The 113,264-nt window shown below is 73.3% G+C and carries 102 protein-coding genes, 2 tRNA genes, 1 pseudogene and 1 riboswitch (2 of these 106 cut by a window edge); of the genes and pseudogenes, 39 read left to right on the top strand and 66 right to left on the bottom strand.

What is annotated here, in order from left to right:
* On the top strand, nt 1–646 hold the 3' portion of the coding sequence (locus tag ATL41_RS10090) for a universal stress protein (protein WP_169924547.1). The gene continues 287 nt to the left of window position 1, outside the view; only the last 646 of its 933 coding nucleotides appear in the window; its start codon lies off the left edge, out of view; its stop codon occupies nt 644–646.
* 19 nt (nt 647–665) lie between these two features.
* Here ATL41_RS10090 and ATL41_RS10085 read toward each other — a convergent pair whose 3' ends face one another.
* The 5 genes from ATL41_RS10085 to tmk all read right to left on the bottom strand — a co-directional run bounded on the left by ATL41_RS10085 (nt 666) and on the right by tmk (nt 5,794).
* On the bottom strand, nt 666–1,946 hold the full coding sequence (locus ATL41_RS10085; RefSeq protein ID WP_098458356.1) for an MFS transporter: 1,281 nt from the start codon (nt 1,944–1,946) through the stop codon (nt 666–668).
* Between the two features lie 91 nt (nt 1,947–2,037).
* Nucleotides 2,038–2,113: transfer RNA gene (locus tag ATL41_RS10080), tRNA-Thr, on the bottom strand.
* 168 nt (nt 2,114–2,281) lie between these two features.
* The gene (locus tag ATL41_RS10075) at nt 2,282–3,901 is read right to left on the bottom strand and encodes an alpha/beta hydrolase (RefSeq protein ID WP_245854754.1); all 1,620 of its coding nucleotides are present in this window, start codon (nt 3,899–3,901) and stop codon (nt 2,282–2,284) included.
* A 52-nt stretch (nt 3,902–3,953) separates the two neighbouring features.
* Entirely contained in the window at nt 3,954–5,093 is a 1,140-nt protein-coding gene (locus ATL41_RS10070; RefSeq protein WP_098458355.1) for a DNA polymerase III subunit delta', read from the bottom strand.
* Complete coding sequence (gene tmk / locus ATL41_RS10065) at nt 5,090–5,794, bottom strand: dTMP kinase (protein WP_098458354.1); 705 nt, start codon at nt 5,792–5,794, stop codon at nt 5,090–5,092. Before tmk ends, ATL41_RS10070 begins: the two co-directional genes overlap by 4 nt.
* A 95-nt stretch (nt 5,795–5,889) precedes the next feature.
* Here tmk and ATL41_RS10060 point away from each other — a divergent pair, with 95 nt between their 5' ends.
* On the top strand, nt 5,890–6,564 hold the full coding sequence (locus tag ATL41_RS10060; protein WP_219810389.1) for an HAD-IA family hydrolase: 675 nt from the start codon (nt 5,890–5,892) through the stop codon (nt 6,562–6,564).
* A gap of 29 nt (nt 6,565–6,593) precedes the next feature.
* On the opposite strand, the gene ATL41_RS10055 is transcribed toward ATL41_RS10060, so the two are convergent.
* Nucleotides 6,594–7,634, bottom strand: coding sequence for a Gfo/Idh/MocA family protein (locus ATL41_RS10055; RefSeq protein ID WP_098458353.1), 1,041 nt, complete (start codon nt 7,632–7,634; stop codon nt 6,594–6,596).
* Nucleotides 7,635–7,803: 169 nt separating this feature from the next.
* Between ATL41_RS10055 and ATL41_RS10050 the strand changes: the two genes are divergently transcribed.
* The 4 genes from ATL41_RS10050 (at nt 7,804) to ATL41_RS10040 (ending at nt 12,627) form a co-directional block, all read left to right on the top strand.
* Entirely contained in the window at nt 7,804–8,664 is an 861-nt protein-coding gene (locus ATL41_RS10050; RefSeq protein WP_245854752.1) for an ABC transporter ATP-binding protein, read from the top strand.
* Complete coding sequence (locus ATL41_RS10045) at nt 8,661–11,252, top strand: ABC transporter permease (protein ID WP_098458351.1); 2,592 nt, start codon at nt 8,661–8,663, stop codon at nt 11,250–11,252. Before ATL41_RS10050 ends, ATL41_RS10045 begins: the two co-directional genes overlap by 4 nt.
* A 450-nt stretch (nt 11,253–11,702) precedes the next feature.
* On the top strand, nt 11,703–12,071 hold the full coding sequence (locus ATL41_RS13705; protein WP_143556606.1) for a type IV toxin-antitoxin system AbiEi family antitoxin domain-containing protein: 369 nt from the start codon (nt 11,703–11,705) through the stop codon (nt 12,069–12,071).
* Nucleotides 12,025–12,627, top strand: a complete 603-nt coding sequence (locus ATL41_RS10040; RefSeq protein WP_169924546.1) for an endonuclease domain-containing protein — start codon at nt 12,025–12,027, stop codon at nt 12,625–12,627. The genes ATL41_RS13705 and ATL41_RS10040 overlap by 47 nt, the downstream gene beginning before the upstream one ends.
* 332 nt (nt 12,628–12,959) lie before the next feature.
* Here ATL41_RS10040 and topA read toward each other — a convergent pair whose 3' ends face one another.
* The 7 genes from topA to ATL41_RS10005 form a co-directional block, all read right to left on the bottom strand.
* A complete protein-coding gene (gene topA / locus ATL41_RS10035) occupies nt 12,960–15,716 on the bottom strand; it encodes a type I DNA topoisomerase (protein ID WP_098458349.1) in 2,757 nt (918 codons plus the stop codon).
* Between the two features lie 108 nt (nt 15,717–15,824).
* Nucleotides 15,825–16,460 (bottom strand): nucleotidyltransferase family protein, encoded by a 636-nt coding sequence (locus ATL41_RS10030; RefSeq protein WP_245854750.1) that lies wholly within the window; start codon nt 16,458–16,460, stop codon nt 15,825–15,827.
* Entirely contained in the window at nt 16,447–17,310 is an 864-nt protein-coding gene (locus ATL41_RS10025) for an ABC transporter permease (protein WP_181010247.1), read from the bottom strand. Before ATL41_RS10025 ends, ATL41_RS10030 begins: the two co-directional genes overlap by 14 nt.
* Nucleotides 17,307–18,101 carry an ABC transporter permease gene (locus tag ATL41_RS10020; RefSeq protein WP_098458348.1) on the bottom strand — a complete coding sequence of 265 codons (795 nt, stop codon included), beginning with the start codon at nt 18,099–18,101 and terminating at the stop codon, nt 17,307–17,309. Before ATL41_RS10020 ends, ATL41_RS10025 begins: the two co-directional genes overlap by 4 nt.
* Nucleotides 18,098–18,928 (bottom strand): ABC transporter ATP-binding protein, encoded by an 831-nt coding sequence (locus tag ATL41_RS10015; protein WP_098458347.1) that lies wholly within the window; start codon nt 18,926–18,928, stop codon nt 18,098–18,100. Before ATL41_RS10015 ends, ATL41_RS10020 begins: the two co-directional genes overlap by 4 nt.
* A 10-nt stretch (nt 18,929–18,938) precedes the next feature.
* The gene (locus ATL41_RS10010) at nt 18,939–20,012 is read right to left on the bottom strand and encodes an ABC transporter substrate-binding protein (RefSeq protein WP_098458346.1); all 1,074 of its coding nucleotides are present in this window, start codon (nt 20,010–20,012) and stop codon (nt 18,939–18,941) included.
* A 213-nt stretch (nt 20,013–20,225) separates the two neighbouring features.
* A complete protein-coding gene (locus tag ATL41_RS10005; protein ID WP_181010246.1) occupies nt 20,226–20,720 on the bottom strand; it encodes a nucleoside deaminase in 495 nt (164 codons plus the stop codon).
* A 113-nt stretch (nt 20,721–20,833) separates the two neighbouring features.
* Between ATL41_RS10005 and ATL41_RS10000 the strand changes: the two genes are divergently transcribed.
* Nucleotides 20,834–21,847, top strand: coding sequence for an XdhC family protein (locus ATL41_RS10000; protein ID WP_098458345.1), 1,014 nt, complete (start codon nt 20,834–20,836; stop codon nt 21,845–21,847).
* Between the two features lie 256 nt (nt 21,848–22,103).
* Here the strand turns inward: ATL41_RS10000 and ATL41_RS09995 are convergent, their stop codons facing one another.
* The 11 genes from ATL41_RS09995 to ATL41_RS09945 form a co-directional block, all read right to left on the bottom strand.
* The gene (locus ATL41_RS09995; RefSeq protein WP_098458344.1) at nt 22,104–24,941 is read right to left on the bottom strand and encodes a molybdopterin-dependent oxidoreductase; all 2,838 of its coding nucleotides are present in this window, start codon (nt 24,939–24,941) and stop codon (nt 22,104–22,106) included.
* Nucleotides 24,938–25,816 (bottom strand): FAD binding domain-containing protein, encoded by an 879-nt coding sequence (locus ATL41_RS09990; RefSeq protein WP_098458343.1) that lies wholly within the window; start codon nt 25,814–25,816, stop codon nt 24,938–24,940. The genes ATL41_RS09995 and ATL41_RS09990 overlap by 4 nt, the downstream gene beginning before the upstream one ends.
* A complete protein-coding gene (locus tag ATL41_RS09985; protein ID WP_245854748.1) occupies nt 25,807–26,742 on the bottom strand; it encodes a MurR/RpiR family transcriptional regulator in 936 nt (311 codons plus the stop codon). The genes ATL41_RS09990 and ATL41_RS09985 overlap by 10 nt, the downstream gene beginning before the upstream one ends.
* Entirely contained in the window at nt 26,739–27,998 is a 1,260-nt protein-coding gene (locus tag ATL41_RS09980; RefSeq protein WP_098458342.1) for an allantoate amidohydrolase, read from the bottom strand. The genes ATL41_RS09985 and ATL41_RS09980 overlap by 4 nt, the downstream gene beginning before the upstream one ends.
* Entirely contained in the window at nt 27,995–29,212 is a 1,218-nt protein-coding gene (locus ATL41_RS09975; RefSeq protein ID WP_245854746.1) for a pyridoxal-phosphate-dependent aminotransferase family protein, read from the bottom strand. Before ATL41_RS09975 ends, ATL41_RS09980 begins: the two co-directional genes overlap by 4 nt.
* 46 nt (nt 29,213–29,258) lie before the next feature.
* Nucleotides 29,259–30,671: an allantoinase AllB gene (gene allB / locus ATL41_RS09970; RefSeq protein ID WP_098458341.1), complete on the bottom strand. Its 1,413-nt coding sequence runs from the start codon at nt 30,669–30,671 to the stop codon at nt 29,259–29,261.
* Nucleotides 30,672–30,681: 10 nt separating this feature from the next.
* Nucleotides 30,682–31,587: a factor-independent urate hydroxylase gene (gene pucL / locus ATL41_RS09965; RefSeq protein ID WP_098458340.1), complete on the bottom strand. Its 906-nt coding sequence runs from the start codon at nt 31,585–31,587 to the stop codon at nt 30,682–30,684.
* A gap of 1 nt (nt 31,588) precedes the next feature.
* Entirely contained in the window at nt 31,589–31,909 is a 321-nt protein-coding gene (locus ATL41_RS09960) for a hydroxyisourate hydrolase (RefSeq protein ID WP_098458339.1), read from the bottom strand.
* Nucleotides 31,906–32,442 (bottom strand): 2-oxo-4-hydroxy-4-carboxy-5-ureidoimidazoline decarboxylase, encoded by a 537-nt coding sequence (gene uraD, locus ATL41_RS09955; protein WP_098458338.1) that lies wholly within the window; start codon nt 32,440–32,442, stop codon nt 31,906–31,908. The genes ATL41_RS09960 and uraD overlap by 4 nt, the downstream gene beginning before the upstream one ends.
* An 83-nt stretch (nt 32,443–32,525) precedes the next feature.
* Complete coding sequence (locus tag ATL41_RS09950) at nt 32,526–34,163, bottom strand: AtzH-like domain-containing protein (RefSeq protein WP_098458337.1); 1,638 nt, start codon at nt 34,161–34,163, stop codon at nt 32,526–32,528.
* Entirely contained in the window at nt 34,160–35,233 is a 1,074-nt protein-coding gene (locus tag ATL41_RS09945; RefSeq protein WP_098458336.1) for an acetamidase/formamidase family protein, read from the bottom strand. The genes ATL41_RS09950 and ATL41_RS09945 overlap by 4 nt, the downstream gene beginning before the upstream one ends.
* A gap of 94 nt (nt 35,234–35,327) precedes the next feature.
* On the opposite strand from ATL41_RS09945, the gene ATL41_RS09940 reads away from it, so the two are divergent.
* The gene (locus ATL41_RS09940; protein WP_245854744.1) at nt 35,328–36,020 is read left to right on the top strand and encodes a DUF1275 family protein; all 693 of its coding nucleotides are present in this window, start codon (nt 35,328–35,330) and stop codon (nt 36,018–36,020) included.
* A 217-nt stretch (nt 36,021–36,237) separates the two neighbouring features.
* On the opposite strand, the gene ATL41_RS09935 is transcribed toward ATL41_RS09940, so the two are convergent.
* Entirely contained in the window at nt 36,238–37,299 is a 1,062-nt protein-coding gene (locus tag ATL41_RS09935) for a phosphatase PAP2 family protein (protein ID WP_169924545.1), read from the bottom strand.
* 155 nt (nt 37,300–37,454) lie between these two features.
* Between ATL41_RS09935 and ATL41_RS09930 the strand changes: the two genes are divergently transcribed.
* Nucleotides 37,455–38,198: a response regulator transcription factor gene (locus tag ATL41_RS09930; protein ID WP_098458333.1), complete on the top strand. Its 744-nt coding sequence runs from the start codon at nt 37,455–37,457 to the stop codon at nt 38,196–38,198.
* Entirely contained in the window at nt 38,195–39,802 is a 1,608-nt protein-coding gene (locus ATL41_RS09925) for a sensor histidine kinase (RefSeq protein WP_098458332.1), read from the top strand. The genes ATL41_RS09930 and ATL41_RS09925 overlap by 4 nt, the downstream gene beginning before the upstream one ends.
* Nucleotides 39,803–39,821: 19 nt before the next feature.
* On the opposite strand, the gene ATL41_RS09920 is transcribed toward ATL41_RS09925, so the two are convergent.
* From ATL41_RS09920 to ATL41_RS09900, 4 genes are all read right to left on the bottom strand, one after another.
* Nucleotides 39,822–40,517 (bottom strand): endonuclease/exonuclease/phosphatase family protein, encoded by a 696-nt coding sequence (locus ATL41_RS09920; RefSeq protein WP_098458331.1) that lies wholly within the window; start codon nt 40,515–40,517, stop codon nt 39,822–39,824.
* Nucleotides 40,518–41,052: 535 nt separating this feature from the next.
* Nucleotides 41,053–42,639, bottom strand: coding sequence for a DUF7059 domain-containing protein (locus tag ATL41_RS09910; protein ID WP_098458329.1), 1,587 nt, complete (start codon nt 42,637–42,639; stop codon nt 41,053–41,055).
* Nucleotides 42,640–42,667: 28 nt separating this feature from the next.
* Nucleotides 42,668–43,642: a hypothetical protein gene (locus ATL41_RS13310; RefSeq protein WP_098458328.1), complete on the bottom strand. Its 975-nt coding sequence runs from the start codon at nt 43,640–43,642 to the stop codon at nt 42,668–42,670.
* A 148-nt stretch (nt 43,643–43,790) separates the two neighbouring features.
* Nucleotides 43,791–46,097 (bottom strand): sodium-translocating pyrophosphatase, encoded by a 2,307-nt coding sequence (locus ATL41_RS09900; RefSeq protein WP_098458327.1) that lies wholly within the window; start codon nt 46,095–46,097, stop codon nt 43,791–43,793.
* A gap of 480 nt (nt 46,098–46,577) precedes the next feature.
* Between ATL41_RS09900 and ATL41_RS09895 the strand changes: the two genes are divergently transcribed.
* The 4 genes from ATL41_RS09895 (at nt 46,578) to ATL41_RS09880 (ending at nt 50,933) form a co-directional block, all read left to right on the top strand.
* On the top strand, nt 46,578–47,129 hold the full coding sequence (locus tag ATL41_RS09895) for an RNA polymerase sigma factor (protein ID WP_098458326.1): 552 nt from the start codon (nt 46,578–46,580) through the stop codon (nt 47,127–47,129).
* A complete protein-coding gene (locus tag ATL41_RS09890; RefSeq protein ID WP_098458325.1) occupies nt 47,126–48,856 on the top strand; it encodes a hypothetical protein in 1,731 nt (576 codons plus the stop codon). The genes ATL41_RS09895 and ATL41_RS09890 overlap by 4 nt, the downstream gene beginning before the upstream one ends.
* Nucleotides 48,857–49,152: 296 nt before the next feature.
* Nucleotides 49,153–49,704, top strand: coding sequence for an RNA polymerase sigma factor (locus tag ATL41_RS09885; RefSeq protein WP_098458324.1), 552 nt, complete (start codon nt 49,153–49,155; stop codon nt 49,702–49,704).
* Nucleotides 49,701–50,933 carry a hypothetical protein gene (locus ATL41_RS09880; RefSeq protein WP_098458323.1) on the top strand — a complete coding sequence of 411 codons (1,233 nt, stop codon included), beginning with the start codon at nt 49,701–49,703 and terminating at the stop codon, nt 50,931–50,933. Before ATL41_RS09885 ends, ATL41_RS09880 begins: the two co-directional genes overlap by 4 nt.
* Before the next feature lie 223 nt (nt 50,934–51,156).
* Here ATL41_RS09880 and ATL41_RS09875 read toward each other — a convergent pair whose 3' ends face one another.
* From ATL41_RS09875 to ATL41_RS09855, 5 genes are all read right to left on the bottom strand, one after another.
* Nucleotides 51,157–52,428, bottom strand: a complete 1,272-nt coding sequence (locus ATL41_RS09875; RefSeq protein WP_219810388.1) for an aspartate aminotransferase type Ic — start codon at nt 52,426–52,428, stop codon at nt 51,157–51,159.
* Nucleotides 52,429–52,546: 118 nt separating this feature from the next.
* Complete coding sequence (locus ATL41_RS09870; RefSeq protein WP_098458322.1) at nt 52,547–53,260, bottom strand: HAAS signaling domain-containing protein; 714 nt, start codon at nt 53,258–53,260, stop codon at nt 52,547–52,549.
* Nucleotides 53,260–53,625: a PadR family transcriptional regulator gene (locus tag ATL41_RS09865; protein ID WP_098458321.1), complete on the bottom strand. Its 366-nt coding sequence runs from the start codon at nt 53,623–53,625 to the stop codon at nt 53,260–53,262. The genes ATL41_RS09870 and ATL41_RS09865 overlap by 1 nt, the downstream gene beginning before the upstream one ends.
* 65 nt (nt 53,626–53,690) lie before the next feature.
* Complete coding sequence (locus ATL41_RS09860) at nt 53,691–54,944, bottom strand: MFS transporter (protein WP_245854743.1); 1,254 nt, start codon at nt 54,942–54,944, stop codon at nt 53,691–53,693.
* A 580-nt stretch (nt 54,945–55,524) separates the two neighbouring features.
* Entirely contained in the window at nt 55,525–56,502 is a 978-nt protein-coding gene (locus tag ATL41_RS09855) for an LLM class oxidoreductase (RefSeq protein WP_098459035.1), read from the bottom strand.
* Nucleotides 56,503–56,862: 360 nt separating this feature from the next.
* A riboswitch (SAM riboswitch) is annotated at nt 56,863–56,970 on the bottom strand.
* Nucleotides 56,971–57,115: 145 nt separating this feature from the next.
* Here ATL41_RS09855 and ATL41_RS09850 point away from each other — a divergent pair.
* The 3 genes from ATL41_RS09850 (at nt 57,116) to ATL41_RS09840 (ending at nt 61,714) form a co-directional block, all read left to right on the top strand.
* A complete protein-coding gene (locus ATL41_RS09850; protein ID WP_098458320.1) occupies nt 57,116–59,686 on the top strand; it encodes a DEAD/DEAH box helicase in 2,571 nt (856 codons plus the stop codon).
* Between the two features lie 192 nt (nt 59,687–59,878).
* Complete coding sequence (locus ATL41_RS09845; RefSeq protein WP_098458319.1) at nt 59,879–60,523, top strand: hypothetical protein; 645 nt, start codon at nt 59,879–59,881, stop codon at nt 60,521–60,523.
* Nucleotides 60,524–61,084: 561 nt separating this feature from the next.
* Entirely contained in the window at nt 61,085–61,714 is a 630-nt protein-coding gene (locus tag ATL41_RS09840; protein WP_098458318.1) for a hypothetical protein, read from the top strand.
* Between the two features lie 42 nt (nt 61,715–61,756).
* On the opposite strand, the gene ATL41_RS09835 is transcribed toward ATL41_RS09840, so the two are convergent.
* The 10 genes from ATL41_RS09835 to ssd form a co-directional block, all read right to left on the bottom strand.
* Complete coding sequence (locus tag ATL41_RS09835; protein WP_098458317.1) at nt 61,757–62,533, bottom strand: NAD(P)H-dependent oxidoreductase; 777 nt, start codon at nt 62,531–62,533, stop codon at nt 61,757–61,759.
* Nucleotides 62,530–62,964, bottom strand: coding sequence for a MarR family winged helix-turn-helix transcriptional regulator (locus tag ATL41_RS09830; protein ID WP_098458316.1), 435 nt, complete (start codon nt 62,962–62,964; stop codon nt 62,530–62,532). Before ATL41_RS09830 ends, ATL41_RS09835 begins: the two co-directional genes overlap by 4 nt.
* 68 nt (nt 62,965–63,032) lie before the next feature.
* Complete coding sequence (locus tag ATL41_RS09825; RefSeq protein WP_098458315.1) at nt 63,033–63,683, bottom strand: maleylpyruvate isomerase family mycothiol-dependent enzyme; 651 nt, start codon at nt 63,681–63,683, stop codon at nt 63,033–63,035.
* Between the two features lie 63 nt (nt 63,684–63,746).
* Nucleotides 63,747–64,154, bottom strand: coding sequence for an Rv3654c family TadE-like protein (locus ATL41_RS09820; protein ID WP_219810387.1), 408 nt, complete (start codon nt 64,152–64,154; stop codon nt 63,747–63,749).
* On the bottom strand, nt 64,139–64,495 hold the full coding sequence (locus ATL41_RS09815) for a TadE family type IV pilus minor pilin (RefSeq protein ID WP_098458313.1): 357 nt from the start codon (nt 64,493–64,495) through the stop codon (nt 64,139–64,141). The genes ATL41_RS09820 and ATL41_RS09815 overlap by 16 nt, the downstream gene beginning before the upstream one ends.
* Nucleotides 64,492–64,809 carry a DUF4244 domain-containing protein gene (locus tag ATL41_RS09810; protein ID WP_245854742.1) on the bottom strand — a complete coding sequence of 106 codons (318 nt, stop codon included), beginning with the start codon at nt 64,807–64,809 and terminating at the stop codon, nt 64,492–64,494. Before ATL41_RS09810 ends, ATL41_RS09815 begins: the two co-directional genes overlap by 4 nt.
* 136 nt (nt 64,810–64,945) lie before the next feature.
* A complete protein-coding gene (locus ATL41_RS09805) occupies nt 64,946–65,644 on the bottom strand; it encodes a type II secretion system F family protein (RefSeq protein ID WP_098458311.1) in 699 nt (232 codons plus the stop codon).
* Nucleotides 65,641–66,321, bottom strand: a complete 681-nt coding sequence (locus ATL41_RS09800) for a type II secretion system F family protein (protein WP_143556605.1) — start codon at nt 66,319–66,321, stop codon at nt 65,641–65,643. The genes ATL41_RS09805 and ATL41_RS09800 overlap by 4 nt, the downstream gene beginning before the upstream one ends.
* 5 nt (nt 66,322–66,326) lie before the next feature.
* Nucleotides 66,327–67,640 carry a TadA family conjugal transfer-associated ATPase gene (locus ATL41_RS09795; RefSeq protein WP_245854740.1) on the bottom strand — a complete coding sequence of 438 codons (1,314 nt, stop codon included), beginning with the start codon at nt 67,638–67,640 and terminating at the stop codon, nt 66,327–66,329.
* The gene (ssd, locus tag ATL41_RS09790; RefSeq protein WP_098458309.1) at nt 67,637–68,479 is read right to left on the bottom strand and encodes a septum site-determining protein Ssd; all 843 of its coding nucleotides are present in this window, start codon (nt 68,477–68,479) and stop codon (nt 67,637–67,639) included. The genes ATL41_RS09795 and ssd overlap by 4 nt, the downstream gene beginning before the upstream one ends.
* A 167-nt stretch (nt 68,480–68,646) precedes the next feature.
* Between ssd and ATL41_RS09785 the strand changes: the two genes are divergently transcribed.
* Nucleotides 68,647–69,450: an HAD family hydrolase gene (locus tag ATL41_RS09785; RefSeq protein WP_098458308.1), complete on the top strand. Its 804-nt coding sequence runs from the start codon at nt 68,647–68,649 to the stop codon at nt 69,448–69,450.
* Nucleotides 69,451–69,613: 163 nt separating this feature from the next.
* Here the strand turns inward: ATL41_RS09785 and ATL41_RS09780 are convergent, their stop codons facing one another.
* Entirely contained in the window at nt 69,614–73,057 is a 3,444-nt protein-coding gene (locus tag ATL41_RS09780; RefSeq protein WP_098458307.1) for a bifunctional proline dehydrogenase/L-glutamate gamma-semialdehyde dehydrogenase, read from the bottom strand.
* Nucleotides 73,058–73,201: 144 nt separating this feature from the next.
* Here ATL41_RS09780 and ATL41_RS09775 point away from each other — a divergent pair, with 144 nt between their 5' ends.
* The 4 genes from ATL41_RS09775 to ATL41_RS13610 all read left to right on the top strand — a co-directional run bounded on the left by ATL41_RS09775 (nt 73,202) and on the right by ATL41_RS13610 (nt 76,311).
* The gene (locus ATL41_RS09775) at nt 73,202–73,750 is read left to right on the top strand and encodes a PAS domain-containing protein (RefSeq protein ID WP_098458306.1); all 549 of its coding nucleotides are present in this window, start codon (nt 73,202–73,204) and stop codon (nt 73,748–73,750) included.
* Entirely contained in the window at nt 73,747–74,679 is a 933-nt protein-coding gene (locus ATL41_RS09770) for a methyl-accepting chemotaxis protein (RefSeq protein ID WP_098458305.1), read from the top strand. The genes ATL41_RS09775 and ATL41_RS09770 overlap by 4 nt, the downstream gene beginning before the upstream one ends.
* A gap of 118 nt (nt 74,680–74,797) precedes the next feature.
* The gene (locus ATL41_RS09765) at nt 74,798–75,352 is read left to right on the top strand and encodes a PAS domain-containing protein (protein WP_098458304.1); all 555 of its coding nucleotides are present in this window, start codon (nt 74,798–74,800) and stop codon (nt 75,350–75,352) included.
* Nucleotides 75,349–76,311, top strand: coding sequence for a methyl-accepting chemotaxis protein (locus ATL41_RS13610; RefSeq protein ID WP_281253871.1), 963 nt, complete (start codon nt 75,349–75,351; stop codon nt 76,309–76,311). The genes ATL41_RS09765 and ATL41_RS13610 overlap by 4 nt, the downstream gene beginning before the upstream one ends.
* An 82-nt stretch (nt 76,312–76,393) precedes the next feature.
* Here ATL41_RS13610 and acs read toward each other — a convergent pair whose 3' ends face one another.
* The 7 genes from acs to ATL41_RS09725 all read right to left on the bottom strand — a co-directional run bounded on the left by acs (nt 76,394) and on the right by ATL41_RS09725 (nt 85,282).
* A complete protein-coding gene (acs, locus tag ATL41_RS09755) occupies nt 76,394–78,412 on the bottom strand; it encodes an acetate--CoA ligase (RefSeq protein ID WP_219810386.1) in 2,019 nt (672 codons plus the stop codon).
* 186 nt (nt 78,413–78,598) lie between these two features.
* On the bottom strand, nt 78,599–79,447 hold the full coding sequence (locus ATL41_RS09750; protein ID WP_098458301.1) for a formate/nitrite transporter family protein: 849 nt from the start codon (nt 79,445–79,447) through the stop codon (nt 78,599–78,601).
* 53 nt (nt 79,448–79,500) lie between these two features.
* The gene (locus tag ATL41_RS09745) at nt 79,501–80,886 is read right to left on the bottom strand and encodes an NAD-dependent malic enzyme (RefSeq protein ID WP_098458300.1); all 1,386 of its coding nucleotides are present in this window, start codon (nt 80,884–80,886) and stop codon (nt 79,501–79,503) included.
* Nucleotides 80,887–81,224: 338 nt separating this feature from the next.
* Nucleotides 81,225–81,833 carry a DUF5666 domain-containing protein gene (locus tag ATL41_RS09740; RefSeq protein WP_098458299.1) on the bottom strand — a complete coding sequence of 203 codons (609 nt, stop codon included), beginning with the start codon at nt 81,831–81,833 and terminating at the stop codon, nt 81,225–81,227.
* A 28-nt stretch (nt 81,834–81,861) separates the two neighbouring features.
* A complete protein-coding gene (locus tag ATL41_RS09735) occupies nt 81,862–83,076 on the bottom strand; it encodes an ABC transporter permease (protein WP_181010245.1) in 1,215 nt (404 codons plus the stop codon).
* Complete coding sequence (locus ATL41_RS09730) at nt 83,073–83,813, bottom strand: ABC transporter ATP-binding protein (protein ID WP_098458297.1); 741 nt, start codon at nt 83,811–83,813, stop codon at nt 83,073–83,075. Before ATL41_RS09730 ends, ATL41_RS09735 begins: the two co-directional genes overlap by 4 nt.
* On the bottom strand, nt 83,813–85,282 hold the full coding sequence (locus tag ATL41_RS09725; protein WP_098458296.1) for an efflux RND transporter periplasmic adaptor subunit: 1,470 nt from the start codon (nt 85,280–85,282) through the stop codon (nt 83,813–83,815). Before ATL41_RS09725 ends, ATL41_RS09730 begins: the two co-directional genes overlap by 1 nt.
* A 129-nt stretch (nt 85,283–85,411) precedes the next feature.
* Here ATL41_RS09725 and mshD point away from each other — a divergent pair, with 129 nt between their 5' ends.
* The 3 genes from mshD to ATL41_RS09710 are packed head-to-tail and all read left to right on the top strand — an operon-like array spanning nt 85,412 to nt 89,798.
* Nucleotides 85,412–86,398, top strand: a complete 987-nt coding sequence (gene mshD / locus ATL41_RS09720) for a mycothiol synthase (protein WP_098458295.1) — start codon at nt 85,412–85,414, stop codon at nt 86,396–86,398.
* Between the two features lie 53 nt (nt 86,399–86,451).
* On the top strand, nt 86,452–88,737 hold the full coding sequence (locus ATL41_RS09715; RefSeq protein ID WP_098458294.1) for an RNA degradosome polyphosphate kinase: 2,286 nt from the start codon (nt 86,452–86,454) through the stop codon (nt 88,735–88,737).
* Complete coding sequence (locus ATL41_RS09710; protein WP_098458293.1) at nt 88,734–89,798, top strand: NUDIX hydrolase; 1,065 nt, start codon at nt 88,734–88,736, stop codon at nt 89,796–89,798. The genes ATL41_RS09715 and ATL41_RS09710 overlap by 4 nt, the downstream gene beginning before the upstream one ends.
* A 130-nt stretch (nt 89,799–89,928) precedes the next feature.
* On the opposite strand, the gene ATL41_RS09705 is transcribed toward ATL41_RS09710, so the two are convergent.
* From ATL41_RS09705 to ATL41_RS09695, 3 genes are all read right to left on the bottom strand, one after another.
* Nucleotides 89,929–90,933: an inorganic phosphate transporter gene (locus ATL41_RS09705; protein ID WP_098458292.1), complete on the bottom strand. Its 1,005-nt coding sequence runs from the start codon at nt 90,931–90,933 to the stop codon at nt 89,929–89,931.
* Nucleotides 90,934–90,939: 6 nt separating this feature from the next.
* Nucleotides 90,940–91,560: a DUF47 domain-containing protein gene (locus tag ATL41_RS09700; protein WP_098458291.1), complete on the bottom strand. Its 621-nt coding sequence runs from the start codon at nt 91,558–91,560 to the stop codon at nt 90,940–90,942.
* Nucleotides 91,561–91,880: 320 nt separating this feature from the next.
* Complete coding sequence (locus ATL41_RS09695; protein ID WP_098458290.1) at nt 91,881–92,477, bottom strand: hypothetical protein; 597 nt, start codon at nt 92,475–92,477, stop codon at nt 91,881–91,883.
* Nucleotides 92,478–92,656: 179 nt separating this feature from the next.
* On the opposite strand from ATL41_RS09695, the gene ATL41_RS09690 reads away from it, so the two are divergent.
* Nucleotides 92,657–93,187, top strand: a complete 531-nt coding sequence (locus tag ATL41_RS09690) for a MarR family winged helix-turn-helix transcriptional regulator (RefSeq protein WP_098458289.1) — start codon at nt 92,657–92,659, stop codon at nt 93,185–93,187.
* Nucleotides 93,184–94,935, top strand: coding sequence for an MFS transporter (locus ATL41_RS09685; RefSeq protein WP_098458288.1), 1,752 nt, complete (start codon nt 93,184–93,186; stop codon nt 94,933–94,935). Before ATL41_RS09690 ends, ATL41_RS09685 begins: the two co-directional genes overlap by 4 nt.
* 172 nt (nt 94,936–95,107) lie before the next feature.
* Here the strand turns inward: ATL41_RS09685 and msrB are convergent, their stop codons facing one another.
* Both msrB and ATL41_RS09675 read right to left on the bottom strand, forming a co-directional pair.
* Nucleotides 95,108–95,509: a peptide-methionine (R)-S-oxide reductase MsrB gene (gene msrB, locus ATL41_RS09680; RefSeq protein ID WP_098458287.1), complete on the bottom strand. Its 402-nt coding sequence runs from the start codon at nt 95,507–95,509 to the stop codon at nt 95,108–95,110.
* A 366-nt stretch (nt 95,510–95,875) separates the two neighbouring features.
* Nucleotides 95,876–97,441 (bottom strand): DEAD/DEAH box helicase, encoded by a 1,566-nt coding sequence (locus ATL41_RS09675; RefSeq protein ID WP_098458286.1) that lies wholly within the window; start codon nt 97,439–97,441, stop codon nt 95,876–95,878.
* A 334-nt stretch (nt 97,442–97,775) separates the two neighbouring features.
* On the opposite strand from ATL41_RS09675, the gene ATL41_RS09670 reads away from it, so the two are divergent.
* A complete protein-coding gene (locus ATL41_RS09670; protein WP_098458285.1) occupies nt 97,776–98,504 on the top strand; it encodes a M50 family metallopeptidase in 729 nt (242 codons plus the stop codon).
* A 24-nt stretch (nt 98,505–98,528) separates the two neighbouring features.
* Here ATL41_RS09670 and ATL41_RS09665 read toward each other — a convergent pair whose 3' ends face one another.
* The 3 genes and pseudogenes from ATL41_RS09665 to ATL41_RS13740 all read right to left on the bottom strand — a co-directional run.
* Nucleotides 98,529–99,368, bottom strand: a complete 840-nt coding sequence (locus ATL41_RS09665; protein ID WP_098458284.1) for a MerR family transcriptional regulator — start codon at nt 99,366–99,368, stop codon at nt 98,529–98,531.
* A 45-nt stretch (nt 99,369–99,413) separates the two neighbouring features.
* Nucleotides 99,414–99,551, bottom strand: coding sequence for a hypothetical protein (locus ATL41_RS13400; RefSeq protein WP_219810385.1), 138 nt, complete (start codon nt 99,549–99,551; stop codon nt 99,414–99,416).
* A gap of 173 nt (nt 99,552–99,724) precedes the next feature.
* Nucleotides 99,725–99,880 (bottom strand): annotated as a pseudogene (locus ATL41_RS13740) (HEAT repeat domain-containing protein); the annotation flags it as partial.
* Between the two features lie 435 nt (nt 99,881–100,315).
* Here ATL41_RS13740 and ATL41_RS09655 point away from each other — a divergent pair.
* Nucleotides 100,316–100,963, top strand: a complete 648-nt coding sequence (locus ATL41_RS09655; RefSeq protein WP_143556604.1) for a DUF6308 family protein — start codon at nt 100,316–100,318, stop codon at nt 100,961–100,963.
* Here ATL41_RS09655 and ATL41_RS09650 read toward each other — a convergent pair.
* Nucleotides 100,892–101,338, bottom strand: coding sequence for a DUF2809 domain-containing protein (locus tag ATL41_RS09650; protein ID WP_169924544.1), 447 nt, complete (start codon nt 101,336–101,338; stop codon nt 100,892–100,894). The genes ATL41_RS09655 and ATL41_RS09650 overlap by 72 nt on opposite strands.
* Nucleotides 101,339–101,620: 282 nt before the next feature.
* Here ATL41_RS09650 and ATL41_RS09645 point away from each other — a divergent pair, with 282 nt between their 5' ends.
* The 4 genes from ATL41_RS09645 (at nt 101,621) to ATL41_RS09630 (ending at nt 106,325) form a co-directional block, all read left to right on the top strand.
* Nucleotides 101,621–102,868 carry a sensor histidine kinase gene (locus ATL41_RS09645; RefSeq protein ID WP_098458281.1) on the top strand — a complete coding sequence of 416 codons (1,248 nt, stop codon included), beginning with the start codon at nt 101,621–101,623 and terminating at the stop codon, nt 102,866–102,868.
* Nucleotides 102,865–103,536 (top strand): response regulator, encoded by a 672-nt coding sequence (locus ATL41_RS09640; protein WP_098458280.1) that lies wholly within the window; start codon nt 102,865–102,867, stop codon nt 103,534–103,536. Before ATL41_RS09645 ends, ATL41_RS09640 begins: the two co-directional genes overlap by 4 nt.
* 126 nt (nt 103,537–103,662) lie before the next feature.
* Nucleotides 103,663–104,424, top strand: a complete 762-nt coding sequence (locus ATL41_RS09635) for an ABC transporter ATP-binding protein (protein ID WP_098458279.1) — start codon at nt 103,663–103,665, stop codon at nt 104,422–104,424.
* A gap of 5 nt (nt 104,425–104,429) precedes the next feature.
* A complete protein-coding gene (locus ATL41_RS09630) occupies nt 104,430–106,325 on the top strand; it encodes an FtsX-like permease family protein (RefSeq protein WP_143556603.1) in 1,896 nt (631 codons plus the stop codon).
* On the opposite strand, the gene ATL41_RS09625 is transcribed toward ATL41_RS09630, so the two are convergent.
* Nucleotides 106,300–106,848, bottom strand: a complete 549-nt coding sequence (locus ATL41_RS09625; protein ID WP_098458277.1) for a HEAT repeat domain-containing protein — start codon at nt 106,846–106,848, stop codon at nt 106,300–106,302. The genes ATL41_RS09630 and ATL41_RS09625 overlap by 26 nt on opposite strands.
* Before the next feature lie 148 nt (nt 106,849–106,996).
* Here ATL41_RS09625 and ATL41_RS09620 point away from each other — a divergent pair, with 148 nt between their 5' ends.
* Complete coding sequence (locus ATL41_RS09620) at nt 106,997–107,623, top strand: DUF6518 family protein (protein WP_219810383.1); 627 nt, start codon at nt 106,997–106,999, stop codon at nt 107,621–107,623.
* 1 nt (nt 107,624) lies between these two features.
* On the opposite strand, the gene ATL41_RS09615 is transcribed toward ATL41_RS09620, so the two are convergent.
* Nucleotides 107,625–108,125 (bottom strand): dihydrofolate reductase family protein, encoded by a 501-nt coding sequence (locus ATL41_RS09615; RefSeq protein ID WP_098458276.1) that lies wholly within the window; start codon nt 108,123–108,125, stop codon nt 107,625–107,627.
* Between ATL41_RS09615 and ATL41_RS09610 the strand changes: the two genes are divergently transcribed.
* Entirely contained in the window at nt 108,124–108,606 is a 483-nt protein-coding gene (locus tag ATL41_RS09610) for a hypothetical protein (protein ID WP_181010244.1), read from the top strand. The genes ATL41_RS09615 and ATL41_RS09610 overlap by 2 nt on opposite strands.
* Nucleotides 108,607–108,696: 90 nt before the next feature.
* A tRNA-Lys gene (locus tag ATL41_RS09605) sits at nt 108,697–108,769 on the top strand.
* Between the two features lie 20 nt (nt 108,770–108,789).
* On the opposite strand, the gene ATL41_RS09600 is transcribed toward ATL41_RS09605, so the two are convergent.
* Entirely contained in the window at nt 108,790–110,112 is a 1,323-nt protein-coding gene (locus tag ATL41_RS09600; RefSeq protein WP_245854738.1) for a GmrSD restriction endonuclease domain-containing protein, read from the bottom strand.
* A gap of 272 nt (nt 110,113–110,384) precedes the next feature.
* Between ATL41_RS09600 and ATL41_RS09595 the strand changes: the two genes are divergently transcribed.
* Nucleotides 110,385–110,822, top strand: a complete 438-nt coding sequence (locus ATL41_RS09595) for an Hsp20/alpha crystallin family protein (protein WP_098458274.1) — start codon at nt 110,385–110,387, stop codon at nt 110,820–110,822.
* 123 nt (nt 110,823–110,945) lie between these two features.
* On the opposite strand, the gene ATL41_RS09590 is transcribed toward ATL41_RS09595, so the two are convergent.
* Nucleotides 110,946–111,968: an NADP-dependent oxidoreductase gene (locus ATL41_RS09590; RefSeq protein ID WP_098458273.1), complete on the bottom strand. Its 1,023-nt coding sequence runs from the start codon at nt 111,966–111,968 to the stop codon at nt 110,946–110,948.
* A 19-nt stretch (nt 111,969–111,987) separates the two neighbouring features.
* The gene (locus ATL41_RS09585; RefSeq protein ID WP_098458272.1) at nt 111,988–112,377 is read right to left on the bottom strand and encodes a DUF1304 domain-containing protein; all 390 of its coding nucleotides are present in this window, start codon (nt 112,375–112,377) and stop codon (nt 111,988–111,990) included.
* A 94-nt stretch (nt 112,378–112,471) separates the two neighbouring features.
* Between ATL41_RS09585 and ATL41_RS09580 the strand changes: the two genes are divergently transcribed.
* Both ATL41_RS09580 and mvk read left to right on the top strand, forming a co-directional pair.
* Nucleotides 112,472–113,059 carry a TetR/AcrR family transcriptional regulator gene (locus tag ATL41_RS09580; protein ID WP_098458271.1) on the top strand — a complete coding sequence of 196 codons (588 nt, stop codon included), beginning with the start codon at nt 112,472–112,474 and terminating at the stop codon, nt 113,057–113,059.
* Nucleotides 113,060–113,236: 177 nt separating this feature from the next.
* A protein-coding gene (gene mvk, locus ATL41_RS09575; protein ID WP_219810382.1) for a mevalonate kinase crosses the window boundary here: on the top strand, nt 113,237–113,264 show its 5' portion. 929 nt of this gene lie beyond the right edge of the window; only the first 28 of its 957 coding nucleotides appear in the window; it begins with the start codon at nt 113,237–113,239; its stop codon lies beyond the right edge, outside the window.

The following is a 113,264-nucleotide window of genomic DNA, read 5'->3' as shown; positions in this document are numbered from 1 at the left end:
CGTGCAGGGGCCGGTCGTGCCCGCCGTCCTCGAGGCGGCCGCGGGTGCGTCGATGCTCGTCGTCGGCCGGCGCGGTGTCGGGCGGCTCGGACGTCTCTTCATGGGGTCCGTGTCGGCAGGGCTCGTCCGGCAGGCGCACCTGCCGGTCACCGTCATCCCGGACCCTGAGCGGGCCGAGCAGCAGCGCGAGGCCGCGCTCGACGGGGCGGAGCTCGACGAGACGCCGCGCATCGTCGTCGGAGTCGACGGGTCCGCGCCGTCGGTCGCCGCGCTCAGGTTCGCCGCGGAGGCAGCGAAGCGCCGACACCTCCCCCTGCACGCCGTCGCGTGCTGGCAGTTCACGACGAGCGGCATCCCGAGCGAGTCGTTCGGATGGGTGCCGCCGATCGAGGACTTCGAGGAGCGGGCCGGGCAACAGCTCGACAAGGCCCTCGAGCGGGCCGGCATCGACCTGCCCGAGGACCAGCTGGTCCGCAAGGTCCTGCGGGCGAGCCCCGGCCGCGGCCTGCTGCGCAGCGCCGCAGGAGCGGCGTGGCTCGTGCTCGGTTCGCGCGGCGTCGGCGGTTTCGAGCGCCTCCTGCTGGGCTCGGTCTCCGCTCAGCTCATGGAGCACGCGCCGTGCCCCGTGACGATCGTGCGGACCTGACCGGGCCCGAGCAGCCCGTCTAGACCGGTCGCGGCGGCACGGGCCGCGCCGACGCGACGACCAGCCCCGCGACAGCCATCACGGTGAGCGCGCCGAGCACCACGACGAGGGGAACGGTCCAGCCGCCGCTCGCCGTGTGCACGAGCCCGAGCAGCGTCGGCCCGGTCGCCGCGATCCCGTACCCGCAGCCCTGAACGAACGCCGACATGCGCTGCATCTCCCGACCGTCCCGCGCGCGCCTCGCCATGATCGTGATGAGCACGGTGAAGTTGCCGCCCTGGGCCACCCCCGCGCACGACATCCAGACGACGTTCGCGCCGGGCGCGGCGAGGAGCCCGACCGGGAGCGCGACCCAGAGCACGGCGAGGCCGACGAGCACGACGCGCGTCGAGACCCCCTTCGCCATGAGCACCGGTGCACCGATCGCGCCGACGACGGCGAGCGCCTGGAATGCCGACGACGCGACGCCCGCACCGTTCGCGTCGAGCCCGACCGTGTCCGCGAGGAGCGTCGGCAGCCACGCGCTGAGCGAGTAGTAGGAGAACGACTGCCCGCCCATCGCGGCGACGAGCAGCCACACGTCGACCCGACGCCACACCGTGCGCGACGGCTCCGCCGGGACGCTGGGACCGGCAGGGGTGCCCTCCGCCGCGCCACGACCGTCGGTCGCCTCGGCGTCGTGCCCGCGAGGGGCGCCGCCGACCAGGCTCGCACCCGACGACCGGCCGGGCAGGGCCAGGTCGCGCACGCGCCACCAAACGGCCGCCGCGACGAGCGTCAGCAGCGCCCACGACGCGAGCGCCCACCGCCACCCGACGAGGTCCGCGAGCGGCGCCGTGAGCGCCGTCGTGAGCACCGAGCCAGCGTTGAGGGACGCCGTGTAGATGCCGTTGACCACGCCCTCGCGCCCGCGGAAGTCCCTGCGCACGATCACGGGCACGACGACGTTCCCGACCGCGATGGCCGCACCGATCACCACGGTCCCCGTCACGGCCCACGCGAAGTCGCCGAGCGAACGGACGACCGTCCCGAGCGCGACGACCGCGAGCGACAGGAGGACCGTCGTCTCGAGGCTCGCGCGACGCATGAGGAACGCCGCGAACGGCGTCGCCGTCGCGAACAGGACGACCGGGATGCTCGAGAAGACGCCTGCGGCGGCGACGGAGATCCCGAGCCCTGACGCGACCTCCTGGACGATCGGGGCGACGGCGACGATCGGTCCGCGCAGGTTGAGCGCGTACAGCACGACGGCGGCGAGCAGCAGCCCTGCTGCGGCACCACCGGTGGCACGTGGACGCATGGGTCCGTCCTTTCGTCGCCCGGCGGGAGCTGTCACGCCCCACGACCCGGGAATGCGGAAGGCCCTCGGGATGATCCCGAGGGCCTTCCGGTGGAGCCGCCTAAGAGAATCGAACTCTTGACCTTTTCATTACGAGTGAAACGCTCTGCCGACTGAGCTAAGGCGGCTGGTCATCAACGGGCGGACCCGTCGAGCCGCGACAACTATAACCACGTCTCGGGGAGCGGTCCAACTCGGTCGCAGTGATGCGGGCCACGCGGATCAGCGAGGCGGTCGGAGCATGCTCGCGCGCCTCCCTCAGGTCCGGCGTGCGTGCGCAGGCCGACCGGACGACGTCAGCAGACGAGCCCCTCCTGCGGGACCGTGCCCTCGAGGAAGTACGCGTCGACCGCGTCCGCGATGCAGTCGTTCGCGCGCCCGTACGCCGTGTGCCCCTCGCCCTCCCACGTGAGGAGAACGGCCGACGACAGCGTCTTCGCGAGCGCCTGCGACCACTCGTACGGGGTCGCCGGGTCGTTCGTCGTGCCGATCACGACGATCGGCGCCGCGCCCGGCGCGGACACGTCGGCGGTGAGGGGCGCGGCAGGCGTCGGCCACCCGGCGCACACGAGCGCGTTCCACGCGAACGAGTCGCCCAGCGTCGGCGCGACCGCGACGATCTTGTCGCGCTCCGCCTGCATGTGCGCGACGTCGGTCGGCGCCCGTCCGTCGGCGCAGCTGACCGCCGTGAACGCCTCCGTCGAGTTGTCCTCGAACGTCCCGTCGAGGCCTCGGCCGTTGTAGAAGTCGGCGAGCGACAGCAGGCCCGATCCGTCGTTGCGCTGCATCGCCATCGAGAGCGCCTGCGTCAGCAGGGGCCACGACTCGTCGGCGTAGAGCGTGACCGCGATGCCGTAGAAGGCGAGGGTGCGCGTGAGCACGCGTCCCGAGTCCTGCGTCGGCAGCGGGTCGGTGTACGCGCGCTGGGTCAGGTCGCGGATCTGCTTGAGCCCGTCGTCGACCGAGCCCGTGAGCGGGCACTTCGCGCCGGCCATGCAGTCCGTGACGTACGCGCGCAGGGCTCGCTCGAAGCCCATCGCCTGGTCGAGGCTCAGCTTGTCCGGTTCGAGCGTGTAGTCGACCGCGCCGTCGAGGACGAGCCGGCCCACGCGGTCCGGGAACAACGCCGCGTACGTGCCGCCGAGCTGCGTCCCGTAGGAGTAGCCGAGGTAGGTGAGCTTCTCGTCGCCGAGGAGCGCGCGCAGCAGGTCCATGTCGCGCGCTGCGCTCGCGGTGTCGACGTGCCCGAGGAGAGCGCCGGTGTTGGCCTGGCACGCGGCGCCGAACGCGGTCCACGCCGCCTGGAAGTCCGCGCGGCCCTTGTCGGTGTCGAGGTTGTGGTCGGTCGAGAGCAGCTGGTCCTTGCCCGCGTCGTCGAGGCACGCGACGGGGCTCGACCGCCCCACGCCGCGCGGGTCGAAGCCCACGACGTCGTACGCCTCCTGGACCTCGGGGCTGATCGCCCCGAGCGCGGCGTCGAGGAACTCGACGCCCGAGGCGCCCGGACCGCCGGGGTTGATGAGCAGCGAGCCCTGCTTCGTCCCGGACGCCTGCGTGCGCTCGACCGCGAGGCTCGCCTTGCCGGCGGACGCGTCGGCCCAGTCGACGGGGATCTCGATGTCCGCGCAGAGGTGGCCGCCACCGCAGTCCTCCCACGAGACGCGCTGCTCGTAGAACGGCAGGAGCGCCGGGTCGAGGTCGGCGGGGACGAGGTTGGACGGCGTACCGGGCTGGCCCGCGCTCGTCGACGTCCCGCTCGGCTCGACGGTGACCGCCTCCTTGCCCGCCGTGCACCCGGCGAGCGCGACCGCAAGGGCGAGGGACGCTGCGGACCACCGGACGCCGCGCCCGGTCCCGAGGGCCCTGCGGTGCGGGGCGGACGAGGCGGACGAGCGGGTGGCGGTGGTCTTCAGCACGTGCTCCACCGTAACGGCTCGCGCCTCTCGGCGCGGCTGGACGCGGCTCGTCTCAGCCCTGAGGACGCAGCGCGATCATCATCGCCTCGACGGCGAGCAGGGGCGCGACGTTACCGGTCAGGCGCGTGCGCGCGGTCCCGATCGCGTCCATGCGGCGCAGGGTCTGCTCCGGGGCCGACTCCTCGGCGAGGGCACGCACCGTCTCGGCGTGCGCGGTGTTGACGAGCTCGACGTCGGAGCCGAGCTGGACGACGAGCACGTCCCGGTAGAGGGAGAGCAGGTCGACCATCGCGCGGTCGAGCGTGTCGCGCTGCGCGCGCGTCGCCCGGCGCTTCTGGTCGTCCTCGAGCTGCTTGACCTGCGCGCGCAGGTTGGGCGGCACGGTCTGGCCCGCCTCGACGCCGAGGGTACGCAGCAGGTCGGCCTTCTCGGCCGCGTTGCGCTCCTCGGAGTGCGCAGCGGACTCGGCCTGCGCGACGTCGACGAGCTCGCCCGCCGCGAGCACGGCGTCGCCCACGCCGCGGATGCGTCGCGCGAGCGACAGGACGGCGGCGCGGCGCTCGCGCGCGGCCGGGTCGCGGGCGAGGCGCCGCGCGAGACCGATGTGGGACTGGGCCGCACGCGCGGCCTCGAGCGCGACCTCCGGGTCGGCGCCGTCGCGCCGCACGAGCAGGTCCGCGACCGCCTCGACGGGCGGGACGCGCAGGGCGATCTTGCGGCAGCGCGAGCGGATCGTCACGACGACGTCCTGAGGGCTGGGCGCGCACAGCACCCACACCGTGCGGGCGGGCGGCTCCTCGATCGCCTTGAGCAGCACGTTCGAGGTCCGCTCGAGCATGCGGTCGGCGTCCTCGACGATGATGACGCGCCACCGACCGTGGGCCGGGCTGCGCTGCGCGAGACCGATGAGGCCGCGCACCTCGTCGATCGAGATGGTCACCTTGTCGGTCGCGACGACGGTGACGTCGGGGTGCGTGCCCTTCATGACCGCGGCGATCTCGCGCTCGTCGGCGGCCGGGTCGCCCGTGCACTGGAGCGCGGCCGCGAACGCGCGCGCGGCGTTCGACCGGCCCGACCCGGGCGGGCCCGTGACGAGCCAGGCGTGCGTCATCGCAGAGTCGTCGGCCGCGGCCGCGCGCAGCGGCGCGATCGCGTCCTCCTGCCCGACGACGTCGGCCCAGACGTCGGTCACGCGTCCCCCTGCGCCGGGTCGAGCGGGGAATCCTCGACGACCGCGAGCGACGACTCGACCTCGATGCCGAGGCGGCGCGCGACGAGCTCGACGACCTGCGCGTGCACCTCCTCGACCGTCCGCGCAGCGTCGACCACGACGATGCGGCCCGGGTGCGCGGCGGCGCGCGCAAGATACGCCTCGCGCGTGCGGACGTGGAACTCGGCGCCCGCCCGCTCGAGGCGGTCGAGGCCACCCGGGACGCGGGCGACGCCGATCGCAGGGTCGAGGTCGAGCAGGATCGTCACGTGCGGCAGCAGGCCGCGCGTCGCCCACAGGGAGAGGTTCTCGATCTCCGCGGCGCTCAGCTCGCGACCGCCCGCCTGGTACGCGACGGACGAGTCGAGGTAACGGTCCGTGATGACGACGCCGCCGCGCTCGAGGGCCGGCCGCACGACCGTGTCGACGTGGTGCGCGCGGTCGGCCGCGTACAGCAGCGCCTCCGTGCGCGGGTCCATGTCCTCACCGTGCAGGACCAGGCGGCGCAGCTCGAGGCCCATGGCGGTGCCCCCGGGCTCGCGGGTCGTGACGACCTCGTAGCCGATCCGGGAGAACCAGTCGGCGAGCAGGGAGATCTGCGTCGTCTTGCCGGAGCCGTCGCCGCCCTCGAAGGACACGAAGACGCCCGACGCCGACGGCGATCCGAGGGAGGAGACAGTCACGGCGCCAGCCTACCGACCCCCTCCGACGCCGCGGACCGCCGTCCGGACGGCGCGCGCCGCGGCCTGCGCCGCGGCCCCGACCTACCCTGGAGGACGTGACCGACGCGACCCGCTCCCCCGCCGACAGGCAGCCCGACGCCGCCGTCTTCGACGCCGTCCTCTTCGACATGGACGGCACGCTCGTCGACTCGACCCGCGCCGTCGAGATCGCCTGGGACCGCTTCCTCCGCGAGGAAGGCCTCGACCCTGACCTGCCCAAGTCGCACGGCGTGCCGTCGCACGCGCAGGTCGAGGAGGTCCTGCCACCCGAGCGATGGGCCGAGGCCAAGGCCCGCTACGACGCGATCGAGCTCGAGACGACCGAGGGCGTCGTCGCGTTCCCCGGCATCGCCGACCTGCTCGCCGGGCTCGGCTCGCGCTGGACGATCGTCACGAGCTGCTCGCGGGCGCTCGCCCTCGTCCGCCTCGCGGCGGCCGGGCTCAGCGCCCCGGACCGCATGGTCACGGTCGACGACGTGACCCACGGCAAGCCCGACCCCGAGCCGTTCGCACGCGGGGCCGCGGTCATGGGCACGACGCCGCGACGCTGCCTCGCCGTCGAGGACGCGCCCGCGGGCCTCGCCTCGGCGCGGTCAGCCGGCTGCACGACGCTCGGGGTCGCCTCGACGCACCCCCTCGCGGCGCTCGACGCCGACACGACCGTCGCGGCGCTCACCGACGTCGGCCTCGCGGCCGAGCCGGCAGGCGTGCGCCTGACGCGCACGGCCTGAGACCGGGCCTGCAGGGCCCGGCCGGCCGGTCACTCGCCCGGGTAGACCACGCCCACCTGACGACGGACCTCGTCCATCGTCTCGAGCACGTCGATCGTGCCCTGCCAGGTCATGCGCTCGGACTCCGTGCGGCCCTCCGCGACGCAACGTGCCACCTCGGCCGCCTCGTACTGCAGGCCCTTCGCCGCAGGACGGTCGTACGTCCACCGCGAGCCGTCGTTGAGCCGGACCGTGAACGACGTCGGCGAGTAGAAGCTGCCCGCGACCTCGATGTAACCCTCCGTGCCCGAGACGAGCGCGACCGTGGGCGTGCGCGCCCACAGCGTCGTCGACAGCGTCGCCTGCGCACGGTCGCCGTAGGACAGCGCCATCGAGATCTGACCGTCGACACCCGTGTCCGTCAGCGCGCCGACAGCCGTCACGGCCTCGGGTGCACCGAGCAGGTCGTGCGCGAACGACACCGGGTACACGCCCAGGTCGAGCAGGGCGCCGCCCGCGAGCGCCGGGTCGAACAGGCGCGACGACGGGTCGTGCACGAACTTCTGACCGTGGTCCGCCGAGACGTTGACGATCTCGCCGATCATCCCCGAGGCGACCACCGAGCGCAGCGCTGCGACGTGCGGCAGGAAGCGCGTCCACATCGCCTCCATGACGAACGTGCCCGCGGCGCGCGCGGCGTCGAACACCTCACGGGCCTCGGCCGCGTTGCGCGTGAAGGACTTCTCGACGAGGAGGTGCTTGCCCGCCGCGATCGCGAGGAGCGCCTGGTCCTTGTGCTCCGAGTGCGGGGTCGCGACATAGACGGCGTCCACGTGGTCGTCCGCGACGAGCTCCTCGTACCCGATGTGCGTCGTCGGGATGCCGTGCGCCGTCGCGAACCGCTCACCGCGGACCCGGTCGCGCGAACCGACCGCCACGAGCTGCGCCCGCGTGTGCGCCGTCACGGCGGACGCGAACGAGCCCGCGATGTTGCCGGCGCCGAGGATCCCCCAGCGGATCGACGGCGCGGAGGCCGGGTCAGGCACGGTCGGGGACGGCAGGGACTGGTTCAGGGAGGCGTCGTTGCTCATGGGGCAACGCTAGCGCGCACGGCCCCGACCCGAGGTCCCGGTTCAGGGACCTCTCAGGGTGGGGAATCAGGGGCCCACTGGGGGGAAATCCCGATGACGCTCGGGAGCGCGACGCGGGAGGCTCATGGAGACACGGACCACATGAACCACGACACGAAACGGAAGCATGATGACCGCCACCCCCGACAGCTCGACCGCGACCCTCGGTGTGCTCACCGACGGCACCGCCCCGCAGGCGTGGGCCCGCGGCCTGACCAAGGTCTACGGCTCGGGCGAGACCGCCGTGACCGCGCTCGACGGGATCGACGTCGACTTCGCGTCCGGCCGCTTCACCGCCATCATGGGCCCCTCCGGCTCCGGCAAGTCCACCCTCATGCACTGCATGGCGGGCCTCGACCGCGTCACGTCCGGCCGCGCCGTCGTCGACGGCCACGAGATCGGCCGCATGAACCAGCGCAACCTCACCAAGCTGCGGCGCACGCACCTCGGCTTCATCTTCCAGTCCTTCAACCTCATCCCGACGCTCACCGCCGAGGAGAACATCACCCTCCCCCTCGACATCGCGCGCCGCCCCGTCGACCGCGCCTGGTTCGACGAGGTCGTCGAGACCGTCGGCCTGCGCGACCGCCTGCGCCACCGCCCCGACGAGCTGTCGGGCGGCCAGCAGCAGCGCGTCGCGTGCGCCCGCGCCCTCGTGTCCAAGCCCGCCGTGATCTTCGCCGACGAGCCGACCGGCAACCTCGACTCGCACTCCGCGACCGAGGTGCTGTCCTTCCTGCGCCGCTCGGTCGAGCAGCTCGGCCAGACCGTCGTCATGGTCACGCACGACCCGCGCGCGGCGTCGTACGCCCACCGCGTCCTGTTCCTCGCCGACGGCCGCCTCGCGGCCGACCTGCGCGAGCCCACGCACGACGCGATCCTCGCCCAGCTCGCGGAGCTCACCCCTGCGCGCGGCGAGGCCGGGCGCCGCGCCCTCCCGGGCACCGGCGACGAGCTGCTCGACGCCGCAGCCGAGGTGCCGGCCCGATGATCCGCGTCGCGCTGCGCGGCATCCGCGCCCACTTCGTCCGCTTCGGGATGGCGGTCCTCGCCGTCGCCCTCGGTGTCGCCTTCGTCGCCGGCACCTACTCCCTGCGCGCTGTCCTGGCGAGCACGTTCGACGCGATCGTCGACTCGTCCTACTCCGCCCAGGCGTACGTGCGCGGCGCGGACATGGTCGTCGGCATGGACGGCACGACCGGTTCGGCCGGGAGCGTCCACGCCCCCATCCCCGCGAGCCTCGTCGATACGGTCCGCGAGGTCGACGGCGTCGACCGCGCGTATGCCGACCACGGCGGCACGCTCGTCCTCGTCGGCAAGGACGGCACCGCCGTCACGACGTCCGGCGCGCCGACGCTCGGCGTCGCGCTCGCCCGCGACGACACGGTCGTCCGCGTGACCGACGGCGACTACGCCGTCGGCCCGGACCAGATCGTCCTCGAGGAGTCGACCGCCGAGCGCGCCGGCCTGACGACCGGCGACCGCACCAAGATCATCCTCCAAGGCGACATCCTCGACGTGACCGTCGTCGGCCTCGCGCACTTCGACGCGACGATGGCAGGCGCGCTGCTCATCGGCCTCGACCCCGAGGTCGCCGCCGCCGCGTACTCCCCCGACGGCACCGTCTCCACGATCTCCGTGTACGCCGAGCCCGGCGTCAGCGAGACCCAGCTGCGCGACGCGCTCGCGCAGACGCTCGCCGCCTCGTCGGCCGAGGGCGCGGCGCAGGCCGAGGTCGTCACGGGTGACTCGATGCGCGAGGAGCAGAGCGAGGCCATCGGCTCGATGCTCGGCTTCATCCAGGTGTTCCTGCTCGTGTTCGCCGGGGTGTCCCTGTTCGTCGGCGGCTTCCTCATCGCCAACACGTTCTCGATGAGCGTGCGCGAGCGCATGCGGGAGTTCGCGCTCCTGCGGGCGATCGGCGCGAGCCCGTCGCAGGTTTTCGCGTCGATCCTCGGCCAGGCGCTCGTCATCGGCGTCCTCGGCTCGGCCGTCGGCATCGGCCTGGGCATCGGCATCGCCGCGGGCCTGTCCGCGCTGCTCGCCGGCATGGGCATGGAGATGGGCGGCGCGGTCGCGCTGACCGCCGACACGGTCGTCATCTCGCTCGTCGTCGGCACCGTCGTCTCGCTCGTCGCGGCCGCGATCCCCGCCCGCCGGGCGGCCCTGACCGCGCCCGTCGAGGCGATGCGCGCCGAGGCGCCGTCCGAGAAGGGGCTGCGCGTGCGTACCGCGATCGGTGCTGTGCTCACGCTCGCCGGCATCGGTGGTGTCGTGTACGCGTCGCTCGCCAGGACGGCGGACGGTCTCGTGGTCGACGGCGCCCCCACGATGCTCGGCATCGGCGCGGTCACGCTCGTCGTGGGCATGCTCGTCCTCGCTCCCGTGCTCGCCCGCTGGGTCGTCCCGGTGCTCGCCGCGCCGTTCGCGGCGTGGGGCAAGCCGCTCGGCGGCCTCGCCCGCGGCAACGTCGTGCGCAACCCGCGCCGCACGGCGTCGACGGCAGGCGCGCTCATGATCGGCATGGTCCTCGTGAGCGCCTCGGGCGTCCTCGCGGCGTCGACGACCGCGTCGATCGGCTCGGTCATCGAGTCCGACCTCAAGGCGGACCTCATCGTCCAGTCCATGGAGGGCGACCTGCCGCGCCAGGCCGCCGACGCGATGGCCGCGGCGCCCTCGGTCGACACGCTCGACGTCGCGGACTACGGGGTGACGTTCGCGTCCGGCACCACGACCCCGCAGTTCGTGTTCTCCGCGGAGCCCTCGCTCTGGGAGCGGTCGATCGACGTCACGGTCGAGGACGGCGAGCTCGCGTCCTTCGAGCGAGGCGAGGCGCTCGCGCTCAAGCCGGCCGCGAAGAGCAACGGCTGGGAGGTCGGCGACGTCGTCACGCTCGGCGCCGAGCAGGGTGTCACCACCGGCGCGGGCGGCACCCAGGTGCGGATCGGCGCGATCATCGACTCGCAGGCGTTCGGCGGCGCGATGTTCGTCCCGCGCGACGTGTACGAGCAGGTCGTGCGCCCCGAGCTCTCGGGCATCGCCGTCGCGTTCGCGACCGCGGCCGACGGGTTCACGCAGGACCAGCTGCGCGCCGACCTCGTCGAGATCGTCAAGCCGTACTTCGTCATCTCGGTGATGGACGCGGAGGAGATGGTCAACGCGCTCGCCGACCAGGTGAACATGATGCTCACCGTCATCTACGCGCTGCTCGGCCTGAGCGTCCTCATCGCGGTGCTCGGGATCGTCAACACGCTCGCGCTGTCGATCATCGAGCGCACCCGGGAGGTCGCCCTCCTGCGGGCGGTCGGGCTCGGCAGGCTCCAGCTGTCGTCGATGGTCGCGATCGAGTCGGTGCTCACGGCGCTGTTCGGCACGATCCTCGGCGTCGCCGTCGGCGTGGGTATCGCGACCGCGCTGCCGGCGGTGTTCAAGGACGAGGGCATGACGCAGCTCGTCGTGCCGTGGGGCACGCTCGGCGGGATGGTCGTCCTCGCGGCGGTCGTCGGTCTCGTGGCAGCGGTGTGGCCGTCGATCCGGGCGGCCCGCATGCCGGTCCTGGATGGCCTCGCGGCCGAGTAGCCCGGGGGGACTCGCCAGGAGACCCTTCCTGGAGTCCCAAGGCTCCGGCCTAGAGCGCCGCTCTCCCTCCCGGACCCACTGATCGCCCGGGTGCACACGTGACGTGCGCACCCGGGCGATCGGTCGCTCATCCTCCGCCTCTGCTTCGCACCGATCCCCTCGTTGCACATCTCACACGTGCAAGCGGGCTATCCGCGGGCCGTATCCGGCCCCGACTTCGCCATCGACCCGGCGTTCACCTCGCCGTCGCCGTCGACTCGCCATCCCACCGATCCCCTCGTTGCACATCTCACGCGTGCAAGCGGGCGATCCGTCGGGCCACGATGGCCCCGATCGGCCGCGGGCTGGCCGCTGCTCCGGTAGGGGCCCACAGCGCTCCGGGGTGACGGCCTAGTCCACCAGGAAGAGCTCGACTGCTCGCGCAGCCGCTCGACGGCTCACTCTCTGACCATGCCCTCGTTGATCGACCGCACGTGGACGCCTCCCGTCGCGCGACGCCAGCTCGGCGTGTTTACCTCCGCCCAGGCACGGGCCACCGGGATGTCCCGCCGTCAGATCGACTACCGCATCGCGAACGGCGTCTGGAAACGGATCGTCGGTCGTGGGCTTGTCCTGTCTGAAGAGGACGTGACCCCGCGCTCGCTGGGAGTGGCAGCCTGGCTCACCCGACCGGGATCGATCCTGCTCGGTCCCGCTGCGGCCGCGTTCCACGGGGCGCCGATCCCCACGTTGTCGACGGTCGACGTCTGGACAGACCGCCCTGGCGACGACCTTGGCGGGGGGATCCGCCCCCCGGCGTGTCCGCCTGGACCGGAGTGAGGTAGCCGCCGTCCCGTCCCTCGGTCTGGCGAGCGCGTTCGTCGCAGCCCGGGAGCGAGCGTTCGTCGACGCCCTCGCCTGGCTGCCGCTCGACGACGCTCGCGACCTGCTCGCGTGGCTCGCGTCCCGTGACTTCTTGAGCAGGGACGAGCTGCGCAGCCGCCTCACAGCTCAGCCACGCGCCCGCGGGAACGCACAGGTCCGCAGGCTCCTCGACCTCACTGCGCGCGGCGCCCACAGCCACGCCGAGGGCTGCGCCCACGATCTTCTCGATGCAGCGAAGATCACCGGGTGGGAGGCCGACGCGCCCGTGCGGGACGTGCACGGACGGCTGGTCGGGCGGGCGGACGTCCTGTTTGCCGCGCAGCGCGTCATCATCGAGATCGATGGCCGACGTGCGCACGCGGATCGCTTCCAGCAAGACCGCACCCGGGACAACCGCCTGGCAGCGGCTGGCTACCTCGTGCTCCGCTTCACGTACGACGACATCGTGCAACGCCCCGACGAGACCGTCAGGACGATCCGCGCGGTGCTCTCCGAGCGCAGCACGGTCTGAGCGACCCGCCTGCCACCCTCACTGATCGCCCCGGTGCACACCTCTCACGTGCACCAGGGCGATCTGTCTCCCGGGAAGCGCCCGGCCTGACGCACCGATCGCCCGGTTGCCCACCTCACACGTGCAAGCGGGCTATCCGTCGAGGCGGAAGGGGTGCCAGCCACATGCTCCAGGGGGGCGAGGGGCAGCCAGAGAGGGGCAGCCAGAGAGGGGCAGCCAGAGAAGGGCAGCCATGCACCGATCGCCCGGGTGCACACCTTACGTGTGCACCCGGGCGATCGGTCGCGGAGCTCAGGAAAGCGGTAAAGGGGCCGGGCCAGAGCCCGGAGCCGCTACTCGGCCTTCTTCTTCGCCGCCGGCTTCTTCGCAGGAGCCTTCTTGGCCGCCGGCTTCTTCGCAGGAGCCTTCTTCGCTGCCGTCTTCTTGGCGGGGGTCTTCGCGCGCTTCTCGGCGAGCAGCTCGACCGCCTGCTCGTGCGTGATCGACTCGATCGACGCGTCCTTCGGCAGCGTGCGGTTGGTCGTCCCGTCGGTCACGTACGGGCCGAACCGTCCGTCCTTGACGACGATCGGCTTGCCCGACGTCGGGTCCTCGCCGAGCTCCTTGAGCGGTGCCGCCGCCGTCGCGCCGCGGCCGCGCTTGGGCTGCGCGTAGATCGCGAGCGCCTCCTCGAGCGTGATCGTCAGCAGCTGCTCCTCGCTCGCGATCGTCCGCGAGTCCGTGCCCTTCTTCAGGTACGGGCCGTAGCGGCCGTTCTGCGCCGTGATCTCCGTGCCCGTCTCCGGGTCGACACCCACGACGCGGGGAAGCGACAGCAGCCGCAGCGCATCCTCGAGCGTGATCGTCTGCAGCGACATGCCCTTGAACAGGGACGCCGTGCGGGGCTTGGGGAGCGCCGCGAGCGCACGCTTCTTCGCCGCCGCGGACAGGCCCTCCTCGAGCTTCGGCTCGGGCAGCACCTCGGTGACGTACGGGCCGTAGCGGCCGGCGCGCGCGACGATCGGGTGGCCGCTCTCGGGATCCGTGCCGAGGACGATGTCCCCGTCAGCCTGCGTCTCGAGCAGCTCGCGCGCCTTGGCGACCGTGAGCTCGTCGGGAGCGACGTCGTCGGGCACCGAGGCGCGCGGCGGGTTCTCACCCTCCTTGACCTCGGCGGCCGTGTCCTCGATGTACGGGCCGTATCGGCCCACGCGCAGGACGATGCCCTCGCCGACCGGGACCGAGTTGATGTCGCGGGCGTCGATCTCGCCGAGGTTGTCGACGAGCGCCTTGAGGCTCTCGCTCGACCCGGAGCCCTCGCCGAAGTAGAACTTCGACAGCCAGGCGGTGCGGTCGACCTCGCCCGCGGCGATCTGGTCGAGGTCCGCCTCCATGGCAGCGGTGAAGTCGTAGTCGACGAGCCGGTCGAAGTGCTCCTCGAGGAGCCGCACGACCGCGAACGCGATCCACGACGGCACGAGCGCCTGCCCGCGGGAGACGACGTAGCCGCGGTCGAGGATCGTCGAGATCGTCGACGCGTACGTCGACGGGCGGCCGATGCCGCGCTCCTCGAGCGCCTTGACGAGGCTCGCCTCCGTGTAGCGCGGCGGCGCCGACGTCGTGTGCCCGTCCGCCGTGAGGTCGCGGCTCGCGAGCGTGTCGCCCTCCGCCATCTCGGGGAGGCGCGACTCGCCGTCCTTCTTCGCGTCGTCGTCGTACCGGTCGGTGTCGCGGCCCTCCTCGTACGCGGCGAGGAAGCCGCGGAAGGTGATGACCGTGCCTGACGCCGAGAACACGGCGTCGACCTTCGTGCCGTCGGCGCGGGTGCCCTCGACGCCCAGGCGGACCGACGCCGTCGAGCCTCGCGCGTCGCCCATCTGCGAGGCGACGGTGCGCTTCCAGATGAGCTCGTAGAGCTTGAACTGGTCGCCCGACAGCTCGCCAGCGACCTGCGCAGGCGTGCGGAACGAGTCACCGGCGGGGCGGATGGCCTCGTGGGCCTCCTGCGCGCCCTTCGCCTTCGACGCGTAGTAGCGCGGCTTCTCAGGGACGTAGGCCGGGCCGTACAGCTCGGAGGCCTGGCGCCGCGCGGCGTCGATCGCCTGCGTCGACAGCGCCGGCGAGTCCGTACGCATGTAGGTGATGTACCCGTTCTCGTAGAGCGTCTGCGCGGTGCGCATCGTCTGACGAGAGCTCATCCGGAGCTTGCGGGACGCCTCCTGCTGGAGGGTCGACGTCGTGAACGGCGCCGCCGGGCGGCGCGTGTACGGCTTGGTCTCGAGGCTGCGGACCGTGGCGGTCTGGCCGTCGATCGCGGCGGCGACCGCGCGAGCCGCCTCTTCGTCGAGGTGGACGGTCGACGCGGACTTGAGCTCGCCACGGTCCGTGAAGTCGCGGCCCGACGCGACGCGAGCGCCGTCGAGCGTCGTCAGGCGAGCGTTGAACCACTGGTCGTCGCGCTCACCCTGCGGGGTCGTGAACTCGGCCGTGAGGTCCCAGTACTCGGCGGCGACGAACGCCATGCGCTCGCGCTCGCGCTCGACGACGAGGCGCGTCGCGACCGACTGCACGCGGCCTGCGGACAGGCCCTGGCGCACCTTGCGCCACAGCACGGGCGACACCTCGTAGCCGTAGAGACGGTCGAGGATGCGGCGGGTCTCCTGCGCGTCGACGAGCCGCTCGTCGATGTCGCGGGTGTTCTCGAGCGCACGGGTGATCGCCTCGCGGGTGATCTCGTGGAACACCATGCGCTTGACCGGCACCTTGGGCTTGAGCGCCTCGAGCAGGTGCCACGCGATGGCCTCGCCCTCGCGGTCCTCATCAGTGGCCAGGAAGAGCTCGTCGGCGTCCTTGAGGAGCCGCTTGAGCTCGGCGACCTTCTTCTTCTTGTCGCCGTACACCTCGTAGTACGGGGTGAAGCCGTTCTCGACGTCGACCGCGAACTTCCCGAAGGGGCCCTTCTTCATCTCGGCGGGCAGCTCGGACGGCTGCGGGAGGTCACGGATGTGCCCCACGCTCGCCTCGACCTCGTACCCGTCGCCGAGGTACGACGCGATCGTGCGCGCCTTCGCGGGGGACTCCACGATGACGAGCTTGCGTCCTTGAGACATGGCCAGCCTGCTTCCTCTGCCGAGCGAGCGCGCCACCGCGGCGCACTCGCAGCCAGCGTAAGGGATGCATCGGACCGTGCGAGCCGGGACCTCTGGCCGCTGTGGACGTCACCCGCGCGGCGGGGAGTCGACGTCGCACCCTCCTCCGAGGTCCGTGCAGTCGACCGGTTCGCAGCCCGCGCGACGCAGGTACGGGCCCGCTCCACGGTCCCCACCTGCACGGTCGACCTGCCGCAGGAGCGGCGCCCAGTGGTCGCGGCCGACGACGACGGGATGGCCCGGGGCGTCGTCGTACACCGCCCTGCGCAGGCTCTTCGCGCAGGGCGCGGACCCCAGGACCCGACGCACCGCAGCCGGCCTCAGCTCGGGCAGGTCGACGAGCGTGATGACCGCGCAGTCGGCCCGCGACAGGTCCTCGTCACCGAGGAAGCAGGCGAGCCCGGCGGCGAGCGAGGCCGACAGCCCGGCGGCCCAGCCGTGCGCCGTGACGACGCGGACGCCCGCCGGCACGAGCGTCCGCGCGATCTCCGCCTGCGCCCCGAGCACGACCGTCACCTCCTCGCAGCCACCCTCCCCGAGGACCTCGACGACGTGGCTCAGCCAGGTGCGCCCGTCGGCATCCCGCACGAGGGCCTTCGGCACGCCCATGCGTGTGCCAGCACCGGCGGCGAGCACGAGGCCCGCCGCGCGGGGACGCACGAGCGGCCGCGGCGCGACGACGCCGCGGCCGTCAGCGAGGACCACCGCCGTCCCCGAACCGCGCGAGCACGAACCGCTCGACGAGCTGCGCGACCGTGTAGAGCACGAGCGAGACGAGCGTGATCGCGGCGACCATCGCCCACACCTTGGTGTTCTGCGCGCGGCCCACCGCCGAGACGACGCCGTAGCCGATGCCCTGCCCGGTCGCGAGCCACTCCGCGATGAGCGCCCCCGTGATCGCGGCAGGGACCGCGACGCGCACCGACGCGAACAGGGCCGGGAGCGCCGAGGGCAGCGCGACCTTCGTCAGGACCGCCCGGTCGGACCCGCCGAAGACGTGCACGACGTCGCGCATCTGCGGCGACGCGGAGCGCAGCCCGAACACGATCGTCACGAGCGCGGGGAACAGCACGACGATCCCGCTCATCACCGCGACGGTGACGGCGCCGCGGCCGAGCAGCAGGAAGATGATCGGGGCGAGCGCGATGAGCGGCACCGAGCGCAGCAGCATCGCGACCGGCATGACGGTCGCCTCGACGCCGCGCGACAGCACGATCGCCGCCGCGAGGACGAGCGCCCCGACCATGCCCGTGACGAAGCCGAGCGACGCGTCGCGCAGCGTCTCGCCGAGCAGCGTGACGATCTCCGCGCGGTTGGCGGCGGCCTTGGGCACCTCGACGAGGTACTCCCACACCTCGCGCGGGCCCTTGCCGACGTACGGCGACACCTCGAAGACGGCGAGCGCACCGACCCACACGGCGAGCACGATGACGAGGGTCATGACGGCATCGCCGACGACACGCAGCGTGCCGAGGCTCGCGGTGCGCAGGGACGCGAGGCCCGCGCGCGGTGCGCTCGCTGCGCGGGGCGCGGCGGCGGTGCTGGTCTGGCTCATCGTGCTCCCTCCGTCCGGCCCCCGGCCCACGGCGTCACCCACCGGGCGACGAGGCCGAACAGCGCATAGCCCGCGCCTGCGACGAGCGCGCACACGAGGGCGATGCCCCACGCCCGCTCGGAGGCGAGCGACTGCTGCGCGTTGACGAGCGCAGGCCCGACGCCGCGGTCCATGCCGCCGATGTACTCGCCGAGGATCGCGCCGAGCACCGCGGCGGGCGCCGCGATCTGCAGCGCCGAGACGACGCTCGGCAGCGACGCGAAGAGCTGCACCTTCGTGAGCTGCTTCCACCGGCCGCCGCCGTAGACCGTCACGACGTCGAGGCTCGCACGGTCCGCCGAGCGCAGCCCGAGGACGGCGCCGACGACGGTCGTGAAGAACACCGACAGCCCCGCGAGGACGACCGCGGTGCCGGACGGCTCGCCCGACGGCGGCGGTCCGATGACGATGTAGATGATGGGCAGGATCGCGACGAGCGGGAGGCAGTAGCTGATGACCGCGACCTGCATGACGACCCGCTCGAGCAGCGGCACGAGCAGGACGAGCGACGCGAGCGCGAGCGCGAGACCGTTGCCGATCACGAAGCCGCGGACGGCCTCCTCGATCGTCACGCCGAAGTTCGCGGCGTAGAACGACCAGCCGTCGTCGAGGAGCGCCCGGACGACGCCGCCGGGCGTCGGCAGCGTCGAGTCCGCGAGGACCGTCGCGGCGGCGACCCACCAGAGCGCGACGAGCACCACGATGCCGATCGCGCCCGGGGCCCAGCCCCGCAACCGCTCGGCGGCCGTCACGGCTCGTCCCCGGCCGCCCCGCCCGACCCGAACAGCAGGTCGGAGGCGTGGTCGCACAGCGCGTGGAACTCCGGCGTCCGCTGCATCTCCGGCAGGCGCGGACGCGGGAGGTCGACCTCGATGATCTCCTTGACCCGGCCCGGTCGGGCGCTCATGACCGCGACGCGGTCTGAGAGGAAGATCGCCTCGGAGATGCCGTGAGTGACCATGAGGGTGGTCGCGGGCTTCTCCGTCCAGATGCGCAGCAGCTCGAGGTTGAGCCGCTGGCGCGTCATGTCGTCGAGAGCGCCGAACGGCTCGTCGAGGAGCAGCACGCTCGGCCGGACGACGAGCGCCCGCGCGATCGACACGCGCTGGCGCATGCCGCCCGAGAGCTGCGACGGCTTGGCCTTCTCGAAGCCCTCGAGCCCGACGAGCCGGATCAGCTCCTCGACCAGGGCGTCGTCGGGGCGCACGCCCGCCACCTCGAACGGGAGGCGGATGTTCGCCACGACCGACCGCCACGGCAGCAGGGCTGAGTCCTGGAACGCGATCCCCAGCTCGTGCGCCTCGCGCAGCTCGAGCGGCGTACGACCGTCGACGAGGGCGGTGCCGCTCGTCGGCTGCTCGAGCCCTGCGAGGATCCGCAGGATCGTCGACTTGCCGCAGCCGGACGGACCGAGGAGGGAGAGGAACGTCCCCTGGTCCGTGAACAGCGTCGTGTCGTCGAGAGCAGTGACCGAGCGCTTGCCCGATCCGAAGGTCTTCGTGAGGTTCTCGATCCGGACCCCGGTGCCCAGGGAGCCGGCGACTCCCTGGGCGTCGGAGCCCGCCACCGTGACGGTCATGGCGTGGCCCTTACTTCGTGAGGTCGGGCTCGGCCGCGAGGAGCTCGCCGAGCAGCGACAGGTCGAACAGGTCGGACGCCTCGAGCTCGATACCCGACGCCTTGAGGGTCGCGAGGTTCTGCTCGATCAGGGAGTCCGAGATCGTGAAGAGCCCGTTGGCCTTCGTCTCGTCGGTCACGATGAGCGACGTCTGGACGGTCGCCTGCTCGAGCTCCTTGTCCATGTCGAGGCCGAGGTCCTTGCCATACTTCTCGACAGCGAGGCGAGCGCCCTCCTCGGGGTCGGCGACCGCGTCCTTCCAGCCGAGGATCTCGGCCTTGAGGAACGCCTTGACCTTCTCCGGGCTCTTCTCGATCATCTCGTCGGTCGTGACGACCGACTCGGCGACGAACGGCAGGCCGTTGTCGGCGAACAGGAGGTTGGTGACCGGGTGGCCCTCGGCCTCGACCGTGATGGCCTCGTTCGTGACGTAGGCGAGGAAGCCGTCGACGTCGCCGTTGACGAGCGGCGCCGGGTCGTACTCGACCGGGACCTTCTCGACCTCGCTGGCGTCGATGCCGTTCGCGACGAGGAGCGCGTCGAACAGCGCCTCGTTCGGGCCGGCCTGGACGCCGATCTTCTTGCCGACCAGGTCGGCCGGCGTCGCGATGTTGCCGCCGTCCTTGAGGGACAGGATCGTGAACGGGTTCTTCTGGAACGTCGTGCCGACGATCTTGAGGGGCGCCCCCTCCTCGGCGACGACGGCCCCGACCGAGACCGCGTTGGACAGGCCGAAGTCCGCGCCGCCCGACAGGACGATCGACTCGGTCGCGCCGGGACCCGCGTTGAGGATGACGTCGCTGAAGCCGGCGTCCTTGAAGTAGCCCTTCTCGATCGCGAAGAACTCCCCCGCGAACTCGGCGTTCTTGATCCAGGAGAGCTGGACGGTCAGCGTGCCGAGGTCGGCGGATGCGCCGCTCGCGGCCGGGCTGGGTGCCGCGTCGCTGTCGCTGCTGCAGCCCGTGAGGACGAGCGCGGCTGCTGCGGCGAGCGCCGCAGCCTTGAGGCCGAGACGACGGCGGTGGGTCGTGGTCGAGACGGTCATGCGGATCTCTTTTCTGTCGGGCGGCCCCAGCCGCACGCGCTTTTCCCCTACGCCACCGAAACTAGGTGGGACGTATTTCAAGCGGTCGCAACGGACGTTTCACGGCGGTAAACGTCTGCATTGCTGACGAGACGCGGATGTTCACGCTCCCTTGCGGATGCAGCGCGGCCCGCCGCAGAGCGTTCTCCAGGGCGGGCCGCACAGGTGGTGCCGTCAGTAGTCGGTGCGGGCGGTGTTCGCGCTCCACGCCTCGAACGGCGTGAAGGCGGTCGCGGTGCGCAGACCCTCGACCGGCGTCGGCCAGGTGCCGGGCTCCCGCGTCATGAGCTCGTAGAAGGCGCGGTCGTCGAAGCCGCCCGCAGCGGCGTCGTGCCGGTCGGCTGCGAAAACGACGCGGTCGAGGCGTGCCCACAGCGACGCCGACGCGCACAGGGGGCACGGCTCGCACGACGTGTACAGCTCGCAGCCCGCGAGCGAGAACGAGCCGAGCTTGCGGCACGCGGCGCGGATCGCCTGGACCTCGGCGTGGGCGGTCGGGTCGAGGTCGCGCGTCACGCGGTTCTGGCCGGTCGCGACGAGCTCGCCGCCGCGGACGATCACGGCGCCGAACGGTCCGCCGCCCTCGGCGACGTTGCGGACCGCGAGCTCGACGGCCAGGTCGAGCCACCGCGTCTCGACGGCGGTGGTGGGCTCGCTGGTGATGGTCATGGTGGGCTCCCTCGGTCTGGTCCTGGTGCTGCGACCATGCTGCGCGGCGAGTGTTGCGCGGACGTCTCCGGGCGCTTACGGCCCTGAAACATCTGTTCCGTAGCGTCGTGTCCATGCTCGAGCTCTCCCGAGACCTGCTGGCGTGGCAGCGCCAGGGTCACCGCGTCGCCGTCGCGACGATCGTCGCGGTGCACGGGAGCGCGCCCAGGCCTGCGGGGACGTCGATGGCGGTGCGCGACGACGGCGCCGTGCTCGGGTCCTTGACCGGCGGTTGCGTCGAGGCTCAGGTCCACGAGGCGTGCCTCGCGGTGCTCGCGGGCGCGCCCGCGCACGTCCTCGGCCGGGTCGACGCCGCGGCGTCGGCGGGTGCTGCCGACCTGTTCGCGCGCGCCCTCCCGGGCGACGACCTGCTCGGTCTGGGTCCGCTCGACGGCGACCTGTCCATGGGGCTGACGTGCGGGGGCCGGGTCGAGGTGCTCGTGCGTCTGCTCGACGACTCGCCCGACGCGCTGCACCAGGTCGAGCGCGCAGCAGAGGGCCTCTCGGCGCGCTACGGCGTCGTCGTGGACGGGCCTGCCACGGGACGCGACCACGCGTCGGCCCCCGAGGGTGCTCCCCTGTTCTGGGAGACGCGCGAGGCCGCGCCGCGGCTCGTCCTGCTCGGCGCGACGGCGGAGGCCGCGGCGCTGTGCGCGCTCGGCGCGGGGGCGGGCTGGTCGGTCGTCGTGTGCGACCCGCGCCCGGTGTTCTGCACGAAGGAGCGTTTCCCCGAGGCGACGCACGTCGTCGCCGCGTGGCCGCAGCGCGTGCTGCCGACTCTCGCCCTGGGGCCGCGCGACGCGCTGTGCGTCATGGCGCACGACGAGCGGTACGACGCCGAGTCGCTCGGCATCGCGCTGCGTGCCGGAACGGGGTTCGTCGGCGCGATGGCGTCGCGCCGCACGCGCGACCGCCGCGCCGCGACGCTCCTGGCCGACGGCGTCGACCAGGCGCTCGTCGCGTCCGTGCGCTCGCCGCTCGGGCTCGACGTCGGCGCCCGCACCCCGGGCGAGCTCGCCGTCTCCGTCCTGGCGGAGATCCTCGCGGCCCGCGCAGGTCGCGGCGCCCAGCCGCTCTCGGCTGCGTGAACCCGCCCTGGCCGGCCACGGCCGGTCACACCTCCCCCCTCCGCCGAGGTAGGGCCGTCCACGCGAGACAGGGCCTTGCAGGGCCCTACCGCGAGCGCAAACCCCTACCTCGCGAGCAGGGGCCTACCTCGCGGGCAGGGGCCTACCTCGCGGGCAGGGGCCTACCTCGCGGGCAGGGGCCTACCTCGCGCCGAGGTGGGCGGCACGGGCCGGCCGCGGCCAGCGGGGGCGGCGGCACGGCCGCCCTCGCACCCGGTCAGGCGTTCGCGAGGCGCCAGAGGCGGTCCCGGGACATCGGCAGCTCACGCGGCCGGGCACCGAGGGCGCGGGAGATCGCGTTCGCGATCGCGGGGGCGACGGGGTTGTAGGGCGCCTCGCTCATGGACTTCGCGCCGCGCGGACCGATCGCGTCGTACGTGTCGGCGAACAGGACGGTGATCGGCGGGACATCGGCCATCTGCGGCACGCGGTACTCGCGGAAGGTGCGCGTGGTCACGGCGCCGTCCTCGAGCACGACCTCCTCGTAGAGCGCTCCGCCGAGGCCCTGCGCGAAGCCGCCCTCGACCTGGCCCCGCAGCTGCTCGGGGTTGACGACGACGCCCGCGTCGACGGCCTGCACGGCGTGCAGCACGCGCACCTCACCCGTCGCAGGGTTGACCGCGAGACGCACGCCCTGGACGTTGAACGCGACGGAGCGGGGCGTGCCGTGGTGCTCGCCCTCGCACGTCACCGGCTCCTGCAGCAGCACGTGCCACGGCACGAGCACCCCGGCGACGACGACGCCGTCGGCCTCGATGCGTCCCTTCCCGGGCGGCGCCTCGGCGAGGCCGACGCCGGCGCCCGGCCCCGAGCCGTCGTCCACCCGCACCGCGTCGGCCGCCCCCGCACGCGCGCTGCCGCCCGCGCCCGCTCCGACGGGCGACGCGACGAGCTCCTCGGCACGCGCGAGGAGCGCGTCGCGCAGCGCCCTCGCCGCTTTGACGACCGCGCCGCCGGCGACGACCGAGCCGGTCGAGCCGTACGCCCCCGTGTCGTACCCGGACGTGTCCGTGTCCGCCGTCCGCAGCCGTACCCGGTCCGCAGGGACGCCGAGCTCGGTCGCGGCGAGCTGCGTGTGCACGGTCGCCGTGCCGTTGCCGAACTCCGCCGTCCCCACCGCGACCGTCACCGTCCCGTCGAGCCCCATCGTGACTGCGGCGTGCGAGTGGTGCCCACGCGGCGGGATCGTCGCGATCATCGCGGCCGCCATGCCGTCCGCGACGCGCCAGCCCGCGGGCACGTCGGCGTCGACCCCGCGCGCGACCGCCGCGGCGAGGTCTGCCTCGACGAGGTCGAGGCACTGGTCGAGGCCGTACGACCCGAACGCCAGGTCCCCGCCGGGCGGTCCGTTGACGATGAAGTCGTCACCAGGCACGACGACGTTGCGCCGCCGCAGGTCGAACGGCGACATGCCGAGCCGCTGCGCGAGCTCGTCCATCGCCGACTCGATGCCGAACACCACCTGGCCGAGCCCGTACCCGCGGAACGCTCCCGACGGCGGGTTGTGCGTGTAGACGGCCTCGGCGTCGACGCGCTTGTTGGCGCAGCGGTACGTCGCGACCGACTCGTGGCAGCCGTGGAACAGCACGCCCGGCCCGTGGTTGCCGTATGCGCCCGTGTCGGAGAGGACGTCGACCTGCATCGCGGTGAGCGTGCCGTCCGAGCGAGCACCGAGCGTCACCGAGACGCGCATCGGGTGCCGCAGCGGCACGGCCGCGAACTGCTCCTCGCGCGTCAGCTCCCACTGGACCGGCTCTCCGAGCCGCAGGGCGGCGAGGCTCACGAGGTCCTCGACGAGCAGCTCTTGCTTGCCGCCGAAGCCGCCGCCGACGCGCGCGGTGAAGACGCGCACACGCTCAGGGTCGAGGGCGAGGACGTGCGCGAGCTCGTCGCGCACGAGGAACGGCACCTGCGTCGAGCTGCGCACGACGAGACGGCCGGCCGAGTCGACCCATGCTCGTGCGCCGTGCGTCTCGAGGCTCGCGTGCGTCACGCGCGCCGTCCGCCACGTGCCGGAGACGACGACGTCGGCCTCCTCGAGGCCTGCCGCGACGTCGCCGACCTCGCCGTGGGTCTGCGCGACGACGTTGCGGCCGGGCTCGGAGATGCGACTCGCCTCGGGGTCCTTGTCGCCGTGGACGAGCGGCGCGCCCGGCTGGCGTGCGACCTCGGGGTCGACGACGTGCTCGAGGACCTCGTACGTGACGTCGATCTGGTCGAGCGCGGCGCGCGCGACGTGCACCGACTCGGCGACGACCGCGGCGACGCGCTGCCCGCGGAAGCGGACGACGTCGTCGAGCATGCGGGTGTCGTCCGGGTCGTCGAGCCGCGACTCGTGCCGGCCGGTCGAGTAGAGGACATCGGGCACGTCCTCGTGCGTGAGCACGAGACGGACGCCCGGGAGGGCGCGGGCGCGCTCGACGTCGATCGCGGTGATGCGGGCGTGCGCGTGCGGGCTGCGCAGCACCGCGAGGTGCAGCACGCCGACGGTCGGCTGGTCGAGCGTGTACTCCTCGGTCCCCGTGACGACGCGCGGGCCGGCGGGCGCGGCGAGCGAACGGCCGTGCGGGGCGTCGCCCGAGCCGTCCTGCGCGGAGCGGTCGACGTTGCACGTCCCGGCGAGCGCGTCGCGCACCGAGCGGTAGCCGGTGCAGCGGCACAGGTTGCCCTTGAACGTGCGCTCGAGCTCGGCGTCCGTCATATGCGGCAGCTCGCCGTTCTCGTCGGCGATCGCGGACGCCGTGACGACGTAGCCGGCGGTGCAGAAGCCGCACTGGAACCCGGCGGCGTCGACGAAGCGCTGCTGCACGGGGCTGAGCGCCTCGGGCGTGCCGAGGCCGGAGACGGTCGTGACCCCGCGCCCCTCGGCGCGGTGGGCGGGGGTGATGCACGAGTGCACGGGGGTACCGTCGAGCATGACGGTGCAGGCGCCGCAGTCGCCCGCGTCGCAGCCCTTCTTCACGCCGAGCGCGCCCTCGTCGCGCAGGAACGTGCGCAGGCACTGCCCGGGCGCGGGCGCGCTCGCCGCGGCGCGGCCGTCGATCGTGATGCTCATCGGTCCTCCTGTCCGGCAGGCTCCGCCTGCGCGGGTGTCGCGTGCTCGGCGCGCGTCGGTCCGGGTGCGGCGAGCTCGGCCCGCACCTGCTCGGCCAGCTCGGCGGCCATCGCGGCGCGCCAGTCCGCGGGGCCGTGGGCGTCGGCGTACCAGCCGACGTCCGCGCCGACCTGCGCGACGGCGTCGCGCAGGTCGTCCGCCGTGGGGATCGTGGCGAAGCGCAGAACGGCGGGCCGCGGCGTCGCCGCGGTGACAGTCACGGTCGCGCTGCCGTCGAGGTCGACGCGGCCGACGACGACGCACGACGAGCGCCCCAGCTTCGCGAGCGCGATCTTGCGCATCGCGTGGCGGCCCACCAGGGCGCGGCGCGGCACGTCGATCGCGCGCAGCACCTCGCCCGGCTCGAGGCTCGTCTCGCGGACGCCGCGCACGAACGACTCGACGGGCTCGCGGCGCGGCCCGCCCGGGCCCCAGACGACGGCGGTCGCGTCGAGGCTGGACATGAGCGAGATCATCGCGCCGGCGGGCAGCGCCATCGCGAGGTTCCCGCCGACGGTCGCGGCGGTCTGGATCTTGAACGACATGAGGAACGCGTCGGCGCAGGCGCGCACGAGCGAGGCCGCAGGGCCGACGACGTCCGCGGGGATCTGCTGGAGCCTCTCGACCGTGCAGGTCGCGCCGATGCGCAGGTCGCCGTCGGGCAGCACCTGCCAGTCGTCCCAGCCGAGGGTGGTCAGGTCGACGAGCCCGGTCACGCCGGGCTGCGGCTCGGAGAAGAGCCACGTGCCGCCTGCGACGAAGACCTCGCCGGGCGCGAGGTCGAGGTCGTCGACGGTCCGGGCGTGCCGGTAGCTCGTGACGGTGGTCAGATCCATCGCTCGACCTCCTGGAGGGTCTCGAAGCTCTGCGAGATGCGGCTCGTGCGCTCGCGCCCGCCGGGGCCGGTGCGGCTCAGGACGCCGTCCGCGAGGACGGCGGCGACGGCCATGGGGGCCGCGTAGCTGTCGAACGCGAGGCCCGACGCGACGGGGCAGCTCAGCCACGCGTGGGCGGAGGCCGCGTGCCGGTGCCCGGAGGGGTCGGAGAGCAGCAGCACGTAGGCGCCGGTGGCGGCGGCCGCGGCGACGGCCGCGCCGAAGACGGTGGGGCGGCGGCGGAAGCCGACCGCCACGACGACGTCCTCCGGGCCGAGGTCGACGAGCTCCTCGCCGACGACCTGGCCGGGCGTCGGGGCGACGACGACGGCGCTGCGGGCCTGGAGGAGCTGCTCGCGCAGGTGCAGCGCGACGGGGTAGCTGTTGCGCCAGCCGAGGACGAGCACGCGGCGGGCCGCGACGAGGCGGTCCTGGACGTCGGCGACGACGGCGGCGTCGAGCGCGGCGAGCGCCTCGCGGACGACCTCCGCCTCGGCGTCGGCGCGCGCGACGAGGGACGACGGCGCCTCGACGGCGCGCGGCTCCCCTGCGGACCGCAGGTCGCGCAGGTGCTCGCGCACCTCCTCGAAGTCGGCGAAGCCGAGGCTGCGGAAGAGGCGGCTCATGGTCGCCTTGGACACGTCGGCGAGCCGGGCGAGCTCGCTCGCGCGGTAGGTCGCGAGGTCGCCGAGGTGCTCGAGCAGCGTCTCGGCGGCGCGCCGCTCCTGGCGGGACAGGTCGCTCATCGCGGCCTCGATGCGGGCCTCGATGCGGGTGCCGGGCGGCATCGCGACGATCGCGCGGGGCGTGGGCGCGGGGCTCGGCGTCGTGCCCCCGTCCGTCGCGGCCACCTGGGACCCCGGGCCCGCGGGCTGGACGGTGGTCACGCCGGGCTCCCGGCGACGTGCGCGGCGCACGATCGCACCGCGGCCTCGAAGGCCTCGAGCGCGCGGGCGACGTCGATCGGACGTACGTCCTCGTCGCGGTGGTGGCTGATGCCGTCGTGGCAGCGCAGGAAGAGCATGCCGATGTCGGCGACCGCGGCGACGGCCATGCCGTCGTGGCCCGCGCGGCTCCACATGACGGTCGGGTCGTGGTCGCCCGAGGCACGCACGCCGTCGGCGACGGCGGCCTGCAGCCACGGCGCGCACGGGGTCGACGGCGCGGAGTGCGTCTCGCGGACGTCGAGGTCGAGGCCGCGGCGCTCGCACACTGCGCGCATCTCGCCGAGCAGGCGCTCGAACATCGCGTCGCGCTCGGCGTCGGTCTCGGCGCGCAGGTCAAGCGTGAGCTCGGCGCGGCCGGCGATGACGTTGACCGCGCCCGGCTCGACGGCGAGGCGCCCGACCGTGGCGAGGCACGCCGTCGGGCGGGCGGCCGCCTCGATCGCGACGACGATCTCGCTCGCGCCGACGAGCGCGTCACGGCGCCGCGGATACGGGGTGCCGCCCGCGTGGCGCGCCTCCCCGGTGACCGTGATAGCGAAGCGGCGTGCGCCCGCGATCGACGAGACGACGGCGAGCGAGCGGTCTGCTGCCTCGAGCTCGGGGCCCTGCTCGATGTGCGTCTCGAGGTAGCCGACGATCTCCTCGCGGCTCCGGGCCGCCTCGCCGACGCGCTCGGGGTCGAGGCCGAACGCCTCGAAGGCGCTCCACAGGCTGACGCCGTCGGCGTCGGTCACGTCGAGCAGCGCCGGGTCCCACAGGCCGGCGACCGCGCGCGAACCGAGGAGCGGCGTCGCGAAGCGCGTGCCCTCCTCGTCGCTGAACGCGACGACCTCGATCGCGAACGGTGCCTGCGGGAGCAGGTCGGCCACCTGGGAGACCACGGCGATCGCGAGGACGACGCCGAGCATGCCGTCGTAGCGGCCCGCGTCGGGGACGGTGTCGGTGTGCGAGCCGAGGACGAGGGCGGGCAGGCCGGGGGTCGCGCCCTCGACGCGGCCCCAGCGGTTGCCGGCGGCGTCCTGCCACGTGCGCATCCCGGCGGCCCGCATCCACTGCTCGACGAGGTCGTGCGCGCGGGCGTGCTCGGGCGTGAGGTGCAGGCGCTCGAGGCGGTCGGGGCGTGCGGAGATCGTGGCGAGCTCGTCGCAGCGGGCGAGCACCTCGGCGACGACGGGGCCGATCGTGGTGGCTGTCATGCGGCGTACACCGCGTGCGCGGCCTCGACACCGCCGCCGGCCGGGACGGGCACGCCCGCGCGGCGCAGCACCTGCTCGAACGCGGCGAGCGTCGTCAGGACGGCGTCCTTGCGGGCGTTGTAGCCCATCGTGCCGATGCGCCACACCTTGCCGTGCAACGGGCCGAAGGACGTGCCGATCTCGATGCCGTAGTCGCTGAGCATCTCGCCGCGGACGTCGTCGCCGACCACGCCGTCGGGGATGACGACGCCCACGACGTTGTTCATCTTGTAGCGCTGGTCGCCGTAGACCTCGAGACCGAGACCGGTGACGCCCATCGCCATGGCCGAGCCGTGCAGCCGGTGGCGCTCGACCGCAGCGTCCATGCCCTCCTCGACGAGGAGGCGGGCGCACTCGCGCGCGCCGTAGAGCATCGTCGTCGCCTCGGTGTGGTGGTTGAGCCGGCGCGGGCCCCAGTAGTCCATGATCTGGGCGAGGTCGAGGTAGTTCGACGCGATGCGGCGACCGGCGGCGTCCTCCTCGTCGGCGTCGCGGATCCCTGCCTCGGTGTGACGGCGGGCGACGATCCGCTCGACAGCCCGCTCGGAGAGGGTGATGGGCGCGCTGCCCGAGGGGCCGCCGAGGCACTTCTGCAGGCCCGCCGTGACGACGTCGAGACCGAGCTCGTCGGTCGCGAGGTCGTTGCCGCCGAGAGAGGCGGTCGCGTCGACGTAGAGGATCGCGTCGTAGCGGCGGCAGATCTCGCCGAGGCCGTCGAGCGGCTGCGCGAGCGTCGTCGACGTATCGCCGTGGACGACCGCGACGACCGCGGGGCGCACCATCTCGACCGCCGCCTCGATCTCCTCGGGGGTGAACACCTCGCCCCACGGGCGCTCGATCGTATGGACGTCGGCGCCGCAGCGCTCCGCGATCTCGACGAGCAGGTGGCCGAAGCGCCCGAAGACGGGGACGAGCACGCGGTCGCCGGGTTCGACGAGCGACACGAGCGCCGCCTCGATGCCCGCGCGCGACGTGCCGTCGACGAGGAAGGTCTGCTCGTTCTGCGTGCGGAACACGCCGCGCAGGAGCCCCATCGTCTCGGTCATGTAGCCGGTCATGACCGGGTCGTACTGCCCGACGAGCTGGGCGGACATCGCGCGCAGGACCCGCGGGTCCGCGTTGACCGGGCCCGGGCCCATGAGGAGGCGGGGCGGGGGTGCGATCTGGCTCGGCATCGTGGTCCTTAGGGCGTCGGTGCGGTCGGGCTCGGGGTGGCGGGGGTCAGGGCCGGGTCAGGAGCTCGCCGCCGGCGGGCGCCTCGAGGTCGAGGACGCGGCCGCCGAGGACGGTCGTCGTGACGGCGCCACGGATCGCGCGTCCGTGGTACGCGGAGATCGGGTTGCGGTGCGCGAGGAGCTCCTGGTCGACGACGACGCGCGCCTCGGGGTCGTAGACGACGAGGTCGGCGGCGGAGCCGACGGCGATCCGGCCCTTCGCCGGGAGGTCTCCGCGGTCGTCGAGGCCGACGAGCCGCGCGGTCGCGGCCGACGTCCAGCGCGAGACGTCCGCGAGGTCGACGCCCCGGCGTCGGGCCTCGTCGGCGAGTGCGACGGAGCCGACCTCGAGGCCGGAGATCCCGCCCCAGGCGGCCTGCAGGTCGCCGTCGCCGCGCTGCTTCTCCTCGGCGGTGGACGGCGAGTGGTCGGAGACGACGCAGTCGATCACGCCGTCGGCGAGCGCCTGCCACAGCAGGTCGCGGTTCGCCTCGGAGCGGATCGGCGGGCAGCACTTGAGCTGCGGCGCCGCGTCGGGGATCGTCTCGGCGGCGAAGCACAGGTAGTGGTGGCACGTCTCGACCGTGAGCGGCAGGCCCTCGGCGCGGGCGTCCGCGATGAGGTCGAGGGCGCGGGCGCTCGACAGGTGCAGCAGGTGCGCGCGAGCGCCCGTGCGGCGGACGGCGTCGATCAGCCGTGCGATCGCGGCGGTCTCGGCTGAGTCGGGGCGGGATGCGAGGAAGTCCTGGTACGAGCGGCTCGGCCCGTGGGCCGCGGCCTCGAGCTCGGCCGGGTCCTCCGCGTGGACGACCATGAGCGCGCGCAGGCGGGCGATCTCGGTCAGGTGCTCGTCGAGCTGGGCGTCGTCCTCGAGGTGACCGAACTCGGGCACGCCCGACGGCGACAGGAAGCACTTGAAGCCCATGACCCCCGCGTCCCACAAGCCCGCGAGCTCGCCCACGTTGCCGGGCACGGCCCCGCCCCACAGGGCGACGTCGACGCCGAGGCCCGCCGCGACGGCGGCCGCCCGCTTGGCCTCGAGGCCCGCGACGGTCGTCGTCGGCGGGATCGAGTTGAGCGGCATGTCGACGATCGTCGTCACTCCGCCGCGGGCCGCGGCGCGCGTCGCGGACGCGAAGCCCTCCCACGACGTGCGGCCGGGCTCGTTGACGTGCACGTGCGAGTCGACGACGCCGGGCAGCACCACGTGCCCGTCCGGGACGGTCCAGGTGCCTGCGGGTGCGGCGTCGTACGGCTCGGCGTCGTACGGTTCGATGGCCGCGACGCGGCCCTCGGCGAGGACGAGCGTCGCCGGGCGCCACGCGCCGTCGACGAGGACCTCGCGGGCACGCAGGGCGCCGAGCGGGCCCGCCGCAGGCGCGAGAGCCTGCGGCGGTGCCGTCTGCACGTCAGGAGTCATGGCGCGGTCCTCAGCAGAATCCGGCGACCGCGGCCCAGACGTCGGGACGGCGGGTGCCGCCCGAACGCTCGACGGTCGCCTGGATGAGCCCGTACGGGCGGTCGGCGGCGAAGAACACCTCGCCCGGGTTGTCGAGACCGAACGGCTCGAGGTCCACGAGGAAGTGGTGCTTGTTCGGGCACGAGAGGCGCACCTCGACGATGTCCTCGAACGCCTCGAGGACGGCGCTGCCCATCGCGTAGATCGTCTGCTGGAGCGACAGCGAGTGCTGCGTCGCGAACGTCTCGAGCATGAGCTGGCGGACGGCGTCGTACGTCTTGTCGAAGTCGACGTCCGTGCCGGCGTAGCGCCACCAGGCCGTGACGGACGTCGCGAGGATGCGGTCGGTCGTCTCGCCGAGCGTCGTGTAACGGTCGCGCGGGAAGCCGTGGAACTCGGAGCCGGTGGACTTCAGGACGGTCGCGTCGGTGAAGCCGGAGACGACGACGGTCTCGCCGCCCTCGGTGATCACGGTCGTGCGGCGCACCTCGCCGCCCTTGCGGGCGAACGCGTGGTCGTGGCCGACGCCGTCGACCGCGATGCGGTCCCACGCGTACGACTCGGCGGAGAGCACCGAGCCGGTGACCCACTCGAAGCTGCCGTTGAAGTGCTCGCTCAGCGTGAGCAGGAAGTTCTCGGGGGTGCCGACGCCGTGCTCGCGGGCGAACGCGTACACGGTGTTCTTCTGCGTGTCGGTCGCGACGACCTTGGAGTTGTCGCCGGTCGCGTGGCAGTCGGTGAAGTCGCCGAGGAGCTGGGTCGTGACGTTGAGGTCCTCGATCTCGTGGGTCGCGGTGTCGCGCGTGACGCGCACGAGGCGAACCTCGCCCTTCCCGTACTGGTTGGCTCCCAGGACGATGTCAGCGGCGGTGGTCATGTCAGCTCCCTCGGTAGGCGGTGCAGGCGAACGGGCTCAGGAGGAGAGCCACGTGGTAGTGGTCCTGCGCGGGGTCGACCTCGAAGCCGAGGATGACGCGCGTGAGGAACGTGGGTGTGTCGTGCGCGGCGAGGTAGTCGCCCGCGGCGATGACGAGGTCGTGGGGCCCGCCGGCGAGCTCGCCGTCGAGGCGGAAGCGCCCGTCGTTGTCGGTGCGGGCGGTCGCGACGACCGCGCCTGCGGCGTCGCGCAGCTCGAGGCCGACGTCGACGGCGGGGCGGCCGCGCGCAGCGTCGAGGACGTGGGACGAGAAGGTGGTCATGCGGGGCCGCCCGTCGGGTCGAGGGGTGCGCCGACCGGCGCGTGGTCGAGGAGGCCCGCGAGGCGCAGCGCGCAGATCTCGCGGAGCTCGCCGGCGACGACGCGCAGCTCGGTCGCGGGGTCGTTGTCGAGCCGTTCGTCGAGGAGGGCGAGGATCTCGGGGGCGGTGCGGCCGGCGGCTCGGACGAGGAAGACGCGATCGAAGCGCTGCTCGTAGAGACGGTTGCCGGCGGCGAGGCGCTCGCCCGGGTCGGCGCTCGCGCGCAGGGCGGCCTGCTCGCGGGCGGACGCCTCGGCGCTCGCTCCGGTCCCCGCGTGGTTCTCGCCGAGACGGGGGTGGTCCGCGAGCGCGGCGTCCACCTCGTCGTCGGTCCAGGCGGCCGCGAGGCGGTCGGCGTGCTCGAGCAGCGACCGCGCGTCGGCGTAGGGCCTCGCGTCCGCGACCTGGGCGGCCCAGGCCGGCACGGCGGCGCACGCGACGAGCGCGGACAGCGCGTCGTCCCTGCTCAGGGCGTTGAACTCGGTGACGTTCATGAGCCACCTCCTCTCCGCCCTCGACGGTACGGAGCGGATGTTAAGCGGGCTGCAACGCCTGTTTCGGTGAGGTAAAACCTGTGTCAGCGCCCACCCGAGCAAGGGCCGGACGCGAGCGCGACGGCCACCGCGAGCAGGTCCGCGTCGCGGCCGGGACCCGCGACGAGGCTCACGCCGCACGGCACGCCTGCGGCCGTGCGCAGGGGCACGGTGAGGCCGGGCAGGCCGGAGATCCCCGCGACGCACGTGAGCTCCATGGTCCGCTGGCGGGCCGCGTCGACGGCCGCCGCGTCGGCGCCCCCGGCCGCGAGGGCGGGAGCGACGGACGATGCCGCAGGCAACGCGACGATCGCGTCGCCGACGGCCGCGCGGACGGCGTCGCGGACCTGGGTGACGGTCTCGCGCGCGCTGCGGGCAGCGTCGTCGGTCACGGTCGCGGCGTGGGCGAAGCGACCGCGGACGTCCGGTCCGAGGACGTCGAGGCCGACCTTCTCGAGCCATACGCCGTGCTCGCGCCACGCCTCCCACGCCTGGAGCGTCTGGAAGGCGGTGCGCCAGGCGGTCAGGTCGGCGTCACCGAGAAGGTCCGAGGTACCCCAGGCCTGCCGGGCCGCGAGCGCGGTGATCGCGTCCGCGACGTCCGCGTCGGCGTGGGCCACGAGCGACGGCAGCACGACGACGTCGCGGACGAGCGTCGCGCCGTCGGGCACCGAGGCTGCGGCGGGCAGGAGCGCGTGCGTCGCACGCGCGAGCACGTCGGCCGTGCGGGCGAGGCAGCCGACCGTGTCGAACGAGGGCGCGAGCGGCACGAGGCCGTCGCGGGGGACGGCGTCGTGCGTCGTGCGCAGCCCCCACAGTCCCTGGTACGCGGCCGGCACACGGACGGAGCCGCCGGTGTCCGTGCCGAGCGCGATCGTCGCGTGGCCGAGGCTCACGGCCGTTGCGGGGCCCGACGTCGAGCCGCCCGGCACGCGGCCGGGTGCGGCGGGATTGGGCGGCGTGCCGTAGTGCGCGTTGGTTCCCGCGAGCGAGTACGCGAGCTCGTCGGTGCGCGCGATGCCGACGACGTCGGCGCCCGCCTCGACGAGCGCGGCGACGGCCCACGCGTGCTCCGTCTCGACCGGCGCGCCCGCGAGCCACGCGGGGTTGCCCGCGCCGACGCGCTGGCCCGCGACGGCGAAGAGGTCCTTCACGGCGACGGTCTCCCCCGCGAGCGGGAGCGGCGCCCCCGCCTCGGAGCCGTGCCCGCGCTGCGCGTGCGCCTCGGCGCGCGCGCCGGGCACGAGCGGCTCGCCGACGACGCGCCACACCCGCGCGTCCGTGCGCGGCGCCGGGACGGTCACGTCCGCCGCCCGCACGGCCCACCCCTCGGGCCCGCGGTGCCACAGCTGCGTCTGCCGACCGCGACCGCCGCGGGAGAGCGCGGTCACCGCGACGACGAGTGCGTCGTCAGGCGTGATCGTGCGGACGTGCACCTCGAGGACCGTGCGGCTCGGCGCACCCCCGCGCGACGAGCGGAACGCCGCGATCTGCTCGTGCCCCACGAGGAGGCCCGCGGCGTCGCCCCGGAGCGTGTGCGGCCCCGCGGCGAACAGGCGGTCGAGCTCCGCGACGTCGTCCGTGCCGAGCGCGCGCTCGTACGCCCAGAACGCCTCGAGCAGCCCGGTCGGGACCTCCCCGTCCGCATGCAGCTCTGCGGCCGTAAGCTGGTCGTCGCTCATGCGAAGTCCGCCAGCCGGATGCGCGCGTGCACACCCTTGACCATGTCGACCACCTGGGAGATGTCGAAGTCCGTCGCCGCGCTCAGGTACGCGTACGCCATCCGCCGGTCCATGCCGTACCGCGCCTCGAGCAGCGCGAGCGCCGCACGCACGCAGCTCGCCATCGCCACGTCGAGGTCCTCGTCCATGCCCGTCGGCACGAGGTACTCGCTCGTCCGGGCGAGCGGTCCGGCGAGCTCGCCGAACTGCTCGACCGCGTCCTCGTGGGCGATCACGTCGAAGCGGACCGTCGCCCGCAGGGACGCCTCCATCGCCGTGAGCGCGACCTCGCCGTCGCCCTGCGCGAAGTGCGGGTCACCCACGTAGGCGAGCGCGCCGTCGACCTGCACCGGCAGGTACAGCGTGCTGCCCGCCGTCAGCAGCTTGATGTCGATGTTGCCGCCGTGCGCGCCCGGCGGGACAGAGTGCGGGCGCGCGTCGCCGTCGACCGCGACGCCCATGATCCCGAGGAACGGCGCGAGCGGGAACCGTGCGTGCCGGTCGCCACCCGGGACGAGCGGCAGCAGGCCGTGCGTGCCCGCGTCGTCGACCGCGGCGAACGCCGAGAACGTCTCGCCGTCCGCCGGCATCTCGCCGGGCAGCGCTCCCTTGCCGTGCCGGTTGGAGATCACGCCGTACGGGACGCGCGGCGTCGCGTCGACGAGCGTCATCGCGAGCAGGTCGCCGCGCCGGGCGCCGCTCACGCGGACCGGACCGGTGACGACGTGCGGACCGTCGACGCCCCACGTGCGCGGGTGGTCGGACGCCGCGAGCTCGACGGCGTCGTCGAGCACGTGGTCCCCGTCCACGCCGTGCGCACCGAAGAAGGCGCGCGGGTCGCGGCCCTGGTCCTCGAGGATCCCTTCGTGGCTGATCGTGTCGAACGTGACCTCGGTCCCCGGGTCGATCGTGAGCACCGGGGCGTCGGTCGCGCACGGGAGGCGCCCCCACAGCACGGTGTCGAGCTCGGCGGGCAGATAGGTGGGCGACGTCATCGGGCCCAGTCCGCGGTGCAAGATCTCGTGTGACATGCCGCAACCGTAGGGGGACGCTGCGAACGGCAGTTTTCCGCAATGAAACGAACGTGTCACAGGGCTGAGCGGCCCGGCCCGCACAATGGTCCACGTGATCGACCGAATCCGCGGCGTCGCATCCGGCCGGATGCACCTGACGCTCATGCTCATCCTGACCTTCTCGACCGGCATCATCGACGCCGTCGGCTACCTCGGCCTCGACCGGGTGTTCACCGGCAACATGACAGGCAACGTCGTCATCCTGGGCATGGGCCTCATGGGTGCAGACGAGCTGCCCGTGCTCGGCCCGCTCGTCGCCTTGGGCGGCTTCATGGCCGGTGCTGCGGTCGCGGGCCGCGCGCTGCGCGGCCGTGGTGGCTGGAGCAGGCGGTCGACGGCGCTGCTCGGCGTCGTGGGCGGCGTCATGGCGGCGCTCGCGCTGACCGTGCTGCTCGTCGACGAGCTGCCGCACCTGCTCGCCGTGAGCGTCACGTGCCTGCTCGGCGCGGTCATGGGCCTGCAGGCGGCGGTCGCGCGGGTCGTCGCGGTCAAGGACGTGACGACGGTCGTCGTGACGTCGACGATCACGGGCCTCGCCGCCGACTCGGTGCTCGGTTCCGGCGCGGCGCGCGCCGCGGGTGGCGGCAGTGGTCGACGCTTCCTCGCCGTCGTGCTCATCCTCGCCGGCGCGGGCGCGGGCGCCCTGCTGCTGAAGGTCGACCTTGCGGCGGGCCTCGCCGTGTCGGCGCTCGTGACGCTCGGTGTCACGGTCGTCGGCGCGATCCACTCGCGCCACCACCGCTGAGACAGCCCGGCGAACGCCCCGCCTGTCCGAAGCTCCGCCCCCTCCCGCTGACCGATCGCCCGGATGCACACGTCAGGTGTGCAGCGGAGCGATCTGCCGGGAGAAACCGCGCAGCCTCTCCCCGACCCGCTGACCGATCGCCCGGGCGCACACGACATGTGTGCGCCCGGGCGATCCGTCCGAGGGGGGTGGGTGCGGCGGAGACACGACCTCTGCTCTAGGACTCCGCGCGGCCGCGCGCCGTGGACTGCCGCAGCAGCAGGCTCACCATGAAGACGAGCCCCGTCGCCGCGACGACGGCCGACGCCGTGCCGAGATAATCGACGACGTCCTGCCCGCGGTCCGCGAACAGCTCGACCGAACCGGTCAGCAGACCGGCCGCGAGCGCGCCCGACACGGCAGTGCCGACCGCGAGGAGCGTCGTCGCGACGGCAGTCCCGACCGACGAGTGCTTCGCCTTCCGGTCGATGCCGGACGCCGATGTCAGGCCGAGCACGAGCGCCGTCCACACGAGGACGACGAGCAGCCCGGCGACGACGTCGGACGGCCGGTGCCAGCCGCCCACCATCGTCGACACGCCCGTGAGCGCCGTGTACACGGCGCCGAGCAGCGCGACGACCGGCCGGACGCGGCGCGGCACGACGAGCAGCAGCGCGATCGACACCGACGCCGCGACGGTCGTGTGCCCCGACGGGAGCGAGTTGCCCGGACGCTCGGTCAGCACGCCGAGGTGCGCGCGCTCGAGCACCTGGTGCTTGAGGATCTGCGTCGTGAGGTTTGCGCCCGCGACGAGGACCACGACCTGGGCTGCGAGGCCCCAGCGGCGACGCAGCAGGGAGATGAGGATCGCCCCGCCGAGGGCGAGGACGACGAACGAGTTGGAGACGACGTCGAGCACCGGCTCGCCGACCTTCCACAGCGTGCCCTTGCCGAACGTCGACCCCGCGAGCGCGTTCTCGTCGAGCTCCTGCCCCCACACGGTCCCGAGTGCCAGGCGGGTCACGTACGCGAACGCGACCACACCGAGAAAGGCGACGAGGAGGCCGACGACGCGCGGGGCGACCCGTGCTTCCGTCGCCTCGACGACGGGCCGAGTCGACGCCGTCGTGTCGCCTGCGGGGCGCGCGTGCGCGGGCGCGTGCGGACTCCAGGGGGCCGCGGGTTGCGTCCCGAGCGCGGGGTTGCCGAGGGCTGGCGTCTGCGGCTCGACTCGTGCGGTCGGCACGGTCGGGGCATCGGGGCGCTGCTGCTCGTGCGGGCGGGTCGGCGGGAGACTCACCCGTCCACCGTAGGGCGTCGGTGTGTGGATCTCGCGCAGACCCGGTCGGGGCGTCGCGTCGTTTCGCGTGAAGTGTCCGCTGGGGACAGCAGGCTCACAGATGACACACAGGAGAACCTGGGCTCGTTCGCAGCGCGGCGGGGCACTCTTGTCCTATGAGCTCGCCCGCCGCCGACCGTTCATCGTTCACCCGCCCTGATGGGCAGCCGATCCGCGCGCTCGTCGTCGATGACGAGCCCAACCTCGCTGAGCTGGTCGCGACCGCCCTGCGCTATGAGGGCTGGGACGTGCGCACCGTGCACGACGGCCGGTCCGCGGTCGACCTCGCACGCACTCACGACCCCGACATCGTCGTGCTCGACATGATGCTTCCCGACCTCGACGGCCTCGCGGTCCTGCGCCGCATCCGGGAGCGTGGCTGCCACGCGCCCGTCCTGTTCCTCACGGCGAAAGACGCAGTCGAGGACCGTGTCGCGGGGCTGACCGCCGGGGGCGACGACTACGTGACGAAGCCGTTCTCCCTCGAAGAGGTCGTCGCGCGGCTCCGCGTCCTGCTGCGCCGCGCGGGCGCGCGGCAGGAGCGAGAGGAAGCGGTTCTCGTCGTCGGTGACCTCGTGCTCGACGAGGACGCCCACGACGTCGTACGGGCGGGCACGCCGGTGCACCTCACGGCGACCGAGTTCGAGCTGCTGCGATTCCTCATGCGCAACGCCCGTCGGGTCGTGTCGAAGGCGCAGATCCTCGACCGGGTGTGGAACTACGACTTCGGCGGGCAGGCGAACATCGTCGAGCTGTACATCTCGTACCTGCGCAAGAAGATCGACGCTGGCCGGGAGCCCATGATCCACACGTTGCGCGGGGTGGGCTACGTGCTCAAGCCCGGCGCGGACGTCGTGTGACGGCCGAACCTGACGCTGGCGGTCCGGTCGCGGCCGTTCCGGGTCGCGCACCACGCCGTCGAGCGTGGTCGCTGCAGCGCCGCCTCGTCGTCACGGTCGTCGCGCTTCTCGCAGGCGTGTGCCTCGCTCTCGCCGCCATCTCGACGCTCGCACTGCGCGCGAGCCTCGTCGAGCGGATCGACGACTCGCTCGGTGCCGCGTCGATGCGTGCGGGCCGTGCGCCGGACGGGAACGCTCCCGCCTTCCCCGGCCCTGAGGACGTGCCGTCGTCGTCGTCGGACGTGACCGATCCGTCGACGACAGCGCCGGGCACCACCCCGCCGCAGGTCGCCGACGACCGCCCACCGTTCCTCGCGGTTCCGGGCCAGTCCACCGGGACCCTGGGGCTGCGCCTCCAGGACGGAGAGGTGGGCGAGCAGGGGTATCTCGACGATGACGGCACCGTGCAAGACCTCACAGCGGACCAGCTCGCGATCCTCGCATCGGTCGAACCTGACGGCACGCCGCGGACGGTCGACCTGCCTGGGCTGGGCTCCTACCGGGTGATCGCGGTCGAGCGTGACGCTGGGACTGCGACGGCGCCCTCGTCTGTTCAGGTCACGGGACTGTCGCTTGACGGCACGACGGCGACCTTGACGCGGTACCTCACGGTCGAGATCGGCATCGGGGTCGCAGCGGGCGTGCTCGCGGCGATCGCCGCGAGCGTCCTCGTGCGGCGTGCGCTGCGCCCGCTCGCGCACGTCACGCAGACTGCGACGCGCATCGCGCACCTTCCCCTGCACGAGGGTGCGGTCAACCTCCCCGAGCGGGTCGACGACGACGACACGCGCACCGAGGTCGGTCGCGTCGGGGCCGCGCTCAACCGGATGATCGACCACGTCGAGAAGGCGCTCTCCGCGCGCTTCACCTCGGAGACGCAGGTCCGGCAGTTCGTGGCGGACGCCTCCCACGAGCTGCGGACCCCGCTCGCCTCGATCCGCGGGTACGCGGAGCTCGTGCGCCGCTCCGACGACCAGGTGCCTGCGGCCACCTCCCAGGCTCTGGCCCGGATCGAGTCCGAGTCGGTGCGGATGTCCGGGCTCGTCGAGGACCTCCTGCTGCTCGCGCGGCTCGACGCTGGCCGGCCGCTCGAGCGCGAGACGGTCGACCTGCTGCCGCTCGCGCTCGAGTGCCTGGCGGACGCGCACGCTGCGGGTCCCGACCATGTCTGGCGGCTCGACCTGCCCACCGAGGACGAAGACGCGACAGTCTTCGAGGTGACGGGCGACGACGCGCGCCTGCGCCAGGTGCTCGTCAACCTGCTGTCGAACGCCCGCGTGCACACCCCGCCGGGGACGAGTGTGACCCTCCGGCTGCGCGCAGCCGCCGACGGAGGCGTCGACGTCGACGTGTCCGACGACGGGCCCGGCATCACTCCGGAACTGCTGCCGCTCCTGTTCGACCGCTTCACCCGGGGCGACTCGGCACGTGGTCACGAGGCCGGGTCGACCGGTCTCGGGCTAGCGATCGCGCACGCGATCGTCGCCGCGCACGGCGGCGGGCTCAGCGTCGCGACCACGCCCGGCGCGACGACGTTCCACGTTCACCTGCCCCGACCGGCCTGACGGGGCACGGGCTGCGGCCCTACCAGCTCATGTCGAGCACGGCGGGGCGGTGGTCGCTGCCGACGAGGACGTCGGGCCCGTCCGGCACGGTGACCTGGTGGACCGTGACGGTGCTGCCGACGAGGAACCCGTCGAGCCTCGTCCGCGGCACGTCCACGGGCTCGGTGGGCGCCTGGCCGGGGTCGGCGTCGCGCAGCGGCGGCTGGAGCGCGAGCACGCTCGGCCCGCGCGGGTTCTCGTTGAGGTCGCCACCGAGAACGAGGTCGGGCGCCTCGCGAGCCGCCAGCTCCACGTACACGGGGACGTGCTGTGCACGCTGCGGGCGCTGCGCAGACAGGTGCACCGACACGAACGTGAGCACCCCGCCCTCTCCGTCGCTGCGGGCAAGACGGGCGAGCGCGTAGCCGCGCGGCGTCGGGAACCCTTGGCGGAAGCGCACCGTCCGTGGCTCGAACGCCACGCCCCGCCCTTCGACGACCTGAGGCACGAGATGTGGGGCGACGGCGATCGCCGCACCCCGTCCCGCGATGCCACCCGCGACCACGACCATGCCGACGTCCCGCGCGAAGCCGCGTGTGCGGCGTCGCCCCCGTACCCACCGGGGCGCCTCCTGCAGCAGCAGGACGTCCGGACGCTGCGCGCGCACGACACGGCGTGCGGCAGCACCGTCGAGCTCGAGGCTCTTGATGTTGTACGTCATCACGCGCAGGTCCACACCGCGAGGCTAGGTGAGGATCCCAGCACCCGCACAGGGCAGCCAGATCTCGCTCCCAGGTGTCACGAGCACGATGGAGTCTCACGAGAGAAAGGACGCGGAGATGACCGCCGACGACACCACCCGACCTGACGTGACGCCCGCTCCCGAGAGCGACCCCGGCCGCGATGTGCCCCCGATCCCTCCTGCTGCGACGACCGCTCAGGACTCCCCCGCCTCCGCCTTCTCGCCCCAGGGCGACGACGTACCTCGCGGACGCGGCAGGGCCGCGCAGACGATCACCCGGCGCCCAATCGCCTCAGCGCTGACCGTCGCCATCACGGCCGGGCTCCTCGGCCTCGGGGGCGGCTACCTCATCGGGGCAGGCCTCGACGATCGCGATCCCGCCTCGGCCACGTCCGAGCATCGTGACGGCCGGCGCGACCACCCGGGCGACGACTCTCGGCGGGATGACGACGGGGCACCGGGCGAGCGAGGCGCCGGTGAGCGGGGGTCCGCCGATCGGGGCGCTGACGCCGCACGGCCGTGAGCCCAGTCAGGCCGGGGTGAGGAAGAGGTCCCGGACGAGCCCGCGCACGCCCGGCAGGACGTCGGCCGCAAGCTCGGAGGCGTCGACGTCGAACAGGGACGCGATCGCACCGACGATCTGGCCGACGCTCAGCTCGCCGTCGCACACCCCGACCAGGGCCGCGAGGGCCGTCGAGGCGTGCACGCCCCGTCCGAGGCCGCCTCCCTGCCGCACGATCACGACGTTCGGGTCGTCCTGGCCCGGAGTGAGGTACCGCTCCTCGGTGACGTCGGGCGCGACGACGAGACGCTCGGCGAGGAGCGCCGCGTCGTCTCGATGCTCGAGCCAGTCGTGCGCCTCGACCGACGCCGCGAGGTGCTCCCCGAGCGGCTGGTGCACCGAGCCGGTGTGCTCCTCGAGGCGGCGCAGCGTGACGCGGCCGTCGACCGGCCGGCGCAGGTAGACGATGCCGAAGCCGACAGCCTCGACGTCGCGCGACTCGAAGTCCTCGAGCCACGCCTCGTACATCGCCGCGAAGCCCTCAGGGTCACGCTCCGGCGTGGTGCCGCCGTCGCGCAGCCACGTCTCCGCGTACTGCGCGGGGTCGAGGACCTCGCGCTGGATGACCCAGCCGTCGAGCCCGGCGGCGTCGAGCCAGGCGCCCACGCGCTCGGTCCAGTCCTGACCGCGGCGGATCTCCCAGTTGCCGAGCATCTGCACGACGCCGCCGGGCGCGAGCACGCTGCCGACGTTCACAACCAGGTCGCGCACGAGGTCGTCGCCCGAGCGGCCGCCGTCGCGGTACTCGAACATCTCGACGCCCGCGGACGCACGCGGCGTGATGACGAACGGCGGGTTCGACACGACGAGGTCGAACGTCTCCCCCGCGACCGGCGCGAGCATCGAGCCCTCGCGCAGCTCGAGCGCTACCCCGTTGAGGGCCGCGTTGAACCGCGCGAACTCGAGCGCCGTGCGGGAGATGTCCGTGCCGACGACGTGCTCGGCGTGCCGGGACGCGTGCAGCGCCTGGATGCCGCAGCCCGTGCCGAGGTCGAGCACGCGGCCGACAGGGCGGCGCGCGGTCACCTGCGCGAGCGTGAGCGAGGCGCCGCCAGCCCCGAGCACGTGATCGGGCTCGAGGCCCGCGCCGGTCGCGAGCTCGCCGAGGTCGGACGCGAGCCACCAGTCGAGGTGACCTGCGGCGTCGTCGGCTGCGTAGGGCCGCAGGTCGAAGCGCGCACGCACGCGGCCCGGGTCGACGTCGCGCGTCAGGCCGAGCGCACGCGCCCCGTCGAGGCCGAGGGTCGGCAGGGCGAGCGCGAGCTCGTGACTCAGGAGCGTGTCACCGAGGAAGAAGACGGCGGCGAGCGCCGCACGGCGCCGCTCGGCCTCGCTCGGAGCATCCCCCGCGCTCTCCCCACGCGCGGCCGCGAGCACGCCACGCAGGACGCGGCGCGCGGGCAGCGCCTCCTCGCGGTGCAGCGCGTCGAACGCGAGCGGGCCGAGCAGCGACTGCACGCCGGCGACCGTGTAGTCCGCGGCGACGAGGTCGGCGCGCAGCCGCGCGAGAAGGTCAGGGGCGGCGTCGTCGTCGAGGATCGGAGGATGGCTCACGGGTCCATCCTGCCCTCGGACGCGCCCGTCAGTAGCAGCGGTCGGAGACGAAGTCGGTGAGCGCCGTCTCGTGCGTGACGAAGTCGTCGCCCGCGAGGGCGCGCTTCACCTGGAAGTCCATGTACGCCTCGAGCGGTGCGACCGCCTGGTCGCCGCCCTTGATCGCGGCGATCATCTCGGTGTCGTTCGTGTACTTGTACGACCACGCCTCGGCGATCTCCGCGGGCGGCGCGGCCTGCGGCATCGCCGCGACGGCCGGCTCGTAGATCGCGACGAACTCCGCGACCGTCTCGGTCGCGGTGGCCTTGCCGAACGCGGTGTAGAGGGAGAGCGCTGCGGGGCAGAACGCCTTCGCCGCGTCGTCGCCCGCGGGCGGCTCCTGCGTGTCGGGAGCGTCGGTCGACGGCTCGGTCGGTGCAGGGTCTGCGGGCGGCTCGCTCGTCGGGGCGGCCTCGGTGGGCGTCGGCGTGACCGTGACGGTCGCGGCAGCGACGCCTGTCGGCTTGTCGTCGTTGCCGGACATGAGGGCGACGATCCCCCACGCGATCCCACCAAGGAGCACGAGGACGAGCGGCACGAGCCAGATCAGCGGGCTGCGACGACGGTTCTCCTGGACGAGACCCGGCTGGCTCGCCGAGCCGGCGGTCGGCACGTGGTTGTACTGCGCGTACGGGACGCTCGCCGGGGCGACGGGCGAGGGTGTCGGGCCACCGGCAGGTCCCGTCAGGGGGACGGGCGGCATCGGGGTCGTCGCCGCAGGGCTCGCGGAGGCGGGCGCAGGGCTCGCGGCGGCAGGAGGCGGCGTCGTCACGGCGCGCGTCGGCGCCGTCGGCGCGGGCTGCTGCGGTGCTGCCGGGGCGACCGGCGCGTCAGGGACCTCCACCCAGAAGTTCCAGCCTGCCGGCGCCGGCGGCCACGACGGGTCGGGCACCCACCCCTCCGGTGGGACCCACCCCTGCGGGGGTACGGGCCATCCGGGAGCGGGGTTGAAGCGGTAAGACATCAGTTCTCCTGACAGGGAGGTGCCGCACCTCGCGGTCACCGCACGGGCCCCCGAGCGGAGTCCCGGACGCATCCTCCCGTAACGTCACGATTCCTGCGAGTCGAGCGACGGGTGCAGCGACCCACCTCGCTGCACCCGTCCGCGCTGGTCAGCCCGGCAGGCCCATGTCGTGCTCGAGCTCGCCCTGCTCGTCGACGTTCGCCGCCCGCAGGCGGGACCACACGACCGCGCCCATCGCGACGAGCGCCGCGACGGTCGCGACGGCGACGCGCAGGACATGGTTGGCGTCTGCCGGCACGCTCATCGCGACCACCGCAGGCGCGATGAGCACCGACACGAGGTTCATGACCTTGATGAGCGGGTTGATCGCGGGACCGGCCGTGTCCTTGAAGGGGTCGCCGACCGTGTCACCGATGACGACGGCCGCGTGCGCGGGAGAGTTCTTCCCGCCGTACGCGCCGTCCTCGACGATCTTCTTCGCGTTGTCCCACGCACCGCCCGAGTTCGCGAGGAACACGGCCATCAGGACGCCCGCGCCGATCGCTCCCGCGAGGAAGCCCGCGAGCGGGCCGACGCCGAGGCCGAAGCCGACCGCGATCGGTGCGAACGCCGCGAGCAGGCCGGGCGTCGCGAGCTCTCGCAGCGAGTCGCGCGTGCAGATGTCGACGACGCGGCCGTACTCCGGGCGCTCCTCGCCCGTCATGATCCCCGGGTGGTGGCGGAACTGGCGACGCACCTCGAAGACGATCGCGCCCGCGGCGCGGGTCACGGCGTCGATCGCGAGACCCGAGAACAGGAAGACGGTCGCACCTCCGAGGATCACGCCGACGAGCGTGATCGGCGAGATGATCTGGTAGCTCAGGAGAGCGGCGACGATGCCGTCCTCCCCGACCGGGTTCGCGACGTCGCGCAGCGCCGTTGCGACCGCGTCGGCGTACGAGCCGAAGAGCGCGGTCGCCGCGAGCACGGCGGTCGCGATCGCGATGCCCTTCGTGATCGCCTTCGTGGTGTTGCCGACCGCGTCGAGGTCCGTGAGGATCTGCGCGCCCTCGGCGTCGACGTCGCCGCTCATCTCGGCGATGCCCTGAGCGTTGTCGGAGACGGGGCCGAACGTGTCCATCGCGACGATGACGCCGACCGTCGTGAGCAGACCGCAGCCCGCGAGCGCGATGAGGAACAGCGCGAGCCACACGGAGCCGCCCGCGATGAGGAACGCGCCGCAGATCGCGGCCGCGATGATGCCCGCCGTGTACACGGCCGACTCGAAGCCGACGCCGATGCCGGAGAGCACGACGGTCGCCGCACCGGTCTGGGAGGTGCGGGCGACGTGCAGCGTGGGCTTCGACGTCGTGCCCGTGAAGTAGCCCGTGACCCACAGGATGATGCCGGCGAGCAGCACGCCGATGACGACGGCGCCCGACGTCATCAGACGCGGGTCGCCCGTCTTGCCCGCGAGGTCGGCGGCGACTCCCTCGATCGCACCGAAGCTCGACGGCAGGTAGAGGAACGCCGCGAGACCGGCGAGGACCGCGCCCACGAGCGCGGAGACGTAGAAGCCTCGGTAGATCGCACGCAGCCCGCTCTCGCCCGGACGCACGCGTGTGATCGCGACGCCGAGCACCGCGACGAGCGCGCCGACGGCCGTGACGATCAGCGGGAACACGAGGCCCTGCTCCCCGAAGACGGCCTTGCCGAGGATGAGCGCCGCGACGAGCATCACCGCGTACGACTCGAAGAGGTCGGCAGCCATGCCCGCGCAGTCTCCGACGTTGTCGCCGACGTTGTCGGCGATCGTCGCGGCGTTGCGCGGGTCGTCCTCAGGGATGTTCTGCTCGACCTTGCCGACGAGGTCGGCGCCGACGTCGGCCGCCTTCGTGAAGATGCCGCCGCCGACGCGCATGAACATGGCGAGCAGCGCGGCCCCGAAGCCGAAGCCCTCGAGCACGGCGGGCGCGTCCGCGCGGTAGACGAGCACGACGGCGCACGCGCCGAGCAGGCCGAGCCCGACGACGCTCATGCCGACGACGCCGCCCGTGCGGAACGCGATGCGCGCGCCCTCACCGCGGCGGGAGTCGACCGTGCCGGTCACCTGGGCAGCCGCCGCGACGCGCAGGTTCGCGCGGACGGCGAGCCACATGCCGAGGTAGCCGATCGCTGCGGAGAAGCCCGCGCCGAACAGGAACGCGACGGACCGCCCGATCCGCACGCCGGCGTCGCCGGGCAGCAGGAAGAGCAGGCCGAACACGATCACCGCGAAGAGCAGGAGCGTGCGGAACTGACGGTTGAGGTAGGCCGAGGCGCCTTCCTGGATCGCTCGGGCGATCTCCTGCATCCGCGGTGTGCCCTCGCCCGCGGCGAGGACCTGCCGTCTGAGCACCACCGCCACGACGAGCGCGAGGATCGCGACGACGGCGATCACGGTGACGATGGTCAGGCTGGCGCTTCCTAGCTGCATGCGTCCTCCTCGACGTGCGGCGGTCAGCGCACCGTGCGCCTCAGGCGCGGCCGGAGCCGTGCCGGGCGGGAAGGTGCGAAGGCCCGAACGACCCCATCGTCGTCCGGGTTGCCGTCAGCCTACTCATCGGGGACGAAACGTTCAGCCGCAACCCCGGGCGTGATCAACCTGTGACCCTGGCGCCGCCACCGTGTCGAGCGCCCCAACGATTCGCCGCCGGGAGACGTCATACCCGGTAGAGGCACCCAGCAGGGCGCCCACCGGGGCGTCGGGGACGACGTGCCCGCCATGACAGGGAGGCACACCGTGCAAGCAGGAGCAGCGGACGCACGTCCGACGCCCCCCGCCGCGTGGCCGGCCGCCCGGGACGCGCGACGTCCGACGTTGAGAGCGGTGCCTGCCGCCCCCGACGGCGGCCCGTCCGGCGCGTCCCCGGCGCCGAGCGCCAAGATCTACGCACCGAGGGGGACCATGACAGGCATGACCGGCTGGGAAGAGGCGCTCGAAGACCTCGTGCGGACCCGGACGTCCGCCCTCGTCTCCTCGGCGTTCCTCCTCACCGGGGACCTCGCCGAGGCCGAGGACCTCGTCCAGGACGCGCTCATCGCCGCCTACACGCGGCGTCGAGGGCCCGACGACGTGCGCAGCGCCGAGGCGTACGTGCGCCGCACGATCCGCAACACGTTCCTCGACGGCTTCCGCCGTCGCAAGCGCTGGGCGACCGTGCGCCACCTGCACGTCGCACCCGAGTCGCAGCCGCCGTCGGACGTCGCGACGGTCGACCACGTCCCCGCACGGCTCGACGCGCAGCGCGCCCTCGCGCTGCTGTCGCCGCGCGAGCGGGCGTGCGTCGTACTGCGCTTCTACGAGGACATGACCGTCCCGCAGATCGCCTCCGAGCTCTCGCTGAGCCTCGGCAGCGTGAAGCGCTACCTGCACGACGCCGTCGCCCGGCTCGAGCAGCACCTGGGCCCGCTCGCGGACGCCCACCTCGACGACCTGGACGACGCAGCCCCCGGAGGCACCCGATGAACCGTCACGACCGCGACCGGTCCCGTCCGGAGCACCTGTCCGACATCCTCCACACCCTCGCCGACTCGGCAGCCGAGACGCACGCGGGCCGCACGCCCGAGGCGATGCTCGCGACCGCGCGGCGGCACGGCCTGGCCGCCCGTCGCCGGCAGACCCGCTCCCGCGCTCTCGTCGCGGCGGCGAGCGTCGCGGCGATCGCGGTGGGCGGCGTCGTCATCGCGCAGAACATCGGCGGCGCGACCGTGCCTCCGCCGCCTGCGTCGCAGACGCCGTCGGTCGACCCGGCTGCGGCGTTCCCCGCGTGCGGGGCCACGGTCGGCGAGCTCGAGCACACGACGGGGTTGCGCCTCGCGACCGACGCGTACGAGGAGGCCGACGGCGGACCAGCGGTGTCGACGCCCGCCGGCGCCTCGCCTGTCGCCGTCCAGAGCATCGACGACATCTTCGAGGTCACGTTCACCAACCAGGGCGACAGCGCCCTGTCGGTCGGGTCGACCGGGTACTCCGCGTTCGTGCTCGTGCGCGACGGCGTCGTCGTCGGCGCGACGGACGCGATGCCCGAGCCGTACCGCCAGGAGAACCTCTCCCCCGGCGACCACGGCGAGCCGCTCGAGCGTGCCGGCATCGCGATGTGCGACGGCCCCGAGTCCGAGGTCGCCGGCGAGTACGACGTCTACTCGTACGTCGACGCGACCGTCACCGACGCTGCGAGCGAGGGTGCCGCGCCCACGAGCGCCCGCGTGTGGGGCGGCCCGTGGAAGCTCCGCGTCGGACCGACCGTCGGCGGGTCGCAGGAGCCCGCGCTCTCGTGCGCGATGCCGACGAGCGAGATCACCGCCCCCGACTTCCCGCAGATGAACGGCAAGCCCGTCGTCCTCGCCGAGGTCACGCCTCCGCAGGACGCGCTCCCCATCGAGGACGTCGTGAGGCGCAAGGTGCGCCTCGACGTCAGCAGCGTCACGGGCGACACCTACTTCGGCGACGACGTCGAGGTGTACCTGATCCGCGACGGCAAGGTCGTCTCCACCCGCGTCACGTCGAACGGCGAGGATCCCTGGTACGTCGGCTCGCCCGACGCGTGGCGGTCGACGGTCGAGGAGACGGGCGCCACCCCGGCCGAGGCGTTCTTCCCGGAGATCTCCGGCGTCGACTGCCAGACCGGACAGCCGCTCGCGGCCGGCGAGTACGAGATGCTCGTCGTCGCCAGGATGTGGGTCCCCGACTACGAGTTCACCGTCTTCGCGCAGCGCGAGCACGTCACCCTCGGTGACGCGCCCGTCCTGCCGAAGGTCGACCCGCTCGCCGTCTTCCCCGAGTGCGCGGCCGCGGTGCCCGGCTACTCCGACACGGCGCTCACGCTCGGCGAGCCGGGCGAGACCTTCGTGAACGGTGACGCGGCCACCGAGATCGCGGTCGACCTCATCAACGAGGACGAGCGCGTCTCCTTCCGCGGCAAGCTCGGCAAGGCGATCCAGACGGTCCTCACGCTCGACGGCCGCGTCGTCGGGGAGGTCCGCACGACGACGCTCGAGGAAGTCCCGTCCACCGTCGACCTGGGTCCCGGAGGCTCCGCGAAGACCGCCGCCGGGTTCAGCACCCAGGTGTGCGGCTCCGCCGAGCCGCTCCCCGCCGGGACGTACGAGGTCTGGGCCCAGCTCGAGGTCACCCCGGAGGGCGGCTCGAGCGAGGTCTCGATCGGCCGCCTGGGCTCCGTCAGGATTTCCTGAGACGGCAGTGCAAGACCTGGGCCGCCCACGACACAAGGGGGTAAAGGCAGGCATCGGGCGGCACGCGCAGGGGGCGTGCCGCCCGGGCCCTGCCGACGCCGGACCCCATCCCCCGAGGCCGAGGTCGGCGCGCTGGTCTGATTTCCCCCGAGCCAGACCCGCGCGCCGACCTCGGCGTGGGTCCGCGCCCCTACCGTGATCTCGTCACAGGGCGACCCCAACCTTTTCCGCCTCTCGTTCGTCTGGGCTTGTGACAGCAGGACGGACAGCACGACGACGCAGGCACAGGGGATCTGATGGACGGCTGGGAGCAGGCACTCGACGCGCTCGTGCGGCAACGCCGCAGAGCGCTCACGGCATATGCCTTCCTGCTCTGCTCCGACCTCCGCGAGGCGGAGGACCTCGTCCAGGACGCGCTCGTCTCCGTGTTCGGGGGCCGACGCCTCCCCCACGAGGTCGACGCGCTCGAGGCGTACGTGCGGCGGGCGATCCGCAACACGTACATCGACGGGTTCCGCCGCCGCCGGCACTGGGCGACTCTCCGGCACCTCGTGGTGACACCCGACGTACAGCCGCCGACAGGCGAGTCCACCCCCGACACCGTCCCGGTGCGGATCGACGTCCAGCGTGCGCTCAGCGCACTGGGCCCACGCGAGCGGGCGTGCGTCGTCCTCAGGTTCTACGAGGACATGACGGTCGCGCAGATCGCCGCCGAGCTCTCGCTCGCGGTCGGGACCGTCAAGCGCTATCTCTCCGACGCTGTCTCCCGGCTCGAGGGGATGGTGGGCCCGCTGCCCGCCGCCCACCTCGACGACCTCGACGCGATCACCATCGGAGGTGTGCGATGAACCAGCACCACGGAACCAGCCCTGACCTCCCTGACCTCCTCGAAGCGATCGGCGCGTCCGCCGAGGAGGAGGCAGGGTTCTCGACCCTGTCCGACGACGCGATGATCGCGTCCGTCCGGCGCCGTGCCACCGCGCTGCGCGTCCGGCGCGCCCGCACCCGCAGCATCGCTGCCGTCGCGACCGTGGCCACGGTCGCCGCCGTCGGTGTCGGCATCACACAGTACGCCGGGCGCCTCACCGCAGAACCTGCGGTTCCGGCGTCGCCGGCACCCGAGACCCCGGCCACGTTCCCGGCGTGCGGCACCTCGGTGAGCGGGGCCGCCTGGGGCGATCTGCACCTCGCGGCCGCGACCGGCGCGTCCAGGTCGAACGCGATCCCGGAGATGGTGATCGTCAACGACACCGACGAGGACCTCGTGATCGGGTCGACCGGCTGGGTCAGCTACGCGCTCGTGCGCGACGGCGTCGTCATCGGCACGACGACGCAGACACCGACGCCCTTCCGCGAGGACGTGGTCGGGGCGCGCACGACGTCGGAGCCGCTCTCACCCACGACCCCGACGATGTGTGACGGGTCCGACGCCCCCGAGGGCGAGCCGTACGAGGTCTACGCGTACCTCGACGCCGAGACGGCGGCCTGGTCCCAGGAGACCTGGACGTCGAGCCAGAAGGGCTGGGGCACCGGCACGCCGGTCCGCCTGTGGAGCGCGCCCGTCACGGTGCTCTCCCCGACGACCGGTGCGACGGCCGGCACGACGTTCGCGTGCGACGTTGCTCCTGCGGCGGTGGAGCAGGGCTTCGGTTTCACGGGCCCTGACGAGCTCGGCATGGTCGTCGACAAGGACGACGTCGCGAAGGGCGTCTGGTCGACGACCGTCTCGATCACGAACGCGTCCGACGTCGACTACCTCGCGAACGTGGGCGCCGTCCGCGGCGTCCTCGTCAAGGACGGTCGCGTCGTCGGCAAGCCGCTCGACCTCGCCGCCGACGACGTCGACGAGCAGGTGGACCTCGTCGAGATCCCGTCCGAGGGCAGCGCCGACCGCCCCGCCCTCGTCCCGGTGATGGCGTGCGCCGACGGCGAGAGGCTGGCGTCGGGCACCTACGAGCTGTGGGGCGCCGTCGACCTCGTCCTCAAGGAGGGCCAGAGCCAGGACGCAGCGTGGGCGCCGGACAGCAACGTCCCGGTCACGGTCGTCGACAAGATCGCGGACGTCGTCCTCGACTGACGGCGCGACGCGGCGGTCGGGCGCCGCAGGGGGTCGCGCGACGCACGGGGGCCGCGCGACGCACGGGGGCCGCGCGACGCAGGGGGAAAGCGCAGCGGCCCGGGATCTGGGGGATCCCGGGCCGCTGCGCTGTGTGCCGCTGCGCGCTTTGCTCCGCGGTGCTGTGCTCCGCGGTGCTGCGCGCCGCGGTGTCGGGTGCCCGCCGGTCCGGCGGGCGGGGAGGTCAGGCTGCCTCGGCCGCCGCGAGCAGGACGCACGTCGCGACGCCGTCCATGCACGCCTTGACGTCGTCGAGCGACGGGAAGCTCGGGGCGAGGCGGATGTTCTTGTCCTCCGGGTCCTTGCCATACGGGAACGCGGAGCCGGCCGCGGTGAGCGAGATCCCCGCCTCCTTCGCAAGCTCGACGACGCGCTTCGCGGTGCCGGGCACGACGTCGAGGCTGATGAAGTAGCCGCCCTCCGGGCGCGTCCACGTGGCGATGCCCTTGCCGCCGAGACGCTGCTCGAGGATCTCGAGGACGGCGTCGAACTTCGGGGCGAGGATCTCGCGGTGCTTCGCCATGTGGGCGCGCACGCCGGCGGCGTCCTTGAAGAAGCGGACGTGGCGCAGGTGGTTGACCTTGTCCGGGCCGATCGCCTTGATCGAGTAGTGCTTCTGGTACCAGGCCATGTTCTCGGCGGAGCTGCCGAAGAAGCTCACGCCCGCGCCGGCGAAGGTGATCTTCGAGGTCGACGCGACCGCCCACACGCGGTTCGGGTTGCCCTCCTGCGCCGCGAGGTCGACGATCGGCAGCGCCGGGGCGCCCTCCTCGACGAGCGTGTGCACGGCGTAGGCGTTGTCCCAGACGATGCGGAAGTCGGGGGCGGCCGTCGGCATCCGCAGGAGCGCGCGCGTGACCTCCTCCGAGAAGACGGCGCCCGTCGGGTTCGAGTACGTCGGCACGGTCCACATGCCCTTGATCGTCGGGTCCTGCGCGACGAGCCTCGTGACGGCCTCGACGTCGGGCCCGTCCTCGTTCAGCGGGACCGGGATCATCTCGAAGCCGAGGTGCTCGGTGATCGCGAAGTGGCGGTCGTAGCCGGGCACGGGCGCGAGCCAGCGGACCTTCTCCTCCTTGCCCCAGGGGCGCGGGGAGTCGGGCGTGCCGTAGAGGGTCGCGAACACGATGAGGTCGTGCATGATCTCGAGGCTCGCGTTGTTGCCCGCGACGAGGTTCTCGACGGGGATCGACAGCAGCTCGGAGAAGATCGTCCGCAGCTCGGTGAGCCCCTGCGTGCCACCGTAGTTGCGCGTGTCGAGGCCGGTGCCGTCGCGGAAGTCCTCGCCCGGCAGGGTGAGCATCTCGTTCGAGAGGTCGAGCTGCGCCGGCGCGGGCTTGCCGCGCGTGAGGTCCAGGCTGAGGTTCTTCGCCTTCAGGTCCGCGTACGCGGCCGTGAGGCGCGCGCGCTCCGCGGCCAGCTCGTCGGGGCTCATGGACTCGAACGCTGTGGACATCGCTGACGCCTCTCACCGGCCTGGCCGGGTGGTCGTGTCGTGGTGTGCGGCCGCCGGGCGGGGCGCCGGGCGACCACGTCCGATCCTAGGGGACCGCGACCGTCTCGTGGGGGGAGGTTCAGCGCGCGACGAACCACGCGAACGCGCTGAGCACGACGGCGGCCGCCGGCATCATCCACACGACCGCGTCGACGCGCGGTGCGGGTCGCTCTGCGCCCGGCAGGAGGACGGGGTCGCCCGCACCGAGGGCGCGCGCCTGGACGACGACGCCTGCCGCGAGCAGGGCGACGGCGGCGATGATGCCGACCCACGGGTCGACGTCGGCCACGGGCGACTCCCAGAGCAGCATGGGCAGGACGCTCGCGCTGGCCAGGAGGCCAGCGCCGATGCTCCACGGCCAGGGCCGTGCGAGCACGTGGCGCAGCAGCTGGTCGTGCCACGTCGCGACGGCGGCGAGGACCGCGAGGGTGACAGCGAGGGTCGTCACGGCGCCGGCGGTGATCGGCAGGCGTCCGCCGGTCGCGAGCGTGCCGACGGCCTGCGGCGCGAGGAGCAGACCGGCGATCTGCAGGCCGCTGCCGACGAGGGTGCGACGCACGCCCGCCTCGTCGGGCTCGCTCGGCAGGTCGAGGCTGTCCGCGTACCCGGTCGGGTCGCCGAACGCCTCGAGGGCGGTCTCGCCCGAGTCGGCGCAGTGCGCGTCGACCTCCGCGAGGGCGTCGCCGATGCGGTCGCCGGGGACGTCACGCAGCCGGAGCCGGACGACGAAGTCGTCGACCCAGGCGGCGTCGAGGTGGGGTGCGAGGGACGTCGGGTCGGGGGCGTGTGCCATCAGAGCACCTCCGGGGTCGGGTCCGGTCGGTCCGCCGCAGGCGCGAGGATCGAGCGGGTCGTCGTCGTGAACTGCTCCCAGCGGGCGGTCGCGTCCGCGAGCGCGGTGCGGCCTGCCTCGGTGAGCTCGTAGAACTTGCGCCCGGGGCCGCCCGCGCCGGCGCGCCACTCGACGGTGACGTAGCCGGAGGACTCCATGCGCCCGAGGAGCGGGTAGAGGGTGCCGCCCTTCAGGCGGCCGAGGCCGAGGTCGGCGAGGCGCTCGGCGATCGCGTAGCCGTACGTGGGGCCGTCGGCGAGGACGCGCAGCACGCACGGCTCGAGGACGCCACGGAGCCACTCGGCGGGCCATGCGTTCTCGGACATGACTAGAACGTATCGCTACCTAGTCAGACTGTCTACCTACCAGCTCGAGGGGCCGTGCCGTCCGGTCAGCGCCCCGCGCGGCGCTCCACCAGGACGTTCACGCCGCCCAGCACGAGCAGCAGCCCCGCAGCCGCGAGCGGCAGCCACATCGCCGCGGGCGCGCCCACGCGCTCCGCGACCTGGCCCGTCAGCGCCGACGCGAGCGCCTGCGCGAGGCTCAGCGCCGCCGTCGCGAGCGTCATCGTCGTCGCCGCACGCCCGACCGGGCTGCGGTCCGACGCCATGCTCAGCAGCGTCACGAGCACCGGGCCCACACCCATGCCCATGAGCAGCAGTGCGACCGTCGGGCGCGCCGACACCCCGAGCTGCGCGTAGAACGCAGCCGACGCCGCGATCACGACCGCGAAGCCCACCCAGCGCCACCGCGCGACGAACGCGCGCGGCAGCGCCGCCGCCCCGAGCGCGAGCGTCGCGGACGTCAGACCCATCGCGCCGTACAGCAGGCCGGCGTCGTCCGCGCGACCCTGCGCACCCATGTGCGCGGTGAGCGACGTCAGCGTCGCCCCGAAGAAAAGACCGACCGCGAAGGCTCCCGCGACGACGACGAGCACGCGGGCGCGGACGACCTCGCGCAGCGGGGCGCGCTCGGCGTCGTGCGCCGCGTGCGCCCGGACCGCGCCCGTCGGGTGCAGCGCGAAGGCGACGACCGCCGTCAGGCTCAGCGCGGCCGCGGTGACGAGCGGCAGCCACGGCGCGATCCACGCCGCGAGCAGGCCGACGAGCACGGGCCCGACGACGAACGCCGTCTCGTCGACGGCCGACTCGTACGACATGACCCGCGCGAACGCCTTGACCCGGCGGTTCGGCGCGAGGCGCTCGCCCACGAGCGTCACGAGGCGCGTCCGCGACAGCGGCGCGACCTGCGGGACAGTCGCACCCGCGAGGAACGAGCACGCGACGACGGCCCAGCTCGGCACGCCCTGCCCGACGGCGAACGCGAGAGCGAGCACCGCGACGACGTTCGCGAGAGCGACCGCGGGAAGGACCGTGCGCTGTCCGCGGCGGTCGACCGTCGCCCCGACGACCGGCCCGGCGATCACGACGCCGACGCCGACCGCACCCGCGGCGAGGCCGCCGAGGGCGACCGACCCGGTCATCGCGACGACGTACGTGAGGACGCCGACGACGACCATCGCGAACGGGAGACGCGCGACGAAGGCGAGGGGATAGTAGCCGAGGCCGGTCGCGGCGATCAGGGTGGGGACGTGCTCGGTGCCGGCCGCGGTGGCGTCGGGGCGCGCGGGCGTGACGATGCTCAACTCAAGTGCTCCTAGAAAGGTCTGGCTGGTGCCGCCTTGCTACGAGGAGCAGGTGATGCACGCCGTGGGTGGGCCCGTGCCGCGGTGGCGACGGGCTCACGCTCGATCGGGTGCCGATGGGCACCGTCGTCGACGTTAGCACGCACGTACCAGAACGCGCCCGGCTTGTGAGCGACCCCACCCACCAGCGCAGACAGCCCCTCCGGCTGCGGTGTGGCGCCCCACTGACGCCGCCCGCCGCCGCGGGGCCCTTCCCGGACGCGCCCGGTGCGAGCTCGCCCGACCGATCGCTGCGTGGCACGCCACAGGTGTGCACCAGGGCGGTCCGTCGCTCACCCGTCCCGACCGATCGCTCCGTTGCACGCCACAGGTGTGCACCAGGGCGATCCGTCGCTCCCCCGTCCCGACCAATCGCTCCGTTGCACGCCACAGGTGTGCACCAGGGCGATCCGTCGCTCCCCCGTCCCGACCAATCGCTCCGTTGCACGCCACAGGTGTGCACCAGGGCGATCCGTGGGGGCCCCTGGACACGACGACGCCCCGCCCGGAGAGGACCGGGCGGGGCGTCGGACGAGCGAGGTCAGACGCCGGCGAGGGCCTCCACGCCCGACGGCGTGAGCGCGAGGGACTCGCGCAGCGTCGCCCCCGGGTACTCGCGGCGGAACAGGCCGCTCGCCCGGAGCGCCGGCACGACGCCGTCGACCAGGCCCGCGACGTCCGCGACGAGGGACGACGGCGTCACGACGAAACCGTCGACGGCGCCCGCCGCGAACCAGGCCTCCGCGAGCTCGGCGAGGTCGAGCGGCGTGCCCACGTGGATGAGCGAGTCGGAGTGCTGCGCGACGACGTCGGTCCCCTCGAACGCGTCGAGCAGCTCGACGCGCGCCTGCGCGCTCTCCGCGTCGGGACCCGTGACGGCGTAGACGTCGACGAGCGCGAGGACGTCGTCGGCCGAGCGGCCGGCCTCGACGGCGATCGTGCGGGCCCGACGGCGCTGCTCGAGCGCCGAGTCCAGGTCCGTCGCCGCGATGCGCAGGACGTCCGCGTGGCGGGCAGCGCGCTCGAGCTGCGCATCCGTGCGGACGCGCACGACGGTCGGCGCGACCGACGAGACCGCTCGCGTCACCGCCGTCACGGCACGGTCGGGCGCGCTGCCGTCGACCTGCCAGCCGGCGCGGCCGCCGGACACGCGGCTGATCGTCTGCAGCGCGGTCGCGACGTGCTCCGGGTCGGTCGCCTCGGGCGAGATCGTCGCGACGAGGCCGACGCCGCGCGTCGTCTTGCCGAGGCGTGACGCGACGACCGCCGCGTCGAGGCGGCCGCGCAGCAGCCCGACGGTCTCGGGCTGGAGGCGGAAGGTGTCGTCGATCGCGACGAAGTCGAGCGTGCCGCGCTGCGCCGCGGCGACGAGGTCGGCGAGCCGCTCGGCGTCGAACGCGCTCGCGAACGACGCGACGGGGACGCGGCTCGTGACGCGGCGGGCGCCGGCGCTCGTGAGGTCGATGCCCAGGTGGATCTGACGGTCGGTGGTGCTGGTGCGGGTGGTGCTCGAGGTCATGGCTTTCGCTCTCTGCGTGACGGCGGCGCGCAGCACCGACCCCACGGACTCACGTCGTCGTGTGGGACGGTGCGCAGCGTGCGCCGAGGTGACTGCAACGGCCGGGGGCTCTGAGAGCCGGCATCGGCGGTGTCCGGTGAAGGACGGTCAGGCGCCGTCGTCCGCGCCCGGGGCGCGGCGGCGGTCGCCGGCAGAAGGTCCGCGCTGGGCGGACCTCAGCGGGTCAGTCGCGGTGACAACAGGCGACGGACCCGCAGGGCATACAGGCCATACACATCACCGGGGCGAGCGAGATCGACGCGGGGGTGCGAAGCCGTCCTGCCATCATCGTGCGTGTCTCCTGTCCGAACCGCTCTCGCGGCTGCGCTCTTGCACCGAGGGTCGGTGCCAGGTCCTCACCCGGAGCACCCCACCGCGCGGGAGGGTTGCTGACCAGCGAGCCGGGGCTTGTCGCTGGTACTCGTGACCTTGTCCTGTCGAGTCCTTCCAGAGCCTGGCTTTTCACCCTGCGTTCCGGAATTACTGCGCAATCTAGGCGGGGCTTCCAGGGGTGTCAACAGGTGTCCACGCCTGGATCACTGGGCGGGCACGGACCGGGTGCGAGGATTGGCCCGTGCCCGCACCCGACCTCCTCGACGTCCTCCTCGCCGGGGGTCGTCGTGCCGAGAGCGCGACGCACATCGCCCACCTGCTCGCCCGCGAGGGCGTCCACGCGGACTGGCCTCGGTGGGCGGACCCGGCGCTCGTCGCCGGGTACCGCGCGCTCGGCGTCGAGCGTCCGTGGCGCCACCAGGTCGAGGCGGCCGACGCCGCGTGGCACGGACGGCACACCGCGCTCGGCACGTCGACCGGGTCGGGCAAGTCCCTCGCCTTCTGGCTCCCGGCCCTGACGTCCGTCCGGGCCGACAGCCTGGCCGCCGCCGAGGGCACCGCCGCGTTCAGCCGCATCGAGAACGTCCGCTCCCGCGGCTCGGTGCTCTACCTCTGCCCGACGAAGGCCCTCGCCGCGGACCAGCTCAGCGGCGTCGAACGCCTCCTGCGCGCCGCCGACGTGCGCGACCTGCGCGTCGCGACGTGCGACGGCGACACACCGTTCACCGAGCGCCGCTGGGTCCAGGACCACGCCGACGCCGTCCTGACCAACCCCGACTTCCTGCACTTCTCGATGCTCCCCGGCCACGCCCGCTGGGTGCGGTTCCTGCGGTCGCTGCGCTACGTCGTCGTCGACGAGGGGCACGCGTTCCGCGGCGTGTTCGGGGCGCACGTCTCGCTCGTGCTGCGCCGGCTCAAGCGGCTGTGCCAGCACTACTCGGGCGGGCCCGGCCCCGTCTTCCTCGTCGCGTCCGCGACGACCGCCGAGCCCGCGCGCAGCGCCGCGCGCCTCGTCGGCGTCGACGAGAGCGACGTCGTCGCCGTCACCGCAGACACCGCGCCGTCGGGCACGCGCACGTTCGTGCTGTGGGAGCCGCCCGAGCTCCCACCCGTCGACTCCGGGCTCGAGGGCTTCCAGGTCGTCGCGCCGTCCGGCGTCGGGCCCGACGGCGCGACCACCGGCACCGACGAGTGGTGGGTCGAGACGCCCGAGGTCGAGGAGCGCCCGCGGCGGTCCGCGACCGCCGAGGCCGCCGACCTCCTCGCCGACCTCACGTGCGCGGGCGCCCGCAGCCTCGCCTTCACCCGGTCGCGCCGCGGCGCCGAGTCCGTCGCGCTCAGCGCCCAGCGCGCCCTGCGCGAGGTGGACCCCGCGCTGCAGCACTCCGTCGCCGCGTACCGCGGCGGGTACCTCCCCGAGGAGCGGCGCGCGCTCGAGAGCGCCATCCGCACAGGTGCGCTGCGCGCCCTCGCGACGACGAACGCGCTCGAGCTCGGCGTCGACATCTCCGGGCTCGACACCGTCCTCATCGTCGGATGGCCCGGCACCCGCATGTCGATCTGGCAGCAGGCCGGCCGCGCCGGACGCGCGGGGGCCGACGGTCTCGTCGTCTTCGTCGCCCGCGAGGACCCGCTCGACACGTACCTCGTGCACCACCCCGAGGCGATCCTCGACGCACCGCTCGAGGCGACCGTCTTCGACCCCGGCAACCCGCACGTCCTCGCGCCCCACCTGTGCGCGGCCGCAGCCGAGCGGCCGCTACGCCCCGACGAGCTCGACACGTTCGGTGCGCACGCGGCCGAGGTGCTCGACGTCCTCACCGCACGCGGGGCGCTGCGCCGCCGCCCGACCGGCTGGTTCTGGACGCACCCCGAGCCCGCGTCGCAGCTCACCGACCTGCGCGGCACAGGGGGGCAGCCCGTCCGCGTCGTCGAGGCCGCGACGGGCCGCATGCTCGGCACGATCGACCAGCCCGCCGCGGACGGCTCGGTGCACGACGGCGCGGTGTACGTGCACCAGGGCGCGACGTTCGTCGTCGACCACCTCGACCTGACCGACCACGTCGCGCTCGTGCGACGCCGCGACGTCGACTACGGCACGTGGTCGCACGACGTGACGACGATCGCCGTGCAGAACACCTTGCGGTCCCGGACCTGGGACTCGGGACCCGCGCCCGTGACGTGGGGCGTCGGCGAGGTCGACGTGACGACGCAGGTCATCAGCTTCACGAAGCGTCGGCTGCCCGGGCTGGAGGTCGTCGGCTCGCAAGAGCTCGACCTGCCGCCGCGCACCCTGTCGACCGTCGCCGTGTGGTGGACCGCGCCCGCCGCCGTCCTCGAGGCCGCCGGGCTCACCGCCGAGACCGTCCCCGGCGCGCTGCACGCCGCCGAGCACGCGTCGATCGGCCTGCTGCCGCTCCTCGCGACGTGCGACCGCTGGGACCTCGGCGGCGTCTCGACCGCGCTGCACGTCGACACCGAGCACGCGACCGTCTTCGTGTACGACGCCTACCCCGGCGGCGCCGGCTTCGCGGAGCGCGGCTACGAGCTCGGCGCGACCTGGCTGCGCGCGACCCGCGAAGCGATCGCCGCGTGCCCGTGCGCGAGCGGCTGCCCCGCGTGCGTGCAGTCGCCCAAGTGCGGCTCGCAGAACAACCCGCTCGAGAAGGACGCCGCGGTGCGGCTGCTCGACGTCGTCCTCGCCTGCACCCCCACGCCCCGGGTCGTGCGCGACGGTGAGGGCGCCGAGGGCGACCTCGACCCGGGCCGCGGCCGCATCCGCCGACCGCGTCCTGGCACGCCCCAGCCCTGAGCCCGTCACCCCCTGGTCCCAGCGCCGAGTCCGCCACTCCCGGCCCGACTCCGTCAGTCGGGGCTGACGGACTCGCTTCCGGACCACACGCTGCGACACAGCCCGGTGGTGGCCGCGCGTCTGGGCGTCACAGCGATAGTGTTCGCGCAGCCGAGGACCGCTCGGCACGTCGCAGGGGGGAGGATCCAGGCAATGCACCAGGTCAGGCCAGCAATCATCGTCGGGCCGAGGAGGGCGAGCAGAGCGACGCTCGCCCTGCTGGTCTTCATCGTCATCCTGCTCGCCGGGTCGCTCACCATGGCTCTCGGCGCGTTCGCGGCACCGGACGCGACGTCCGAGATCACAGGAGTCGCGCCCGAGCTCGCCAAGTCCGCGCTCGGGCTCGAGAGCGTCACCGTCTCCGACCGGATGATCTTCGTCGCGTCCTCGGTCGTCTTCGCGGTCGCCCTCTGGGGCACGTACATCTCTTGGCGCACAACGAGCCACCGCTACGGCTTCGTCGAGCAGGAGGTCGTCCCGACAGGGCTTCGGATCGTCCGGCGCCGGGCCTGGGGGCGCACACGGTCGCTCGTCGTGGGCCTGGGAGGCCAGCTCGACATCGACGCGGGGCTCACGCTCTCCAGGCGTGGTGGTCTGGAACGGCGATACCGCTTCACGTTCTCCTCTGGAGCGGACTCGTTCTCGTTCGACGCACCGATCTACATCGAGAAGCTGTCCATGGCGCCGCTCGACAAGATCGCCGACCAGCTCGGGATCACCCTGAACGTCACCGACGCTGCCGAGGAGATGCAGCGCGACACCTCGACGTCGCCGACCGACCTGCTCGGAAGGTCCTGAGCGGCACCCTCACGTCCTGAGCGCGGGTGCTGATCCCGCGGGGCCCACGTGGGGCTGCGCGCAGCCGAGCGCGGCTGAGGGCTGCGGTGGGCACGGCGTCGTGAGCCGCTAGCCGCGGTCGCGGACCGGCTCGGCGACCGACTGCGACGTCGGCTCCACGGCCGGAAACAGGGCGCGGAGCACCTTGTGCTTGCGTGCGCCGTCGGCCCTACCCCGACGCGGCTACCTCGACCCGGGCCGCAGGCGCATCCGCCAACCGCGTCCTGGCGCGTCCCGACCTTGAGCCCGTCACTCCCAGCCGAACCGGTCGCCCCCCCTGGGCCCAGCGCCGAGTCCGTCACTCCCGGCCCGACTCCGTCAGTCGGGGCTGACGGACTCGAGCCGGTACTGACGGACTCGCGAGCGGCCGCGCGCATCGGTGGCCGCAGCGCCCGACGGCGGCCGCGGGCCACGCACGACGGCGCGGTAGTCTTCGCACAGCCGGTCCAGACCAGCCGGCGCAGACCAGCCGGCGCAGACCAGCCGGCGCAGACCGGCCGTCGGACGCAGGGGGGCGCAGTCGTGCACCAGATCAGGCCCGGGATCGTCTTCACGGCGAGGGGGCCGAGGCGGGCGCTGTGGTTCCTGCTGTTCTTCGCCCTGCTGGCCCTCGGTTGGAGCCTGTCGAAGACGTACGGCGCGTTCACGGGGCCGTCGGAGCTCCTCGAGAGCACGAGCAGGGTCGCCCGCTGGACGGGGTGGGAGCTGCGACTCCCCACGCGCCTCGTCTACCCGGTCGGCGTGGTCGCGAGCGCGATCGGCCTGAGATGCCTCTACGTCGCGCTGCGCACAGGCACCTCGCAGCACGGGTTCGTCGACTACGAGGTCGTACCGACAGGCCTGCGGATCATTCGGTCGCGCATGCTCGGCCGCGCGCGCTCGATCGTCGTCCCGCACGGCCAGCACGCGCGGATCCACGCGGTCCTCACGGTGAGCCAGCGAGGCGGGATCGAGCGCTACTACCGGTTCACGTTCGCGTCGTCGCAGGGATCGTTCACGTTCCAGTCGCAGGTCCACGTCGAGACGCTGTCGCTCGCGTCGCTCGAGGAGGCGGCCGACCAGCTCGGCATCACGCTCGAGACGACGGGCGCCGCGACCGAGATGCAGCGCCGCGGCTCGATCCCGCCGACCGAGCTGCTCGGACGCCCCTGACGAGCCGCCCGTCCTGCCTGTGGGAACCGTCGTCGCGGGGCGCTAGTCGCGGTCGAGCGCAGGCTCCGCGGCGAGCGGCTGCGACATCGGCTCCGCGGCGAGCGGCTGCGACGTCGCCTCGGCGACGGGCTGCTGCGACGTCAGCTTCGCGGCGGCCGGACGCGCAGCGCGCCGGACCTTGGGCGTACGTGCGCCGTCGGCCCTTCCCTGTCGCTCGGCCTGGGCGATCCACGCGGCCCGGCGCTCCGGGGTCGAGAAGCGGACGCGGGCGTGGCGGGTGGTGCGGATGGTCCGCACGCCGCAATAGCCGAGGGTTGCGTGCGTGAGCGACCGGATCGCGGCGCGGTGATACCGGATCGTGTCCCACCACCCGGGGCTGTCCATCGTCATGATGATCCGCGCGGTACGCCCGGTGAGGTGCTTGTCCCACAGCGAGGACCCCGATCGGTAGGAGAAGGCTGAGCGCGAGAGGATCACGCGGTCGATCCACCCCTTGAGGATCGCCGGGTAGGTGCCCCACCACTGCGGGAACACGAGCACGATGTGGTCGGCTGCGTGGACGGCCGCGACCATCGCCTCGACCTCGGGTTCGCGCGCCGGGTCCTGGTCGGGCCCGAGCCACCGCTGGAGGCTGTGCACGCGCGAGGCGAGGTCGAAGTCTGTCTCGCCGAGGCGCAGGACGGTCACGTCCGCGCCAGCGGCGCGGGCACCAGCGGCGTACGAGTCGGCGATCGCGGCGCACAGGCTGTCGCTGCGCGGGTGGCCGAGCACGACGAGGATCGAGGGGCGCGCGTTCGGGGCTGACGTGGTCGAGGTCATGGCGCGGTCTCCTTGGACAGGACGATGTCGAGAAGGGCGTGCACATCGGCATAGAGCCGTTCGAGGTCGAGGTCGGGGCGGTCGACGAACATCTGCTCGAGCTCGGCCTCGAGAACGTCACCTGCCTCGCGCGCGAGCTTCAGGCCGTCGTCCGTCAGCGTCAGGACGACGCGGCGTGCGTTCGCGGGGTCCGCGCTCGTCTGGACGAGCCCCTTGCCGACGAGCACGGGAACGCGCTTGCTCACGGCTGCCTTGGTGACGCCGAGGCACTCGGCGAGGCGGGTCACGTCGATCGGCTGCCCCTCCTCGAGCACGGCGAGGAAGGTGAACTGGTTGATCGTGATGCCCCACCTGGCCCGCAGCACGCGGTCCGCGTAGGCGTTCATCGCAGCGGCAAGCTCGTTGATCGAGTAGCTGAGGCGTCTGCTCATGACATGAGTCAACCGGTTGACAACTTGGGTGTCAACCGGTTGACATCATCTCCGGTCGAGAGGCGCCCTCACCCGTCCCCGGGAGCGACGCGCGATCGCAGCTCGTCCAGGCCCGGACCGTCGAGCTCACCGAGGTAGGCGGGTCGCCCGGCCATCGCCATCACCAGGGCTAACGTCGGGCCCTCGACCCGCGGACCGCTGCCTGCGCGGAACGGACCGTCCGTCGCGACGAGCTCGAGACCGGCAGCGACCTTGCGGCTCGAGACCGCGAAGTCCTGCTTCGCGAAGAACTCGGCGACCGGGGTGAGCGCGTCGACGCTCGGCTGGCTCAGGAGGCCGAGCGGCTGACGGACGTCCTGCGCGTGGACGACGACCTCGCCGAGGTAGGCCGCGGTGTGCCCGGTCGGCGCGATCGTGCTGCTCACGGCGGCGCGGAACCGGGCAAGAGTCTCCTCGGGGGTGCGTCCCTTGTGCTCGGCGATGCGCCGCTCGTTGTGCACGTCCGGCCGGAAGCGGGCACCGACGATGCTGCGGATCCATCCCCACCGTCCCGTCAGTGCGGCAGCGACGAGATGCGCGACGACGTCCTCGACGTCCCACTGCCCGCACAGGGTGCGGTGGCGCCACTGCTCCGGCGTGAGGCGGGCGAGGTCGTCCGCGAGCGCGCTCCTCTCGGCGTGCACGTGGCCCCAGAGGCCGTCTCGGTCGTCGGTGCCCATACGTCCCCCCTGCGTCATGCCGGCCGTACTGGTGGCGGCCGTGCCTCGTTCGCGCCAGCCGGGTCACGTGCCCGCTCGTGCGGCTCGCAGCCAGGACGGACCTGCGCGGGCCGTCGCGCCGACCGGAGTCGCCACGGCAGCTCCCGAGACGCCGGACCGGTCGACCTCGACGCTGACCGTGACACTACCGTCGCCGGCGACGACGCACGAGGCGAGGCGGGCACCGTTCCGCTCCGCGGCCTCCCTGCCCGTCTCGCACGCCCCCGCGCGTGCGAGCGCGTGGCGCTGCGCTGCTGCGAGCGCGGCGAGATCGGCCGCCGCCTGCGCGTCGGCCCGTGCGGCGTGCGCTCCCGCGAGGAGCGCGATTGCCGCGACGAGCGCGGCAGCGGCCCCGAGGAGGGCGAGCACGAGCACGGCCGCAGACCCCTCGTCCCCGCCGCTGCGGCCGGACGCGGTCACTGCTCGACCCACGCGGTCGACGTGCCGGTCACGTCGAACGAGAGCCATCCCGTCCCGACGCCGCGGCTCACGAGCACGGTCACCCAGCCGTCGGAGCCGTCGGTCCGGACAGCAGCGGCGTCGCCCGCGACCCGACGGGCCGCGCTCGTCACCGCAGCAGCGTCCTCGCCGAGCGACGCCGCGCGTGCCCCCGCACGCGCGGCGCCTGCGACCTGGAGCAGGGTCATCCCGACGCTCCCGACGACGAGCAGCACGAGCAGCAGCACGACGACCGTCGGGAGCAGCACGGCGAGCTCCGCCGTCACGGCGCCCGAGTCGCCGTGCGGCCCGGCCGCCCGGGGCGCTCGCCTCATCCGACCGCGAGGGCTCTCTGGACGAGGCCGAGGAGCGTCCCGCGGACCTCGTTGGACGAGAGGATCACGAGCAGCAGCCCGGCGAAGCCGACCGCCGCGATCAGGACGACGGCGTACTCGGCCGTCGCGAGCCCCGCGTCGCGGCCGTGGGCGACGGCCCGCCCCCACCGTGCTCGGGCCCTCGCCGCGACCCGTCCGACCCTCGTGGTCGTACGGCGCTCGCGCCGAGCCTGCTTCCGCAGGGTCGCGCTCGGGGCGGTCACGCACCTTGCGGGGCGCCCCGGCGCAGCGATCGTGCTGGTCGTGATGCTCATGGTTCCTCCGTCCATCCGTGGTCACGGCCGGTCGGCCGCGGACCGAGCCTGCCCTCGGCCGTGTCGGCACCGCGCGCCCCTGCCCCGCCCGGTGGTGGTCACCGCACGCCGCAGCCCCCCTGTGGACGGGGCCCTCTCACAGCAGGCCCCGCCCGAGTGCGACGACGACCGGGACGAGACCCATCAGGACGAACGCGGGCAGGAGGCACGTGCCGAGCGGGAGGACGAGGCGCACGCCCAGCCGCTCGGCAGCGACCTGCGTGGCGGTTGCGTCGTCGTGCGCGAGGCGTGCCTCGGCCGCGTGCAGGAGCGGGCCCGGTGCCGCGCCCTCGACCCACGCCGGGCGAAGGGCGTCTCGAACGAGCGCGACGACGCGGTCGGAGCCCGCAGGGCGACGTCGGAAGGGCCCACCGCGCCGCGCCGCGGCGCCCTCTGGCGGCTGCCAGGCTTCCTCCCACGACGCTCCGAGCTCGAGGGCGCTCCCCGCGCGAGCCAACCGGGCGCCGTCGGTCCCCGCGACGGCCTCGCCGGTGACGCGGAGAGCGCGCGGGAGGGACGTCCCCGCGCGCAGCGCGACGGCGAGCAGCTCGAGCACGACGCCGAGATCGACCTCGTGGTTCTCCCTCACGTCCGCCGCGACCCCGCCGCTGTCCCGACGACCACCGCTGCCTGCGACCGACCGCAGCCGGCGCCCGCTCCCGAGCCCGCGCCACGGGACGACCGCGCCGAGGAGCCCTGCTGTGACGGCCAGGCCGAGCACGAGGTCGGCGACGCCTGCGCCCGTGAGTCCCGGAGCCCCGGCACCTCCGAGCGCGGCGCTCGCCACGAGGGTCATCCGTGGACCCCCGCGGCGTCCCGGACGAGGCGTCGTGTCCAGGCCCGGCCGGCGACCATGAGCACCACGCCCAGGCCCACCGACAGCGTCGTGATCCCCCGCCCGGTCCCGGAGCCAGCGTCCGCACCGAGGAGCGCGGCGACGGCGAGCCCGCCGACGGGCAACCAGCCGAGCAGGCGCGCCGTCGCGCGTGGACCGGCGAGCGCGGCAGCCCGCCGCGCCTCCCCCTCGCGAGCACGCACGACCGCGGCAGCGACGCCGTCGAGAACCGGGGCGAGCGACGCACCGACGTCCGCGGCGACGCGACAGCCTGCGACGACGCCCGCGACGTGCCGGTCGGGCGAGGGACGATCGACCGGGCGCACCCACCAGCGCGCGCGTCCCGTGCTCGGACCGCCGGCGCACCGCGCGCGCAGAGCCTGGGCGTCGGGGACGCCGGACATGTCGGCGAGCACCCCGACGCGCGCCCACGCGGACGCGGGCGGGGCGCCCGCACGCAACATCGTCGCGACCTCCGTGACGAGCCGGTCGAGCGGGACGCCCGGGTCGGCGTCGCGGCCCGCCGGCGCAGGGCCGCCCGCGACGACGGGTCGCGCCACGGCCTGGAGCCGTGCGGCCGAGCCGCGGCGCCGCCACGTCACGAGCGCGGCGGTCAGTGCGACCAGCACGGCGGCCAACGCCGTCACGCGAGCCCTGCCCTCAGCGGGGAGACCGTCAGCCCGGGCGACGGCCAGGCCCGCGCACGACCGCCGTGCGCAGGACCGCCGTGCGCAGGACCGCCGTGCGCAGGACCGTCGTGCGCAGGGGGCACGCCAGGCTCGAGCAGCCCCACCCGCTCCGCGAGCCGCTCCCACCCCGGCCCGCGCACAGGCTCGCCGCGCTCGTCCCACGCCAGGGCGTCCTGGACGACCAGCCGGTTGCCGTCGCGCACGACGGCGCCGATCCCCGCGACCTGCCGCCGCCGTCCGCGGCGCTGCAGGTGGACGACGGCGTCGAGCGCGCTCGCAGCCTGTGCCGCCATGGACGCCGAGGTCATGCCCGCGAGCCCTGCGAGCGCGTCGAGGCGCGCGGGCACGTCACCGGGCGAGTTCGCGTGCACGGTCGCCCAGCCGCCCTCGTGGCCGGTGTTGAGCGCAAGGAGCATGTCGCGCACCTCGGGGCCTCGGCACTCGCCGAGGACGATGCGGTCGGGGCGCATCCGGAGCGCGGCCCGGACGAGCGCGGAGAGCGTCACCTCGCCCGCGTCCTCGACGTTCGCCTGCCGCGCGGTCAGGTGCACGACGTGCGGGTGCGCGGGAGCGAGCTCGCGCGCCTCCTCGATGCAGACGATCCGCTGCTCAGCAGGGACGGAGGCGAGGAGCGCGGCGAGCAGCGTCGTCTTGCCCGTACCGGTGGCTCCGGACACGAGCACGTTGGCGCGTGCACGCACGAGCGCCTCGAGCGTCTGCCGCGCGCCGGTCGGGAACGCGCCGGAGGCGTCGAGCGCGTCGACGCCGAGGACGGCGCTGCGCAGGACGCGCAGCGAGATGACGGCTCCGGAGGTGCACACGGGCTCGATGACGGCGTGCAGGCGCGTGCCGTCGGGCAGGCGTGCGTCGACGAGCGGGGACGCGTCGTCGAGCCGCTGCCCGCCTGCGGCGGCGAGCCGCACCGCGAGCTCGCGCAGGCTGGCCGCTCCCCCGAGGTCGACGTCGACCGGCTCGAGCCCGGCGCCCCGGTCGATCCACACGTCACCGGGCCCGTTGACGAGCACGTCGGTCACGGCGGTGTCGTCGAGGAAAGGCTGGAGCGGCCCCGCACCGAGCACGTGCGCGCGGACATCGGCGACGACCTGCTCGAGCGCGCGGCTCCCGAGCACCGCACCTCGGCTGCGCAGGGCGTCGCGGACGTGGGAGCCGACGTCGGCCCGGTCCCCGTCGCGCGCGGCGGCACCCAGACGGGCCCGTACGTCCGCGACGAGCGTCGCGTCGGCCGTCGCGGGTCGTGGCACGGTCACGCGATCCTGCCCGCGGGGCGCTCCGGGACGGCCGCGCGGAGGGACCAGGGCCCGCGGACGGTGGCGGCCCGCGCGGGCGCGGAGGCCACGACGTGCTCGAGCGCCCGCGCTGCCGCGCGGTGCAGCCGCACCCCGCACGGTCCGACGCCGCGCTCGACCGCGGCGGCGAGCGTGCGCTCCGAGCGCATCTCGGCCGTGACCGGGCAGTCCAGGGCGGCGCCGAGCTGCCCGGCGGTGAGCCCGGCGGGCGCGCGACCGCGCACGACGAGCGCGACGTACGCCTCGGCCGCCCGCGCGCGGGCGACTACGCCGAGCGCCCCTGCGACCGACGTCAGGTCCTTGCGTGCGACGACGAGCACGGCGTCGCACTCGTCCCCGCCCCACCACGGCTGACCCGGACCCGGTCGCCCAAGGTCGAGGACGAGCGCCGCCTCGTGGCGCAGGGCGCTCAGCACGTCGCGGCGCACGTCGTCGTCGACCGGCTCGCGCCGCGTGCGGTCCCCCGACAGCACGGGCACGTCGCCCCAGCGCGGCAGGAGCCCGACGAGCTCACGCGCGGGGACGTCGCCCCGCGCGTCGCGCAGGTCGGGCCAGCGGATGCCGGGCTGGTCCTCGACGCCGAGGAGGACGTCGAGCCCTCCCCCGGCATCGTCGAGGTCGACGAGCACGGCGGGGTGCGGGCCGCGGCGGTGCCTCGCTCTCGCGAGCGCGGCTGCGAACGTGCTCGCCCCGGCCCCGCCACGGGCGCCGCACACGCCGACCACGGCCTCGCCCGCCGCTGGCCCGTCCGCTCGGCCTGCCCCCGCGTCTCGTCCCGGCACCCCCGTCCAGTCCCGCATCGCCCGCCTCCCGTCTGCAGCGTGCCCGGCCGGGCACGCCTGCCAGGGTCGGCGTCGCGATCGCCCGACTGCCGGCGACAAAGCGCGCCTGAGGGCCCGCGCACCGCCCCGTACGCCCTGTGGGCAGCCGCCGGACCTGCACGGGAGCGACCCGATACGCTCGTGCCGTGGACGCCCGCCCGCCAGCCCGACGGACGCCGCCGACCGCGGCGTTCTTCGACCTCGACAAGACCGTCATCGCGACGTCGTCGGTCTCGGCCTTCTCGCGCCCGTTCCTCGCGGGCGGCCTCCTCTCGCGCCGCGGCATGCTGCGCAGCGCATATGCCCACCTGCTCTTCATGCTCGGCGGCGCCGACGCCGACCAGACCGAGCGCATGCGGGCCAACATCTCCTCGCTCGTCACGGGCTGGGACGTCACACAGGTCGAGGAGATCGTCGCGGAGACTCTCCACGACCTCATCGACCCGTACGTGTACGCCGAGGCGGTCGAGCTCATGGCGTCTCACCACGCGGCGGGGCGCGACGTCGTCATCGTGTCCGCGTCAGGCGCGGAGGTCGTCGAGCCGATCGCCGCAGCGCTCGGCGCGGACCACGTGATCTCGACGCGCATGGAGGTCGTCGACGGCCGGTACACCGGCAACATCGACTTCTACGCGTACGGCGAGAACAAGGCTGTCGCGATCCGCGAGCTCGCGGATAGGCGCGGCTACGACCTCGACGGCTCGTACGCGTACTCCGACTCGATCACGGACGTGCCGATGCTCTCGACTGTCGGCCACGCGTTCACCGTGAACGCGGACCGCACGCTGCGCCGCGAGGCGGCGGAGAACGGCTGGGGGAACCTCACGTTCACGCGCCCGGTCGCGCTGCGCCCGTTCTTCACGCGGACGACGTCGGCCCTCGCCGCGGGTGTGGCCGTCGCCGCGACGGCCGCGATCGTCTGGGCGGTCGCCCGGCGCCGTCGCCGCTGAGGCGCGCCCCGCCTCTCTCCCGCCCCTCTCTGCCCACCGATCGCCCCGGTGCACACGTCACGCGTGCCCACGGGCGATCCGTCGGGAACCAGCGGGAGTCCAGGAGGCGTTCGGCGGGAAGCACCAGGAGCCCGGGTGACGCGCCCGGGGAGCGCGGCAGCGCTCAGCGGCGGGCCGGCACGTGGCCGTAGCGGTGGAGGGTCGTCGAGACGGCCTGCTCGCGGAGGAACGCGAGCAGCTCGCGCTCACCGGACGCGACGACGGGGCAGTCGAGCACGGTCGTCCGGCCCACCCACGGCGCGGCCGCAGCGCGCAGGCCGGGGGTCTCGCCCAGGGCGCGCACGCGCCCGGTCACGCGCCCGTCCCCGACGGCGTCGACGAACGCTGCGGCGTCCTCGACGCGTACCTCGCGCACGGTCCGCGACCCGTGCCCGGCACCGTCGGCGGGGCGCACCTCGGCGGGCACCTCCCACCCGGGCTCGACGGACAGGGTCACGGGCACACCGCACCGCTCGGCCGCCGCGACGACGCGGCGCGCCTCGACCGGTGACGCCCCGGCGCCGACGCGCACGACCGCGTCCGGCAGCGGCACGTACCGCAGGACGTTGCTCTCGACCGTGAGCCCGCTCGGGTCGTGCTCGCGCGAGAAACGATCTGCCCAGGCGCGCTCGTCGGACGCGAGCGCCCGCTGGAGCCACTCCTCGGGCTCGGCCGTGCGGCCGGGGACGTCCTCGGCGTCGTGCCACCGCCCGAGCTGCGCGACGTAGTGCGGGCCTCCGGCCTTCGCACCCGGCCCGACGACCGACTCCTTCCACCCGCCGAACGGCTGCCGCTGCACGATCGCGCCGGTCGTGTGCCGGTTGACGTACAGGTTCCCCGCCTCGACGCGCTCCTTCCAGTGCGCGATCTCCGCCTCGTCGAGGCTGTGCAGCCCCGCGGTGAGGCCGAAGGCGACGGCGTTCTGGACGTCGATCGCGTCGTCGAGCGTCGGGACGCGCACGACGCCGAGCACGGGCCCGAACACCTCGGTGAGGTGGAACCACGACCCGGGCCGCACGCCCGAGCGCACGCCGGGCGTCCACAGCCGGCAGCGTCCCTCGCCCAGGCCCGCGGGCGGGACGTCGAGCGGGCGCGGCTCGACGAGCCACGACTCGCCCTCCTCGAGCGTCGTCAGGGCGCGCCACAGCTTCCCTTCGGCGGGCGTGGTCAGCGGCCCGACGACGGTGCCCAGGTCGGTCGGCCAGCCCACCGCGAGCGAGGTCACGGCGTCGGCGAGCTGGCGCCGCAGCCGATCGTCGGTCCCCGCCGAACCGACGAGGATCAGCAGGGACGCCGCCGAGCACTTCTGCCCTGCGTGCCCGAACGCCGACCGCACGACGTCGGTCACTGCGAGGTCGACGTCGGCCGACGGCGTCACGACGATCGCGTTCTTGCCCGACGTCTCGGCGAGCACGTCGACCTCGGGGCGCCACCGCGCGAACGTGCGTGCCGTGTCGATCGAGCCGGTGAGGATGATCCGCCCGACGCCGTCGTGCGTCACGAGCGCGCGTCCCAGCTCGCCCTCGAGGGCGAGCGCGACCTGGACCGTGTCGGCATCGAAGCCTGCGGCGACGAGCGCGCCACGGACGGCGGACATCGCGACCTGCGTGCAGCGCGGCGTCACGTGCGACGGTTTGACGACGACCGCCGACCCGGCTGCGAGCGCCGCGAGGACCGAGCCGCACGGGATCGCGACCGGGAAGTTCCAGGGCGGCGTGACGAGGGTGACGCCGTCGGGCTCGAAGGTCGCGTCGGGGTCGTCCTCGAGCGCCTCGGCGGACAGCGCGTAGTAGCGGGCGAAGTCGACGGCCTCGCTCACTTCCGGGTCGGCCTCGGCGACGGTCTTGCCAGCCTCGTGGACGGCGGTCGCGACGAGGTCGCCGCGCAGGTCCTCGAGCCGGTTCGCGGCGTCGCGCAGGACGACGGCCCGCACGTCCGGGGCGGCCGCGGCCCATGCCGCGCCCGCGGCGGTCGCCCGCTCGACCACCTGGTCGACGTCGTCGGCCGAGAGCACGTACGTCGCCGCGGGGAGGTTCGCGAGGAGGCGCGCGTCGGTCGCGCCGTCGACGAGCGTCGCCGCGCGGGTACGCGTCCCGGGCAGGGCGGGGTCGGAGTCGGGCGCGTTGCGGAACGGCCCCCGGTCGGGGTGGGCGGCGTGCGCGGGGTGGTCCGGGTGCGCCGGGCTGCCTGCGGGCGGCTCGGGAGGCGCGAGGCGCCGGGGCGTGCGGCTGACCTCGCCGCGCCGGGCGACGGCCTCGCGGAACGCCGCCTGCTGCAGGCTCATCGCCTCGGGCGCCGCGAACGCGGCGTGCAGGTAGTTCTGCGGCGCGGCGTTCTCCTCGAGCCGTCGCACGAGGTAACCGACCGCGACGTCGAAGTCCTCGGGCGCGACCGCGGGGAGGTAGAGCAGGACGCTCCCCGTGGCCTCACGCACGACGCGCGCCTGCGCGGGCGCCATCCCCTGCAGCATCTCGACGTCCATGTGGTCGGTCACGCCGCGCTCGACCGCCACGAGGTGCGCGAGCGCGACGTGGAACAGGTTGTGGCTCGCGACGCCGACGCGCAGGCAGCCGTGGTGGCGCGGCGTGAGCGCGCGGTCGACGAGGTCGAGGAAGGACGCGTCGACGTCCGCCTTCGTCGGGTACGGCGTCGGCTGCCAGCCGTGCAGCTCCGCCTCGACGTGCTCCATCGCGAGGTTAGCGCCCTTGACGAGACGCACCTTCACGGGCGCTCCCCCGGCCGCGCGACGGCGTCGTGCGACGGCCGCGACGCGCTCGAACGCGTCCGACGCGTCCGGCAGGTACGCCTGCAGCGCGACGCCGAGGCACAGCGGCGCGAGCCCCGGGTCGTCGGCGAGCGCCTCGAACACCTCGAGCGTGAGCTCGAGGTCGCGGTACTCCTCCATGTCGAGGTTGAGGAACGTCCCGTCTGCCGCTGCGGCGCGGGCGATCGGCCGCAGCCGGCGCAGCACGCGGTCGCGCGAGCCCTCCGTGTCCCACGTCGAGATCTGCGGCACGACCGACGACGTCTTGACGGACACGTAGTCGATGTCTGGCCGCCGCACGAGCTTGAGGAGGCGGCGCGCGCGCTCGCGAGCCTGCTGCTCGCCCAGCACGGCCTCACCGAGGAGGTTCACGTTGACGCGGAAACCCTGCTCCCGCAGGCGCGCGACCTGCTCGCCGAGCCGCGGGCCGTCGTCGGCGACGAGGTGCCCGACGAGGCTCCGCAGGCGCGCCCGCGCGGCCGGGACGACGATGCGCGGCAGTGCGGGTGCCGTGAGCGCGCCCGCTCCGAGCATGGTGCGGTCGACGACGGACAGGAACGTGCTCGGCAGACCGCGCAGCCGGGCAAGCTCGCGTGCGGCGACGGCGTCGTCGCGCGGGCGGACGACGCGGTCGACGAAGCGCAGGGCGAGCTCGAGGCCGTCAGGGTCGGCGACGAGCCGCGCGAGACGGCGCGTGGTGCGCCGCTCACGCGTCGTCTCGGCGGCGGCCCCCTCCTGCGCGGCGTGCATCCAGGCGCGGGCGAGAGCCTCAGCGTCCGGGACCAGGTCGTCGAAGGTCCGCATGCTCCGATCATGCCGCCGGGAGCGCGACGGCGCTCCTCGTCCGGGCCCCGCGTCGGCAAGACGCGATCCCTCAACACGTGGAGCGGACGTCCGACCATAATGACAGAGCCCTTTCTGACCGGGCTCGTCCGACTAGGGGGCTCCATGACGACCGCGACGCTCGCGACGACGCGAACGACCGTTCCAGACCGCGTGCTGGCCGAGGAAGACCTCATCATCACGAAGACGGACCTGCAGGGGCGGCTGACCTACTGCAACGAGACCTTCCTGAGGTTCTCGGCGCTCACCGAGGACGAGGCGCTCGGCAGGCCGCACAACATCATCCGCCACCCCGAGATGCCGGGCGGCATCTTCACGCTGCTCTGGCAGCGCGCCCAGGCGGGCGAGGAGCTGTTCGCGTACGTCCGCAACCGCGGGCTCGACGGCGTCGGCTACTGGGTGCTCGCCTACGTCACGCAGTCGTGCGACGTCCGCGACGGCTGCAAGGTCGCCGTCGGCTACCACTCGATGCGCCGCGCGCCCCGCGCGGCCGCGATCCCCGAGGTCACCGAGGTGTACGCGAAGATGCGGGCCGCCGAGGTCGGCTCGTCGCGCAAGGCAGCCGCCGCGGCCGGGCTCGAGTGGCTCACGCACTACCTCGCCGAGCGTGGCCTCACGTACGACCAGTGGGTCTGGGAGCTGGAGGGCCGATGATCCGCCGCACCGACGAGCTCGAGGCGCTGCGCGCCGAGAACACGGCCCTTCGCGGGGTGGTCCGTGAGGTCACCGCGACCCTCGAGGACCTCGCCGAGGGCGACCTCGAGCGCCGCGTCGCCCCGCTGCCCGACGTCCCGGGCGCCGGCACGCACGCCCTGCGCTCCGCGGTGAACATGCTCGTCGACATCACCGACGGGTTCCTCCGCGAGTCCGCCTCCGCGCTCACGTCCGCGGCTGCGGGCCAGCACGAGCGCAAGCTCCTCGTCCGCGGGCTGCCGGGCGCGTTCCGCCGCAGCGCGCAGGCGATCAACGAGGCCCGCGAGTCGATCGCACGCCGGGACGAGCAGCTCGCCGAGGCGACGACGAAGCGCGCCGCGCTCGCGAGCGACTTCGAGCGGGACGTCCTCAGCGGGACGCAGCACGTGCGCGGGACGACCGGCACGATCACCGAGACGGTCGGCGAGCTCGGCCGGTCGGTCGCGACGCTCGAGGCTGACACGACGAACGGCACCGCCGCGGTCGCGCGCCTCACCGAGTCGGCGGCGGTGATCTCGCAGGTCATCAAGCTCATCACCGACGTCGCGGCGCAGACGCGCCTCCTCGCGCTCAACGCGACGATCGAGGCGGCGAGGGCCGGCGAGGCGGGCCGCAGCTTCGCCGTCGTCGCCGACGAGGTCAAGCGCTTGTCGGACCAGACGGCGCAGGCGTCCGCCCGCGTCGAGGAGAACCTCTCGCACTCGCGCGCCGCGATCGAGGACGTCGCTCGCGCGCTCGGCGAGATCGAGGGCTCGGTCGGGACGATGCGGGGCGACGTCGACCAGCTCTCGGACCGTGCGACCGGGGCCGGCGACGAGTCGCTCGCCAGCACGGCTGCCTCGCTCGACCAGCACGTCCGTCGTTTCCTCGCCGAGCTCCAGGAAAAATAGCCTCTGACCTGCAGTTACTTAACGCAGTCGTAACGCAAGGTCCTATCGCGAAACCGCTCCTCCCCGCCGATGTGGCCGTAGGTGCCGACCGACACCCACTGCTCTCGGCGAGGAAGCCATGCCAGCACTTACAGACGTCCAGACGCGCCCGCACCCGACGGAGGCGGCCACCGAGCGCCGTCTCGCCCCTGACGACCTCGTGGTGACGAAGACCGACCTGCGCGGTCACATCACGTACGCGAACGAGACCTTCCTCCGCGTCTCGGGCGCGTCGGAGACCGAGGTCGCGGGCCGCGCGCACAACCTCATCCGCCACCCCGACATGCCCGGCGGGGTCTTCCGCCTCATGTGGGACACGCTCGGCGCAGGCGAGGAGATCTTCGCGTACGTCCTCAACCGCGCGATCGACGGCCCCTTCTACTGGGTGCTCGCCCACGTCACCCCGACCCGGGACCGCAGCGGCGCGGTGGTCGCCTACCACTCGACGCGACGCGCCCCGAGCCGCGACGCGATCCCGCCCGTGCGGGACCTCTACGCGCGGATGCGCGAGCTTGAGCGCGGCCGCCCGCGCCGCGAGGGCGCCGAGGCGTCGCTCGCCTGGCTCACCGAGCACCTCGACTCGCAGGGCCTCTCGTACGAGGAGTGGCTCTGGTCCCTCGAGGGGGACCTGTGAGCGCCCCGGCCGCCCTGCGGCGGCTGCGCCCGCGCCCGTCCGAGCGGGTCGCCCGGCTCGAGGCAGAGAACGCGGCCCTGCGTGCCGTCCTCGACCAGGTCGCGTCGGTCGTGCGGAGCTGGGCCGACGGGGACGTCGAGCCACGCCTCGGTCCGCTGCCGAGCACCGGGACGTTCGACGTCGCACGCCTGCGCACCGACCTCAACCGCTTCGTCGACGTGACCGACGGCTTCGCCCGCGAGGCCGCGGCGTCGCTCACCGCGTCCGCCGAGGGGCGGCGCGAGCGCAGGCTCCTCGTTCGCGGCCTGCCGGGAGCGTTCGGGCAGCACGCCCGCACGATCGACCGAGCCCGCGAGGCGATCGCCGAGCGCGACGCCCGCCTCGCCCAGGTGCACGAGCGCCGCGCCCTCGTCGAGAACTTCGAGCGCGACGTGCAGGGCAGCGCGCGACATGTGGGCGACACCGCCCACGGGATCGTCGACGCCGTCGGCGGCATCTCGGAGGACGTCGACACGCTCCTCGCGGACAGCGAGCACGGCACGGCCGCGGTCTCGCACCTCACCGAGTCGGCGGCGGTGATCGCGCAGGTCATCGGTCTGATCAGCGACATCGCGGCGCAGACGCGGCTGCTCGCGCTCAACGCGACGATCGAGGCGGCCCGCGCGGGCGCTGCCGGGCGGAGCTTCGCCGTCGTCGCGGACGAGGTCAAGCGTCTCGCCGACCAGACGGCTGCCGCCTCGACGCGCGTCGAGGAGCAGCTCGGTGACGCGCACGGCGCGATCTCCGACGTCGCGGCGTCGCTCGAGCAGATCGCGGCGTCGGTGGGCGACATGCACGCGCGCGTCGAGGACCTCGAGATACGCACGCAGGGCTCGACCTCGGAGAGCCTGGCGTCGGCGACGGACGAGCTGCAGGGGCACGTCGGGGAGTTCCTCACCGCGCTGCGCGCGATCCTCTAGCGCGTCGCGTCCGAGCGCACGCGAGCGCGCACGACGACGGACGGGCACCCCGCGGGGTGCCCGTCCGTCGCCGTGCGAGGTCTCAGGGCTTGCTCAGGCCCTTCGAGATGAGGTCCATCACCGACGAGTCCGCGAGGGTCGTCGCGTCGCCGACGGTGCGGTTCTCGGCGACGTCGCGCAGCAGGCGGCGCATGATCTTGCCCGAGCGGGTCTTGGGCAGCTCGGCCACGACGAGCACCTTGCGGGGCTTGGCGATCGGGCCGATCTCCTTCGCGACGTGGCTGCGCAGCACCTCGACGATCTGGTCCGGGTCGTCCGTGCCGAGGGCCTGGGCGGCGTCCTCGCGCAGGATGACGAACGCGACGACGGCCTGGCCCGTCGTCTCGTCGGCCGCACCCACCACCGCCGCCTCGGCGACGGCCTCGTGCGACACGAGCGCCGACTCGATCTCCGTCGTCGACAGCCGGTGGCCGGAGACGTTCATGACGTCGTCGACCCGGCCGAGCAGCCAGATGTCGCCGTCCTCGTCCTTCTTGGCGCCGTCGCCCGCGAAGTAGATGCCCGGGAAGCGGGACCAGTACGTGTCCTTGAACCGCTCGAGGTCGCCCCAGATGCCGCGCAGCATCGACGGCCACGGCTCGGTCAGCACGAGGTAGCCGCCACCGCCGTCGGGCACGGGGTGCGCCTCGTCGTCGACGACCGTCGCGGCGATGCCGGGGAGCGGCACCTGAGCGGAGCCCGGCTTGGTCGCGGTCACGCCGGGCAGCGGCGAGATCATGATCGCGCCCGTCTCCGTCTGCCACCACGTGTCGACGATCGGGGTGCGGTCGCCGCCGATGACGCGGCGGTACCACATCCACGCCTCGGGGTTGATGGGCTCGCCGACCGAACCGAGCACGCGCAGGCTCGACAGGTCGAAGCGCCCGGGGATGTCCTCGCCCCACTTCATGCACGTGCGGATCGCGGTCGGCGCGGTGTAGAGGATCGTCACCTTGTACTTCTCGACGATCTCCCACCAGCGGCCCTGGTGCGGCGAGTCGGGCGTGCCTTCGTAGATGACCTGGGTCGCGCCGTTCACGAGCGGGCCGTACGTGACGTACGAGTGGCCGGTGATCCAGCCGATGTCGGCGGTGCACCAGTAGACGTCGGTCTCGGGCTTGAGGTCGAACACCGCGTGGTGCGTGAACGCCACCTGCGTGAGATACCCGCCGGTCGTGTGCAGGATCCCCTTCGGCTTACCGGTGGTACCGGAGGTGTACAGGATGAACAGGGGGTGCTCCGCGTCGACCCACACGGGCTCGTGGAGCACGTCGGCCGTCTCGAGGAGCTCGTGCCACCACAGGTCGCGGCCGGGCTCGATCGTGACGTCCTGACCGGTGCGGCGGACGACGACGACGTTCGTCACCGTCGTCTCCTCGCCGTCGCGCGGGGCGAGGGCCTCGTCGACCGCGGGCTTGAGCGCCGAGGGCGCGCCGCGGCGGAAGCCGCCGTCGGCGGTCACGACGACCTTGGCCTCGGCGTCGCGGATGCGCGAGCGCAGGGCGTCCGCCGAGAAGCCGCCGAAGACGACCGAGTGCGGGGCGCCGAGGCGCGCGCACGCGAGCATCGTGACGACGGCCTCGACGATCATCGGCAGGTAGATGACGACGCGGTCGCCCGTGGTGACACCGAGCGACGCGAGGGCGTTGGCCGCGCGGGAGACCTCGCGCTGCAGGTCGGCGTAGGTCAGGGTGCGGGTGTCACCGGGCTCGCCCTCGAAGTACAGCGCCACGCGGTCGCCGCGGCCTTCAGCGACGTGCCGGTCGACGGCGTTGTAGCAGGCGTTGAGCGTGCCGTCGGCGAACCAGCGGGCGACGGGGGCGTCAGACCAGTCGAGCGTCTCGGTGAACGGCTTGCGCCACGAGAGCCGCTCGCGCGCCTGGTCGGCCCAGAATGCGACACGGTCGGCAGCGGCCCAGGCGTACGCGTCCTTGTGGACGTTGGCCTGCGCGGCGAACTCGCGCGACGGCGGGAAGGAGCGGGTCTCGTGGAGCAGGTTCTCCAGGCCCGGCTGGTGCGCCGCAGCGCCCTGCTGGTCCTGGACGTTCTCGTCGGTCGTCATCGGCCCTCCGGTGCGCATCGTCGTTGGTGCGTCGGGACCTAGGTCCCTGTCGGGAGTCTAGACCCCGACGCATCGCACGAGTCCGTCAGAGCTTGAACATCGCGACCTCGCAGACGCCACGGCTCATCTTGTCCGGCCTCGCGGTCTACTCCTCGACGACGGGTGAAAGCGCTTCGCAGACGAGGGTCAGACGAGCGCCGCCGCGCTGGCCGCCTCCGGTCCCTCGGCGGGCAGCTCGACCGCGTCGACCGTCTGCGGTGCACGGTCGCGGGAGGCGCTGACTGCGTAGGCGAGCCCGACCACGACGGCCCCGCCGACCAGGTTGCCCAGACCGACGACGGTCATGTTCCGCGCGAACTCCGCCCACGACGTCTCGGGGAGCCCAGACATGAGGCCGACGGCGAAGGACGTCATGTTTGCGACGACGTGCTCGAACCCGGAGGTGATGAAGGCGAGCAGGCACCAGAAGATCGTGAAGAGCTTCGCGCCTTCGCTCGTGAGCCGCACGCTCGACCAGATGGCGAGGCAGACGAGCATGTTGCAGAGCACGCCGCGCCAGAACAGCTCAGGGACAGCCTCGTGGGACTTACCCTCGAGCATGCTGGCGAGCATCGCACCGGCCGGGGTGGACCGGTCCAGGAGACCGGTGAGGTGGACCATGCCGCCGAACGCGAATGCGCCGAGCATGTTGCCGAAGAAGCAGAAGAGGATCGTGCGGCCGCCCTCCCACCAGCTGATGGCGCGGGAGTATGCGCCCTGCGTCATCGTCATCATGGTCGAGGTGACGAGCTCGCCGCCGGCCGTGAAGACGAGGGTCAGCGCGACGCCGAAGACGAGTCCCTGGACCAGCTTGGTCGCGGGCGAGCCGGCTGCGAGGAAGGGGCCCGCTGCGGAGACCATGAGCACGACGGCGATCCCGATGTACGAGCCCGCCAGCATCGACTGGACGGTGTATGCGATGGGGCGGCGGGTGAAGGCGACCTTGGTGGCCGCCGACTGCGCCTGATAGGACATGGTCTCGTCGATGCTCAGCACATCTCCACGATGCGGGGCGGACGGCGCAGATTCGTGGGACCTTCGGGTTGCAGTCAGGCCCTGCTGGCGCTCGCGACGGCCTCCGCGACGACGGTCGTCACGTCAGGGTTGAACACGCTCGGCACGATGTAGGTCGCGTTGCGCTGGTCGGGGTGCACGGTCGACGCGAGCGCGCGGGCGGCGGCGAGCAGGAGCTCGTCGGTGATGCGGGACGACTGCGCGTCGAGCAGCCCGCGGAACACCCCGGGGAACGCCAGCACGTTGTTGATCTGGTTCGAGAAGTCGCTGCGGCCCGTACCGACGATCGCCGCGTGCTTCGCGGCCTCGACCGGGTCGATCTCCGGTGCGGGGTTCGCCATCGCGAACACGATCGCGTCGTCGTTCATCGTCGCGACGTCGTCACCGTCGATCACGTTCGGCGCGGAGACGCCGATGAAGACGTCTGCGCCAGCCATGGCGGCCTTGAGCGTTCCTGTGAGCCCTCGCGGGTTGGTGTGCTCGGCCGTCCACCGCAGCTGCTCCGTCAGGCCTGGCCGCGCCGTGTGGACGACGCCGTCGATGTCCGCGACGACAACGTCCTTCGCGCCTGCCGCCAGGAGCAGCTTGAGCACGGCCGTGCCCGCCGCCCCCGCGCCCGACAGCACGATCCGCACGGACTCGAGCTCCTTGCCGACGACCGCGAGCGCGTTGAGGAGCGCCGCGAGCGCGACGATCGCGGTGCCGTGCTGGTCATCGTGGAAGACAGGGATGTCGAGCTCGTCGCGCAGCCGCCGCTCGACCTCGAAGCATCGTGGCGCCGAGATGTCCTCGAGGTTGATGCCCGCGAACACGGGGGCGATCGCCTTGACGGTCCGCACGATCTCGTCGACGTCTGTCGTGTCGAGCGCGACAGGGAAGGCGTCGATCCCTGCGAACCGCTTGAACAGCGCCGCCTTGCCCTCCATGACGGGCAGCGAGGCGAGCGGACCGATGTCCCCGAGCCCGAGCACGGCCGTGCCGTCCGTGACGACGGCGATCGTGTTGCGCTTGATCGTCAGGCGACGCGCGTCGTCGGGCTCCTTGGCGATCGCCTCGCACACGCGCGCGACCCCGGGTGTGTAGATCATCGACAGGTCGTCGCGGTTGCGGATCGGCGACGTCGGCTCGATGCGAAGCTTGCCGCCGAGGTGCAGGAGGAACGTGCGGTCCGAGACCCGGTCGACCTCGACGCCGGCGACGTGGCGCAGCGCCTCGACGATCCGCTGTGCGTGGGCGTCGCCGCTCGTCGCGCACGTGACGTCGACCGTCATGCGCGCAGAGCCGGACTCGGTGACGTCGATGCCGGTGACGAGACCGCCCTGCTGCTCGATCACGGTCGTCAGCTCGCTGACGACGGTCGGCCTCGCTTCGACGTGGAGGCGCGCGGTGATGGACGACGAGACGCTCGGCGCTGGGCTCATGCCTTCATTGTGCTCGCGGGCCACGGTGCCAGCCAGGCCGGGCACACGAACGGCGTCCCAAGCGGGACGCCGTCCGGTCAGCAGGAACAGGGGTTATCAGGCGTGCAGTGTGCTGTGTCGAGGGCAGTGGCCCCGTTCACAGGTCCTATGCGTGGACTGGTCGCGCGTGGGTTCCGCCTGTTCCTCTGTGCTGTTGTGACTCCAGTCTCGCCCCGAGAACCGCGGAATATCAAGGCTCTCGGGCCCTGGTCTTTTGCTTCGGGAGCGCCTACGGTGGATTGTTGGGGCGTGCACCGAGGCCCGCGCCGACCGTCCCGGAACCCTGCTCCCGGGCGCCGTCACTGCGCCGGCGGGAAGTCCCCTCCCGGCATGCCGCTTCCTCCGAAGCCTCCGCCGAACATCGTCGACACGTCGCCCGCGACGATGCTCGACGCCTCGACCGCGTCGTCCTCCGTCGTCCCGTTCACGCGCACCGTGTCCCCGACCGCGAGGTCCGCCAGGTCGCCGTCGTCGACCACCGACACGTCCGTGTCGTCGGACGTCGTGACCGTCACCTCCGTGCCGTCGCTCGTCGTGAGCGTGAGCGTGCCGTCACCGATCGCGGTGATCTCCCCGCTCGTCCCGCCGGGAAAGCCGGCGGGCATGCCGCCCCGCCCGGGCGTGCCGCCGTCCTGCGCCGCCCCGTCCGGGAGGTTGCCTGGCATCTGCGGGCGCGCGCCATCCGCGAAGCCCGGGGCGGCCCCCGCGTCGTCGCCGCCCACGGCCTTGCCCGTGAGCACGCCGCCCGCGAACAGGACCGCGCCGGCGACGACGGCGACGAGCACCATGGTCGTCGTCGGTCGCTTGCGGCTCGCGAAGACGATACGGCCGCCGTCAGGCAGGGTCTCGGGCTCGCGCGCGAGGACCTCCTCGGGGGACGTGCCGGCCGTCGTGGTCTCGTGGTTCATCTCTGCTCCGTGTTCGAGGGGGTGGGGTTCAGTCATGACGAAGGGCGTCGACAGGGCGCATCGCGGCTGCGCGCCAGGCGGGGTAGCCGCCGAAGAGGATCCCGACGCCGAGGGAGACGCCGAGGGCGAGCGCGACGGACGACCCGACGATCACGGGCTCGATGCCCATGATCGTGAAGCGCGACCCGACGAGCGCCGCGAGCACCCCGAGCACGCCGCCCAGCAGCGACAGCAGGGTCGCCTCGGTGAGGAACTGGCCGAGGATCGCGCCGCGGCGGGCGCCGAGCGCCTTGCGGATGCCGATCTCACGGGTCCGCTCGGTGACCGTGACGAGCATGATGTTCGTGACGCCGATGCCGCCGACGACGAGCGACAGCACCGCGACAGCCGTGAGCATGGCCGTGAAGGTGTCCGTCGCGGAGCCCGCGGTGGACAACAGCTGCGACTGGCTCGACACCGTGAACGGCGCGTCCTCCCCCGCAGCGACACCGAGGGCGTCGCGCAGCACGAGGGTCGCCTCGACGACCGCCGCGTCGACGTCGTCGGCGCTCGTGGCGTCGAGGACGATCGTGGACAGGCCGCCGTACCCGGAGATCGAGCGCTGCATGCGGGACAGCGGCATGACGACGAGGTCGTTCGTCGAAGCCGTCCCCGCAGAGTCCTTGGTGGCCATGACGCCGTTGACGACGTACGGCGTCGACCCGACGACGACGCTGCGCCCGACCGGGTCGTCGTCACCGAACAACGTCTCGGCGACCTCGGCCCCAAGCACGACCACGCGACGGCCGAGCTCGTCGTCGTTCGCGGTGAAGCCTGTGCCGAGCGCGACCGGTGACGCGGTCGCGTCGAAGTACCCGGCGCTCGTGCCGACGACCTGCGCGCTCGTGCTCTGCGCGTCGACCGCGACGGTCGCCGACGACGTCACCTGCGGCACGACCGAGGTGAGGTGGGGCGAGCCGCCGGTCACGATCGACTCCTCGAGCGCCGCGACGGTGTCGAGGGTGAGCGTCTGGTCGCGCACCGCCCCCGAGGGGCCGCCGCCGGACGACGAGCGGACCGTGATGGTCGTCGTCCCGAGGGCACCGATCTGGTCCGTGACGGCCTTCGCCGAGCCGTTGCCGACACCGACGAGGAGGATCACGGAGCCGACGCCGATGAGCACCCCGAGCAAGGTCAGGACGGAGCGCAGCGGGTTGGCGGCCATGCCGCGCAAGGCGCTGCGGGTGGTCTCCCAGGCGTTCACCGCGCCACCCCCGCCGCCTCGAGGCGCGGCCGCGGCCTGTCGAGCCCGTCGTCCGTGCGCTCGTCCGCGACGATGCGACCGTCGCGCATGTGCACGACGCGGCGGCAGCGCGCGGCGACCTCGTCCTCGTGCGTGATCAGCACGATCGTCGCCCCGGCGTCGTTGAGCCGACCGAAGATGTCGAGCACCTCCTCCGTCGAGCGGGAGTCGAGGTTGCCGGTCGGCTCGTCCGCGAGGACGAGCCGAGGCGCGTTGACGAGCGCGCGCGCGACAGCGACGCGCTGCTGCTGACCTCCCGAGAGCGCGTTGGGCACGTGCTCGGCGCGGTCGGCGAGCCCGACGAGCTCGAGCGCGGCCTGCGCGCGGCGGCGTCGCTCCGCGGGCCGCACGCCCGCGTAGACCATGGGCAGCTCGACGTTCGCGCGCGCCGTCATGCGCGGGACCAGGTTGAACGACTGGAAGACGAAGCCGATGCGGCGGCCGCGCACGACGGCGAGCTGGTTCTCCGTGAGCATCGAGACGTCGATGCCGTCGAGGAGGTACGTGCCGTGCGTCGGTACGTCGAGGCAGCCGAGGATGTTCATCATCGTGGACTTGCCGGAGCCGGACGCCCCCATGATCGCGACGAGGTCGCCCTGCTCGACGACGAGGTCGACGCCGTCGACGGCTCGCACCTGCGAGGACGGGTCGTCGCCGTAGACGCGGCTCACGCCGCGCAGCCCGAGGACGGCGCTCATCAGTTGCCCCCGGGGCGCTGGCCGCCGGTGAAGCCGCCCGGTGCGCCGGGGAACGAGCTCATGTCGGGGACCGACCCCATCCCGGGGAAGCCGCTCTGCTCGGTCGTGGTGGTGCCGACCTCGGTGTCGACGGAGACGACGACCGTCTCGCCGACGGTCAGGCCGGACGTGATCTCGGTGAGCGAGTCGCCCTGCACACCAACCTCGACGGTCCTCACCTCGGTGCTGCCGTCTGCGGCCTGCACGGTGACGCTGCCGGTCGTGACGCCGTCCGAGGTGCCCGTGACCTCGACCGCCTGGCTGGACACGGCGACGACGTCGTCGGCACGCTCGGTCGTCACGGTGACGGATGCCGTCTGGCCGAGGCGGACGCCGTCGGGCACCTCGTCGAGCGTGATCGTCGCACCGAACGTGACGACGGACCCGGAGGTCGTGCCGACGGGGTCGAGCGCGGTCACGGTCGCGTCGGCCGTGACGCCGTCGACCGCGGGGAAGGTCACCGTCGCGGCCTGCCCGGCCTCGAGCCGCGCGGCGTCGGCCTCGTCGAACGTCGCGGCGACCTGCATCGTCGAGAGCGACGAGATCGTGACGAACGCCCCCGACGAGGCTCCCACTGCGCCGCCACCCGCGTCCGCGCCGGCCGCCGTGCTGACGGACGCGGTCTCGGTCGAGTCACCGACCGCGCCTGACACCGCCGTGACGACGCCCGAGACGGGCGACGTGAGCGTGAGGTCGTCGAGCGCTGCCTTTGCGTCGGCGAGGTCCTCCTGCGCGTCGGCGAGCTCCGAGAGCGCCTTCGAGAGGTTGGCCTGCGCGGACGAGCGCTGCGCCTTCGCGGAGGTGACCTGGGACTTGGTCGCCGTCCGGGTCGACGCGCCGCTCGTCGTCGAGGACGCCGGCGTGTCCACCGCCTGCGTGGTCGTGCCTGCCGTGGCGTCCTGCTGCGCCGTCAGCTCGGCCTTCTTCGCCGCCTTCTTGGCGGCCGCCTCCGCCTCTTTCTGCGCCTTCTCCGCTGCCGCGGCCTCCTTTTTCGCGGCAGCGAGCGCGTCCTGCGCCTCGGTCACGGCCTCGTTCGCCGACGTGACGCTGAGCCTCGCCGTCGTGACCTGCGCTTGGGCCTGCGTCACGGCGTCCTGCGCCGCGTCGATCGCGTCCTGCGCGGCGTCGTCGTCGAGGGTGCCGAGGACGTCGCCCTTCGCGACGGTGTCGCCGACGGCGACGTCGACTGACGCGATCGTGCCCGACGTCGCGAACGACACGTCCGTGACCTTGCCCGACGCGAGGTTGCCCTGCGCGGCGATCGTCGCCGTGACGTCCGCCCGCTGGGCGGTCACGGTGCGGACGGTGCCGTCAGCGGCGTCGGCGCGCTGCGCTCCGCCCGGACGCACGAGCAACCACGTGCCAGCACCGACGAGGACGAGGGCCACCACGAGGGCGGCGTTGATCAACAGGCGTCTGCGTGAGGTCATGGCACGAGCGTCACGCCCGCACCTGGGACGCCCGTAGGTCGAGCCTGTGCCTGGCCTGTGACCACCAGGGCTGGCAGATGCCCGGGGTACGCCGTCGCGCGAGCGGCGTCGTCATGGTGGACTGGACGGGTGAACATCCTCCTCGTCGACAAGGGTCTCGAAACCGCCGACGCCTCAGCCGTCCGCGCCCTCGCAGCGCGCGCCGAGGAGCAGGACGGCACCGCGCCGCTGTCCGGGCAGACGCTCCTGTGGCTGTCCGCGCAGGCGTCCGTCGTCCACGCGCTCGCGCACGACGCCGAGGGCGCGCTCGTCGGGTACGCGCAGGTCGACGTGGGCGGCGACGAGCCGTCCGCCGAGCTCGTCGTCGACCCCGACCTCCGTCGCCGCGGCTACGGCTCCGCGCTGCTCGACGCCGTCGCGCAGGTCGCGCACGACCGCCCCGCCGCCGAGGGCAAGCACGCCGCGCCGTCGCACGGCGCGTACTCCGTGTGGGCGCACGGCAACCTGCCCGAGGCACGCGAGTTCGCCGCCTCGCGCGGGCTCGAGCCCGCGCGCGAGCTGTGGGTCATGTCGCGCGACGTCACCCCCGCCGTCGGCACGGTCGTCCCGGGCGGCGGCGCCCCGGTCGAGCCCGCGACCGAGGCCGAGGTCGAGTACCCGGCCCTGCCCGACGGCACCCGGCTGCGCGCGTTCGAGGTCGGGCGGGACGAGCTCGCATGGCTCGACGTCAACGCGCGGGCCTTCGCCGGCCACCCCGAGCAGGGCCGCCTGACCCGCGACGACCTGCAGGCGCGCATCGAGCAACCCTGGTTCCGCGCCGAGGACCTCCTGCTGCTCGAGGACGCGGACTCGGGCGCCCTCGCAGGTTTCGTGTGGGTCAAGGTCGTCGACGAGACGGGCGGTGAGCTGTACGTCGTCGGGGTCGACCCGGACTCGCAGGGGCGCGGCTACGGGCACCTGCTGACCGCCGTCGGCCTCGCCCACGTCGCCGCGCGCGGCCTGCCCCGCGCGTTCCTCTACGTCGACGCCGACAACGTCCCCGCCGTCACGACCTACCTGCGCGCCGGCTTCGAGACCACGGCCCGCAGCGTCCGCATGCGCTCGACGCGCGCCTGACGCACCGCCCGGACGGTCGCGCGGCCTCACCACGAGGTGCCACGATGAGCAGCATGAACGACGCAACAGGCACCGCCGCCCCCGCCGACTCTCCCGCTCCGGGCGAGGCCCCTGCCTCAGGCGTGCCGACCATCCCGCTCGACCCCGAGCTCGCGGCCCACATCGCCGAGCACATCGCCGAGCCCGACAGTGCGCGGCCCGCCCCCGCGCTCGAGCTCCCGCCGCTGCCCGAGGACCGCTTCGCGGACCGCGAGCTCTCGTGGCTCGCGTTCAACCAGCGGGTCCTCGAGCTCGCCGAGGACCCGGAGCAGCCGCTCCTCGAGCGCGTGCGCTTCCTCGCGATCTTCGCGTCCAACCTGGACGAGTTCTTCATGGTCCGCGTCGCCGGCCTCAAGCGCCGCATCGCGACAGGCATCGCCGTCAACTCCGCGTCGGGCCAGACGCCGCGCCAGGTGCTCGAGGGCATCGCCGAGCACGCGCACGTCCTCGCCGCGCGGCACGCGCGCGTGTTCGACGAGCTCAAGCCCGCGCTCGCCGACGAGGGCATCACGATCGTGCGGTGGGAGGACCTCGCCACCCAGGAACAGGACCGCCTGCACAAGTACTTCCGCAAGCAGATCTTCCCCGTCCTCACGCCGCTCGCCGTCGACCCCGCGCACCCGTTCCCCTACATCTCGGGGCTGTCGCTCAACCTCGCGGTCATCGTGCGCAACCCGAGCACCGGCAAGGAGCACTTCGCGCGCGTCAAGGTGCCGCCGCTGCTCCCCCGGTTCATCGCCGTCGACTCCCGCGGCCGCCCGTCCGCGCCCGGCGCCCAGACGGGTGCCGAGGGCTCCGAGCGCACGTCCTTCGTGCCGCTCGAGGACGTCATCGCGCAGCACCTCGACCATCTCTTCCCGGGGATGGAGATCCTCGAGTTCCACAGCTTCCGCGTCACCCGCAACGAGGACGTCGAGGTCGAGGAGGACGACGCCGAGAACCTCCTGCAGGCGATGGAGAAGGAGCTGCTGCGGCGGCGCTTCGGCCCGCCCGTGCGGCTCGAGCTGACCGACTCGATCACGCCCCGCATCCGCAAGCTCCTCGTGCGCGAGCTCGGCGTCGAGCCCGAGGAGGTGTACGAGCTCACCGCCCCGCTCGACCTCACGGGCCTGCACCTCATCGCCGACATCGACCGGCCCGACCTGCAGTACCCGCGCTTCGTGCCGACGACGCACCGGTACCTCGCCGAGGTGGAGTCGGCGAAGCCGACGGACGTGTTCGCCGCGATCAAGCGCCGCGACATCCTGCTGCACCACCCGTACGACTCGTTCTCGACGTCCGTGCAGACGTTCCTCGAGCAGGCCGCCGCAGACCCGTCGGTCCTCGCGATCAAGCAGACGCTCTACCGCACGTCGGGCGACTCCCCGATCGTCGACGCCCTCATCGACGCTGCCGAGGCCGGCAAGCAGGTCCTCGCGCTCGTCGAGATCAAGGCGCGCTTCGACGAGCAGAACAACATCTCGTGGGCCCGCAAGCTCGAGCAGGCGGGCGTGCACGTCGTCTACGGCATCGTCGGCCTCAAGACGCACTGCAAGCTGTCGCTCGTCGTGCGGCAGGAGCCTGACGGCCTGCGCCGCTACTGCCACGTCGGCACCGGAAACTACAACCCGAAGACCGCCCGCCAGTACACGGACCTCGGCCTGCTCACCTGCGACCCCGACGTCGGCCAGGACCTCACGCGCCTGTTCAACCAGCTCTCCGGCTACGCGCCCAAGTCCGAGTTTCACCGTCTGCTCGTCGCTCCGCGCTCCGTGCGCGCCGGGCTGATCGAGCGCATCGACCGCGAGGCCGAGCACGCCCGTCTCGGGCGGCCTGCGTGGATCAAGATCAAGGTCAACTCGATCGTCGACGAGGCGACGATCGACGCGCTCTACCGTGCCTCGCAGGCGGGCGCGCAGATCGACCTCGTCGTCCGGGGGATCTGCGCGGTGCGCCCCGGCGTGCCCGGGCTCAGCGAGACCATCCGCGTCAGGTCGATCCTCGGCCGCTACCTCGAGCACTCGCGCATCTTCGCGTTCGCGAACGACGGCGTGCCGGACGTCTTCATCGGCTCCGCGGACCTCATGCACCGCAACCTCGACCGTCGGGTCGAGGCGCTCGTGTCGATCGCAGACCCCGAGCAGGTGCAGAACCTCGTCACCCTGCTCGACGTCTCGATGGACGACTCGATCGCGAGCTGGGTCCTCGGCCCCGACGGCACGTGGGAGCACCGGCACACCGGTCCCGACGGCAGCAAGCTCAACGACCTGCAGGCGCTCCTCATCCAGCGCCAGCGCAGCCGGCTGGGACTGGGGCGGTGAGCCGAGCGCCGGAGCGTGCGAGCCGCGCGAGCGGCAGCAGCCTCGCCGACACCGGTGAGAGCCGCCGTCGGCATGCGATCGAGGCGGCCGGTGCGCTCGTGTGGCGCGTGCACGACGGCGCGCTGCAGGTCCTGCTGATCCACCGCCCGCGGTACGGCGACTGGTCGTGGCCGAAGGGCAAGCTCGACCCGGGCGAGACGTTGCGCGAGTGCGCGGTCCGGGAGGTTGCCGAGGAGACGGGCGTGCAGGTCGTGCTCGGCGTGCCGCTGCCGATGCTGCGCTACAAGACGCCCGAGGGGCGCTTCAAACGCGTGCACTACTGGGCAGCGCGTCCCGCGACGCCCGAGGACGCGCCCGCGGTGCGTGCGCGCACGCCCGTGCCGCCGGTCGACCCGGGCGAGATCGACGACCTCGTGTGGCTCGACGTCGCCGACGCGCGACGCCGCTTGTCCCGCCGCGCCGACCGCGAGCCGCTCGACGCGCTCGTCAAGGCCCACGCGAAGGACCGGCTCGACACGCGGGCCCTCGTCGTCGCGCGGCACGCCCGTGCGCGCAAGCGCGCCGCCTGGGCGGGGACCGAGGAGGACCGCCCGCTGACCCCGGCCGGGTACCTGCAGGCCGCGACGCTCGTGCCGATCCTCGCCGCCTACGGCGCCGTGTCGATCACGACGTCGCACTGGCTGCGGTGCGCGGACACGATGGTGCCGTACGCGCGTGAGTCCGGGCTGACGTCGCTGCAGACGGTCGAGCTGACGGAGGCGACGCACGAGTCCTCGCCCGGCACCGTGGCCGAGGTGGTCGAGCGCATGCTCACCGACCCGCACGGTTCGGTGCTGTGCACGCACCGGCCGGTCCTCCCGACCGTCATGGCCGCGCTCGCCGCGCACTCGCGCAGGTCGGTGCGCGCCGAGCTGCCGTCGCAGGACCCGTACCTCAAGCCGGGCGAGCTGCTCGTCGCCCACGTGGCGCAGCGGCCCGGCGGGCCGCGCGTCGTCGCGGTCGAGTGGTCGCGCAGCCACCTGCACCAGGCGATCCTCACGAAGCGTGCTGGGGTCGCCTGACGCACCGCCCCTCGGGCTTGCGCTCGACGTCTGGGCGCGCCCGACCTGAACGGCCGGAGACGACGACGGCTCCCGTGCTGAGCACGGGAGCCGTCGTCATGTCCGGGCTGCGTCAGGCAGCGCGGGGCATTCAGCCGAGGAGCGGGTGGAGGATCCAGAACACGATCGCGGCGACGCCTGCGGCGGCCGGGATGGTCAGGACCCACGCCATGCCGATGGACTTGGCGACGCCCCAACGGACGGCCGACAGCCGCTTGGTCGCGCCGACGCCCATGATCGCGGTCGTGATCGTGTGCGTCGTCGACACGGGGGCGTGCAGCCAGAACGCGTTGACGTACAGCACGACCGCCGACACGGACTCCGCCACGAAGCCGCGCGCGGGGTCGAGCTCGATGATGCGGCGGCCGAGCGTGCGCATGATGCGCTTGCCGCCCGTCGCGGTGCCCGCCGAGATCGCAGCAGCAGCGAGGATCTTGATCTCCCACGGGATCGGGTCGCCCTTCATGGTCCAACCGATCGCGGTCGTCGCGAGGAACATGACACCCATGGTCTTCTGCGCGTCCTGGAGGCCGTGGCCGAGCGCCATGGCAGCGGCGGACGCCGTCTGCGCGATGCGGAAGCGCCGTGACGCCTTCGACGGTGCGACGTTCTTGAAGATCCACAGGACGCCGACCATGACGAGGAACGCGATGCCGAAGCCGACGAGCGGCGAGAAGACCATCGGCAGGACGACCTTCTCGACGATCGACGACCAGTAGACGGCGATCCCGCCCGCGAGCCCCGCGCCGACGAGCCCACCGATGAGCGCGTGCGTCGAGGAGGACGGCAGCCCGAACCACCAGGTGATGAGGTTCCACACGATCGCGCCGACGAGCGCAGCAAGCACCGCGACGAGCGTGAGCCGCGTGCCGACGTCGTCGATGTGGATGATCTCGTGAGCGATCGTCTCGGCGACCGCGGTACCCATGAGGGCACCCGCGAAGTTCATGACCGCGGCCATGGCGAGCGCCGCACGCGGCGTCAGCGCACGCGTCGACACCGAGGTGGCGATCGCGTTGGCTGCGTCGTGGAAGCCGTTGGTGAAGTCGAACGTCAGCGCGAGCGCGGCGACGACCAGAACGAGTGCGACGTCCACGAGGGGTCAGGACTCCTTGACCGCGATGGTCTCGACCGTGTTCGCCACCTTCTCGAACGCGTCGGCGGCCTCCTCGAGGATCTCCACGACCTCCTTGAGCTTCATGAGCTCGATCGGGTCGCTGACGTCGTCGAACATCTGCGCGAGGAGCTTGCGGTGCAGCTTGTCGGCCTGGTTCTCGAGACGGTTGATCTCGACCCAGTAGTCCGAGAGGTCCTGCATCGAGCGCAGGCGAGGCATCGCCTCGGCGGTGATCTCGGCGCAGCGCTGGAGGATCTGGATCTGGTCGGCGACGCGACGCGGGAGGTCGTCGAGCTTGTAGAGCACGATGAGGTCGCTCGCCTCCTCCATGAAGTCCATGCAGTCGTCGAGCGCGGACGCGAGCGCGTAGATGTCGTCGCGGTCGAACGGCGTGACGAACGTCGAGTTGATGCGCCGCAGGATCGTGTGCGTCGCCTCGTCGGCGAGGTGCTCGGCGTCGTTCATCTGCTTCGCGATCGCCTTGCGACCCTGCCGGTCTGCACCGAGCAGCTCGCTCAGGAGCTTCGAGCCGGTGACCAGGTGCTCCGCCGAGGCGGTGAAGAGGTCGAAGAACGTTGTATCGCGCGGGGTGATACGGAAGCGCACGGGAAGCTCCGATGACGAGGGGAGGTGTCGCCTACAGCGTAGAACCTCGCTCGGGTGAACACGCAACTTAGCGGCCATCCGCAGGACACCTCGTGCACACCCGACGAGGCCGTGGAACACCTGGCCCGGGGGCTCCCCCAGGACCTATGCCCCGGTCGGGCGGTGAGATGAACGACGCCGGGCTGGGAGCGCCTCTCGGCGCGGGGCCGCTCGTAGCGGCTGATGTTGGAGCCCGGGGCTACCGCAACCCGGCGTCGCTCGACCACTCTAACGCCGCACCCCGCCGCACACTTCCCGAACGGAGTGTGACCTGGGCGGGGTCAGTCGAGCATGCCCGCGCGCCACAGGTGGGCGCAGCTCTCGAGCTCCTCGGCGGTGCGGATGAGAGACGAGGCGCGGTGGGTCATGCGGACCGCGCGGGCGTCGTCGGTCGCGTCGAGCGAGTCGGCGTCGAACGCTGCACCGACGGCCAGGATGCGGCAGAACGCCCCCGCCCGCTCGAGCGCGACGGCGAGGTCGCCCGCGAAGACGCCCGAGAGGACGGCGTCGGTCAGGCGGAGCATGTCCTCGGGCGAGGGACCGGAGGCTCCGGCGACGGCCTCCTGGACGGGCGCGTGCACGACGCCGAGGCGGAAGCGCAGCGTGACCGTCGCGGGGTCGCGGCGCACCCACTCGCGCAGGACGTACAGGCGCCACAGGGCGCCGGGCAGGGTCTCGGGCGCGGAGTCTGCCCACAGCGCGGCGACGACGTCGAGGCCTTCGGTCTCGACGAGCCGGACGAGGCGTTCGACGACCTCGGGGTCCTCGTGCGCGTGGGCCTCGCGGACGAGCGCGCACGCGGTGGTGTGCGCGATCTCGGCGCGCAGGGTGGGGTCGTTGACGCCGGGGATCTCGTCGGCCTGCTGCGGATCGAGCATCGCAGGCCGACGGTGCGGCCGGCGTGGTCCGGTGGCGTCAGTCATCCGTCCAGTGTTGAGCACGAGGGGGCACAGCGGCCACTCAGGGCGTGGGCTGTCTCGCTCGTCACGTCGCACCCAATTTGCTTGCATGCTGCAAGCAACGGCACCTATCGTGGTCCGGCACCCGAAGGAGCACCATGACCACCCCACCTGGGATCCCCCCGCACATCATCGGCCTCGCGCGCGCCCTCGAGGTGCTCACCTCCGCGCAGCGGACCCTCGGTGCGCGCATGTCGCACGACCTCGACCTGCCGCGCGCGACGATCGGGCTCCTGCTGCACCTCTCGCGCGCCGGCTCGACCCAGGTCGGCTGCCTCGCACAGCACCTCAAGGTCGACACGTCCGTCGCGTCCCGGCACGTCTCCGCGCTCGTCGCCGCCGGTCTCGTCGAGCGCACGGTCGCCGACGACGACCGCCGCGGCCGCTCCGTCGGCCTCACCGACGCAGGGCGCGCCAAGGTCACGCAGCTCTTCGCACGCCTCACGACCGACCTCTCCGCCGCGTTCGCCGGCTGGGACCCCGCAGACCTCGACACCGCGGCGGCCGCCGTCATCGCGGTCGCCGACGCCATCAACCGGATCGACGCCCCCGCGGCGGCGTCCGCCCTCCCCGGCGCCGACGGTGCCGCCGGTCCTCTCCCCACGCCCGACCAGAAGGACCACGCATGAGCAAGTCCCCCGCACACGCCGCGCCCCAGACAGGTGCGCCCCAGAGCCCCGACCACCTTCCCGGCGAACCCTCGACCATGTCGCACACCGACATCCTCCGGTCGATCTCGGGCATCTTCATGGGCCTGTTCGTGTCGATCCTGTCGACGTCGATCGTCAGCTCGTCGCTGCCACGCATCGTCGCGGACCTCGGTGGCAACCAGTCCGCCTACACGTGGGTCGTCACCGCGACCCTCCTGACCACCACGATCAGCACCCCCATCTGGGGCAAGGTCGCCGACCTGTTCGACCGCAAGGTCATCGTCCAGCTCTCGCTCGTCCTCACCGTCGTCTCCGCAGGCCTCGCCGGTCTCGCGCAGAGCAGCGGCACCCTCATCGCGTGGCGCGCCCTCCAGGGCGTCGGCGCAGGCGGCCTCACGGCCGTGAGCATGGTGCTCATCGCCGACATCGTCGCGCCCCGCCAGCGCGGCAAGTACATGGGCTACATGGGCGGCATCATGGCCGTCGCCACGATCGGCGGCCCGCTCCTCGGCGGCTTCCTGACCGATGCCGTGAGCTGGCGCGCGAACTTCTTCATCGCCGTGCCGTTCGCCGTCGTCGCGATCGTCCTGCTGCAGAAGACGCTGCACCTCCCGCCGTTCACCCGTCCCGAGAGGGTCGACATCGACTACTGGGGCGCGCTCCTGATGTCCGCCGGCATCTCGACGCTCCTCCTCTGGGTCACGTTCGCCGGGCACTCGTTCGACTGGGCGTCCTGGCAGACCGCCGCGATGGTCGGCGGCTCCGTCGTCGTCCTCGCGATCGCCGTCTGGGTCGAGTCCCGCGTCGCCGCGCCGATCATCCCGCTCGACCTGTTCCGCAACCGCACGGTCACGCTCGCGATCATCGCGAGCGCTTCCGTCGGCGTCGTGCTCTTCGGCACGACCGTCTTCCTGAGCCAGTACATGCAGATCGCCCGCGGCTACTCCCCGACCGTCTCCGGTCTGCTGACCATCCCGCTGATCCTCGGCCAGCTCTCGTCCTCGATCGCGACGGGGCAGGCCATCTCGCGGCGCGGCCGCTACAAGGTCTTCCTGATCCTCGGCGGCATCCTCATGCCGGTGGGCCTCGCGCTCATGGGCACGATCGACTACCAGACGAACCTCGGCTGGATCTGCGTCTACATGGCGATCATCGGCGTCGGCATGGGCATGCTCATGCAGAACATGATGCTCGCGGCGCAGAACACCCTGTCGCCCGCCGAGCTGTCCACCGGTTCCGCGACGATCGCGTTCTTCCGTTCGCTCGGCGGTGCGCTCGGCGTCTCGGTGCTCGGCGCCATCCTCGGTGCGCGCATCAAGAGCGACATCACATCCGGTCTCGCGTCCCACGGGATCGACGGCGGAGGCTCGCTCTCGGGCGGCACCCTCCCCAACGTCCACGAGCTGCCCGCGCCGATCGCGAAGGTCGTCGAGTCCGCGTACGGCGCCGGTGTCGCCGAGGTGTTCCTCATCGCGGCACCGATCGCGCTCATCACGCTCGTCGCGATCCTCTTCATCAAGGAGGTGCCGCTCGGCACCAAGTCCAACCTCGAGCTCCGCATGGAGCAGCTCGCCCGCGAGGAGGCCCAGGGGGCTGCTGGCGAGATGAGCGTCGTCGACGTGACCGAGGTGGAGAAGAACGAGGCCGCTCCGGCGTCGGACGACGCGTCGGGCGCTTCGGCGTCCGAGGCGGCGGACGCTCCCGAGCGGAGGTCCCCGCAGGACTGACCCGCGCAAGGTCGGCCGAGAGCCGGAACCGACCCCCTCCCGGCCACAGGTCGCCCGTCTGCACGCCTCAGGTGTGCAGACGGGCGATCGGTCGCCACCGCCAGACGACAGATCGCCCCGGTGCACACCTCACGTGTGCGCCGGGGCGATCTGTCGTTGCGGGTCGGGCGGCTCAGGCGTCGGGCTCGAACGTGAGCGACACCGAGTTCATGCAGTAGCGGTTGCCCGTCGGGGTCTGGGGCGCGTCGTCGAACACGTGGCCCAGGTGCGAGCCGCACTTCTTGCAGCGCACCTCGGTGCGCACCATGCCGAGCGAGCGGTCCTCGAGCAGCTCGACGGCGTCCGAGTGCGTCGCCTCGTAGAAGCTCGGCCAGCCGCAGTGCGCGTCGAACTTCGTGGTCGAGCGGAACAGCTCGGCACCGCACGCGCGGCACCGGTAGATGCCCTCGCGGTCCTCGTCGAGCAGCTCGCCCGTGAACGGGCGCTCCGTCCCGGCCTCGCGCAGGACGTGGAACTCCTGCGGGGTCAGGACGACCTTCCACTCGTCGTCGGTCTTGTTCACCTCGTACGTCATGTGCTTCCTCCTCAGGGGGCGCAACACCGTCGCGCCCCCACATCTTCCCCCGCCGACGCCGAGCCCGCCGGTGTGACGCCAGCGGGCGGACCCGACGCTGGCGGCGGCCATCAAGACCGCCGCGCATGCCCCGGACGAGCGCCGCGCCGTCGGGCATCCCCCCATACACCGACGCCGAGGTAGGGCCTTGCACGCGAGACAGGGCCCTGCAAGGCCCTACCTCGAGCGCAACGCCCTACCTCGGCGAAGAGGAGCGCCGAAGGGCGCTCGGCGAAGGGGAACGCCGAGGGGCGCCCGGTGAAGGGGAGCGCCGAAGGGCCCTTGGCGAGAAAGAGGGCGAGCGCGGCGTCAGCCGCCGCGCGGACGTCAGCGGCGGCCGCGGGAGAAGTCAGCGGCCGTGCGGGTGCGACCCGAGGACGCGCCCTGGCGCGACCCGCCCGAGCGTGCGGCACCGCCGGTGCGCCCCTGCCCCGAACGGCCCGAACCGCTGGACGACGGCGTGGAGGTCGAGTACGTCGTCGGCGCCGAGCCCGCACCGCGGCGGCCGCGGCCGCCCTCGGTGGACTGGCCCGAGCGACGCCCGCCGCCCTGACCGCCCTGGCCGCGCTGGCCACCCTCGCTGCGCTGCCCGCGCTGGCCGCCCTGGGCGCCGCGACCGGCGCCACGAGCAGACTCGCCCGCAGGCTTCTTCTTGCGCGGCTGCTTGGGCGCAGGCTGGGCCGCGGCCGGTGCGGCCGACGGCGCCACGAGCTCAGCGACGTCGCCGACGAGCTCGGCGATGCGGGCGTCGCCCGCACGCACGCGCTCGGGCGTCGCGGTGATCTTCGCCTTGCGGGTCAGGTCCTTCACGTCGCCGCGCTGCTCAGGGAGCATCACGGTCACGACGTCGCCGCCGTGGCCGGCACGGGCCGTACGGCCGGAGCGGTGCAGGTACGCCTTGTGCTCGGCCGGCGGGTCGACGTGCACGACCAGCTCGACCTCGTCGACGTGGATGCCACGCGCGGCGATGTCGGTCGCGCACAGCACCTTGACCGCGCCCGTCGAGAACGCCTCGAGGTTGCGCTCGCGCGCACCCTGCGACAGGTTCCCGTGCAGGTCGACGGCGGGGATGCCGTCAGCGGTGAGCGTCTTGGCGAGCTTCTTCGCCTGGTGCTTCGTGCGGGTGAAGAGGATGCGGCGGTTGGTGCCGCTCGCGAGCTGCGTGACGACGTCACGCTTCACGCCCGCGTCCGCGACCTCGAAGATGTGGTGCGTCATCGCGGCGACGGGCGACTGCGCCGAGTCGACCGAGTGGTGCAGCGGGTCGCTCAGGTAGCGCTTGACGAGGACGTCCACGCCGTTGTCGAGCGTCGCCGAGAAGAGCATGCGCTGACCGCGCTTGGGCGTGCGGTCCATGATGCGCTTCACACCGGGCAGGAAGCCGAGGTCGGCCATGTGGTCGGCCTCGTCGAGCACGGTGATCTCGACGTCGTCGAGCGTGAGGTGCCCCTGGCCGAGGAGGTCCTCGAGGCGGCCCGGGCATGCGACGACGATGTCGACGCCGGCCGCGAGCGCGTTGACCTGACGGGACTGCGCGACGCCGCCGAAGATGACGGTCGTCGTCAGGCCGAGGGACTTGGCGAGCGGGGCGAGGGTCGCGTCGATCTGCGACGCGAGCTCACGCGTCGGGGCGAGCACGAGACCGCGCGGACGGGCGGCTCGACGGCGGCCCTCGGGACGGGTCGCGTCGAGGCGCGTGACCATCGGCAGGGAGAAGGCGAGGGTCTTGCCGGAGCCGGTGCGGCCGCGCCCGAGGACGTCGCGTCCTGCGAGGGTGTCGGGCAGCGTGGCCGTCTGGATGGGGAACGGGGTCGTCTTGCCGTCCTTGGCGAGGGCGTTGACGACGGCGGTGGGCAGGTCGAAGTCCGCGAAGGACTGAGGCGTGGAAGGCATGGTGCTCTCTGGGTAGGTCTCCCGCGCACACGGGCGGGGACGAGGCTGCGACGAGCCTGATTGCTGGCTGCTTCCTGGCAGCCTTCGGCACCGACCGGCTGTCCGGTCTCGACCGAGGGTTCGGGGTCCGCCGCGAGAGAACTCAGGCTCGCACGCACCCGCGATTGCGCTGGGACGTGCCGACTCCACGACGCTGGGCCGGCGGATCGCGCGGCCCGAATACGTCCCATCATGTCAGACGCCGCGCGCGAGCACCTCCCCCCGTCCACGTGACGTGCGCCTCCCGGCCTTCGGTGACCAGGCCGGTCACAGGGTGGGCGGGCAGGATGGCACCGTGCAGACAGCCCTCGACGTCCTCGGCCAGATCTGGTCCGCGGCGACCACCCCGTCCGACCTTCCCGACCTGCGGCTCGTCCTCGTGACCGCAGCGGCCGCGCTCGTCGTCGTGGCCTGGCGACCGTCGTGGTCGATCGTGCGGCACGGCGTGACGACCGTGCACGAGGCCGGGCACGCCGTCGTCGCGCTCCTCACGGGCAGGCAGCTGCAGGGCATCCGCGTGCACTCGGACACGTCCGGGCTCACGGTGTCGAAGGGCCGGCCACGCGGACCCGGCATGGTCGCGACGACGTTCGCCGGCTACACCGCGCCCGCGGTCGTCGGGCTCGCGGCGGCGTACGGGCTGAGCCGCGGCTACGCCGTCGGCGTCCTGTGGGCGCTCGTGCTCGTGGCGGTGTTCGTCCTGGTCATGATCCGCAACTGGTACGGGCTGTGGACGGTGCTCGTGACGCTCGTCGCCCTCGTCGGTGTGACGTGGTGGGGCAGCGACGGTCTGCGCCTCGGTGCCGCGTACGCCGTCGTGTGGCTCCTGCTGCTCGGCGCGCCGCGGGCGGTCGTCGAGCTGCAGGTGCAGCGCCGTCGCCGGGGCGCGACCGGCTCCGACGCGGACGTGCTCGGCCGGCTCACGCGGACGCCCGGCGGGCTCTGGGTCGCGATCTTCGCGCTGGTGACGCTCGCCGCGCTCGCCCAGGGCGCGCGATGGATCGCGCCCACCCTCCTGCCCTGACACGGCCCCCGCGGCCCGCGGACCTCAGCCCACCGGCACCGCGACGTCGGTCCGCTGCTCCTCGTGCGGCGGGTACGTGATCTCGCGGTTCGGGCCGCACGGTTCGGCGCCACCCGCGCCGTCGAGCGTGAAGCGACCGGACGACAGCGCGTCGTGGACCTCGACCATGCGAGCGAAGCCGACGGCGTCGGGCGGGCCCGGGACCGTGACGACGGCCAGGGTCGCGGCAGGCTCGACGCGCAGCACGCTGCCGCGTGCGGGTCGCAGCGGCGCGACGACGGGGACGCACGTCTCGACCTCGCCGTCGCCGTCGGGCGTCACGCGTCCGCGGTAGACGGTGAACACGGGGCCTGCGACGTCGTCGGGCGTGAGCTGTTCGAAGAGCGTGCCAGCGCTGCGCCGCAGCGCGTCCGGGAGCCCGGCCGCGTCCGTCCGGCACGTGACGGTCAGGACGAGCTGCTCGGGGACCTCCCTGCGCGCCGCTGCGAGCGCGGGCAGGTCTTCTCCCGCAAGACGGCGGCGCACGAGCTCGGCGAGCGGCGCGCGGCCTGCGTGCGTGGCCTGCTCCTGCGCCCACCACCGGTCGAACTCCCCGAGGACGCCGCCCGGGTCGGTCGGGGCGGAGGCGTCGTCCGCGTCGAGGAGCTCGGCGACGACGCCGAGCGGCGCGCCGAGCGACCGGAGCAGCGCGATCAACCGTGCGCGGTCCACCTGCGTGCGGTCGAACAGCCGCCACCCCTCGGACGTGCGTGCGGGGTGCAGGAGCCCGCGCTCGTCGTAGAGCCGGACGGCCTTGGTCGTGAGCCCGGCAGCCCGGGCGAGGTCTCCGGTCGTGAGCCGGTCGGCGGATGCGTAGTTCGTCATGCCGTGGACGCTAGGCCCTGCCCCAGGGGAAGGGGCAACACGGGTTCACGCAGGGCTCGGCAGGAGGGAGGCGAGGCGCTTCTTGCCCTTGTTGGTCCTGACGATCCAGGCGACGTCCGGGTCGGCGACGTCGAGGGCACCGAACGTGGGCAGGCCCGCGGCCGGGTCGGCAGCGACAGCCACGCTCCAGCGTCAGGGCCGCGACGCAGCGCGGCGATGCGCGCGGTCAGGCGCTGGCACAGAGCGAGCGCGGCGGCCGTCGCCTGGGGGCCGCGGAGCAGTCGTGGCTCGCAGACGGCGGCGACGGCGGCACGCCCGACGAGCGGGTCGGGGTCGTCTGCCCACTCCTCCGCATGCACGAGCAGCGCGGGCAGGTCCCTGTCGCCAAGGAGCTGCAGGCCGATCGCGACACCCTCCCGGACGCGCCAGCGCTCGTCCGAGGCGAGGGCTCGCGCGCGGGCCGCGACGGCCGGGTCGTCGGCCCGCCGCCCGAGCGCGGCTGCGGCGCACATTACGAGGTACTCGTCGCCCGAGTCCAGGAGCGCATCGATCGTGGCTTGCGAGGCGAGCTCCGCCACGGCGTCGACGAGCGGGAGGTTCGCGCGCGGGCCGGGCAGCCCTGAGTGCTCGCTCAGGAAGGCTGGCCAGTCTCCCGGTGCGCGTCCCTGCAGCTCGTCGTGCCATCCGGCAGCTCGTGACATGCGTCGACCGTACGCCGTGCCGGGCCGCGGCGGGTGAGGCGGTCACGCGAGCACCACCGCAGCCGGACCCGCCCGGTGGCGGATCCTGCGCCACACGATCGTTGCCCGGGCGGCACCGCAGCGATACGGTCATGGCACGCCGCACACACGGGTGCGACGCACCGGCATCCCCACGTGTCGACGACGACGCTCCGCTGGTTCGGGGACGGTCTGAGCCACGCGGGGCATCGGCCAAAGGGGCAGCTGATGATCATCGAAGGTTCTCCGCTCGCAACCGTTCTCGACCCGACCCATCGTGACCTTGCTATCGCCCTTCTGCGCAGCTACTTCGCGCCGGGCGCGTTCGAGGGTGCGCACTTCGAGCGCCTCGCGGGGGGCGGCGACCGCCCGGAGGTGCAGGACGAGTTCACGTCCGACGACCTCGTCGCGATCACCATGCTGGGGGTGACGCTGAAGCCCGCTGCTGCGCTCGAGATCTTGGAGGTACGCCGGGACTCGCTGCGTGCAGCTCTGGCGGCCATCCCCAACGGCGTCCACCTCACATCGCTGGGTGCCGAGGAGATCGGCCCTGACTGGCCTGTGCGCCGACTCCTGGACGCCCTTGTGGCGATCCCCGGTATCGGGACCACGAAAGCGACGAAGCTCATGGCGCGAAAGCGGCCGCACCTCGTCCCGATCCTCGACTCAGTCGTGAACGAGACGCTCTCGATCACGAAGGAAAGGTACTGGGGGCCGTTGCACGCCTGGCTGACGGCTGACGATGGAGCCAACGCGTCCTATCTGGAGGCTCTGCGCGAAGACGCAGGGATCGGCTCGGACATCTCAGTTCTGCGCGTCTTCGACATCCTCGCCTGGCGCACCGGCCGCGGTGACGCGGGGAGGACTGCTAGCTGACCCGCGGCGGGTGAGGCGGTCGGTGAGGGCCGCGAGGGTGGCGCCTGCGACGGCGACCGCGAGGTCGCGGGGGACGAACGTCGAGCCGAGCAGGAGGTGGGCAGGCGCCCACAGGTCGCCGACGCGGGCGGGCAGTCCCGTGAGCTGGACGAGCTCGACCGTGACGCCGAGCACGGCGGCGGCCATGACGAGCGTCGCGGTCCGCCAACGCGGCGCGAGGAGCGCGAGCAGGAGGTAGAGCAGGACGGCGTAGAGCAGCCCGCCGACGATGTCGCCCACGAGCCCCGGCAGCGACCGTCCGAGCAGACCTGCGACGACGACGACCGCCATGACAGCGAGGAGGCGCAGGCGGGACCGAGCTCGGGGACTGTGCATGCGCGCCAGTGAACCACGTGGTTCGTTGCCGTCAGCGGTCGGTCGCAGTACCGTCGACACGGTTCGCGCCCATCGGGGGCGCGCTGCTGGCCGGGGCAACCGGCCGGAACACGGGGGCTCCACCATGGCATCGATCTCCTTCGTCCTCCTGATCGCGGGTGGCATCGCCGCCGTCGCTGTCGTCGCCGGGGTGGTCGCCATCGCGGTCGTCGCGTCGCGGCGCGAGAAGGAGTAGCGGTCCCCGTCCTAGGCCGGGGGAGGGACCTCGGTCGCGTTCGTCCCGTGCGCCGCGACGCGGTGCGCGCGGCCGTCTGCTTGTCCGTCGCGCTCGTCGGCCTGCTGGCGGTTCCGTTCCTCCCTGATCCTGAGGCGGCTCCCACCGACGTGGCGCCCGGCTTCCGCGACGCGGCGTGGTGGGTGGTCCTCGCCGCGGTGACCGTGCAGGCGGTCGCACTCGCGTGGGCGAGCTCCGCCCCGGCGCGTGTGCTCGTGGTGGTCGCGGGTGTGCCGCTGCTCGCGGCGGTCGCCGGGACGGGCGGCCTCGCCGGGATGACGACGCTCGCGGTGATGGTCGCGGCGTACGTCGCGGTGGTCTCGAGACCGTGGGCGGAGGTGCGGCCCGCAGTGGTCGCGGCCGTCGCGCTGACCGTCGTGACGCACGCAGTCGCCGGGCTGCGGGACGGCATGTTCGAGCCGCTGCTCGCGGTGACCGCCGCCGTGGGACAGGGAGTGGTCGTCGTGGGCGGGCCCGCGCTCGTCGCGCTACTGGTCGCGTCCCGGCGGGCGGTCGCCCGGTCGCGCGAGCAGGAGCTCGCGGCGCTCGCCCGCGAGCGCGACGCGCTCGTCCGGGAGGCCCGCGCGCAGGAGCGCACGGCCATGGCGCGCGAGCTGCACGACATCGCGGCCCACCACCTGTCGGGGATCGCCGTCATGTCGGCGGCGATCGAGCGGCAGGTCACGAGCGACCCTGCGGCTGCGCAGGAGGGGGTGCGTCAGGTGCGCACCCAGAGCACGGCGGTCCTGCGGGACCTGCGCCGGCTCGTCGGTCTCCTGCGAGAGGACGACGCCGCAGAGCTGGGTGTCGAGGCGCTCGCGGGGGTGGCGGAGCTCGTCGCGCAGGCGCAGGGGCGCGGGGTCGCCGTCGAGCTCGTCGTGCTGCCCGTCGAGGGCGGGCCGGGCATCGCGGCGGGCATCGGCCCGCTCGCCCAGCTCACGGCTTACCGGCTCGTGCAGGAGTCGCTCGCGAACGCGTCGCGGCACGCGCCCGGCGCGCCGTGCGTGGTGACGCTCGACGGCCGCGACCCGGCCGCCGTCGTCGTGTCCGTTCGCAACGACGCCGCGACGACCGCTCCGGACCTCGACGGCTCGGGAGGTTTCGGCCTCGTCGGCATGCGTGAGCGCGCCGCGCTCACCGGCGCCGACCTGCGCTACGGCCCGACGGTCGACGGCGGCTGGGACGTCACCCTCCGCCTGCCTCGCGACCCCGACACCGCACCTGAACCCACCCCCACGGACGAGGAGACGCCGTGATCCGCATCATCGTCGCTGACGACCAGCCGCTCGTCCGGGCTGGCCTGACCGCCCTCCTCGGCTCGGAGCCGGACATCGAGGTGGTGGGCGTCGCGTCCGACGGCGACGAGGCGGTCACGCTCGCGCGCGAGCTGCGGCCCGACGTCGCGTGCCTCGACATCCGCATGCCGGGCCGCGACGGGATCAGCGCGACGCGCGCGCTGTGCGGGCCCGACGTCGAGGACCCGGTCCCGGTGCTCGTCCTGACGACGTTCGACCTCGACGACTACGTGTTCGGTGCGCTCGAGGCTGGCGCGTCGGGATTTCTGCTGAAGGACGCCGAGCCGCACGAGATGGTCGCCGCTGTCCGCTCGATCGCGGCGGGTCACGGCACGCTCGACCAGAGCCTGACGCGACGGGTCCTGCGGGAGTTCGCCGAGCGACGTCGTACGCAGCCTGTCTCGGCGCAGCGTGGGTCCGAGCTGCTCACGGCCCGCGAGACGGACATCCTGCTGCTGCTCGCGCAGGGCATGTCGAACGAGGAGATCGCGCGCGAGCTCGTCGTCGAGGTGTCGACCGTGAAGTCGCACCTCGCGCGGATGCTGCCGAAGATCGGCGTCCGGTCGCGGCTGCAGGCAGTCGTGTGGGCGTACCAGAACCGGGTCGTCACGGTCCCCGACGAGGCCTGAACGACCGCTTGCATCGAAAGATGCAAGCCGCGCAGTTGCGTCCTGAGCCGCCAGACCGCGCCCCTCCCCCGCTCCTAGCGTCGAGATCGACGGAAAACACGTCCCCTCGACCACTCGGAGCACACCATGTCCTTCATCACCGCCCCCGCCCCGCCGGACACGAGCACCGCCGTCCGCCTCGTCCAGGTCCGCAAGACGTACCCGAACGGGCTCGACCAGACCGAGGCGCTCGCCTCCGTGTCCGTGGCTCTGCGTCCCGGTTCCTTCACCGCGATCATGGGCCCGTCCGGGTCCGGCAAGTCGACCTTCCTCAACTGCGCGGCAGGGCTGGACCGCCCGACGAGCGGGCACGTCGTCGTCGGCGACGTCGACCTCACGACGCTCAGGCCGGACGCCCTCACGCAGTTCCGCCGCCGCCACATCGGCTTCGTCTTCCAGGCGTACAACCTCGTCGGGCACCTGACGGTCGCGCAGAACGTCCAGCTGCCGCTGCTGCTCGACGGCCGCCGCCCCGACCAGGCGTGGCAGGACCACCTGATGCACGCCGTCGGGCTCGACGGCATGGCGGACCGCCTGCCGGGCCAGCTCTCGGGCGGACAGGCGCAGCGCGTCGCGATCGCGCGGGCGCTCATCACGCGGCCGACGGTCGTGTTCGCCGACGAGCCCACGGGCGCGCTCGACTCGCACACAGGCCAGCAGGTCCTCGACGTGCTCCAGGGAGCGGTGCGCGATCTCGGGCAGACGCTCGTCCTCGTGACGCACGACCCGCGCGTCGCGGCGGTCGCCGACCAGGTGCTGTTCCTCGCGGACGGGCACGTCGTCGGGCACCTCGAGCAGCCGACGACCGAGCTGGTCGCCGAGCACCTTCTCGCTGCGGCGGGGCGGTGACGACCATGTGGTTTTTCTCCCGTTCCTCCGCCCGCGCGAACCGCGCGAGCCTCGCCGGCAGCGCGATCATCGTCGCGCTCGCGTCGGCGCTCCTGAGCGCGACCGGCGTCCTCCTCGAGTCGGGTGTTCGCACCGGCGCTGCGTCCGACACGGTCGGCGGCAGCGCGATGCTGCTCGCGATGGTCGCGAGCTCGTTCGCCGGCACGACCGTCCTGATCGTGATCTTCATGCTGTCGTCGACGATCGCGGGCGCGTTGCGCCAGCGGCGTCGCGAGTTCGCGCTGCTGCGCGCGATCGGCGCGACGGGCCGCCAGGTCCGTTCGCTCGTCACGCGCGAGGTGCTGATGATCGTCGCGGTCGCGGCTCCGCTCGGTGCTGTCCCGGGCCTGTTCGGCTCGCGGCTGCTGACGCCGGCGCTCGAGTCGAGCGGCATCGTGCCCCGCGGTTTCGAGCTGACGCTCTCCCCGATCCCCGTCGCCGCGACGCTGCTGCTCCTCGTGCCGACGGCCGTGCTCGCCGCGCGCCTCGCCGGCCGCGAGGCGGTCCGCACGAGCCCGACGGCCGCGGTCCAGCAGAGCCAGGCTGAGCCCACGCGCATCGGCCAGGGCCGCATCGCCACCGCGATCGTGCTCACGGCGAGCGGCGTCGTCCTCGCGCTCACGCCGTTCTTCCTCCCCGGCATCGGGGGCACGATGGCGGGCGTCATGTCCGCGTTCCTGCTCATCACGGCGGGTGCGCTCGCCGGTCCGGCGATCGTCGCGTGGCTCGCGGAGCGCGGTCTGCGCGCGACGGCGCCGCTCGGCTGGGCGAGCGGTCACCTAGCCCTCGCGAACGCGCGCGGCTTCTCGCGCCGTCTGACGACGGCGGTCGTGCCGCTCGCGCTGCTCGTCGCGCTCGGCACGGTGCAGTCGTCGTTCGACCGCACGACGGTCGCCGCGGCGGGCGAGCAGCTCGCCGCCGGTCTGCACGCGGACCTCGTCGTCGACGCCTCGGGCGGTACGACGGCGGAGCAGGTCGCCGCCGTCCCCGGCGTCACCGCGACCCTCACGACGGCCTCGATCCCCGCGGACGTGAAGATCGAGGACGACGACGAGGAGATGCCGCTCTTCGACTCGCTCTCCTGGGAGGCGGGCGCGCTGACCGTCCTGCCGAGCGGCGTCGGCTCGGACGTCCTCGACCTCGACGTGCGCGAAGGCTCGGTCGCGGCGCTCGACGACGCCGACACGGTCGCGCTGGGCCGCGACGCCCTGTTCGGCACGGGCAAGGGCTACGGCGACACGATCGAGGTGCGCTGGCCCGACGGCGTCGAGCGCGAGGCGACCATCGTCGCGCTCTACGAGCGGTCGCTCGGCTTCGGCGACCTCGTGGTCGGCGAGGCGACGCTCAACGCGCACGGCCTGACGGCGCAGCCCGCCTCGATCCTCGTGCAGACCGCGCCGAGCGAGACGGACGACGTCGAGCAGCAGCTCGCCGCGCTCGGCGCACCTGTGAGCGACGTCGCCGCGCACGTCGAGGCCGTCAAGGGCTCGGGTGCCTCGACGCAGGACCTGTCGATGATCCTGCTGCTCGCGCTCCTCGGCTTCGTGACGCTCGCCGGGGCGAACACGCTAGCGATGCTCTCGGGGCAGCGCGGGGGCGAGCTGGCGCTCCTGCGCCGCACGGGCGCGACGGGTCGCCAGCTCACCTCGATGGTCGTCGTCGAGGCGGGGTTCGTCATCGGTGCGGCCGTGCTGCTCGGCACGGTCGCCGTCCTCCCCGCCCTGGTGGGCGCGGGCTACGGGATGCTCGGGACGCCCCTGCCGGTGGTCGACTGGGCGATGTACGGCGGGCTCGCGGCGGTCGTCGCCGTGGTCGCGGTCGTGACGACCGTGCCGGTCACTCTGCGGCGAGCCTCGCGTTGAGCGTGTCCCTCGCCTGCTGAGCGACCGGGCGGACGCTCTTGTCACGGTCGGAGAAGTGCCTCGCGATCACGGCGTGGTGCTCGGCGGTGCCCTGCGCGGCAAGTGCGCGCAGGGCAGCGCTGCGCACGCGGGCGTTCTCGTCGTCGGTCAGGCGCACCAGCTCGGGCGCGGCAGGGATGCCGCGCTCGAGCACGACGCGTGCGCACATCTCGCGCACGCGCCACGCCTGGTTGCTCAGGCCCGTGAGGACGAGGGGTGCCGCGGCGTCGTCCCAGACGTGGAGCAGCGTGCGGGCACCCCACAGCTCGGGCCAGTACAGGGCGGGGGCGCCGTCGAGGATGCCGAGGCCGTGCCGGCCGCCCGCGTACAGGAGGAAGTCCTTCCCCGCGTTCTCGCCGCGCAGCAGGGCGAGCGCGTTGGCCACCACCTTCTCCTCGCCGTAGTGGTCGACGGCGGCGCGCAGGCGCTCCCCCGTCGGCAGGTCGAGGGGGATGTCGGGGTGGGGGTTCAGCTTCTTCTCCATGATGGGTCCAGCCTAGGCGCGGTCTGACGCGGCGGCTCCGGCGTAGTCCTCGGGGAGGGTCCGCTAGGCCCTGGGGATGAGGGTCGGCGGCCGCGGATGATCCCTGCGGCCGACGCGCGGGTGCGGGCGCGCTTGGTGGGATGAAGTCATGACCGCGACTCTCCTCTCGCCCGCCACGACCGCCCGCCGCGGTGCGCTGCCGGTGGTGTTCGTCCTCGCCGCGAGCTGGTCGCTCGGGTTCGCGACGTTCCACGCGCAGGGCTGGCTGCCCGAGGCGCTCGCGCCGTTCGCCAACTCGGCGAGCGGCTGGACGCTGCTGACGGCGTGCCTCGTCGCGATCGCGCGCCCGACGGCGAAGGCGGGCGCCGCGCTCGGCGCGGCGAGCTTCGTGCTCCTCGTGCTGGGGTACGCGGCGGCGGCCGATGTCGCGGACCTGTACTACAGCCCCGTGCGGTTCGGCCTGATCGGGCTCGCGGTCGGGCCGTTCGTGGGCGCTGCGGCGTCGTCCCTGCGTCGCGGCGGGCGCGGCGCGGGCGCGGCGACCGCCCTGCTGAGCGGTATCGGGCTCGGCGAGGCGTTCTACGGCGTGACCGAGGTGGCCGGAACGACGGGCCTGACGTACTGGCTCGCGGCCGGCGTGGGCGCGCTCGCGCTCCTCGGCGGGATGTTCGCGACGCGGCTGCGGAGCCGCGACGCGCGGATCGTCGCGGGCGTGGGCGCCGTGATCGTGGCGGCCGCGTTCGTCGTGGCCTACCGCTCGCTCGGCGGCGCGTGAGTCAGGACTCCGGGTCCTCCACGGTGCCCGTCGCAGGGTCCGCACCCGTCGGGGCGTAGCGGCGCTGCACCGCGCCCGAGGAACCGGCGACGGGCGGCTCGAGGAGCCGGAGCCCGGAGGCGCGGGCCCCGTCGGGGAACACCTTCTTCCCCTCGCCGAGGACGACGGGGTAGACCCACAGCGTCAGGACGTCGAAGAGCCGTTCGGCGAGGAGCGTCTGGACGAAGTTGATGCTGCCGATGACGTGCGTGCTCTCGTGGCGGTCCCGCAACGCCGTGACCTCGGCGACGAGGTCGGGGCCGAGGAGCGACGAGCCCTCCCAGGAGAGCTCGGGGTTGCCGCGGCTCGCGACGTACTTGGGGACGGCGTTGAGCTGGATCCCGACGTCCGCGCGGTGGTGCGGCCAGTACGCCGCGAAGATCTCGTAGGTGCGGCGGCCGAGGAGGAGCGCGTCCATCGTCTCAATGCCGGCGGAGACGGACTCACCGATCAGCTCGTCCATGTGCGGGGCCTGCCAGCCGCCGAAGCGGAAGTCGCCGTCGAGGTCTTCCTCGGGCCCTCCGGGCGCCTGCGCGACACGGGGCGCGTTCGCCGAGGCCGCGCGCTGGTTCGTCGCGACGACCGAGCACGCCCGCGGGCGCTGGGACGAGCCGGGGCTCGGCGAGTGGGACGTCTGCGCGCTCGTCGGGCACACGAGCCGGTCGCTCCTCACGGTCGAGCAGTACCTCGACGTCCCGGCGGAGCGGGTCGACGTCGAGACCGCGGCAGGCTACCTGCGTGCGACGAGAGCGATCGCGGCGGGGCCCGACGTCGCGGAGCGCGGCCGCGCGGCGGGCGCGGCTCTCGGCGACGACCCGGCCGAGCCGGCGGCGCATGCGCTCGCCCTCGTCGGCGAGACGGCGGCGGGGACGGAGGCCGCCGTGCCCCTCATCCTCGCGGCCACCGGCCGCACGGGACTGCCGGACGGGTTCACGATCCTGTGAACCCACGCCCACGCAGCCCCGACGAGCCGCGTAGCATGTCCACGGCGGCACGGCCCCCGCGACGATCCTCGGACGTCCGGACCGCGCCCCGGGCCTCTAGCTCAGTTGGTAGAGCATCGGACTTTTAATCCGCGGGTCGTGGGTTCGAGCCCCACGGGGCCCACCGCAACCGCTCTCCTGCGGCTACTCGCAGACGATGCCGTCGCCGTCGCGGTCCCGGTAGAAGTGGTACTCCGGGTCGGTGCTCGCGTAATACGGGCCGTAGCCGTGCGACTTCGCCTCCTTGCACGTGCCGAAGTTCGGGTCGGTCTTCTCGACCTTCGGCGCGGGCTTCTTCGTCGCCTTCGGCTTCGAGGTCTTGGGCTTGGCGGTCGTGGGCTTGGACGTCGGCTTCGGCGCAGCCTTGACCGGCTTGTCACCCGTGACCGTCACCTTGAGTGCCGCGTCGGCGGTCGGCAGCGGCTCGCCCGGGCACGCCGCGAGGACGCGGGTCATCGCGTCCTTCTCAGCACTCGTCACCCACAGGTCGTAGGCGCGCTTCACCGCGATCTGGCGGGCGACGTACTGGCAGCGGAACGCCTTGTTCGGCGGCAGCCACGTCGCGGCGTCACCGTCGCCCTTCTGCGAGTTGAGCGGGCCGTCGACCGCGAGCAGGTTGAGCGGGTCGTTGCCGAACGACGCGAACGTCGCGTCGTCCCATGCCTGGGCGCCCTTCTGCCACGCGTCCGACAGCGCGACGACATGGTCGATCTGCACCGCGTTCGACGACGACGTCCCTCGCGTGAACGCGATCCGCAGCGAGGAGTACGGGTCGTCGAGCTTCCCGGAGAGGACGACGCACCCGTGCGTCCCGCCGTCGATCGTGACGTCGCGCAGGTCGCGCCGCAGGATGTCGTTACGGGTGTCGCAGCCGTTCCGGTCGAGGTCGACAGCGCGGTACCGGAAGCGGTCGCGGTCGTAACCCGTCTTCGGGGCACGGCCCTTGACCCGCAGCTGTGCGAGCGCACCCTCGGCCGTGGTTACGTCCGTGACGGGCTCCGCCTCGACGGAGGGCGACGGCGCAGGCGTCTCGAGCACCTGGGTGCTGTTCGCGGTCTCCGTGGCCTCCGGCGACGGTGTCGCGACGGTGGGCGACGGCGTCGCCTCGGCCGGCGGCGCCGGGTTGGGCGAGGGCGAAGGCAACGGCTGCGTCGTCGTCGGCGCAGCCGCGGGTGCCTCGGTGGCGGCACGTTCGGGCGCCGCGACCGATGGCGCGTCGGTCTCCGACGTCTCGACGAGAGGGCTGCCGACGACGAGCGCGACCGTAGCCGCGATGGCGATCAGCGCATTGCCGCCCCGCCGCCGCCCCTTGAGGACCTGGCGCCTGCGGACGCTCGCGACGATCGTCCACACGAGCGCTGCGGTGCCGCCCAGGACGAGGAGACCGCCGATGCCGCTCGTGAGCCCGAGCAGGGCGCACGCCGCGACGGTGACCGTGAAGCCGAGCGGGAACGGCCTCGCGTCCACTGCTCCGGTGGATCTGCCGTGCTCGACCATCTCAGTGCCCTTCGTCGCGCTTCTCACCAGGCTTATCGGCATGACGACCAGCGGCGATGAGAGCCCCGCCCTCACGGTCGCCAGCCCGCGAGACGACCCGTTCACCGTGAGCGCACAACGCTGGCACTCGGCACACGAGAGTGCTAAAACAGAGGTGTAGCCAGCCCGTCCGCGGGTAGCCGCTGACGGGCGTTCGACGACGGCCTCGAAGGTCGAGGCCGTCCTTCGAGGAGGTGGTGAACATGGCTACGCGTTGGGACCCGTTCCAGGAGATGGACCGGTTGATGTCGTCGGTCCTGTCGAGCACCCGCAACTCCGCGGTCATGCCCATGGACCTGCTCCGCGAAGAGGACCACTACGTCCTGGCGGTCGACCTTCCCGGCGCCGATCCCGGGACCATCGACGTCTCGGTCGAGGACACCATGCTGACGATCCGCGCCGAGCGCACCGCACGGTCGTCGAGCGCCGACTGGCTCGTCCGCGAGCGCCCGTCCGGCACGTTCGCGCGGCAGCTCCAGGTCGGTCGCGGCCTCGCGCTCGACCAGATCACCGCGAGCTACGCCGACGGCGTCCTGTCGCTGACCATCCCGGTGAGCGAGCAGGCCAAGCCGCGCAAGATCGAGGTGCAGCACGCCAGCACCCCGGCCCAGATCACCCAGGACGCTCCGGCAGCATCCTGACCCCGAACCACCGCGCCCCGTCCGGCAACTGCGCAGCCGGGCGGGGCGCGGCGTCGTCTGACGGTGGGAGACGAACGCGGCACGGCGCCCTCACGGCGCCGCACCCCGCGACGGTCAGAAGGCTCAGGCGTCGGGGCTGACCCGGACGAGCATCTTGCCGACGTTGCCGCCGCGCATCATGTCGAGGAACGCGTCGACCGCGTTCTCGACGCCGTCGACGATCGTCTCGTCGTACGCGACCTTGCCGCCCGCGAACCAGCCGGCCATCTTCTCGGTGAACTCAGGCGCGAGGTGGAACCAGCCGCCGAGCGTGAAGCCCTTGATGGTGAGGCTGCGCGTGATGACGTTGCCGATGTTGTCCGGGCCGGGCGCGGGCTCGGTGGAGTTGTAGGTGGAGATCGCGCCGCACAGGGCGATGCGCCCGCCGGTGTTCATGACGTCGAGTGCGGCCTCGAGGTGGTCGCCGCCGACGTTGTCGAAGAACACGTCGACGCCGTCGGGCACGAGGGCGGGCAGCTGCTCGCGGACGGGCGCGTCCTTGTAGTTGAGCGCGGCGTCGTACCCGTACTTCTCCGTGAGCAGCGCGACCTTCTCGGCCGAGCCTGCGGAGCCGACGACGCGCTTCGCGCCGAGGAGCCGGGCGATCTGCCCGGCGGCGGTGCCGACGGCGCCTGCGGCGCCGGAGACGAACACCGTGTCTCCCTCCTTGATCTGGGCGATCGCGGTGAGGCCGACGTATCCGGTGAGGCCGGTCATGCCGAGCATGCCGAGGCGCACGGAGAGCGGGACGCCCGGCAGCTCGGGCACCGAGCGGAACCGGCTCGCGTCGGCCTGGGCGACGTCGCGCCAGCCGAGGTCGTGCTGCACGAGTGTCCCGACGGGCAGGGAGTCGGCGGCAGACTCGACGACGCGGCCGATCGCGCCGCCCGTCATCGTCTCGCCGAGGGCGAAGGGCGGGATGTAGCTCTTCGTGTCGTTCATGCGGCCGCGCATGTACGGGTCGACGGAGAGGAAGGCGTTGGCGACGCGGACCTCGCCGGGGGCGAGGTCGCCGAGCTCGACGGTGACCGTGCGGAAGTTCTCGGGGGTGGGCCACCCGTGGGGACGGGAGACGAGCTGGACCTGGGTGCTGGCTGCGTGGGTCATGTTCTGCTTTCGTTCCGTTTCAGAGTGCGAGGCCAAGGGCGAGGGCGAGGACGCCGAGCGCGGGTGCGAGGCCCTGCTTGAGCGCTGCCGAGGCCTTGTCGGGGCTCGAGAGGAGGAGGACGAGGGCGGCGGCGGCCATCGAGCCGGCGCCTGTGAGGACGAGGGTCGCGCCGACGGCGGTCTGCCCGGCTGCGTAGAGGACGATGCCGAGCGCGACGGCGATCGCGAGGAACAGGTTGTAGAAGCCCTGGTTGAACGCGAGCTGCTGCTGCACGGCCGCCTGCTCCACGGTGCCGGTGCCGAAGACGGCGCGGGCGCGGGCGCTCGTCCAGGCGATCGACTCGAGATAGAAGATGAAGACGTGCACGAGGGCGGCGACGCCTGCGAGCACGAGGCCAGCGATGACCATGGGGACTCCTCGGTTGAGCGCGCCCTGCGCGCCGTTAGTGGACTGATCGATCTAGAATATACTGGATCGATCAGTTCACCACCAGGAGGGTCACATGGGCCGCACCCAGACGTTCGACACGAACGAGGTCGTCCGCGCCGCCCGCGCCGTCTTCTGGGAGCACGGCTACGAGAGCGCGTCGCTGCCCGAGCTCGAGCAGGCCACCGGGCTCTCCCGCTCGAGCATCTACCACGCGTTCGGCTCCAAGCGCGGCTTGTTCGACGCCGTCGTCGCGAGCTACCTCGACGAGATCGTGCGCCCGCGGCTGCGCGAGCTCACGCGGGACGACGCCGCCCCCGACGCCCTCGACGGCTACCTCGCCGGGCTGCAGGAGGCGCTGCGTCACGCCGGAGCCAACGGATGCCTCCTCCTGTGCGCGGCCAACGCCCCGATCGCCCGTGACGCCCAGGTCGCGACGACGATCGACTCCTACGCGACCGAGCTGCGCGCCGCCGTCGCCGCGGGCGTCGTCCGCCAAGCACCCGACCTGCCCGCCGAGCGGCACGAGACCCTCGCGACCGTGTGCTCAGGCCTCGTCATCGCAGCCCTCTCTCTCGTGCGGGTCAACCTCACGGCTGCGCTCGGCACCATCGACGCCGCCCGCGACCTGCTCCGCCAGCACGAACCGGCACCTCATCCATGACCGCCCGCGCGCGGACGTGACCCGCCCCACACCCGCGTGCATCCGTCCCACACGAACCGATCACAGACACCCCTCGACTCGGCATGTACGGTATTTCGGGCCGTCCCCTCGGCCCGTGACCCGGCGCGGTGCTGTCAGCGACGTCGAGCACCGACAGGAGGATCCTTGCGAAGCAGTGTGGAACCGCGCCGCCGGGCGACGCACG

The sequence above is a fragment of the Flavimobilis soli genome (assembly GCF_002564025.1).
In the GTDB taxonomy this organism is placed as follows: domain Bacteria; phylum Actinomycetota; class Actinomycetes; order Actinomycetales; family Cellulomonadaceae; genus Flavimobilis; species Flavimobilis soli.
This window is presented reverse-complemented; position numbering and strand designations above follow the sequence as displayed.

Bases quoted from the DNA above. Each gene is read 5' to 3' on its own strand.
- ATL41_RS09635 (WP_098458279.1), top strand. From the start codon at position 103,663: ATGTCCTTCATCACCGCCCCCGCCCCGCCGGACACGAGCACCGCCGTC.
- ATL41_RS09950 (WP_098458337.1), bottom strand. From the start codon at position 34,163: ATGAGCGACGACCAGCTTACGGCCGCAGAGCTGCATGCGGACGGGGAG.
- ATL41_RS09990 (WP_098458343.1), bottom strand. From the start codon at position 25,816: ATGGATCTGACCACCGTCACGAGCTACCGGCACGCCCGGACCGTCGAC.
- ATL41_RS09615 (WP_098458276.1), bottom strand. From the start codon at position 108,125: ATGGACGAGCTGATCGGTGAGTCCGTCTCCGCCGGCATTGAGACGATG.
- ATL41_RS09610 (WP_181010244.1), top strand. From the start codon at position 108,124: ATGTGCGGGGCCTGCCAGCCGCCGAAGCGGAAGTCGCCGTCGAGGTCT.
- ATL41_RS13705 (WP_143556606.1), top strand. From the start codon at position 11,703: ATGCCCTCGTTGATCGACCGCACGTGGACGCCTCCCGTCGCGCGACGC.
- ATL41_RS09880 (WP_098458323.1), top strand. From the start codon at position 49,701: ATGAACCAGCACCACGGAACCAGCCCTGACCTCCCTGACCTCCTCGAA.
- ATL41_RS10045 (WP_098458351.1), top strand. From the start codon at position 8,661: ATGATCCGCGTCGCGCTGCGCGGCATCCGCGCCCACTTCGTCCGCTTC.
- ATL41_RS09835 (WP_098458317.1), bottom strand. From the start codon at position 62,533: ATGACCTCGACCACGTCAGCCCCGAACGCGCGCCCCTCGATCCTCGTC.
- ATL41_RS09775 (WP_098458306.1), top strand. From the start codon at position 73,202: ATGACGACCGCGACGCTCGCGACGACGCGAACGACCGTTCCAGACCGC.
- ATL41_RS09805 (WP_098458311.1), bottom strand. From the start codon at position 65,644: ATGACCCTCGTGGCGAGCGCCGCGCTCGGAGGTGCCGGGGCTCCGGGA.
- ATL41_RS09715 (WP_098458294.1), top strand. From the start codon at position 86,452: ATGAACGACGCAACAGGCACCGCCGCCCCCGCCGACTCTCCCGCTCCG.
- ATL41_RS09870 (WP_098458322.1), bottom strand. From the start codon at position 53,260: ATGGCACACGCCCCCGACCCGACGTCCCTCGCACCCCACCTCGACGCC.
- ATL41_RS09810 (WP_245854742.1), bottom strand. From the start codon at position 64,809: ATGAGCATCACGACCAGCACGATCGCTGCGCCGGGGCGCCCCGCAAGG.
- ATL41_RS09900 (WP_098458327.1), bottom strand. From the start codon at position 46,097: ATGCAGCTAGGAAGCGCCAGCCTGACCATCGTCACCGTGATCGCCGTC.
- ATL41_RS10055 (WP_098458353.1), bottom strand. From the start codon at position 7,634: ATGAGCAACGACGCCTCCCTGAACCAGTCCCTGCCGTCCCCGACCGTG.
- ATL41_RS09975 (WP_245854746.1), bottom strand. From the start codon at position 29,212: ATGCCGAGCCAGATCGCACCCCCGCCCCGCCTCCTCATGGGCCCGGGC.
- ATL41_RS09890 (WP_098458325.1), top strand. From the start codon at position 47,126: ATGAACCGTCACGACCGCGACCGGTCCCGTCCGGAGCACCTGTCCGAC.
- ATL41_RS09595 (WP_098458274.1), top strand. From the start codon at position 110,385: ATGGCTACGCGTTGGGACCCGTTCCAGGAGATGGACCGGTTGATGTCG.
- ssd (WP_098458309.1), bottom strand. From the start codon at position 68,479: ATGCGGGACTGGACGGGGGTGCCGGGACGAGACGCGGGGGCAGGCCGA.
- ATL41_RS09875 (WP_219810388.1), bottom strand. From the start codon at position 52,428: ATGTCCACAGCGTTCGAGTCCATGAGCCCCGACGAGCTGGCCGCGGAG.
- ATL41_RS09650 (WP_169924544.1), bottom strand. From the start codon at position 101,338: ATGCACAGTCCCCGAGCTCGGTCCCGCCTGCGCCTCCTCGCTGTCATG.
- ATL41_RS09730 (WP_098458297.1), bottom strand. From the start codon at position 83,813: ATGAGCGCCGTCCTCGGGCTGCGCGGCGTGAGCCGCGTCTACGGCGAC.
- ATL41_RS09685 (WP_098458288.1), top strand. From the start codon at position 93,184: ATGAGCAAGTCCCCCGCACACGCCGCGCCCCAGACAGGTGCGCCCCAG.
- ATL41_RS09580 (WP_098458271.1), top strand. From the start codon at position 112,472: ATGGGCCGCACCCAGACGTTCGACACGAACGAGGTCGTCCGCGCCGCC.
- ATL41_RS09885 (WP_098458324.1), top strand. From the start codon at position 49,153: ATGGACGGCTGGGAGCAGGCACTCGACGCGCTCGTGCGGCAACGCCGC.
- ATL41_RS09780 (WP_098458307.1), bottom strand. From the start codon at position 73,057: ATGCGGACCTTCGACGACCTGGTCCCGGACGCTGAGGCTCTCGCCCGC.
- ATL41_RS09745 (WP_098458300.1), bottom strand. From the start codon at position 80,886: ATGAGCCCAGCGCCGAGCGTCTCGTCGTCCATCACCGCGCGCCTCCAC.
- ATL41_RS09830 (WP_098458316.1), bottom strand. From the start codon at position 62,964: ATGAGCAGACGCCTCAGCTACTCGATCAACGAGCTTGCCGCTGCGATG.
- uraD (WP_098458338.1), bottom strand. From the start codon at position 32,442: ATGAACGTCACCGAGTTCAACGCCCTGAGCAGGGACGACGCGCTGTCC.
- ATL41_RS09995 (WP_098458344.1), bottom strand. From the start codon at position 24,941: ATGAGCATCACGATCGACGGCCGCGCCGCGGCGAGCGCGCCCGCGCCC.
- ATL41_RS09675 (WP_098458286.1), bottom strand. From the start codon at position 97,441: ATGCCTTCCACGCCTCAGTCCTTCGCGGACTTCGACCTGCCCACCGCC.
- ATL41_RS09945 (WP_098458336.1), bottom strand. From the start codon at position 35,233: ATGTCACACGAGATCTTGCACCGCGGACTGGGCCCGATGACGTCGCCC.
- ATL41_RS09625 (WP_098458277.1), bottom strand. From the start codon at position 106,848: ATGGAGAAGAAGCTGAACCCCCACCCCGACATCCCCCTCGACCTGCCG.
- ATL41_RS09855 (WP_098459035.1), bottom strand. From the start codon at position 56,502: ATGACCTCGAGCACCACCCGCACCAGCACCACCGACCGTCAGATCCAC.
- ATL41_RS09815 (WP_098458313.1), bottom strand. From the start codon at position 64,495: ATGAGGCGAGCGCCCCGGGCGGCCGGGCCGCACGGCGACTCGGGCGCC.
- ATL41_RS09740 (WP_098458299.1), bottom strand. From the start codon at position 81,833: ATGAACCACGAGACCACGACGGCCGGCACGTCCCCCGAGGAGGTCCTC.
- ATL41_RS10025 (WP_181010247.1), bottom strand. From the start codon at position 17,310: ATGAGCCAGACCAGCACCGCCGCCGCGCCCCGCGCAGCGAGCGCACCG.
- ATL41_RS09770 (WP_098458305.1), top strand. From the start codon at position 73,747: ATGATCCGCCGCACCGACGAGCTCGAGGCGCTGCGCGCCGAGAACACG.
- ATL41_RS09980 (WP_098458342.1), bottom strand. From the start codon at position 27,998: ATGACAGCCACCACGATCGGCCCCGTCGTCGCCGAGGTGCTCGCCCGC.
- ATL41_RS09895 (WP_098458326.1), top strand. From the start codon at position 46,578: ATGACCGGCTGGGAAGAGGCGCTCGAAGACCTCGTGCGGACCCGGACG.
- ATL41_RS09630 (WP_143556603.1), top strand. From the start codon at position 104,430: ATGTGGTTTTTCTCCCGTTCCTCCGCCCGCGCGAACCGCGCGAGCCTC.
- ATL41_RS09690 (WP_098458289.1), top strand. From the start codon at position 92,657: ATGACCACCCCACCTGGGATCCCCCCGCACATCATCGGCCTCGCGCGC.
- ATL41_RS09865 (WP_098458321.1), bottom strand. From the start codon at position 53,625: ATGTCCGAGAACGCATGGCCCGCCGAGTGGCTCCGTGGCGTCCTCGAG.
- ATL41_RS10015 (WP_098458347.1), bottom strand. From the start codon at position 18,928: ATGACCGTCACGGTGGCGGGCTCCGACGCCCAGGGAGTCGCCGGCTCC.
- ATL41_RS10010 (WP_098458346.1), bottom strand. From the start codon at position 20,012: ATGACCGTCTCGACCACGACCCACCGCCGTCGTCTCGGCCTCAAGGCT.
- acs (WP_219810386.1), bottom strand. From the start codon at position 78,412: ATGACGACCGACGAGAACGTCCAGGACCAGCAGGGCGCTGCGGCGCAC.
- ATL41_RS13310 (WP_098458328.1), bottom strand. From the start codon at position 43,642: ATGTCTTACCGCTTCAACCCCGCTCCCGGATGGCCCGTACCCCCGCAG.
- ATL41_RS10085 (WP_098458356.1), bottom strand. From the start codon at position 1,946: ATGCGTCCACGTGCCACCGGTGGTGCCGCAGCAGGGCTGCTGCTCGCC.
- ATL41_RS10005 (WP_181010246.1), bottom strand. From the start codon at position 20,720: ATGACCATCACCAGCGAGCCCACCACCGCCGTCGAGACGCGGTGGCTC.
- ATL41_RS09695 (WP_098458290.1), bottom strand. From the start codon at position 92,477: ATGCTCGATCCGCAGCAGGCCGACGAGATCCCCGGCGTCAACGACCCC.
- allB (WP_098458341.1), bottom strand. From the start codon at position 30,671: ATGACTCCTGACGTGCAGACGGCACCGCCGCAGGCTCTCGCGCCTGCG.
- ATL41_RS09765 (WP_098458304.1), top strand. From the start codon at position 74,798: ATGCCAGCACTTACAGACGTCCAGACGCGCCCGCACCCGACGGAGGCG.
- ATL41_RS09845 (WP_098458319.1), top strand. From the start codon at position 59,879: ATGCACCAGGTCAGGCCAGCAATCATCGTCGGGCCGAGGAGGGCGAGC.
- ATL41_RS10050 (WP_245854752.1), top strand. From the start codon at position 7,804: ATGACCGCCACCCCCGACAGCTCGACCGCGACCCTCGGTGTGCTCACC.
- ATL41_RS09655 (WP_143556604.1), top strand. From the start codon at position 100,316: ATGATCATCGAAGGTTCTCCGCTCGCAACCGTTCTCGACCCGACCCAT.
- ATL41_RS09585 (WP_098458272.1), bottom strand. From the start codon at position 112,377: ATGGTCATCGCTGGCCTCGTGCTCGCAGGCGTCGCCGCCCTCGTGCAC.
- topA (WP_098458349.1), bottom strand. From the start codon at position 15,716: ATGTCTCAAGGACGCAAGCTCGTCATCGTGGAGTCCCCCGCGAAGGCG.
- ATL41_RS09725 (WP_098458296.1), bottom strand. From the start codon at position 85,282: ATGACCTCACGCAGACGCCTGTTGATCAACGCCGCCCTCGTGGTGGCC.
- pucL (WP_098458340.1), bottom strand. From the start codon at position 31,587: ATGACCACCGCCGCTGACATCGTCCTGGGAGCCAACCAGTACGGGAAG.
- ATL41_RS10000 (WP_098458345.1), top strand. From the start codon at position 20,834: ATGCTCGAGCTCTCCCGAGACCTGCTGGCGTGGCAGCGCCAGGGTCAC.
- ATL41_RS09825 (WP_098458315.1), bottom strand. From the start codon at position 63,683: ATGGGCACCGACGACCGAGACGGCCTCTGGGGCCACGTGCACGCCGAG.
- ATL41_RS09930 (WP_098458333.1), top strand. From the start codon at position 37,455: ATGAGCTCGCCCGCCGCCGACCGTTCATCGTTCACCCGCCCTGATGGG.
- msrB (WP_098458287.1), bottom strand. From the start codon at position 95,509: ATGACGTACGAGGTGAACAAGACCGACGACGAGTGGAAGGTCGTCCTG.
- ATL41_RS09620 (WP_219810383.1), top strand. From the start codon at position 106,997: ATGACCGCGACTCTCCTCTCGCCCGCCACGACCGCCCGCCGCGGTGCG.
- ATL41_RS09665 (WP_098458284.1), bottom strand. From the start codon at position 99,368: ATGACGAACTACGCATCCGCCGACCGGCTCACGACCGGAGACCTCGCC.
- ATL41_RS09960 (WP_098458339.1), bottom strand. From the start codon at position 31,909: ATGACCACCTTCTCGTCCCACGTCCTCGACGCTGCGCGCGGCCGCCCC.
- ATL41_RS09590 (WP_098458273.1), bottom strand. From the start codon at position 111,968: ATGACCCACGCAGCCAGCACCCAGGTCCAGCTCGTCTCCCGTCCCCAC.